This is a genomic window from Vibrio sp. vnigr-6D03 (assembly GCF_002835515.1).
Taxonomy (GTDB): Bacteria; Pseudomonadota; Gammaproteobacteria; order Enterobacterales; family Vibrionaceae; genus Vibrio; species Vibrio penaeicida.
The window spans coordinates 1-115,343 of record NZ_PIZL01000028.1 but is presented as its reverse complement, the minus strand read 5'-3'; the positions used below and the strand labels follow the sequence as shown (position 1 = coordinate 115,343).

The following is a 115,343-nucleotide window of genomic DNA, read 5'->3' as shown; positions in this document are numbered from 1 at the left end:
GACGAGTGCAAACACGCGATGCACTGGCGCGAGTAACAAAGCAATCGCGGTTGCCACTTCAACCAAACCGATGAGGTTAGAAGCACCTTGTAAGCTGAAGATACTGTATAACCAACTGGTCAGTGGGCTTGATGCCACAAGACCTTGGATTGCATTTGCTTCGTAGCTGGTAAACTTCATTGCCCCAATCCATGCCAGGACGATGATAATAGAAAAACGTACTGCTTGGTCAGAAATGTTGGTCAGTGACTGTGTACCTGCTACTCGATGATTGACGGTGTTATTGAAAGTTGTCATGGTCTTGTTCCTTATCATTTCTTTGAGCTATTTGGCGTTATGTGTGATGCCTTGGCGCTCTAATATCTGTTCAAAATTGCCACTTCTGATGCTGGCGACTAAATCATCGTTTCCGCCAACATGGTGATCACCGACAAAAATCTGTGGAACAGTTCGTCGTTGGCTACGGTTCTTCATCTCGTTTAGTCGCGTTGGGTTATCACTGACTTCAATTTCTCGATACGTTAAACCTAAACGCTTTAAAGTGTGCTTTGCGGCTTTGCAATGAGGGCAGTAGTGTTTGGTATAAATTTCGATTTTTGCCATGGTGGTTCTCCGCTTGTGGTCTGTAGGGTTAATTTAACTGTTGCGGTAAATACTATCTATGCATGATAATCTTGATTTAATACACAGATCGTCTAGCTAACCTCTTATTCCGAGTTCAGGTTAGTTAAGGGAGAGGCTAAATATGGAAGTGATGAGCGACATGCTGCGCGCGATTCGTGTCGTCGGCAGCGTCTACTTTTGCAGTCAGGTGGAAGCGCCGTGGAGTAAAACCTTTAACGACCTAGAGCACGCCAGTTTTCATTTGATTCGACGCGGTGGTTGCTGGGCGATTATTGATGATCAAGTGGAACGATTGGAAGCGGGAGATTTGATCTTCTTAGGTCCAGGGCAAGACCACGTATTGTCGAGTCAATCTCCGGATAGAGGCCAGCCAGACCTAGAAGAACCAACGCTGTTACTTTGTGGTTCTTTTAGCTATACGCGAACAGTGACGACGCCGTTATTGGAGATCTTTCCTCGGGTGACGATAGTGCGTGATAAAGACTTAGCGCAATATCCTTGGTTGCGAAGCACTTTTGACCAGTTGAGTTCAGAATACCTATCTCAAGGACCAGGCTCGGAGCTGATCGTCAATAAGCTGACCGAAATTATCTTGGTCGAACTGATTCGAATTAACTTTGGGCGAGAGCAAAAAAGCCCGTTTTTAGAAGCGCTGCACGACAAACGTATATCTCGTGCTCTGCAACTGTTGCATGACCATCCGGACAAGAGCTGGACGTTGGAGTTGGTTGCAGGCGAGATTGGCATGTCGCGTGCTGCGTTTGCTAGCCGCTTTTCCGCATTGGTTGGACAACCGATGTTTGAATACTTAACCAATCTCAGGATGGGAAGGGCGCAGGAGCTATTGCGTGAATCGTTGTTGTCGATTGATGACGTGGCTGAGCAAGTTGGCTATGAATCGGAGCGCGCTTTTACACTCACCTTTAAAAAGCACACCGGCACAACCCCTAAGCGCTTTAGAGCGCAACAATAACTCGGTATTGCTTGATATACAGATAACAAAAAAGAGCCAAAGCTCTAATGCCGATTCAGTTAAAATGTTAATCGGCAGATCAATTGAATGGCCCTACCAGTATGTGAAAATCCGGTGGACCCTGTTTATTCTGTGGATACAGAATAAACAGGGTTTACCCATGCATGCACTTGGGGTATCTACTGATCATCGTTACGCTCGTACTTTGTCTGCATGCACCTTAACCCAGCGACCTGACATCAAACGCTGAATGCACAAGCCAATTTTTATGACCTCTTCAACGATCATCAACAAAAGGATTTGCTTTGGTTCAATACCCGTCGTGATGAAGTAATAGGTAAGAGGCAGTAAAACGATCCACTGGCAGAATACATCCACGCCTAGGCAGTATTTCGCGTCTCCACCTGCACGTAAAATGCCGATCATAAACATGAGCGACAAGCCTTTTAGTGCCATTGCTGCCATCAATATTTGATAAGCAAACTGAGCGGTATCATGCAAAGTTGAATTGTCACTCGCGATAAAATCAAGCACCAGCGGCTGACACGCGTAAAGCAGCAAAGAGAGGATCAAACCAGAGATTAAACTCAGCCCCAGATAACGCGGAAGTAAGTATTGAATCTCATCGGTCGCTTTTTGCCCTGAGTGATTACCAATAACAACGGAGGCGGCACTTGCAAAGCCAATCAGGAGAGCTGCTGCAATGGATTCTATCGGTGCTAACGCGCCTAAAGTGATGAGCAAGTCATTACTTTGTCTCCCGATCAGTGAATGGAAAACATACAAACCCAGCGACCAGATAACACTGTTAAGAGCAGCAACAGCAGAAAGCTGAATAACCACGACCGCGTCGCTTAGGTGGGTGGAAGCCCAAACCTGCTTGATTTGTGTGAGCGAGAACCAGCGCTTGAACATTACAAATCCAATCAGGAGTAAGGTTTCTACACACGCTGCGATCAAAGAACCAATCGCGACACCAGCAATGCCCCATTTAGGAATGAAGCTGATGTTGAGGGCAATGTTAAGTGCGACACCAACCAAGCTGACCACTGTCGCAGTCATCGGTTTAAACATAGTGCGCAGCACCGTTGCCAAAGAGAGTGTAATGGCGAATAGCACAAAGGTCGGTGCGATGATTTGCAGATACAAGCTACCTTGCTCAATGATGGTGCCATCACTGGTACCAAAGGCCATCACCGCATCACTGCCCATTAAAACGAATCCAGCACAACCGAGTGCAATGATCACGGCTAGCACGAGCATAATTAAGCAAACGCGAACAAACTTGTCGTTGACCTTGTCGCCGTAACATTGCGCCGCAACTTGCCCACCGCCAATCGCGACACCAATAATGCAAAAGCTCAACACCATGTGTGCTTTGGTTGCCAGTCCCATTGCTGCCATATCCAGCGGGTTGAGATTGCCGAGCATGACGGTATCAATCATGCTTTTGCTGGAAAAAAGCGCGGTTTGAAATGAGATAGGCAGCGCAAGGCTAAGCAGTGCAAGCAGCCAGTGCTTTTGCGTCTTCATTGTTGCTTCCTCGTTCAAGGTATTTCACGACTACTGCAGGGTTGCCGATAGCAATGGCGTTATCCGGAATGTCTTTGTACACCACACTGTTGGCACCAATGACAGCATTGCGACCAATGGTCACGCCCTTCAAAATGGTGGCACCTACGCCAATCCAAGCGCCAGAGCGAATGATTACCGGGGCTGTGCGAGTGCGTTCTACTTCATCCGCTTCACCTCTGCCTGTCACTGGGTGACCACTGCAATCCATTATGGTGACGCGCGGGCCAAAGCTGACATGATCCTCAATCGTCACTTTTTCGTAACTGACGATATTGGTTCCCTGCATGATCACATGGTTGCCAATCTCAATTTTTCCTGCCGGACGGTGGTTGGCTTTGACCAATGTTAAGCGGACAGGGGTATTTTCAAAGGCAATATCATTTTGCGAGTAGATAAGGTTGTGCTCGCCAATCGAGATACGACCAATAAAATCATCACTGTTGATCAACCCAGTTTCTTGAGGCAATGCGCCATAACTTTCATCACGAACAAAGGTGAACCCTACGTGTGGTTGGCCGATCAGTGAGCTCGTTTTTCCTATGGTGAGGTGCGGCTGATATTGGGGTAGAACCTGTGGTGTCGCGGAATCTTGATCCATAGGGTAAAGGTTTTCATAAAAGGTGGTCATGTATCTTCTCTTTGATAGCAACAACAGACCCTAGCGAATTGGAAAATCGTTAACGAATGTCGAAATAGAATCTTGCATTAGGTGCCACTGCTTGTTTGTTCATCACGTGAGCAAGCACCTAGAACTTGAATTTAATTTGGTGGTCGTTGAAATTAACCAATGTCCATAAATTGGAATGCCTTGAAGGCTGGGTTTTCTTGAGGACGATGCAACTTAATGATGCGATTAAGTGGGACACCACCTTCGCGGTGATCAATGTTATAAAAGCTGGTCTGCCAGATGTTGTATTTCTCGTGAATACGTTGTGCTGCGCTGTTTGAATGTTCATCGCTGTCTGCGACTTCTTTAGGGTGTGGCCAATGCAATGAGCAGATTGCCTTATTCATCACATATTTATTTTTATTGAGGAATAAGCGGATACCTAAGTCGACATCTTCTCCGCCCCAAGTGTTGAATGACTCATCAAACAAGCCCGCTTTGAGTAACTCATCTCTTTCTGCAGACACATGACAGGTCCAAAATAGATCGAACGGTGCAGGCCATTTACTCAAGTCTTCACCCATAATCTTGTATTGATCATGGCGAATATCGTAAGCACCGTTTTTCTTTAGATGCATCAGTGTTTTATCTACATCTTTGCTATTGAGATGGGGTTTAAGTGCTTCTAGTTCTTCGGTACCTACATCAAAGCCATACACGTAGCCAACTATGGTGATCGGCGTATCTGCTTTTTCATGGGCTTTTAAGTGTTCTTCTAGCGTGATGCTTGAAAGCAATACACCCGTATCGATATAAATAATGTATTTTCCATCAGCAATCATAGTGCCAACATTACGTGCTTTACCAGCGCGAAAACCTTTATCTGGTTGCCAAAAATATTGTAAATCCAGTTCTGATTTATATCTTTCAATAACACTCTCGGTATTGTCTTGGCCGCCATCATTCACAACGATGACTTCAAATTGATCTTTATCGAGTGTTTGTGAAACTAATGAGTCAAGTGTATAAGCCAATAAATCTTCTCGATTATAAGTCGGGATAACCACACTGATCTTTTTCATTTTATTCCCTTCAATATTTAACGTTCTGTTTGATAACGTGTTTATATCGTTACAATAAAATATGTGCAAGGTCTCATATTTAATATTTTTTCATTGAAAGTAACTTGATTGCTATTTTTTTGTTTAAAAAACAAGCACTTGAATAAGGTGATTTTTATTCCAAAAAATTAATGTAATTATGGATTTTTTACATGAAAAAGAAATTTATAATCAATAATTTATATTATTTTAATGATATAAATCATTATATCGGGTTGAAAAATGCCCAATATTTATTTTATAGATTACTATTTAATTTAAATAATGATGAGGTTGCGAAGTGTATTTATATTTGTTGGTGTTGTTTTTTGATGAGATATTATCTTTAATAAAGACGAAGAGGTTATTTATTGAACAGATTATAGGCTGTGTATGATGCTATTTTTAGTAAAAGTGTAATTTTCTTAATATTAATAAAGTTCAACATACCTATATTCTACTGTTATATTTTTCATATTAAGATGCTTGAGAAATAATAGCCTTGTCACATTGAAGCACTAAACAACTTCATAAGTGGTTTTGGGAATATTTTTCTGAGTCACCTTACTTGGGAAAAATGAGAACACTTTTTCAGGTGCACTTTCATTCAAACGTTGGGTCACGTTGCCATGAAGGAAACCGGTTTTATCTTTTGCTACTCCAGCATCCTCTAATGGCAGTTTCAATGCCAATCCATCCTTTCCACTTTCAGCAAATACGATGTCGTTTAAATCTAGCCAAATCATATAAGGGCTATAAATCGACTGATAAAAATAAGTGTTGGAGATTTGGTTTGCCATATTGATGAACCAAGTCCTGCTCTCGTTTGGTTTATCTGACGTTGAGTCTGTATTAAGGCCAATAGGTCTTGATACGTTGTGCATTACGCTAGCAACCCCAGCAAGTGCGGTGTCATTGTCGCAGTCTCGCTGTAAATGGCGAGTGTAGTAAGAGGCTCTAACAAACCGATCTATCGAGTTGCTTGTACCCGGTAGGTTTATCGGCCACTTTTGCACAGATTTGTATTCATTGGTGAGTCGCCAATAGTTGTTAATTTCAATTTGCTTTGAAAAATCGGGCTCATTTGTCATCACACAAATTTCGCGAATATCGTAATAGTGATAATTAGGAATATCACAATCAGGTACAGCATTGGAGCTGATATGCAGTTTGCCGTCTATATACTCAAAAATGGCCACTTTACCGCTTTTGTCTGCAACAGCTAGGTGGCATAGAGCTTCTTTGTTGGAAGAAGGCAACACACAGCCCTGAACATAGACTTGCTGCATCGCTTCAATAGCACTTTCAACCGAATCACAAATATCCAAAATAAACTGAGCCCAAATGCTCACGCAAATTGGCTTTTTGTTTATAGGTTGGTTTTCAAGTTTTGGGTATTGAGCGTCGGTAAACCAAAGCAAATTAGCGACTAACCCTTTTTCATTTATTCCATCACTTACTGTTCCCGTAAGGACAGAATCTATTTCATCAACATAGGCAGAAGTCACAGCCGAACGATACTTAGATGTCCAACCCCATGAATGGTTAGGGCAGGAGTTGTTTCTTTTCAGTTCACTAGGAAACACCCATAGGTCAGGCTTTAGAGATTCATACCAATCCAGTGTTCTGCCAGAAAATACCCCATTTTCGGTGATATGGCTGATCCGTGTGCACATGATGGTTTCCTGTGTTTACCTAAGTGAAAAGTTCTCTACTCACTTTAGAAAAGGTAAGAGTAAATGGCTATTACACGGGGTTACACAAAGGTTGGCTGCAGCAAGAATTCAAAGAGCAGACATGGAAGAGGTCTACTCTTTGAGTTATTTAGCTTTGCTATCTACTTCAGGAAAGTGATCCCACCTCTTTTCTTGTAAACCCAGATGCCTAGCTTGCTTCAATGATTGAGATCTTAATGATGTTGAGGTCTTCTACTTTTCTAGTTTTTCAAATCCCCAATATCCCTTAATTGGCAATGGATAACCTTTGTCTACTTTAGAGCACCATTCATCCGAGTAGCGAATATAATGGTTTCCCTTAAACATATAAGTTTTGCCATTTGGTAATATAGCAATAGCATCTATACCCGATTTAAACTCCTCGGGTAAATTCTCCCCCCAATTCCCAGCGATTTTTTTTGGGTAGCCATCATCAACTTTGGTCGCATATTCATCCGAATATCTGTAGTAACAATCGCCTTTAAACACGTAAGTTTTACTGTTCTTTAAAGTGACCATTGCATCAAAACCTTCTAATTTTAACTCAGGTGCAATGTTTCCCCAGTAATCAGCGATGGCTCTAGGAAAGCCCTCATCAATCTTATCGGCGTTTTCATCAGAATATCTCAGATAGTGCTCTTCTTTTGTAATGTAAGTTTTACCATTCGGTAAGGTTGCCATTGAATCAAACCCTTTAACAAATGCACCAGCTAGTTCAGAAAAGCCCCAGTTATCAACAAGCTCTTTAGGGTAACCTTCATCTATTTTACTTACCTTGTCATCTGAGTATCTGACATACCACTTACCTTTTGTAATATAGGTCTTGCCATTTGGAAGTGTGTTAATTGAATTGATACCTGAGTTAAAAAAATCTGCGAAGTTCATATTAAGTCCTTTGTTTAATTGCCTTTGACTGACTTGGTTGAGCACCAGTTTACCCACCGAGTTGAGAATGGCGATTACACGGTATTACACAGGCTCATGACTTAGGGGGTATCAACCTCTCTAGTATTAGCGTCAGTTTTGAAGTGGCTTGAATTGCCTGAAACTATGGTCTACCAAAACTTCATCGCTGAACCCTTTATATTCACAATACGCCAGCAAAAGTGCCTCTCTTTCCACCCATTGGTTGAATTGAGTTACCGTTGTTCCTAGCGACTGAAGAATGCTGCTGACTTGTTCAAAGTTTGGGGTTCCTTGTTCATCAATACACTGCCATTCGGTGGCTATTTTTTTAAATGCGGGTTGAATCCATGGTTGGCTACTAAGCCCAAGTTGTTTGGCCTGTGCTAGTGCAGCCCCTCTTAGTTTATTGTCTGTTTCTGCCTCCTTTTCTAGGTGCGCTTGAACATCAAACAGATTTGCCGCTTTGGCTTGTTGCTCATTTTCCACATCATTGATCAGCGTTTGCCATGCATCGTTTTCATTAAATGTGTATTCAACCTGCTTGGCTGGAAGTGTTGTTGTGTCTATGGCTTCCAGCTTTTTAACGAGACTGAGCGCATCTTGCTGTTTCTGCGAAATGACGTTATTTCCTAAAAAGTGCTTGAGAGCTTCGAGCTGTTTTTCAGTGAGTAGAGGTTGGGCAAATTGGTAAAGTGCCTCTGGTGTTCGATGGGGGTACCAGAGCGATTTCAGTTGTTTTTCGATCGCTTGAGCGTGCTCTTGTGAGAGCAAATCGTGCTTATGGGCGCGTTGTAAATCTTGTCGTAAGTCGACTATGGCTCTGGATATCGGTTGATACCCCAAATGAGCCGGTGCGTGGATGAGCGCGACTTCATCGTCGTCTTCTAGCTGACCGGAAGTAAACTGCTGATAGATTTCACCGACACCTATCATGCCGAAAGAATCCAGTTCTGCTGCCCTTAATGCTCCCATACTTGAGCTGCCATAAACGTGAATACCTCGAGACATCGCATATAAAATTTCTTTGTGCCACACCGCAGGTACACGCTCAAAAAAACCATCGATCAAAGCGATAATTTTAGTTTCTTCCTGAACGGCGATATAAATATCCCCTTGTTTTGCTGGCGGTCTAATATCGGCATCTGGAAGGTGATGTTTGATGTCATCTATAGAGATGGAAGGTCCCGCAAATACAATGATGCTCATGGTGTTTGCCCTTTGAATTCTTGCATAACGCTTTGCCCTCGCAGGTCAAATACATACCCCGGTACCTCGTGCAGCCCTTCAAGACCGGGGGCAATAACGCGAACCACTGGGATTTCAAATTCTGGTTTGGTGAGATCGACAGCAATGGGATTAGGGAGGGCTTGCTGCTCCAACTGAGCACAGAGTAAAACCAAATCCTCTTCGAGCGTATTGTTGTCCCAGCTATCAATGGTGTCAAAATTGATATATGAAGGCGCACTCATTATTTCGTCGCGAATATAGCGCTGTTTTTCGAGTTGTTGTCGAGACTCGTATTTGTTCAAGCTGATGTCATCGCGTGACCCTGAAATTAGGGTTAAACGAGATTGAATGGCTTCGGTTATGGCTCGCATGATGGCGACGTGTTTGTCAGGGTGTGTTCCTGAGCCTGATATGGCGTAAAGGGGACGATACTGATTTTCATGTTCGTTGATGATCATACAAAAGAAGGTGGGTGTGCCAATGTTGGACGTCACGTCCCAAACACCGATCATGACACCTGCTTGATCGATTTGCTCTAAAAGCGCTCGAATGGTTGGGTCACTAATGGTCGAGGTATCGACTTTCTTTTTTGCTTGATGCGTTTTGGGTAACAGAGACCATAAGGCGAGTGCATCGCGCTCAATCACTTCACAAAGTGCGTGGCAGGTGGCTTCTTCAATGGTATTTCCAGATGCCAGCCCATTGGTACTGAGCTGAAAACAGCCACTCCCTTGCGGTAATGGGAGAGTAAAATCGCAATGCACCAGATCGTAGGGCACAAATTGACCGCGTTTTGATTGAATCTGTCTGCCTTGAATCCAAACCCGCCTAGAATCTGAGCAAAACGAACTCACGTCCATTTTAGGTAGAGTGCGGATGTCCACCACTTCATTGCTCTTAGCCAATTCGTTATAGCTGGTAAAATGAACGGGAAGATTTATGTTTTCAGCGTGGTAAGTCTCTATCGCTTCCATCGCCGCAGACGCTTTTGCGGCTGCTAGTGAAACGCCTTTGCCTTGAGATACGGCGACGGCTTTTGCATTGGGTCGACAAGCGGTGACAACAGGAATACCGATGTCATCCAGCCCGGTGACATTGGCAAGTCGGGTAATGCCCATAGCAGAGAAGAGCGGACGAATCCGCTCCAATGTTTGCTCGGGACTGACGGTACGGTGGGTGCCAATCCGATATGTTTTCATGAATCAGCCACTCAATCAGGACTTGAATGTTCTAAGGTTTGCAACATAGCAAGCCGCAGCGGAGCCACCATCAACTTGTTGATTGTTGACTAAATCATCTGGGTTAATTGCTCCAGATTGAGCGCGTGTTTGCCCATAGTAGGATTCTAAATACGCCGTAGTGTCTTCAATCACGTCTTTGGAAAAATCATGTGTTTTAGATAACTCATGTTTATCTAACACGCATGCTGGAATGTAGCTTATGCAGTAGCTGTATGCGTTGTAAGGGGTGCGCACTTTTTCAGGATGTTTGTAGAATGCGATATATAAGTTGTCTTCATTAGGTGATTGAGCGAGCTGATAAAGCTTATTGTAGGGAACATCTCTCACTCCTTTCAAAGATGAATCACACAGTTCCTTATCACGTTTCAGCTTGTCAGCTTCAGAACTTTCGAGCAAATCTAAACGATTAAGAGTGATGCGGCGAAGGTCAATGAAATAACCCGGCTTTTTTTCAACATCCGACTCACCTTGCAATTTCAAATTCCAATCAATGACTTTGGTAATGGTTGGACCCGTTAAATTGGTTGGAAAGCTTTTATCATCTTTATCGCAAAAGAAGTATTTTCTTTTACCTTCGGTTTTCGTTATGGACTCAACAATGAGCTCTTTCTTTGTATAGTCTTCATAATTCAAATGCGCGATTTTTCCGTTAGAACGTAATATGAAAATATCACTCATGGACTCGATGGCGGTTTTTTCTGGTGTATCTGACATAGTGTTTCCTTTTACTACTTAAATAAATTGATGTGATTTAGACAGAACGGACAGCTCCATAAGGTATGTGCGTCGATTATCTCTACTGGAATGAGCGAGATTTTCGAGGCAGCTTTCAATGTCACTTGGTAATTGTGCTTGGTGCTGGTTTAACAAGCAGGTTGCTAGCATTGATATATCTGGTGAGCATTCATTAGCAACACTGTCGTCGACTAGACAAATAGCCATTGCATGAAGGTGAGAAAGCCAAAGGAACGGGAATTGAGTCGAGGGGGTGTTCCATATATTTAAACACTGACCGAGATATGTATTGGAAAGGCTAATATCTCCTTCTCTGTAGCTGCACCATGATAGGTTTGCGAGAGCAGCGGCGACGTAGTCGTGCATTGATGCGCTCTGGGATAAGCTCAGCGAATGGGAAGCGAACTCGCGTGTTTTCTGAGTATTTCCCATCAACCGATAAGCAACGGCTAGATAGGTGTAACACCGAGTTTGAAGAACTTTATCGTGCAGGCGCTCTGCGTACTTTAATGCCTCTTCCAGATAGACCAAAGCAGGTTCAATGTCTTGAAGGTGGCACAAACAAAAACCACGGTTAAATAGAGCATTGGCAATAAGGGGTTCATGCCCACTCAGCTTGGCGGCTTCTAATCCTTTTTGCGCTATCTCTAATTGGTTTTTATCGAGAACGTATCGCTGTGTGCGTAGGTAAAAGAGAAGTAAGTTGTTGTAGTGCGCCGATATCTGCTCATGGTCCGACAACGCTAACACGATAGGTTCTACCTCTGAGTGGATAGCGTGCATGTTCTCGGTGTTTCCTAGCCAATACTGAACATATAATTCGGCATTTTTCAGATCCAGCCAGGTTTGCCACCATTCCGATTGAGTTGGTTCTGGAGAATGTTCGAGTTGCTGGAGCGTAATTTTTGCTCTCTGGTAGTAGTCCAATGCTTGTTGGTGTTCGTTGACGACTTCGTGGGTTTTCCCTTGCGCAAGCTGAGTTTTGGCTAGTGCTAAATGGTGATGATTGATCTGATAGATAACGGATAAATCGTCAAAAATCTCACGTGACTCTGTGTGTTGCCCATCGAGCACTAAGTTGGATGCATAGCCTTCCAATATCCTGACTTTAAGCTGAGCTTGCTCCTGAGTTTCGTCGCAGGAGAGACAGAGAGGCAGTGCCGTTTGGTACAACGTGATGGCGTCTTCAACGGCGTAAATGGCGGAGGCGCCCTCAGCCGCTTTTTCGTACCACCAGCTTGCCTCAAAGTGTTTTTCGGCTCGATTAAAGTGCAGGGCAATTTGATGGCTAACCAATCTGTCTGGTTTTTCGAATAATGAAGCCATGCCGCGTGCAACTTGTAAGTGCATATCGGGACGGGTTTGTGCTGGTATGGTGTCGTAACTCACTTCTTGAATTAAGGCGTGTTTAAAAAGGTATCGATCACCCTCTACATTCCTTTGTTGAATAATGATTTGATTTTCGAGAAGTGCTTCAAGATCGTTTTGGACTTGAAGGCGACTTAGTAAAGATACCTCTGTGAGTATCTGATAATCAAACTCTCGTCCCAGTGTTGCGGCGAGTTGCAGTGTGTCCTTAGCGTAGGTCAGCCCATCAATTTTGTTTTGAATCGACTCCCGCAGTGTCAGCGGGATTTGGTGCGTTTTTTCTGTATCTTTAAAAGAGACTTTTCCATCAATGACATGAGTTAATTCGTGTTTCTTTAGCATTTGTACCAGCTCTTCGATAAAAAGCGGTACGCCATCCGTCCGAGTGAGAAGAACTTGGTTTACCTCTTCAGACACTAGCGCGCCATCAAAGAGGGTAGATATGAATTGGTGAGTATCCGATGACTGCAGTGGTGCTAATTGCATCGAAGTGATGTCGCATTCCTCTAGACATTCTTGAAGTGGAGAACGCGATGTCATGAGCAATGTTTTATCTGTGCCAGCATTTTGTGCGATGAGATAATGGATAAATTCTAACGTCATTGGATCTGCCCAATGCGTGTCCTCAACTACATAAAGGGTGGCCTCTGGATTTGACTGTTGCAGAAGACAGTTGAGACCTTCAAACAGCAGCGCTTTGTGTACGGATGGGTCGATGTTTGAGAGCGTCTTTTTTTGGGAAGACTCTATGCTTAACCAAGCAAAAAGCAGCGTAGTAATTTCGTCTTTTTGTCCTGTTACTTTCCCTTTCTCAATCAACTCGGTCAGCCGCTCACCACTATCTCGGTTATGCCTGAACAATGTGTGCTTGAGAAAAGCCAAAATGGGAAACAGAGCATTGGATTGGTGTTCCGGCAAGCACTGAAAAATCAAGTGGGGTCGATTTTGGTGAAACTCATGAACTAACCTTGATTTCCCGATTCCCGCCTCTCCTTGAAGGTGAATAGCTGGTGTTGTTTGGCTAGTGGTGAGTGCGTTTAGCTGGCTCACTTCCGATGATCGACCAACCATGGAACGTTGGTTACGCGTGCCTCGAAGGAATCCAAATGCCTCGAGAATCCGTTCAGATTTCAGTGCGACATGCGCTATGTTTTCAGACGCTGTGGTCGTCTCTTCAAAATGATAAAAAGATTGCAGTAAGGTTTCGCTATCGCTAGAACAGAGAATGCTTCTGTCTTCTGCTAATCGCACCAAATCAGTGACAATATGGTTCGAGAGTCCATCAGGCACTTGATTATTTCTAACCAAATATTGATCGCTATGAATGGCTAGATGAAACTGGAATCGATACCCGTATTGCTGCCGAATGTAAGAATCTTGCTGATTGGCTAGGCTGATGATCTCCAGTGCAGTACGCGCCGCAAATCGCGTGTCATTGTCGCTGGCAACTGGGTAGCCAAAATAGAAAAGGGACAAATCGCTTAAGTTGCCAACGTGAAACCCACCGTATCGCTTGGCAATATCAATGCATTTATTGCGCGTTGATTGGAATACGGCCTCAATGATGTCGGCGTGTTCCGATTTATCCTCGATGCTTACAGCGCCAATACGCAATGCGAGTGAAGCTATCTGTTTTTTGTGCGAAGAATCGACATGGACTACTGGAAAGTATGTCGAGTCATCTTGCCTTAGCGCAACGGTTATCTCTTCACTTGGCTCGTTCTTTTGAATAGGGCAGCTTTGAATGAGATTGGTCTGAATTCGACCGACCAAATTGCTGACGATCATACTATCGAGTTGGCTGTAAGTTTCTTCTGCGCTTACGGTTCGTTCATTGACTCGTTTTTGTAAAACTTGCCGCAGCAAACTCCCAAGAGGATGAGACAACAATTCCTTAGGCACAGGAATTGGCGTATCGCTTAGGTGTTGGTGGTAAGTCTCGGCAATGCCTCCCCCTTTTACGGCTGGTGAGCCCGTCAGGCATTCAATGAAGACCAAGCCCCACATATAGAGATCCGAACTAAAGGTAACGGCTTCTCCCCTCAACTGTTCCGGCGCACAATAGGTTGGTGTGCCCAGTGTTTCTTGGTCTAACGTGAGCGTTTGGTAACTGGATGTTCTATTTTCAAACGCTTGCGTACTGATGCCAAAATCGAGCAATTTGGCATGAAGCTTGGCGCCGTTGTGAGACAGCATGATATTTGAAGGCTTGATATCGCGATGGATAACGCCACATTGATGCGCATGAACAAGGGCATCTAAAACCTGAAGCATGATAGAGCGGGTGCTTTCGACATCAAGTGCACCGCAGGTATGAAGGTGTTCGTTCAGCGGTGTACCTTCCACATATTCAAACACACTATAGATACAGCTTGTCGCGACGCTTCCCTTATCCAAAAGCCGCACAATATTGGGGTGGCTAAATTGGCTAACAAACTGGCTCTCGCGATCAAAGCGCGCGATTTCTCGTTGTCTTTTTTGTTCGTTGAACCCCGTGTCTAGTTGCAAGAATTTTATCGCAACGTTTTGCTTGGTATTCAAATATTTGGCTTTATAGACGGAGCCAAAACCGCCTTCGCCAATCTTGTGTTCTAATTCGTACCCTTTTGCAGACAACGCCTGCCGGATTTCTAGATTAGGTAACATAACGGGGCATATCGGCTTGGCTTTCGAGTTTGCGATTGTGGGTTAGCTTTCATTCTTTCCGCCTTTAACGATCTCTATATTGGCGGTATTTAAACGAACTTCGCCTCCCTGAAGTTGTAAGATTTGGCAGGCATCTATGCCGCTAAAGCTGGCTGTATCTCTTAAGCGAGTGCGCAATCGATGAAGGCGTATTCGGGTATTTTCAGGCTCGATACCGAGTGAATTGGAGAGCTCATTCAAATTCACCCATCCGCAATGAGCAGGTTCATACCCTAGTGCGCGATCAGAATTAGATTGTCTAGCCAAACAAAGGAACAAATAGAGTTGGTTGTATAGACGGTGCCCGCCAATGGTTGCCGTGTGTTCAGAATCATTAATGGATAACTGGATTTCTTCTTCATCACTGGAAACATTTATGTGGAACGTCAAATCTTCAATGGTTCGCACCACCGGACGGTTCTGGCAGGTTTTTTCTTCTATGCGGTTGGTTTGAAGTGTGTATTCTCCACCATCAATGTGAATGGTGTCGCCATCATAAACTTTGGTGCTTTCCCAGTTGTCGTCAACCAATGTTTCTAGATACCAAATCCCATTTTCAAAGTAGAGGGAAAACTGTTTGGAGAGCTTGGTGAACGGCTTATTCAAGCAAATGGAAGGAAGAGACTTGGAATTAATCAGCATATCACTTGGTTCATCGCTCGATACCAATGTGAAAGTATCACCAGCCTTTGAAGATAAAGCGATCTGATCGTTTTTCTGTAGAGCGACGGTTTGGTCTTTCGCGATTCTTTTACGGTTTACCCAAACACCATTTGTGCTTTTATCTTGAATGTACCAACCGTTTTCTTGCCAAAACATGACGGCATGTATTCGAGATATATCGTTTCGTGATAATGGCGTATGGCAATCTTTTGAACGACCAATCGTGTGATACTGCCTTAAATAGATACTGTCACCCGAAGATGAATTCAGTATCCCCCCATGAAAATAGACGCTTTCTGATAATGGAGAGGCTGATGCACTATCGGATGTAGATGGTTTCTGATCGAATGATTGAGCTTTATGATTGATCGACATGAGTATGTATCCAGACAGTATCTTATGAATTTATATCGATTCAGTTTTATAAGGATAATACGCATATAGTTTTATTAATGACAACGGTTATTAGTACGTAGTGTAACCATTTGCAAAAATAATGAGTGCCGTTTCACGGTATTACAGACCAACACGAACGAGAGATCAGGAATAAAAAAATAAGGCCAGTATAAAAATACTGACCTTATGAATAATGTTCTTTAACGCAGAAGCTAAGAAGCTTATCTCATGGTAACAAACTCTTCCGAGCCCGTTGGGTGGATAGCCACCACGCTGTCGAAGTCTTCTTTGGTTGCGCCCATCTTCATGGCGACACCAAAGCCTTGAATCATTTCGTCTACTGCGAAACCAATACCGTGTAAGCCAACCACTTTTTCATCATCGCCTGCACAAACCAATTTCATTTTGCAAGGTTGACGATGCTGAGTAACCGCGGTGTACATAGCCGTGAAGCCCGAAGTGTACACTTTAACGTTCTCTTCGCCGTATTGATCAATGGCTTCTTTCTCGGTTAAGCCAATGGTGCCAATTGGTGGATGGCTGAATACCACGGTAGGCACGAGGTTGTAATCCATTTTTGCGTTTGGCTTGTTGTTGAACAAACGCTCAGACAACTGGCGACCTGCTTTAACCGCTACAGGTGTTAGCTCGATACCGCCTTCCATGATGTCGCCTACACAGTAAATACCATCAACGTTGGTTTGCTGGTATTCGTCTACTTTGATGTAGCCGTAATCGGTGGTTTCAACACCTGTTGAAGCAAGGTTGATAGCATCAGTAGCAGGGTGACGACCGATCGCCCAGATTAGGGTGTCGACATTTTGGCTACGACCGCTTTCGAAATGCAGCGTTAGGCTGCCATCGTCTTCTTTCACGACTTCTTTTGGAACTGAATTCGTATGAAGTGTTGGACCTTCTGCTTCCATCACTTCCATTAGCGTTTCAACGATAAGCGGGTCAAAGCTGCGAAGTGGTGACTCTTTACGTACAAACAGATGCGTTTCAGTACCCAATGCGTTCAATACGCCTGCGATTTCAACGGCAATGTAGCCTGCACCCACAACCGCTACGCGTTTTGGTTGTTCTTCAAGGTCGAAAAAGCCATTGGAGTCGATGCCGTATTCAGCGCCAGGAATGTTAGGGATAGTCGGGCGGCCGCCTACTGCAATAAGAATGTGGTCTGCGGTGTAATGCTCGCCGTTCACTTCTACTGTTTTCGCATCAACAAACTTAGCAAAGCCTTTAATCACATTGACTTTGTTGTTGCCCAATACGCGGTCGTAAGACTGATGAATACGGCCAATGTAAGCTTGACGGTTTTCAACCAGCTTACTCCAATTAAACCCTTTTACATCAACATCGAAGCCATAGTCTTCAGCATACAGATTCATTGCTTCTGCGACTTGAGCGCCATGCCACATCACTTTCTTTGGAACGCAACCTACGTTTACGCACGTACCGCCAAGATCTTGAGCTTCAATGAGCGCGACTTTGGCACCATACATCGATGCACGGTTTGCTGAGGCAATGCCGCCGCTGCCGCCGCCGATGCAAATATAATCAAAATGTGTTGCCATGACTTTCTCCGATTATTGTTTCATTTATTATTGGGTTGCGCTCTGAATGATTCGTTCAAGCTTATTCTGGAACGATCCATTCCACCTTAAAGTGACCCGTTACTGGCGCAATTACTTCCTTTAAATATGGAAGAATTTCTTTCATTTGGCTTTCTAGCTTCCATGGCGGGTTGATCACAATCATCCCAGAAGCGGTCATGCCGCGCTCATTAGTATCGGCAGAGACGCCCAGTTCTATTTGTAATATCTTTCTAATTCCGAGTTTTTCAAGCCCTGAGAGCATGTCATCGATATCGTGACGGTTTACCACTGGGTACCAGATCGCATAAACACCAGTCGCCCAACGTTTATGAGATTGGGCAATGGCATTCACGACATCGCGGTATTCGTGTACTAATTCATAAGGCGGATCAATCAAAACAAGACCGCGTCGCTCTTTCGGTGGCAAGCTTGCTTTTAAACGTTGAAACCCGTCTTCTTTGTAAATGCTGACTTGGCGATCACGATGAAACTCTTGTTCCAAAAGAGGGTGATCGCTCGGATGAAGCTCGGTTAACACCATTCTGTCTTGCTTGCGAATATGAGCACGCGCGACACGAGGTGAACCAGGGTAGTAACGTAAACTGCTATCCTGATTCAAAGACTGGACGGCTTCAAGGTAAGTTTGTATTTCTTCCGGCAGGTTGTTTGCTTGCCATAAGCGAGCGATACCTTGTTTGTATTCGCCCGTTTTTTCGGACCATTCGTGCGTTAAGTCGTAGCGACCCACACCAGAATGCGTATCGTGATACACGTAAGGTTTTTCTTTTTGATTCAATGCGTTCAGTATTAAAGACTGAACAATATGTTTCAGTACATCGGCATGGTTGCCTGCATGGAAGCTGTGACGGTAACTTAACAAAATAGTCTCTTACAAGTTTGAATTGGCGAGCGCAAGAGGCTCATTATATCAAAGGCAGGGTTCACTGTGTGAGCCTTGCTGACGTTGGCTATTGAAAAATCCCGTCCCGACCTACATTTAGTAAAGGACAAAATGATAAAAGGAATGAAAAATGTCTAACCCATTACTGACGTTTACTGATCTTCCCCCGTTTTCCGACATTAAGCCAGAGCACGTAAAACCTGCCGTTGAGCAAGCGATTGATGCGTGTCGTGCCAAAGTGGATGAAGTGGTCGCAAACAATGCGACACCAAGCTGGAACAGCGTATGTGCACCATTAGCGGAAGTGGATGACAAACTAAACCAGATTTGGTCTCCAGTGAGTCACTTGAACTCGGTAAAGAACAGCAACGAGCTGCGCGAAGCGTATGAAAGCTGCCTTCCATTGCTGTCTGAGTACGGCACTTGGGTTGGACAACACAAAGGTTTGTACGACGCGTACAAAGCAATAAAAGCTTCAGATGAATTTGGTACTTTGTCTCAGGCGCAGAAGAAAAGCATTATTGATGCGCTGCGTGACTTTGATTTGTCGGGTATTGGCTTACCAGCAGACGAGCAACATCGCTACGGTGAAATCAGCAAGCGCATGTCGGAATTGAGCTCTCAGTTTTCGAACAATGTGCTGGACGCTACCATGGGGTGGTCGAAGCAGGTTACCGATGAAAAAGAGCTGGCTGGCATGCCCGAATCGGCATTGGCGGCAGCAAAAGCTGCAGCAGAAGCCAAAGAGCTGGATGGTTGGTTGCTGACACTGGATATCCCTTCTTACCTTCCAATTCTGACTTACTGTGATAACCAAGCCCTGCGTAAAGAGCTGTACGAAGCCTACGTGACTCGCGCTTCTGATCGCGGCCCTAATGCGGGCAAGTGGGATAACACTGAACTGATCACAGAGCAGTTGAAACTGCGTCATGAAATTGCCCGTTTACTCGGCTTTAGTGCGTTCAGTGAAAAATCACTGGCGACAAAAATGGCTGAAAACCCACAGCAAGTGCTGGGCTTTTTAAACGAGTTGGCGGTGAAAGCCAAACCACAAGGTGAGCGTGAAGTTCAAGAACTGCGTGATTTTGCAGAGCAAGAGTTTGGCGTTTCTGAGCTGAATCTTTGGGACATCGCTTACTACAGCGAGAAACAAAAGCAGCATCTATTCCAGATTTCTGACGAAGAGCTGCGCCCGTACTTCCCTGAAGATAAAGCGGTATCTGGTCTATTTGAAGTCTTGGATCGCGTGTTTGGCATGAAAGTGACCGAGCGTGAAGGGGTAGACGTATGGCATGAGTCGGTGAAGTTTTACGACATCGTAGACAGCAATGGCACATTGCGCGGCAGTTTCTACCTAGACTTGTACGCTCGCGAGCACAAGCGTGGCGGCGCGTGGATGGACGAATGTCGTGTGCGTCGTACTAACGCCGATGGTGAATTGCAAACCCCAGTGGCTTACTTGGTGTGTAACTTCAACAAGCCAGTGGGCGATAAGCCAGCACTATTCACTCACGATGAAGTTGTTACCTTGTTCCACGAAACAGGTCACGGTATTCACCACATGCTGACGCAAATCGATGTATCGGCGGTATCGGGCATCAACGGTGTACCTTGGGATGCCGTCGAACTGCCAAGCCAGTTCCTAGAAAACTGGTGTTGGGAAGAAGAAGCGCTGGCGTTTATCTCGGGTCATTACGAAACGGGCGAACCGCTTCCAAAAGCCATGTTGGATAAAATGCTGGCAGCGAAAAACTTCCAATCCGCGATGTTTATTCTTCGCCAATTAGAGCTTGGCCTGTTCGATTTCACGCTTCACACCGAATACGATCCAGACATTGGTGCTCGTGTATTAGAAACGTTGGCGCAAGTGAAAGAGAAAGTTGCGGTATTGCCAAGCGTTGAGTGGAACCGTTTCTCTCATAGCTTCAGCCATATTTTCGCGGGTGGCTACAGTGCAGGTTACTACAGCTACTTATGGGCGGAAGTGTTGTCTTCAGATGCGTACTCACGTTTCGAAGATGAAGGTATTTTCAATGAAGATACCGGACGTTCATTCCTGAATAACATTCTGGAAATGGGTGGCAGTGAAGAGCCAATGGAATTGTTTAAGCGTTTCCGTGGTCGCGAGCCTGAAATCGATGCCTTGCTACGTCACTCTGGTATTACGGCATAATTGCTCTGCCTGACTTAGATTTGTAAAAACCACCTTCGGGTGGTTTTTTTATGGGTTCACGTTTCTATTGATGGGATTTTGCAGAGAAATCAGAGTCTCTGTGGACTGAACTTCATCGATGGCTTGAAGTTTGTCTATCAGCACAAATTGCAGCTCTTCGATCGATTTACACATTAGCTTTACAAAAATGTTGTACGCTCCCGTGGTGTAATAGGCTTCGACCACTTCATCTAAAGCATTCAGTTTTTCTAGAGCAGAATGGTAATCGCGCGCCGCATTGAGGTTGATTCCGATAAAACAGCAGACGTCGTACCCCAGTTTTTTTGTATTGACGATCACTTCCGTACCTTCAATCACATCCGCCGCTTTCATTTTTTCGATGCGCACGTGAATAGTGGCTGGGCTGACGTTGAACTGCTTTGCCATTTCTGCATAAGGGGTTCTGGCGTCTTCCATTAGCGCTTTAAGAATTTCGCGGTCCAGATCATCAAGACGTGCTGTGGCGGTTTGCATACTTGTTTCCTTTGCTCAACCCCGATAGATGGAGGGTGTAAGCCTCTGATTCATTGACTACATCCTATCTTGCAAACTCATGCTTCACAACAGCTCTTGAGGTCATCATCTGATATACTCACTGAAATTGAATGGATATAGAGAGAGCGTACCGAGTGCGGATTGTTGGGGTAATACTAACGCTCATGTTGAGCTTTGCCTTACAGGCGAGCGAGAACGTATTGGTGGTGCATTCATACCATCAAGGCTTTTTCTGGACGGACAACTTTCAAGAAGGTCTGGCTCAGCGTCTCGACACACACCAAATCCCAAATCGCGTGTTCTACCTCGATTCTAAGCGCTTACAAACGCCGGAATATTTTGCCCAATTAGAAAACTTATTCAAAACCAAGCTAGAACAAGAGTCTTTCAAAGCCATCATCGTGAGTGATAATAACGCGCTTAACATGATGCAAAACCTGCATGAATACGTCGGTGACACGCCCGTTATCTTTGGCGGCATCAACAATTATTCACCTAAACTTCATCAAGATCTGAATGCCACGGGCATTTCCGAAAACATTGACCTTCATAACAACATTCGCTTGATCAAGAAGTTACAGCCGAATGTTGAGCGCGTTGTCGTGCTTACTGATTATTCAGTAACAGGGGAGGCAGCCAGAGCCCAGATCGCCAAATACCTGAATGAGAACCCAGAAGACCGATCACTGGTGGAAAATGTTGTTCCAGAGTCATTTGATAAACTGCTGGATATTGCCTCTAGCTTAAATGCAGAAAACAGCATCCTATTCTGGATTTATTTTCGGGATAAACAGGGCAACGTAATTGAGGACGTGTCGTGGAAAACTCTCAATGAGCGAGCGAATGCCCCTGTGTATATGGCTTACAACGCGGGTCTTGGGTTGGGCAGCGTCGGTGGTTTTATGCAAGATGGGTTTGCCAATGGCTCTGCGGTCGGAGAGCTGCTTGTTAAAGTGTTGAACCAGAAGGAAGGGGAGCCAATGCCTGCCCCTCGTCCTATTCGCACCCATTTAAAATTGGATTATCAGGTGTTGCAACAGTGGGGCATGAAAGACTCAGCAGTGCTTGCGGATACCATACTGAACAAACCAGAGCCTTACTTTGTGCAGTACGCCCGCGAGATAAAAGTGCTCTCAATGGCTGTCTTTATTCTATTGGTCGTTATTGGCTCGCTGCTTTATTACATGAAGCGCCTTAAACAGAGTGAAACACAAGCCAAGCAAAGCCAAGTTTTGCTGGAATCCATATTTGACCAAAGCTATCAATACATCGGCATAGTGGATCAGTTTGGAAAATTGGTATCGAGCAACAACAAACTCCAAGATTTACTGTATGTGAAAGGGGCGCAGTATGGTCGTCCCATTTGGCAATATCGCGGGTGGTGTGACGAGTCAAAGAAAATCTTCAAAGAATACCTTGAGCAGATAGGGCAAGAAGACTCCGTTCGATTTGAAGCAGAGCTGGTTCGCCAGCATTACGGATTAAGCGTTCTGGATGTTGCGATTAAGCCTCTGCCTCATGAGTTTGGTGAGCAATGCCATTTCCTTTTAGAAGCGCAAGACATCACCGCACGTAAAGCGACCGAGCAAAAATTGCTCGCCAGTGAAGCCGATTTTCGTCATTACTACGAAAAGCAACCCGTGATGATGATGACGTTGGATGAAAACAACCGAATTCAAGCGGTGAATCGATTCGCACAAGAGTTGTTGAGCTATTCCTCGCAGCAAATGCTGGGCCGGAAATTGGAAGATTTCTATGCCGGTTCGGTAGAACTGAATGCGCGACAGGTGTTACTTCAGCCCAAACCCCACCATCTTTCTGTTTGGCGACGCGAAATTGAATACACGACAGCGAGCGGCTTCACCATATGGGTTCGAGAAAATATCCGCCCATTAACCGAAACTCATCAATTACTGATTGTGGGTGAAGACATCAGTGAAACCCATGATTTATCACAGCAATTGGCGTATCAGGCCCAACACGATTTACTGACAGGCACTTACAACCGAAACTTCTTTGAGCAGCAATTGCAAAAAGCCATGGTGGAAGTGGAAGGGCATGTTCGCACTCACGCTATGCTGTTTCTCGATCTCGATCAGCTCAAGGTTATTAATGATACGGTAGGGCATGAAGCAGGTGACGAAGCCATTGCATTTTGTGCGTTACTGATACAACAAATATTGCCCAATAGCGCCATTTTATCGCGCATGGGAGGTGATGAGTTTGCTGTGTTATTGCGAGATTGCACCAAAAGTGAAGCGACCGATATTGCTCAGTCGATCATTGACCAATTGAACCAGCACCCATTTGTTCGTGATGATCTGACGTTGAACATCAGCTGTTCCATCGGCATTCGTCTTATCGATCATACAGCGGACTCGCCTCAGATGGTGCACGCGCACGCAGATACGGCGTGCCACGCCGCCAAGGAAGAAGGCAGAAACCGCTATCAGCTTTACTTGCTTCACGATGAAGAGCTCAAACAGCGTGAACGCGAGATGGAAAGCGTGAATTTGGTGCATGAAGCGATTGCGAATGAGCGTTTGCAGTTGTTTGCCCAGCAAATTCAGGGTTTAGACGAGGAGAATGCTCACCAATGCTACTTTGAAATATTGGTTCGGCTGGTGGACTCCAATGGAGACTACATTTCCCCAGGTGTCTTCATGCCTGCGACTGAGCGTTACAATATTGCGCATTTGGTTGATAAGTTTGTCGTCACTAGGACGTTGAGCTGGCTGGATGAACACCCAGAGCAAGCCGCGCATCTCGATCGAGTATCGATTAATGTTTCGGGTCAATCAGTAGGTAACCAAGACTTTATGACAACGTTGAAAGACGCGTTGCAGCAGAGCAATTTTCCTAATCACAAAATCTGCCTAGAGATAACTGAAACTGCAGCGATTCATAGCATAAAGCAAGCGAGCCAAGCATTTACCGAATTGAAATCTTTAGGTTGTTTGGTGGCGTTGGATGATTTTGGTTCTGGACTGTCTTCATTTGGTTACCTAAAAACCCTTCCTGTCGATATCGTGAAGATTGATGGCATTTTTGTACGAGAAATAGACCAAAATGAGAGCGATTATGTCATGGTTCGCTCCATTAACGATCTCGCTCAGCAAATGGGCAAAGTCACGGTTGCTGAATTTGTGGAGTCGTCTGCCGTGATGGCTTGCTTGAGCAAACTAGGTGTGAATTACGGTCAGGGTTATCATATTGGTATGCCCAAACCTCTGTCAGAACTGGTGGACGAGCTCGTTCTGGAAAAGCGCACGTTACTTACGGAAAGTGACTAGCACTTATGGAAAGTGACTAGCGGCATCCACTAAACGGTTCGTGATTGCCATTCGTGATTATTGTGTGAATCTGAGGTTATTCAGGTAAACTGACGCAAAAATTTCCCCTTGGAGCCAACCGTGCAGCTGAACCTTATCTGCGAAGCCCCTCATCGACAACTTGAACTCAACGCCATTGCTGAGCAATGGGGGCTGACTCATGACCCTGAATCTGAATTTGGTTTGGTGCTTACTCATGAACGCTTAGAGCTACGCAAGTTAGATGAAATAAAGCTTGGGGCGATCTACGTCGACTTAGTGGGTGGAGCCGTCGGTCACAGGCGTAAATTCGGAGGTGGTAAAGGGCAGGCAATCGCCAAAGCTGCGGGTTTAAATAAAGGGGCGACACCGACGATTCTGGACGGCACCGCAGGATTAGGACGAGATGCATTTGTATTGGCTTCTCTGGGGTGTAAAGTTCAAATGGTGGAGCGAAACCCAGTGGTAGCGGCGCTGTTAGATGACGGCTTATCAAGAGCCAAACTCGATCCAGAAATTGGTGGCTGGGTGAGTGAAAGAATGTCTCTTCTTCATGCATCGAGTCTCGACGCGTTAAATGAATTGCGTAATAACGCAGAGTTTGAAGCCCCTGATGTGGTTTACCTCGACCCAATGTATCCTCATCCAGAGAACAAAAAGAAATCAGCGTTAGTGAAAAAAGAGATGCGCGTCTTTCAATCGTTAGTCGGCGCAGACCATGATGCTGATGGGTTATTAACGCCTGCTTTTGAACTCGCAACAAAACGCGTTGTGGTTAAACGCCCTGACTATGCCGACTGGTTAGATGGCGAAAAACCGTCCATGGCGATAGAGACCAAAAAAAATCGATTTGATGTATATGTAAAGGCATCAATGACATAACAATTCGACGCAAATTACCGCTTGCTTCGGCGCATTCCGATCTGTATATCTAAGTAAGAATGATTCTTATAGTTAATTGCTTCTGTAGTTAACCCTAGAGCCGGAGCAGTAAAATGGCAGAGCGTTTTTGCAAACTAAATCGTCGTGACATCAATGCCAGTTTGGGTGAAATCCATGCTTTGGTGTCTTCCCCTAAATATCTTTGCCGTTCTTGTGCGCGTTCATCTTCTGACAAAAAGAATTTGTGTAAACCTGCCGCTATCCCGCCAGCCTCTTGCATGGAAAATGCCTCAGTGAAACAAGTCAAATGTGGTTTGGTTGCCGAATCTCTCGCTGCTGATCGCGTTTTGGAGCAAGCCACCTCTGCTGCCGATGGTGTTGAAATCTCGATTGAACCATCCCTGCCTATACTGACCACAAGCAATGAATTGACGTTGTCGAAAAAAGCATTGAAAAAACAAAAGAAAGGTCAGAAAAAGCTGAAAGGCATATTGAAAAAACAGAAGAAAATACTTAAAAAGCAAAAGAAATTACTCAAGAAACACAAGAAATTAGAAAATCGCTTCAGTCGAATTAATCAGGGTGTTCTTGCGGCACAGGGGAGCTTGCCTCAACACCAGCACATTCATTGATTCAACGCAGCGTGAAAAATACATAAAAATGGCGAGCTCAATGCTCGCCATTTTTTATGTCTCACGTATTTGGTCGGGTTTAGAATCTAGATTTAACAAACCTTAGCTATCTTGCAATGGCACCACCAACATATCGACTGGAGTGCAATTGATGAGCTGTCGCGTAGAAGAAAGCAGCTTGCTCCAAAAATCTTGGTGGTGCCCACACACCACCAAATCTATTTTCAGGTCATTGATGGCTTCGCATAGCTCGCCGCTCAAATCTCCTGTTCCAACTAAGGTATGTTTAATCGGATAGTTAGCGTGGTCGGCCAATATTTGCAGCTGTTTTTGGGAGGCTTCCATATTGTGGTGTTGAGTATTGGCAAGGTTGATATCGATAAGCCCGGTATAGAGCTCGGCATAATTCACATCGATGTGAATAAAGGAGACAGCGGCTTCAAGAGGGGAAGCAAGTTTGACGGCTTTCTCAATCAGAATTTTGCTGTCGTCTGATAGGTCGACAGTGACCAATATATGTTGATAGCTCATAATCTATACTCCAGCCCGTGCTCGGACAATTCCCTTCAACAGTTCTGATTTAAGACTAGCATTTCATCTATCAATATTTTGCCAAAGAGATCCCATTGCTATCTTATACGTACCTACTCATATTAAATTAAGGTAGATTTTTGGTTCACGATAGGGTTTTTTGGGGCTAATTGTTCTTATTCTCAATGAGAAAATTGAAGCATCGACGCTCCCGTATATCGTGTTATAGTGACAACAATTACAAGTAGTTAACAGGAGCATTTCATGCTGTCTCAGACAATGGTCGAACAACTGAATGAGCAAATAAATCTCGAATTCTTTTCATCCAATCTATACTTACAAATGAGTGCTTGGTGTGAAGATAAAGGATTCGAAGGTGCGGCCGAGTTTTTACGTGCTCATGCAGTAGAAGAAATGGAGCATATGCAACGTCTCTTTACTTACGTGAGTGAAACAGGGGCAATGCCTATCTTGGGTGCTATAGAAGCGCCAAAGCACGAATTTGGTAGCCTTGGTGATGTTTTCCGTGAAACGTTTGAACATGAGCAAATGATCACTCAAAAAATCAACAAACTGGCGCACGGTGCATTTACTAGCCAAGACTACTCAACCTTTAATTTTCTTCAGTGGTACGTTGCAGAGCAACATGAAGAAGAGAAATTGTTTAAAGGGATTTTAGATAAGCTGGAACTTGTAGGTGAAGACGGTAAAGCGCTGTTCTTTATCGACAAAGATCTAGCAGCCATGGCAAAAGAAGGTTCGTCTTCTATCATGGACGCTTCCGCTGCAGTCTAAGTAGCGAGTTAAAGTCAATTTGATTGTCTTTTCCTTTTGGCGTCTAAGAAGATGTAGGGAGGAAAAGATGATCAGTGTCGATACTATTCTATTCACGCTTATGCTCGTCAGCTGCGTTAATATGGCGAGATACCTTACCGCGTTACGCGCGCTCATTTATATCATGCGCGAAGCCCATCCATTACTGTATCAGCAGGTAGATGGTGGTGGTTTTTTCACTACGCACGGTAACGTCACCAAACAAGTCCGACTTTTTCATTACTTGAAAAGCCGCGAGTATCTGCATCATCACGATCCTATTTTTACCGGGAAATGCAATAAAGTCAGAGAGTTGTTTGTACTCACGACAACATTACTTGGTGTGACTTTATTTGCTGCCATCATGCTGTAATTAAAGGCTCAACAAGACGAGGTAGAAACCCAGCGTAACTCTGGGTAAAATACCCATCAGATTTGCAAGGATGCGCGATAATTCGCGCATCCTTTTTATTTTGATTGAGCGCAGCAAACCCCAAAGCTCAAGTCGTTGTGGAAGAAGTAATGAGTTCAGAATTTGATGTCGTAGTCATTGGTGCCGGAGCGGCAGGCTTAATGTGTGCAGCCGAAGCGGGCAAGCGTGGTCGTCGAGTATTGGTGGTGGATCATGCCAAAAAGCCGGGGCGAAAAATTCTGATCTCAGGTGGTGGTCGGTGTAACTTCACTAACTACGATGTGACGGCAAATAACTTCTTGTGCCAGAACCCTCATTTTGTGAAATCCGCCTTGTCGCAATACACCAATTGGGACTTCATCTCGCTTGTTTCGAAATATGGCGTCGATTTTGAAGAACGCGATCATGGGCAGCTGTTTTGTCTCGATTCAGCCAAGGACATCGTGGACGTTTTGCTAAAAGAATGCGACCAACCGAGCATTACCCAACGCTATCGCGCTGATATCCACAACATTCAAAAAACAGACAGCGGATTTTCACTTCATATAGACACCGACGAAATCACCTGTGAATCTTTGGTGATAGCCACGGGTGGTTTATCCATGCCTAAATTGGGTGCGACGCCATTTGGTTATCAAGTCGCCGAGCAATTTGGGCTAGAAGTGATTTCGACTACCGCAGGTCTGGTGCCTTTTACTCTGCACAAAGAAGACAAAGAAGCGTTTGAGCCACTTTCAGGTGTTGCAGTGCCTTCTGAAATCACCGCCGAAGACGGCACCGTTTTCAAAGAAGCACTGCTGTTTACCCATCGAGGTTTATCTGGCCCTGCGGTGTTACAGATATCCTCATTCTGGCAAGCTGGTCAGAAGGTTACGATTAACTTAATTCCTGAAGCAGATGTAATGGATCTGCTGACCACTTCTCGCGAAAAACACCCAAATCAAAGCTTAAAGAATACGCTTTCCAAAGTACTTCCTAAGCGTTTGGTTGAGACGCTAATAGAGCGCAAAGAGCTGGTGGATAAACCCCTCAAGCAATTCAACGACAAAGAGCTGCAAGCAATTGAAGCTTACTTAGAAAACTGGCAAATCCTACCTAATGGTACCGAAGGGTATCGCACGGCAGAGGTTACCTTGGGTGGCGTGAATACCGATCACCTATCTTCCAAAACCATGGAGTGCAAGGATATTCAAGGGCTGTACTTCATCGGAGAAGTGATGGATGTGACGGGCTGGCTTGGTGGCTACAATTTCCAATGGGCATGGTCGAGCGGTTTTGTTGCTGGGCAGTGGGCGTAGGACTGTTTTGAGACAATATAGATTGCCCGTAAGCACTAAAGTTCGCCCGCAAGAGCATTTTGAGACAATAAAGTTTGTTATGCATCCTTGAAAGTGTAACGTCTGTCTTAATGGTTAATATCTACGGTTGTAAGGGTGAACTGAACTAAAGCATAGTTCTTATAGAGGTAGTGCTTTCTGTGCTGATTGGAATCTAACAGAGGCGACAAACAGAGGCGATGTTGCCAAACTCATTTCTGCCCGAAATCGTTTAGGGTTAATACTCTTCATTGCATTGAATATGTGAGATTGTACTACTAAAAATCACTCGAATTTAGCGAGTTTTTAATCTTTATACGTCCTGTAACTCATCGGATTCGAACGTAATTTATTGATAAAATGTACAAAATGCTTATGTGTCTATAGTTTCATATGTGTAAACCAAGTATTATTTCCTAACTTATAATGTATTTTATGCTCCTAAAGTAGGATGAAAATGACTAGTAACAAATTTCCTCGCGGTTCTGAATGGCGTCAGTGGGACCTACATATTCATACCCCAGCCTCATTTCACTGGGAAGGTCAAAAGTTTACTTCAGATCTAAACTCCCCCCAAAACACTCAACTTATAGATGATATGATTCACGCTATGAATACAGCAAAGCCAGCTGTATTTGCAATCATGGATTACTGGACTTTTGATGGTTGGTTTGCGCTAAAACACCGCCTAAAACAAGCGGATGCTCCCAAATTAGAGAAAACCGTATTCCCTGGTATTGAACTACGTTTAATGGCTCCGATGAGAGGGAGATTAAATGCACACGTTCTTTTCTCTGACAAAATATCTGATCAGGAACTAATTGATTTTAAGAGTAAGTTACAACTTGCATTAATTGATAGACCGCTGTCAGATTCTTCCTTGATGCAAGTTGCGAGAAATGCTCCGCACGATAAGTTACGCCATCATGGGTTTGATAAACAGCGTGTTACTCAATCTGAGAGTGAGGCTCTCGAAGCAGGGTCCAAAATCGCTGAGGTCACGTGCGAAAGTTACCAAAAAGCTATTAGGAACGTCAGTGATAACCAGGCTATTGGTTACATGCCCTTTAATACTAACGATGGCCTTACTGAAATCGAACGTAACGAACATTACGCGTACTCATTGACCCTTTTTAAGTCTTCTCCGATATTTGAAACAAGAGACTACGGAACATGGGCTGCGTTCGCTGGTGTAAAAATAACTGAAAATCAGCGGTGGTTTGATGCATTTCAAACCGCTCTAAATAATCAACCTCGCCTTGCTGTTTCAGGTAGCGACGCTCATAGATTCAATGGTGAACCTGGAAATAATGACCGTAGGGGATATGGTGACTATCCATCAAGAAAAGCAACATGGATAAAAGCGAATCCTACATTTGAAGGGTTAAAGCAAGCGATTAAAGAACCAGGAAAGCGATCTTTTATTGGGGTAACGCCCCCTAAGCAACAACTAGTAAGTGAGAATAAAAGCCGTTTCATTGAAAAATTAGAAGTAAATAAAACAGTTGGCTCGTCACTTAACGATTCTTGGCTTGACCAAACAAAATTATTCCTAAACCATGATTTGGTAGCGATTATAGGAAATAAAGGTAGTGGTAAAAGTGCATTAGCTGATATTGCAGCCTTACTCGGAAACTCGAAACAAAGTCACCATTTCTCCTTTTTGAAAGCAAATAGATTCAGAGGGAAAACAGGTGAACCAGCTAGTCATTTCTATGCGAAAGCAACATGGGGGGATGGCAAAGAGTTGGAGAAAAATCTAAATGAAAACCCAGCGACTGAAAACGTTGAACTCGTAAAGTATATTCCCCAAGGGCACTTTGAAGAACTATGTAATGCACATGTATCTGGCCAGTCAGATGCATTCGAAAAAGAGCTAAGATCGGTCATCTTCTCACATGCTGATGACTCTATTCGTTTAGGTTCTCACGACTTTGACCAGCTTATTGAAAAACAAGAAAGTTCACTTCGAAGTAAACTCGAAAGCTATCGCAGCGCGTTGCACAAGGTAAATGAACAAATATCTTACCTTGAGAGTCAAATGACGGATGAAGCGCGCAAAATTCTGGAAGAACTATTGGCTCAAAAACAGAGACTTCTGGAAGAACTCACCAAAGTTAGGCCAGAAGTAGTTCCTGAACCAACAAGTGAACTTACTGAGGAACAACAAAAAGTAGCTGAGCAGTTGGGAACGATTAGCCAAGAACTAGAAAAGTTACAACAACAGAATGAAGCCAACCGAGAAGAGTCAACAAAGCTAGCAGCTAAAAGAAAAGCATGTAAGAACATCGAAGCAGGTTTTGAAATTGTCAAACGTGCGTTAAGTCAATTTACATCTGAGTTTAGCTCTGACGCCCAACTTCTAGACCTGGACGTAGAAAAATTAGTTACATTAGAAATTGATGAAAAGGTAATTTCAGAGTTAGAAAAAGACTGCGCTAATCGAGATAACGAACTAAAAGAAAGTCAATTGGCTCTTGATGCTAAAAAGCAATCTCTTACGGAGAAGAAAGCCCCATTAAACGCGCAATTAAATGCACCACAGCTAGCATTTCAGCAATATAAAGAACAATTTGTAGCTTGGGAAGAAAAGAGAGCTTTACTGTTAGGAACTAAAGATGAGCCAGACTCATTCGAGGGCGTAAAACATAGAAAAGCCCAACTAGATGAACTTCCAAATCAAAGACTCGATCTACTTGAGCAACGAGTCGGGTTAGCCCGTCAAATATTCAAAGCTCTCGATGAGCAAAAAGCGAATCGCGAAGCTCTTTTTGAACCGGTGCAATCTCTCATCCAAAGTAATGCGCTGATCCGTAATGAATATAAATTGCAATTTAAGGCTGAGCTAAGTAGCACAACGGATAAAATTTCAAACAAACTATTCTCCATCGTAAAACAAGCGTCGGGAGAGTTTAGAGGTGAATCAGAAAGCCTGTCGGTAATAAAAGAGCTAATGGATAGACACGATCTTGATAATGAAGATTCACTTATCAGCTTTATTCAGGAGTTACACCAAAAGCTAGAGGATGCGTCTAAGACAACTGCTGGAATAACTTCTCTTTTGCGTAAAGACCGTTCTTCAAATGAAGTTTATGACCTAATATTTGGCCTAAGTTACCTTGAGCCAAGGTATACACTGATGTTCCAAGGGGCGCATATTGGGCAGCTTTCACCAGGCCAAAGAGGGGCATTGCTATTAATTTTCTATCTACTAGTGGATAAGGGCAATTCTCCTATTATCTTGGATCAACCAGAAGAGAACTTGGATAATGAAACAATCGTTAGCTTACTTGTACCAGTTTTAACTGAAGCCAAACAGAGGCGACAGATCATTATGGTTACCCATAACCCAAACCTGGCAGTAGTCTGTGATGCTGAGCAAATAATTCACTGCGAGTTTGATCGAAAAAATGGGCATAATATCACTTATACACCAGGTGCTATTGAGTGTAGAACAATCAATAACAAAGTAGTTAATGTGCTTGAGGGTACAATGCCTGCATTCGACAATCGTAAAATTAAGTACATGTAAACAATGTGTATCCAGTCTATTAGAGCCATTCTGATAGACTGGGGTATAAAATAATGATGAGACTTCTGGTGTATGTGCGCCTTAGAAGCCTAATTGGATCAAATACTCATTAACATGCTTTCCATGTGAGTTTCCCTGAAGGTGAAAATATCTAAGAATTCCTAGCTTATCTTCAGTCTATCTTTTAGATTCCTAGGAGATAGATATTTATACTGTCTACTACCTTTCTCTTTGTTTTTTATCAGAAGGTTCAGGTCTACCAACTTATCCAAGTAACCTCTTGAGGCTGCAGCTGTAACGTTGAATTCCACCTGCCATTCCTTAACCGTAAATTCACGACCAGCATCTTCAAGCGCTTTCTTAATAATCGTAATATGTTGATTCATCGCGATTGCCCTGACCTGTTAGAGCGTATTAAAGGTGGTGTGAATAAAGGTATTCGACAGCAGCGTGATGCCAAGCAAATTGAGCTGAACGAATACAAAGAGCGCAATCGAGAGCTTCGAACTGAGGTCGCAGAGTTAAAAGCCATGTTATCTAAGGTTCAATCGCAAAACGCTACATTAATACGGAAAAATATGGTGTTAAGTGGTGTTAGTGCTAAAAATAGCAATGTTACACAGTTATTGTACAGTAAGTAACTGTATTAAAAGATAAAATAAATATATTTACTGAGATTATTTGATAGTTTAATTTCAATAAAATCGCAACAACATACAAGTCCATATAAAACAAGTACATATGCTTAGTTACATGTAACGTGGTATTTATAAAGTTTGCCCGTAGCGTACAACTCATTGTTTCAGTTGATAGAGTTTTGATGGCTGTTAAGCCAATGCCCTTAGCTGATCTGGATAAGACTTACACCTTACGGGCAAGCTCTATTGTCATTCATTTTGTATTAACGGGCAGACTTTATTGTTCCTGCACAAGGACAAGTTACTAGCTATAAACCTTGATTCAAGATTCAGGCGAGACAGTTCTATCTAAAAAGCCAGTCAGCTATTGCTGACTGGCTTTTTTACTACTGTTATGGTTTTTTCCTAACCAAACGCATCAGACTGTAATTTTGTGAATGGGCACTCAGTGGTGAACTGTGACCATTAAATGGAACCGTATAAAAGAATAAGTAGTCACCCGGTTGATTCGAGTCTGTACTTACTTGAAGTGAATGATAAGCCTTCCCTCTATATATTTTTTCAGACGCGATAGCTTTTTCATTATCTGGCCAGTCCCAATCAAAATCCGTATCTTTTAGCGCAATGATCTCTTCTGTTGTGAGACCAATCTTATAGCTAAACATAGGATACGTTGCTGGAACACATCGATCATTATAGATAGTGAGCAGATCTTTCATATTTGGCAAATACCATAAATGGTTAGATTCCCCTAATCGCTGATTTTCTGCTTCAACGATTTCTAGGGTTTTTTCTCTCACATTCGGATAGAACTTACGCTCTGGGAACAGATCCATAGCCACGGTAGGTACACCCTCGCAACTCATTTGATCGCTACTCAGTGTTTGCCCGATAAAACAGTAACTCCACTGCAGACCAGTCGCTGCATCATTCACTACTTTGTAATCTCCTGCATCGGTGGTGATCACTTCATGAGTAAAGCGGTTACTTGGGTTCATTTCCGTATCGGCTAAACATACGCGTAAGTCTTCGTTAGCCCATGCAGACGTGACCATCAGAGATAAACATGCTGTTAAATATTTCACTCGTTTGTTCCTTTTACTCTGCATAGTAACCATCACTGATTAATACCAGTGGGTTATGATCCGAATTATTAAAGTGCTTAGCTTCTAGCCAGAACGCTGTCAGTGCTCGATTTTTTAGGCCATCCATACTTGGCGCATCTAACCAAAATCCATGGAATGTGCTGCTGTTCATTCTTGGGAAGTGCAAATTAGGGAAATAACGAGTATCTAGGTTGGACGCACGGTTTCTACCAAAGTCGAACAAGGCGTAACTCTCTTCCAGCGTAGGAATACGCCAGTTGCTTAATCCACAACGTTTTTTGCTGTTTACCCAAGTAATCTGGTTCTCAACCGTACATTGCTTTGGATCCGTAGAAACGACGTTCAAGTTAGGTAACGCACAGGTGCCATCAAACACATCACCAGCGTTGGTTGCATCTCTAACAAACATATTGTCACCATCAAAAATGGTGTAAGGCTCATCATCTTGACGTCCATGTTTGGTTTCCCAAACCAGCCCAGTATGGGCATCAAGGACACAAGAAAACGGACTTTGCTTATACGTCAGGTCTTGTCGAATCAATGGTACGCCATCATTGTTCAATTTGACGTAGCGGGCACCCAACATGCCATCTTTATTGCTATTTCTGGCTTTACCACTTAGTGGATCACATGCTGTGTCGCTGTCTCTACCACGGTGGCTATCATCAGACTCAATACCAGCAGTCACACGTGAGTCAGCAATATGGATATGTTGAGGGGAATAGGTTAATAGAGCACTTGGCGTTCCAATATTACTCTGAACACGGATATGATAAGCCTGCTCAAATGTTAGCCCTGTGATGGTTGCCCTTAACTTATTCGTCGGTTTTTGATGTTCTGCATCGGCAACATTTTCAAATTGATTGCTGCCCCAACCTAATGTGTATCGAGTGGCACCAGCTTGTTTATCCCATCCAATGGTCACCCAGTGGCCATCTTCATTTTTGCCTTTACCATCAATTCGAACACCCAGCACTTGATCGTGATTAAGAACCACCTGACAGGTAGGATCCAACACGCTTACTGGGTAAACGGTTACCCAACTTCCTGGCCTTGAAAACTCGAAGTAGTATTTGTCTTCCTCTGAGTTGGCTAATAGCTGAGTCATATTTTGAGTAATGTGAGAGACATTGACATCAAGGTTATCAATGAGCACTTCACCAATGGCATACTTAGCCGAAAATCTGTCTTGCAAGTTCTCCATATCTGGCAGCAGGTTATTACTGGATACCACGCCGTAGTTTCCTAACATGTCGATACCAAGAATATCCAGAACATCCATATAAATGTCGGCGCTTTCAACCAGATCGATCGCTCGACCAAACAACTTGCCTTCCACTTGCAGTGCAAATATTGCAGCCAAAAATTCAACCTGCTGACGGGGTAAAGCATTATATCGAGCAGCGATCTCATCAAGGGTCAACGGGTAGAGGTAACCCGCGTATCCATGCTTTGATAACGAGGTTTTGAACATTAACGCCGCTTGCGCACTCGAGATATAGCCGACGCTTAATCGTTCTAGTTCGCTGATTTCTAAAGTGCCATTACCATTGGTATCACGTTTCACTAATTCACAGAATGATCCCAATACCGACCTTAGCTGGACGCCAGTTTTGTTATCGCGGATATGAATGGTCAACGTGTCGTGCATTTCATCTTCCGTGTACTCGTAGTTGTGCTCAAACACTCTGTTCGGAACTGGCGGTTTGCCTGGCTGACATCTCTCTAAATTATTATCGACATTGCGCAATGGAATGGTAAAGACAAAGCCATTTTTGCCTGCATAATCAATGCTTTTTCTGCGTTGACCATCAAGTTCAATCAGAGCAATCGGTTCATGGCGTCCAATAGGTTGACGACCTTTGATGTCGTCGCTTTTTGGCTTGTTTAGGCGAGTACCCAATACCACTTCTACTGACGCTTCTTCTAACTCGACTGGGAAACGGCCACTGATACGAAGATGCTGTTCAGGCGCCAACCCCATTATCTGTTTTTTAAGCGGATGGTGGTAATTGGCATACTCTAATTTACCCCAAGATCTTAAATGACGCCTTTCTATCTGCTCATCTGGGGTAATGTTCATCTGAGGATAAGTAGGCACCGTTTTGCCAACTTGCGCTTTATAATGTTTCCAGATCGGCTCTTTAGGACCAGCAGCGAGAGCAACCAGTATTTTTTTGCCCAATGCTTGTAATCCCGTACCACTGCCCGGCCAAGTTGTATTGAGCAGAGTAAAGTACTTGCTAGGATTAGTGTCTGGGTCGGCAGCAACATCCTGCTTATATTGTTCATAAATACGTTCAATATCAGCCGGACTCAATGTCCAAGTAATAGCGGCGCCTTTACCGGTTTCGATGTCGAGAACATCATAGAGCCCAAGCAAATCGTACTGACTGTCACGCCATGAATCGCTAAGAACTAGGTCAAATGGTGCATCAAACACCGTAGGTTCGCCGTCCCCCGGGTTCGCTATGGCGACATGCTCTTTAAGTTTCCTGTCCTGACTCCAATCGAGAGTCAGTTTACGCTCTCCTTGGTCCGCCATTTGCTCATAAACTGCAGCCAGTTCCATCACTAGCTGTTGGGTATAAACCAGCTCTCCACGAGCATTGGCAAGTTGCTGAGTCGTCAATCTAAACAGCCAATTTAACATTGCCCTGTTATGGTTAGATGGGTTAATGACTTTTAGCTGAGCGGTATTTATCTCAACCACCTGCTCGTCTACTGGTGTATCGGGATTACCTTTAATCAGTAACCATTGTTCGGGCGTGAGGCTTAGGGTGTAACTGCTATAATAAGAAGGACGCCAGCTACTGCTGCCCGTGGTCTTCATATGGTCATTGATAGCCGTTCTTTGATCTTGTGTTAAATGCACCCAAGTGCTGTTACTTTGCTCTGACAGGTAACGCCTAACTGCTTCATTTTTTTGTCTAACGGGCAGATTGGCATACTGGGTTAAACTGGTAGAAAGCAGATGTTTAGCGACAGTATTAAATGCTTGGGTAATGGGATCTAACGACAGAGTCACTAACTCGGTTTCATCAATCACACCATCACCAGAACTATCCATTTGAATGATGCTCGCTAAGGTGTCTAACTCCGTCTTAAAGTACTTACTTTGCGCTGTTGTAGTGGCGGCGGCGCCTGCATTGCTGCTTCTAGTACTCGCCGTTGATTGGTCTACGATCCAGCCTTCCACAGAAATAGGTTGATTGTCAGGCCATTGTGAGACTTCAAAGGTGTATTCATAACTGCCTTCCGGTACAGCACTCTGCCATGTGTCACAAGTGTTCCCCGCACACACTTTGAACTCAAAAATATCGGTAGCCGTTGCCAGAGGCACAGGCCCTGAAATAGTAATATCCCGAAGCTGAGTCGGTGGTTGCGGAGGGGTGACCACTCCCCCTGGGTTACCGGGCGTTGTTCCTGGGTTTCCGGGGGTCGGGGTTCCCGGATTTCCCGGCGTAGTGGTTCCACTGCCCCCTCCTCCGGGGGTCGACGCTACTCCATCTGTTGGTCTATCGCTACAACCTAAGGTAGCCAAACCAAATAAGCCGGTAATAACTATTCGTCTAAAGAGCATGTTTATTCCTTAAAAACACTATTCCAGTCAAAATGAAACGGAATATCATTCTGCAACAGCGTCTCACAAGTGATTATATGTGACTGGTATTCTGTATAATTACAGATCATTATTCTGTATATTAATGATTATTTAGCGTTTATTATAATATTGTTATTGATTTTCTCAATGATATTAATAATAATTCTCATAATCATTTGACTACTGAATGCAATTAAAGGGATATTTCAATGAATGGTTTCACCAACCTTCTAAAACGCTACTTTAAAGATGAAAGTGGGGCTACAGCTATTGAATACGGGATTCTTGCGGCAGGTTTAGCTGCGGGAATTTTGGCGATTTTTGGTTCTGACGGTCTATTCATCACCGCGCTAAAAGATAAGTTCCAGGCCATTATTGACGGTATGAACATGGGTGCCAGTGGAGAGTAATTTTCTTTTATTACTTAAAGCCACCACTTTTGCTCTGTTATGCATAGTTTCACTGACTGACATAAAAAATCGAACAGTCCCAAACTGGGCGTTATTGATACTGGCGATTGTGGTGTTCACTGCAGTCCCGTTTAGTGTTTATCACGCCTCCATTAGTTTGATCATTTTGTTCTTAGGCATTGTTGCGTTCCACTATCGCTGGCTAGGGGCTGGTGACAGTAAGTTGCTGGCAATATGCGCCTATGGCTCCATCGAACATTGGCAGTGGTTGTTACTGCAAACCGCTTTGGTAGGTGGAGGATTAAGTATAGCCATCCTCGTATACAACCATTTAGTTGGTTTGGGTTTGATAAAACACCCCCCTATAAAAACGGTGCCTTATGCCGTTGCTATTGCTGGCAGTGCCATAACAACCATTCACTACATTTAAAAAAGCAAACACCATGAAAAAGTTACTTTTTGTGCTCATTAGCATAGGTTTACTACTCGTTACGCTAATGTTTGTCTGGTCAAATACGGCGGCAACGCCAGTATCAAAAACAGATGAACAGGTCAAAGTAGAAGAACCTAAAGCGATTGCCCCAAGGATTTTGGTTGCCAAATACCCTATTCAGGTCGGTTCTTTACTTCGCTCTCAGGATTTCACCTGGGCACCGTTCGATGACTCTGAACATCAATTGATTGATCTATTTTTAAAAGATTTTGTCGAACTCAAATCATTAGAAGGCAGCTTGATCACACAATCCCTTGTTGCTGGTCAGCCTTTAACCTCCTCTGTCATTATCCGTCCGGAACAAAGTCATTATCTCTCTTCTATGCTTGCTCCTGGGATGAAAGGCGTCACCTTAGATATCACCTTTGCGGGCAGCAATTACGGATTAATTCGAGCTGGTAACTATGTCGATATCATCTTAACTACCACCAAAAAACATCATGATGATGAAGGGTTTGGGGAAGTCACTAAACACGCTAACAACTTAGTTTTAGAAAATGTTCGCTTGCTAGCGGTAGACAATGTTTTGACCGACATTCTGAGTGGTCCAGAGAAACAAGATTCATCAAGCTCACTCAATCAAAACGGGGAGCGCACTATCCCGGTCACTTTTGAAGTGGCGGCCGATCAGGCGCAACGCTTGCTGCTGGCTCGTAAGCTTGGCGCTTTGTCTCTTTTACTTCGTAGTGCCTATCAAGATTCTAGCCTAGCTCAATCAGACAACGTCACGCTATGGGATGAGGAAATTTCTGATAACCATAATCCGCGCATGCGGCCACAGCACTCTATCCGAATTTTTGACGGTCAGGATGTCCGTACACAAGAAAAACCGACAGCGAGATAACTCATGAACACTTTCAAAACACTCTGTATATGTGTGCTGACACTGCTTTGCTCTGCTCAGACCTATGCAAAGGTTAACACGCTAGAAATCTCCGTTAACGAAAATCGTTTAATTGCTGTTTCCGGTGAGGTGCAAGACATCTTTGTGTCTGATCCTGACTTACTTGTTGTACATGCTCCCTCCAGTAAACACATTATGATTGCGGGTAAAAAGTTAGGGGAGACAGACTTACTTGTCCTTGGTGCTAACGCTTCTACATTGGCCCATTATAAAGTCGTGATCAGCGTTGATCTCTCTTATCTTGAGCAAAATGTTCGACATGCTTTCCCAGATGCTAGCGTCTCTTTTGCTTACAGTGGCGGGGCCATTATCGCGATGGGAGAAGTATCGACACCACTGCAAGCTCATGAAATTCTCAGCATGGCTTCTGGTTATGCGAAATCTCTTCAAGAAGAAGATACACAAACCATGGGCGCGCCTTCTTCACAGGACGGGAACAGTGCTAGGGCAAACGGAGCAGCGAAGCCTGGTGGTGGTATAGGTACTTACCCATTAGTGGTTAATCAGCTAAAAACTGCAGGAAGCACTCAGGTTAATATCTCCGTACGTATCGTCGAGATGGAACGGACCACCAGCGAACAACTGGGTCTTAGATGGAGCTCTGTTGGTAACATGCGTTGGGGCACTTGGGACAGTTTGCAAACCGCTCTAGGGGTATCGCCAGGCAATAAGTTTCCTACTAACACTCTGCCTAGTGGACCCGATCAGCATGGTCTAAATGTGATCATTGATGCCTTAGTCGAAAACAGTCTGGTGAATGTCCTTGCGGAGCCTAACCTAACGGCCAAGTCCGGAGAAGCTGCTACCTTTATGTCTGGAGGAGAATTTCCCTTCCCTGTCGACAATGGCGACGACGGTGTCAGCATTGAGTTTAAAAAGTTTGGTATCGCTTTGGAGTTGACACCAACGGTACTGAGCAACAACCAGATCAGTTTAACGGTTGCACCAGAAGTCTCGACGTTAAGCCGTGAAAACAGCGTCTCCATTGCCGGTGTTGAAGTACCGGGAATCGAAACCCGTCGAGCCACCACTACCATAGAACTGGCGGATGGACAAAGCTTTGCGCTAGCGGGTTTAGTTCGCACATATCAAGATCATAAAGTGGAAGCTTTGCCTTTCCTTGGTGAAATCCCTGTACTGGCCCCTTTTTTTAGTAACAACAGTTTCAAAAACTCAGAAAGTGAGTTGGTTATTATTGCCACTGCCCGTTTAGTCGAACCCACAAGTGATCCCTCTCTTCTTACCACACCTCTGGATCGTTACAGACCAGCGAGTCGTTTTGAGCGCGTATTCCTGCATAAAACAGGGGAAACACACGATCAAAACAGCAGATTGTTCGGCAACTACGGATACAACTATTAGGAATCATGATGAAACAATTAAAACTTTGTTCAGTGGCTTTGTTGTTGCCCGCATTGGTCGCTTGTGTGGCACCAAATCAAGTACTTCCGCATCGTAGTTACACCGACACGGCTGAATTTAACGCCAACAGAGAAACACTGCCTGTCGTGTTAGATCAGTTAACCGCGCCCCTTATTCATCGAGAAGAGGTGGGGGTGATAAACATTACTCTGCAAGGCGGCTTGCTTAGTCAATCAGCAAAACAAGAGATTGAAAGCCATCTTTCAAACAAACTCTTAATGCAAGTTGAGCTGGATCATACCCCTGGCGTGGAGGAAACCATGCAGGGAGACATCGAAGTGATTTTTGCGCCGGATACGTGTCGATACAATAAATCCGCCGTTCCTGTGAGTCCTCAAGCCTGCCAGCAGTTGCGTAATCAGTACGTCAGTGCCAGCAATAAAGTGGCATGGCATCAGGGGAATACCTACCAAGAGCATAACACTGCACTATCTGCCGGTGCTGTTCAAAGACTTTACAACAACAAAATCAAATCTGCGGAAAAGCAGTCAGTAACCGGAGAGGATTAACCCGTGTCAGACAGTACGTTTAACGTCGTTGCTTTTGTATTAGACGACCACAGTCAACAAATCATCACTCAACTGGCTGCCGACATTGATAACCAGAATATTCAGGTACAAAAAGGCGACATTAACAAGGCGAGAGAGTGGTGCACAAAACATGGCGCACCCGACCTTTTGTTGGTTGATGGAGGTGACTGTGTCAACTTAGATAGCGCCCTTAGTGAGTTGTCACATCATTGCCCTCCTCAGATGAAGTTGATCGTTCTGGGAAAAAAGCAAGAAGTGACCCTTTATCGCCACTTAATGTTTGCCGGAGTGAATGATTACCATACAACCCCCCTTGATGCCGATGCATTAAGACTGAGCTTGCTTCATCTTCAAGGTTATCAGGTGAAAAAATCCCTACGTACGGGCAAAATCATCTGTGTTCTTGGTAGCTCTGGCGGCTGTGGTGTCAGTACTATTGCCAGCAACTTAGGCTACTATCTTGCAGAAAAGCAAAGTCAGCATGTTGCGCTTGTCGATCTTGATGTCTTCCATAGTCAGCACCCTATTTTACTTGGCACTGACTATGAGCCAAATTTAGAAAATATTCTAAAAGATGCGGATCGTATTGACGAAACTCTGCTCGCTCACAGTAGCCATCAGTTTTCTAAAACACTGCACCTGTTTTATGGTCAAGATAGCCAGTTACCCTCCGACAATCATGGCTCGATAACTGAGACCATTCAGGCTCTGGCAGAGCACTATGGTACGGTGATTATTGATATACCCAACCTCCATAACCCAGCCATGTTAGACGTCATTGAAAAAGCCGATAACTGTATTTATGTTACCGATTACAGCCTCAATAGTTACCGCTTCTTAGCCAAACTTAGAGCGCGCGTTCAATCGACACATCAAAGACAGATTTTGGTGGGTAATTTGTGCAGAAAAAGTAAAGGGCGAGTGCCTAAGACGGAACTGAGTAAGTCACTAGGCTTAGATTTGTCCCTTGAGCTCCCTTTTGATGCCAAAGCGTTCGAAAAGTCAGAACTGATAGGCAAACCTATTATGGCTCAAAGTACTCGATTCAGTAAAAAGCTTGCTCAGCTTGGCCAAATTGTCAGCTCGGCAGCAAAAAGGTAATTGCTCATGTTTAGACAAAGCAACCTTGCACCCAAGCAGAGAACTCATCAACTGTTAACCATGTCAGAAGAGGCGAAAAGTGCCTTTTATGAATTAGTTGATCCATCGGTTGCCGCTAACCTAAGCAGAGATGAGTTGCTACCGAGAGTCCGAGAAGCTTTAGCTAATATTGCTTCAAAAAAAATGCTGCCATACAACAATCAGGAGCTGGCTGTTCTTGCGCTTCAACTGGTTGATGAAATGGTGGGCATTGGCCCGATTCAACCTTTGTTAGAAGATCCAAGTGTTTCAGACATTTTAGTGAATGGCCCTGATACTGTTTACGTAGAGCGTCAGGGTATTCTACAAAAAACCGACATTCGATTTAGGGACAGTAAGCATGTTTTGAACGTCGCTCAGCGTATTGTGAATGCAATAGGACGAAGAGTGGATGAGTCAAACCCAATGGTTGATGCAAGACTTAAAGATGGCAGTCGAGTAAACGTCATCGCTCCGCCACTTGCATTGCACGGTACCTGCATCTCTATTCGTAAATTTCCAGCCAACAAAATGACGCTGGATAGCTTGGTAAGCAAACAGAGTTTATCTTCCCAAATGGCTGACTTTTTGGCCATCGCAACACACTGCCGCTGCAATATCCTTATTTCAGGAGGAACGGGTTCAGGTAAAACAACCCTGTTGAATGCGTTAAGTCGACATATCAGTGAAGACGAACGCATCATTACCATAGAAGACGCAGCAGAGCTCTCTTTAGCACAGCCGCACTGGGTTCCTTTGGAAACTCGTAACGCGAGTACGGAAGGGAACGGAGAGGTGAATGTTCGCGATTTGGTCAAAAACGCACTTCGTATGCGTCCAGATAGAATTGTTTTAGGTGAAGTTCGTGGGGCGGAAGCCTTTGATATGTTGCAGGCGATGAATACGGGACATGACGGCTCGCTTTGTACCCTTCACGCTAACAACCCCCAAGATGCCATTGTTCGTTTGACAAACATGTTGCAAATGGGTGGTGAGCGACTGTCTGATCAAATCATACGCAGTCAAATTGTCAGCGCTATCGATGTCGTTGTGCAACTGGAAAGAATGAGAGACGGGCATCGTCGTATTACCGCCATCAGTGAAGTCGTGGGGAGTCAGGGCGAGCACATTGAGCTCAAGCCGATTTTCCGTTTTGATCTTAAACGCGCGGATAAACATCAGATCCACGGTGACTACAACGTATTCAATGTCTCTGAAGCCCTGCTAGAAAAAGCCTCTCACTTTGCTCTGGAAGAAGAGATGCAAACCAGCGTGGAGAAATCATAGTGGCTTTGCTGATTGGAATCACTTTGGTGTGGTTAATCGCCGGTGCCTTTGCCTGGCATCATATAGAAAAGCAGGACGGTTGGAAAAAACAGCTCAGCCGATACACCCTAGTGGCGCTGTCCCAAGAGCAAGAGAGCGTCGCTCCTTTCTGGGAGCATTGGCAATGGCTCCAAAACTTGGTGACCTTTCTGGGGTATGAAAAGCTTCGTCAATGGACGGCGGGAGGCATAGTCGCACTGGTGGCTTTTTCGACTCTGCTGATTATCAACGGCATGGACTGGTACGTTTCAATTCCATTGAGTGCCGTCAGTATTGGCTTGGGCGGCTATTTTTTCTATCTTCAGCAACAACAAAAAGCCATGGACCATTTTCGTAATGAGCTGCCAGACATCATCGATGGTCTGTTAAGGGCGTTACGTGTTGGCGCTCCAATGGCGGATACCTTTCTTGAAATATCTCGCCAGCACGATGGCATCACTCGACGTCTGTTTGAACGAATGCACGATGAACTCGGTGTCGGCCAGACTTTACCTGACGTAATGAAACATGCTGCGAAAAGAATGCCCATTGCTGAGTTTCGATTCTTAACCATAGTTCTGAGTCTGCAACAAGAAACCGGTGGTCGCCTGACAGGCGTACTGGAAAGGCTCAGTCATACATTAAGAGCCCGAGCCGAACTTAATGCCAGCATTCTCAGCATCACTTCGGAGTCCCGTAACTCAGCTAAAGTACTGGCGGCTCTACCTGTTCTGGTCTGTTTAGTGCTGTTTACTACAGGCAAAGAACACTTCGACTTTTTAATGGCTTCAACGGGGGGGCAACTCGTTATGGCATATGTCGTCACTAGCATTCTGTTTGGCCTGTTTCTCATTCGACGCATGACACAGTTAAAAGGATAAGTATCATGGAACTGACCGCTATCCCAAACTTTTGGATTGCCTCATTGGCATTAGTGATGATTTTCATCCTAGTGTTAGCAACTTTTTTCTTGTCTCAGCAAACCCTTGCGCGTTGGCAGGAACAGTGTGCACGATACACAAAAATCAACGACGATGAAGACGTCGGCGTTGCCCAACAAACTCCGTCATTCTGGAGCTCGTTAGGGGTGCTGTATCCGGTATCAGACAAAGAGAAAAAACGCCTTGTTCAAATGTTAGAACAAGCGGGGATACAATCACCAACCGCACTGAACTCAACACGTGGTGCCAAGCTGTTTCTTGGCTTGATGGCGGCCGTTATCGCCCTTTTTTGGCGTTGGTCTCAAGAAGAGCTTCTTGAAGCCATGACCGTCATGTTTATTCTAATTAGCTATGTACTTGGTTCAAACCTTCCGGAGTACTGGCTTAAACGTTTATCCCGTCAAGCGATACAAAAACAACAACAAGTGGTTCCAGATGCCATCGATCTGATGGTTATTAGCGTAGAAGCCGGATTATCTCTTGAACGTGCTTTGGAAAAAGTCGGTACATACCTACTTGATGTAGAACCCATGTTGGCCAACCAGTTTTTGCGTACCCACGCTGAGATTCAAGTGCGGGGAGAATCTTCTGAGTGCCTGAAAAAAATGGCATGGAGAACCGGATTAAAAGAACTTGAGCGTTTGGCAAGCACCATTTCTATGGCCGAGCGATATGGTTCTCCTCTTGCGGAAACCATGAGAACCATCAGTGATGATGCGCGCCAAATGAGAAAAATGGCCCTTCAGGAACAAGCCGGTAAGCTGCCAAGTCGCATTACCTTGATTCAGATGGCACTTATTATGTTGCCTCTGCTTGTTCTTATCATTACCCCAACAATGAACCTATTACTAGAGAGCTTACGATGAGTTCACTTTTTACCTTTAAAGGCCTAGCCTCCATTTACCTTTGTCTTATGCTGCTAGGCTGCGCAACACCGCAAAAAGTGAACAAACAGACGGAAAATAACGAAAAAGTTCTGGCTGAAGCTTCCTTTAACTACGGTCAATTTGCAAAAGCTGAAGAGCAGTACTTAAGGCTGCTTAGCGCTTACCCAGACAAACTCGAATATCAGCTTATGCTTGCCCGAAGCCAGTATAACCAAGACAAAAAAGAAGCGGCTATCGCCAAACTAAAGCACGTCACCTTAGCTGAAGATCCTATGGCTGCCCAAGCTAGTATGTACTTAGGCCGCTATCTTCTGGCAGCTGCAAGAGTATCAGAAGCCATCGCCGTTTATGAACTTGGGGTCAGTAAGGCGAATAATAGCCGTATTAAGGCTCAACTTCATAACGGGCTAGGCATCGCTTTACTGGAGTTTGATTTAGAACGAGCTCGTTCGGAGCTCTCTCAAGCCGTCGCTCTTGCACCCGACAACCCTCATTATCGCTCCAATTTAGCGCTTAGCTATCTGCAGGACAATCAGTTGGCTAAGGCACGACAGACTTTTGAGCCTTTGTTGGCGTATCAGCAGTTGCCTATTCAGGTCGAGCTCAACTTTGCCCTATTACTTTTGGCTGAAGGCGATGAAGATCAAGCTAGGGCTCTGTTAACTCGTCATTTACCAGCCAGTGAAGTGGAAAGAGATCTGTCGATACTCAAAGGTCGTTTAAATGGCTCAGGAACCCTACTATGACAACCTCGTCAAAACGGCAAAAAGGGGTGATTAGCCTTGAAACCGCTTTTTTGATGCCCGTTTTTCTCGCGATCACTTTGATGTTTTTTGATGTATCGCGGCTCCATCTTCAATATGGATTGCTCGAACATGCCATGCGCCAATCTCTTCGCGAACTGCTTACAGAAAATTGGTACAACAACCCTTTAACCAGCGGGAAAGTAAAACGTATGGTTGAAGAGCACGGCTTTGGGTTTCTCGACTCGGTCACCGTTGAGCTGATCAAGTTTGATTCGATGGATGCCCTGTTGCAAGTAGAAGATGAAGAAGAAGAGGTCGATCCTATTTATCGTCCTTCTGATCCCGTTTATCGAGTGACGGCCACCTTGACGACTGAGTTGAAATTTAGCCCGCTGGGCTTCTTTGAACCTGAAAAACTCAAACAAACCAGCACCGTCATTATTTCTCAGGATTTATTGTTTAACTAACTATGTGCATAAAAAAGCTACGTCAGTCAGGTCTCCCTTCCAGAGCCAAAGGAAGCATAAGTCTAGAGATGGCCATGATTGCTCCTATATTACTGACCATCATACTGGCTTCGTCGGAGCTACTCACCATCATGCGTGTTGAACAGAGACTCATTAACTTAAACTACAACATACTGACACTGGTCGGAAATCAGAGAACACTAACAAGAGAGAACAATATCGCTCAGCTTCCTTATTTCCGCGACTTTGCAGAAACCCAATTAGAGTTTATAGCCAAAGGGCAAGCTGGCTTATCCATTGCAACTTATAACGCCGCAACCGATGAAACCACCGTTATTTTACTTGATGGTCGCTGCCCATTGACCAGGCGTTGGCCGGATTTTGCATTAGGGAGTTTGGTCGAAGTCACCCTATGTTTTGACCCTGAAGAGACCAATCCTATTTGGGACCTGTGGCCAAAAGGTCGTTTTTCCTCACACATGATCCGAGAGGTCAACTAAGATGGGTATCTCTCAAAGACAAAAACAGCGGGGCGTTATCTCCGTATCAACCGCTCTGTTTCTGTCCGGCATGCTCACATTTTTTAGTTTTGTTTTGGTGGTCATTATTTCAAGCATCACCGATAGCCGACTCTCGATGCTTGCCGACTCCATCTTGTATTCAGCTTCAGACAGTCATACTGCCGCTCTGGATGCCCAGCAGCTTTTGGAAGCGAACATAGAGTCAGATACTTCTGGATTAAAAGATCCTACGGCGTCACTGAATAAACGGGAAAGCGATGCCTCGGTTAGCGTAAAAGGGACGGTGGACCTAGATCAATTGGTGCTCACGGACCAACTTCAAACCGGCAATTTAGATATAAAACATCACGCAGAATCCCAACTTCATCAACTGACCTTAGAAATTGCCGTTATGCTGGATGTGTCCGGTTCCATGATGGACAAACCTATGGAGCAAGCGTTAAAAGGCTTACGAGATTTTGCTGATATTCTCTATGCACAAGAGAGACGTAACTTAAGTAAGACCGTTAGCATTGTTCCAGCGACTGGCTATGTCAATATTGGCCTTAGACCTGAGTTTTTTAAGCCTAGCGCCATCAAGGTTCCCAGAGGCCTTAAGCCTTTATTTAAGGAAATGCGCTGGAGGGATCTGCTGAGCGATAAGATGCCAGATCGTTGGCGTGGAGCCATGTGTACCCAACTCGCAGAAGTTCAGGAAGGTTTATCTAACGCCAGCGCCATGACGCCAGCTTGGATTAGAAACTTAGAGCGTGGTCCACAACATCAGGATCTCAGGTTTGTTCTGCGAACCATTTCATCGGGAGTACCAGAGTTTCAAGATGGTACGCCACTATTAGCGTTTCACCCAAAAGACAATAAAGACCCCTACCGTCCTAACTGGAAACACTTACTGGGTCTGTTTGATAATGCCGACTGCGGTGTCAGTAAGGTTCTCCCTTATTTATCTAACCATAAAGAACTCGTCAGAGGGCTTAAAACTCTGTACCCAGAGATGAACACTAATAACGCTGAAGGAATTGTTTGGGCTTGGCGTTTGCTCTCTCCAGAATGGAGAGGAAAGTGGGACAAGAAAAAATCCGAGCTGCCTAGAGATTATGGTGTGCCTAACAATAAAAAAGTGATGATCTTGTTTACCGATGGCGATCACTTAATCGACCCTAAAATGCGTGACCGGAAACAGGTCTCCCTATGTCGAGAGATGAAAAAGAAAGGCATTGAAATCATCGCCATTGACTTCAATAATCGCTCTCAATCCATGAAGTCGTGCGCCAGTCCGGGTCAGTACTTCCCTGCCAACAACCGAACCATAAGAACGGTGCTTCAACAGGTAGCCACTACGCTTAACAAGATTGAACTGGTGAAATAAACCATGCAGCCTCTTAGTTCACTAAGGGGCTGACTTTATTATTCCTGCACAAGGTACAACCTTTCATTCTGTAAAGGGCTCATCAACCGATGAGCCCTTTTGTCATTAAGCTGTCCACGGTGCTCTGAACGAGCAAAGAACATCGCTTCATATCCTGTATCCCAAGCCACTGTATTTCTTCAATCTCGGATGAAGGGTGAGGTTCCGAATAGTAATCTGCGAAATAACAGTGACAAGTCACAAAGGTATCTTTTGATTTTCCAGCCGCCACAGTGCGGTAGGTATCGAAATACGCCAGCGAATCGCGTTTTAGATGGATACTCAGTTCTTCTCTCAGTTCTCTGATCAATGTATCTTCATGAGTTTCACCAGATTCAGGCTTTCCGCCTGGTAGATAAAACAGAGCTTCCCCCTTCGATCTGACACAAAGTAATTTCTGCTGCTGAATACCATTGCCACGCAGGCACTGGATGGTATTCAAAGAAAGTTTGATGAAAAAGACGCGTTGTGCGAAATCAAAATCAAACCCCGCTTAGTGATTCGAGGATCGGTGTCCAATGTATAGTAGAAGGGCACTAGGGGGCTTTTAGCTTTCTATTGAGTTTTTTGTTATTTTACATTTTGAAATATATATAACTATCAAAGTGTTAAAGTGCTTTGAACTTCATTTTAGCTGTTGCTTTCGATACCTGACTGAATTTTCGTAAATCTTAAACTCATTACTCTGATAGTGTGAGTGGTCATGATTTTAATGACTGCTTATTATTAAATAATTAATACTTTATTCTTAAAAAACAACACCCTGTTGTTTCATCTTGAAAAGTTGAGCTCTGCCGCATGCATTTATAAAACAAGTTGTTGTAAGTTTTGTTGTGTATAGCATCAATGCCGCGTAAGCACTGCCATATCGACGTGTTAAAAGCCCAATTATCCCTAATAAATCCATGTGATTTTAGGGAAGTAGTTAATTGACTTTTCATTAAGGGACTATTTTGTTTAAAAATATTGATTTGCCTGGTTTATATAAGAATTCATCTTCTTTATTTATGAACAAACAGGTGCTGGCTATTTTCCTTCTTGCGAGTGCAAGTGCGGCAGTTAATCCCTATAAAAATATATTTGGTATTGACGTTGTTGGCGTCTCTGAGCTTTCTTATAGCTTGGTGATGTTATTCTCTGGAATAGTCATAACGATATTCAGTATTTTCTTTGGGATGCGATCCGATATAAATGGTAGCTTTGTTAAGTACATTTATGTTTGTGCGTTCTGCGGTATTGTCGGTAACCTCAGCCTGTATTTTTGGCCGAATGAAATAGTCTATTTTGTTGCTAACTGCTTACTACTGCCTGTCTTTTTTGTTATCAATTCACTGATATTTGGGTATGCGGCGGCAAAGCGTCAAAACGTTGAAGGCAACGACCAACATAAAGAAAATGCGGCGTTGCGATCAGTTTACTCAATGGGCTATGTGGCAACGCTGGGTGTGATTGGCTCTTTAGCACTAGAAAAAAATCAACTCATATATGTATGGTTGTACGCAGGTATCTTTGCTGCACTTATATTAGGGGTGTTTTCTAATGAACCCTTAAAAAACGTCGAATATAAATCAGATAAAGCATCTGAATCATTATTAAAAGTATTTAATAATGAAAACGTCATTAAATTAATCAGTGTTTCTCTTGTCACTAATATGCTCTTCACATTAGATGCCACGGTTCCACTTATTATTGTTAATCAAGTTCAAGGTGGATATTCGGGTATTGGTGCTTTTGAAGCCAGTATTGCTATTTTTGAAGTGTTCTTTATTTTTTATTGGTCGCGTTTAGCATCAAAAATGCAACCATCCAGTGTCATTATTATCGGTGCAGTGATATTCGCTATTTCTATTGCGTTACTTTCCTTCACACAAACCATGACGCATATTTATTTACTCATTCCTATGCTTGCACTTGGTGCTGCGTGTTTAATCAGTATTCCTATTGGTTTCTTGCAATCGCTGGCAACAGGTCGTGCTGGTGTGGGTGGCTCGTTACTTTCCATCTCTTTCTTTATTTCTTCGTCAGTGTCCTCTGTGGTCTATTTCGTGGGTATGTATTACTTCGAGACCAAAGGGGCTATTTGGTTATCGTCCATCGTTGGACTGGTTGGCTTGCTCGTACTGTATTTCATTGACAGAAAGAAACACCAATAAAAATAATACAAGGAGAAAGTATGAGTAACCTATGTGTAGTAGGTGGTGGCTTATCGGGGTTAGAGTTTGCCCTCTATGCCGCAGTAAGTGGAAAACGTGTACATATCTATGAAGCGGGTCCAAGCCTTCGTCAAGAACACGTGCATTTCGATACCAGAATACTAACGGGTGATGAAAAATTAAGACCTTGGACGGCGAACAACCATTGGGGACAAGGGGGGATCAGTGAGCGGCTTGGTGGACGGTCACTTTGCTACCACGGGGTTATGTTGCCTCTTGAGGAGGCTGCACTTGCCTCATGGCCTAAGAGCTGGCAACAGATCTTGGCGGGAAAGAATGGCCTGTATCCAGAGTTAACCCAAGGCTTTTCTTCTCAATTTCCTGAGATGACACCTTCCAACCCAGTTGCGGATTTCTTAACACATGTGCCTCAGGCTGCACGATTTATGGAAGATGGCCGATTCACTTCCTACAGCCCTTTGCACTCCCTAGAGAGCTTTATCCGAGACGGCGTAATTACCATCGAGCGCGCTAAAATTGCGAAGGTAGCAAAATCAAATGGTCAATTTTACCTCACAGACACCAGCGGTAAAACCGCGAACCAGACAGGGTACTCAAAGTGTGTGCTGGCTGCTTCTGCGATGGTGAACAACGCCATAATCTCTAGCTCGCTTGGGCAAAGCTTTACGTCTGAACTGACGGATCATTACTGTTTGGGTATTGCGGTCAAAGTGAGAGAAGGAACCGAAATAGGTACCTACAGACACGAAATGCTGTGGCATGGTTACAGTAAGCACCATGACCTGAATGCCAATATTTTTGTGGTTGAGCGACCTAGAACGCCTGATGGCGACAGGTTGTTATTGCTGATGGCGGTAGTAGAACAAAACCCAGAAGATTCGCCGTTGAGCCAGCTGCGCTGTCAAGTCAGTGGTGGCAAAGCAGAGCTTGCGATCGACGCTCACCATTCTGAGCGTGATATCGATAACTACAACAAAGTTGCTAATAGATTAGTGGAATTTGCTCGCGAAAAGCTGAATGCGGATCTGCGTGCTTTATCCCCTACTGAAGATGAAAAACAAGGCAAATACTTCAAATCTTTTGCTGATTCATCCATTCAAGATGAATTCGACATTGCGCTCAATAGTTTAGATACCACTTCTCAAACCAATGTCTTTACTCGGTTCACCTTTCCTTATGGTGCTTACGAACATGAAAGCGCTTGCCACCCGCTGGCAGGAAAAGGTGTTAACGCATTAACCGAGGAACTTGAGTTAGCCACGATGCCTGGGCTGTATGCCATTGGCCCCGGTGCGTTCCCAAGGCTAGGCATTGCGAACCCTGCACTGACGATTTGTGCTATGTCCCGTTGGCTAGCATCACATATTTAGGAATAAAAAATGAGTAATAAAACCTTAGCATTATTAGGTGGTGAGCCGATTGTTTCTGAGCCGCTTCCAGCGTGGCCGAGTTTGGATAAATCGGTACTGGGAGACATTGAGAACATTTTAGAAACCGGAGAAATTAACTACTGGACGGGCAACCGAGGTCGCCAGTTTGAGGCCGATCTTGAGTCTTACCTTGGTGATGGTCATGTGATTACGACCACCAATGGCACGTCGGCTTTGCATACGGCATTCACCTCTTTAGGTATCAGTGACGGTGACGAAATTATCTGTCAGCCATACACGTTTATTGCCTCTGCTTTTTCCATCATGCAAGCCGGTGCTAAACCTGTTTTTGCCGATGTGGACGAAAGCCACACATTGGATGCCAGTAAGCTAGAGCGTCATATTACGCCAAAAACCAAAGCCATTCTCGTTGTCCATACTTTTGGTGTACCCAGCGATATGGACGCTATCAATGCCATTGCAAAAGCTCATAACTTGCTGGTGATAGAAGACTGTGCGCAGGCACTAGGGTCGCAATACGATGGTCAGTTATTGGGTACCGTGAGTGATGCAGGATGTTTTAGTTTCTGTCAAAGCAAGCACATTACCACTGGTGGTGAAGGCGGTGCGATTTTTGTCGGTTCTGAAGATCTAGCGTGGAAATGTCGTTCGTTCCGAGATCACGGCTTTGATGTTGAAAAGCGACTGCACTTGTTTGAATTGGAGCAGAAGCTACCCTACATTCACGTGAGATTGGGTTTCAACTTCAGAATGACCGAGATTCAGTCGGCGATTGGTATCAAAGAGTTAGCGAAATTTAACAGTGGCAATTTAGAACAGCGCATCAAGAATGGTAAGCGTTTGACTGCTTTGTTGGAAGAGCATCCTTTAGTGTCACACCTGCCTATTGACGATGAAAAAAGAGTGAACTCTTACTGGTGGGCACCGTACATTTTGGATATGTCTCTGCTGGATTGCGACATCAAAACGTTTGCGAATGCGATGGCTGCTGAAGGGGTGCCTGCTTACCCTGTTCCTTGGCCAGAGATTTATAAAGAGCAAGCGTTTGCCAATATGGAGGGGTCACCTTCTTTAGAAGAATGGCAAGCGGATTGCCCGATGGCAAAAACGCTCGGTGAAACCACGTTGGTATTTCACACGCACCCAGTGTACGACGAACATTTGATGGAAGCCTTCTACGCCGCCTTTAACAAGGTGTACGAACATTATAAAAAATAAAATGTCTGGCTAAAGAGCAATGAGTCTAAAAGGAGCGCCGAATGAGGCGCTCCTTTTTTATGTTAGGTAGGGCATATTGCTGAAGGTTGCTGGTCGACTAGAAGCTAAAAGCTAAAAGCTAAAAGCTAAAAGCTAAACGCCCATTTCCCCAGCTTGTTGCAGGCTGAATGCGGTGAGTGGGTCGATGTCTTTTACCATGCCTTCGATACGTTGCACCGCTTCAATGGCCGACGTGTCCTTGCGATAACTCAGGTAAATAGGTCTATACCACGGCTCTATGTCTTTGATTTGATGAAGCTGGCCAGAAGCTACGAAGGGTTCAACAATCGAAGCGGGCAAATAGGCAGCGCCACCCTTATCCAAGATAAAATCCAATGCAATACGAGCAGTGGACGTTCTAAGTAATGGCGGAGCAAGCTTGCGGTGCCGATCGGCGTGTTCCGAAGCAAATCGAGTCCCCCAGTCGACGTACACGTAGCGGTTGTTTAAAGCGCCATGAGCATCGGTTTTTTCCGTCGAAACCAAAAGCAGAACCAAATCAGCTACTTTCTTACAAGCCAGTTCGTCTGATTTGAGGGGGTCAAAGGCAAACGCCATATCGAGCGTTTTTTCCAATAAACGCCGGTTAAGATTTTCTCTCGCTAACGCTTCTGCTTGAAAGGCATAGCCGCTAAACGTGTCTGCGATAACACTCAAACAATTCTGCAAATACGCATCCCAGATGTTGGGCGTGCCAGCCAAAGTTAATTGGATTGATTTATCTTCTGCTAAAGAGAGTTCTGTTTTGGCTTGCTGAAGCGTGTTCACCATGATCTCCGCGTAGGAAATTAACTTCTCTCCGGCACTGGTAAGCTTAATGCTGTTCCGATCGCGAATGAACAAGCTGGTATCGAAATAGCTTTCTAACTGCTTGATCCGAGCACTGACTGCAGCTTGTGTGATATAGAGGTTTTCTGAAGCTCGTCCAAAGTGACGAACTCGGGCAACTTCGAGAAACGTACGGAATACTTTTACATCCATAATTTATCCAGAGTGGCTTAGCCGTTTTGATACCCAATTAACGCTCATTGGAACCAGTATTTTTTTATATGCATTTTTAGATCTATGGGGCTTACAAATCAATAATAGATTTTTGTGTTTACGATAAAAATAATTTGTTTTTCTTTTTTCAGTTTACGTCCTAATTTTCACCTCATATGACACCTTTTAATTTGTATCAATATCTGAGGCAACTATGTCAGACATCGAAGTTCGTGTTGGACAAAAACGTTTTTTCGATAATAAGAAGTTTCCACGTGGATTTGGAAAATCCGGCGACTTCACTCTTATGGAGTGCGATCTTCTCACTACTTATGGTGATACACTCAATGCGTTACAGCATGGTGAATTAGAACCTGAAAACAGCGAAGAAAAACACTTTCTTAAGGTGCTGGAAAACCCCGGAAAAGCCAAGACAAAGCTTGAAAATGTGTGGTTAAAATATCACAAAATTGCTTATGGTCGACGCACGTTCCACACGCTTCACACGATAGGTAAACAGGTTGAAGAAGAGTCGGAAGAGTTGATCACAATCGACGACGAATAAAGTGAGTTAAGCGGGTTTAACTCCAAAACTGACGGCACCGATGAGGTGCCGTTTTGTCATTTGGATATATTTAAGTTTTTTGGCTCGCTTTAGGTTTACGCTTTATTTGCTGAATGAGTAAACCAACGACAATCATCACTAACCCAATGAAGGTAGAAGGGTGAATCTCTTCGCCAATAATGCTCGCGAGCAACATAAGCGAAATAAACGGTGACGTGAATATGAGGTTGCTGATTCGTGCGGTATTTTCCGTTGCCTTAAGGGCACTTAGCCATAAAACAAATGTCACACCCATCTCAAAGAGCCCGACATACGTTACGGCTACCCAGCCTTTTAGGCTAATGTGCTCCCAACTGGCTCCTTCATAAAAACTGATGGCAAAAGCAAACGGCAACGCGACGAGAAACCCAAGTAATACACCCAATACAGGATCGGCTTTATTTTTGGTGTTTAATATCCAATAGCCTGCCCATAAAACAGTGGAAAGCAGAGCTAATCCAACACCCAATGGGTTTTCAAATTCCAGCGCAAGCACATTACCTTTGGTTGCAATGACGACAACGCCAGCATAACCAAGTAGGCATGCCGCCCAGTCTTGTTTACGAATCTTTTGCCCTAAAAACACCGCTGCCATTAATGTCAGTGTGATTGCCCAACTGTAATTGAGGGGCTGAGCCTGTGAAGCGGGCAACAAGTCGTAAGCTTTGAAAAGAATCAAATAGTAGAAGAGTGGGTTGATGAGCCCAAGCAACAAATAAAACCAAGGGTTAGCGGCAAATGTACTTTTTAACTGGCCGAGTTTTCCCTGAACACCGCAAATCACAAACAACGCCATGGCCGAAACCAAACTGGCCGCAGTAAGCATCTGGATTGGGGTAAATTCCGCCAACGTCAATTTGAACGCGGTGGCAACCGTAGACCATAAAAGCACGGCACTTATGCCATAAATCAACGCCTGTCGCTCATTTTTCATTCTTCATTTTTCCTTACTTCTGGGCGCGAAAATGGATTGGACTGAAGCCAAAAACTGGACATTTATCCAGTGTAAAAATACTATCAAAGAGTTAAGTCAAAAACTTAGGCAAACATTATGCAGTGGATAGTGGAGAATCAGCAGCTTCTTTTAAGCGCTTTTGGCATTTTTGTCACTGGAATGATCATTTCAGGCTGGTGGGTGAAACAAAAAATGCGGTTGGAACTCCAGCGCCAAGAGCAAGAACTGGAGACAGAAAAACAACTCCACCAAAAAACCGTCGAGCAACTTGCTTCCGCACAGCAAGATCTGGATGAACTTGATAATGCCAGAGACCAATCTGCCTTTGAGTTAAAACAGACTCATGGAAAAATGTTGGTTGCGATGGAAAAACTGAGGCAACTAGATTCACTTCGCCAAGAGAAACAAGCCCTGGCTACAACCGTTGACCAACTCCGACGTGAATTGGCAGAAGCACAGGCCAGCCAGCGTGAACAGGATGCACGCCATCACCAAGCCCAGCAAGCCAGTGAGGAAAAGTTAGCGTTGCTGGAGAACGCAGAGCTGCGCCTCAAACAACAATTCGAACACTTAGCCAATCAACTGTTTGAAAATAAAACCGCTAAAGTTGACCAACAAAATCGCCAAAGTTTAGAAGGGTTGCTCAATCCACTCAAAGATCAGATTGAAGGGTTTAAAAAACAAGTGTCGGACAGCTTTGGGCATGAAGCTAAAGAGCGCCATACCTTGGTGCACGAACTTCGTAATTTACAAAAGCTCAATGAGCAAATGGCACAAGAAGCCCTGAATTTGACTCAAGCGCTGAAAGGGGACAACAAGCAGCAAGGGAATTGGGGCGAAGTTGTGCTGGCTCGTGTGTTGGCGGAATCGGGTCTTCGTGAAGGGCACGAATACCAAACGCAAGTCAGTTTACAAGACGAAGCTGGCAAGCGTTATCAACCCGATGTGATTGTTCACTTACCCCACGACAAGCAAGTGGTCGTGGATTCCAAAATGGCGTTAGTTGCCTACGAACGCTATTTTCACGCCGACACCGATCCTGAACGCGATGCAGCATTAAGTGAGCACCTACTTGCGTTACGTGCACACATAAAAGGGCTCAGTCAAAAGGATTACCAGAAACTCAAAGGTATTCAGAGCTTGGATTACGTGCTGATGTTCGTACCGGTTGAACCCGCATTTCAGGTTGCCATTCAAGCCGACCCAAGCTTGGTGAAAGACGCCATAAGGCACAATATCATCATAGTGAGTCCAACTACCTTGCTGGTGGCTCTACGAACCATCGACAATTTATGGCGCAATGACAGGCAAAATCAAAACGCGCAAATCATTGCAGAGCGAGCAGCCAAGCTGTACGACAAACTCCGACTATTCTTAACCGACATGGAGAGTTTGGGCGGAGCACTGGATAAAGCCAATCAGAATTTTCAGGGTGCCATGAACAAATTGGCTACCGGAAGAGGCAACGTTGTGCGGCAAGCGGAGAGTTTCAAAGATCTTGGGGTCGAAGTTAAACGTAGTATTCCAGATACCCTGTTGGAAATCGCGCAAAATGACACGTTAGTGGAAAGACAACCGCTTGAGGATAAAGTAGACTAAGCGCTCGCAATGCCCAAGGGATTGTTTACGAGGAAAAATGATGACAGAAACAAACGTTCAGAATACCCCTGCTTCACCCGTTGACGACACAACACATTTTGGCTTCACAACCGTAGCCAAGGAAGAAAAAGTGGAGAAAGTGGCCGAAGTATTCCACTCGGTTGCAGCGAAATACGACATCATGAATGATTTGATGTCTGGTGGTATTCATCGGTTGTGGAAACGTTTCACGATTGACTGCAGTGGCGTACGCCCTGGTCAGCGTGTTCTCGACTTGGGTGGTGGTACGGGCGATCTGACAGCGAAATTTTCTCGTATTGTCGGTGAAAAAGGGAACGTGATCCTTGCCGATATTAACAATTCCATGCTGAATGTGGGTCGCGATAAACTGCGCGATAAAGGCATCGTAGGTAACGTTAATTATGTTCAAGCCAATGCGGAAGAACTGCCTTTTCCAGACAATCACTTCGATTGTATTACCATCAGTTTTTGCTTGCGGAATGTAACGGACAAAGAAAAAGCGCTTCGTTCAATGTATCGTGTGCTTAAGCCTGGTGGTCGTCTGCTGGTTCTGGAATTTTCTAAACCTGTATTCGAGCCGCTTTCTAAAGTCTACGACGCGTATTCGTTCCATTTGCTTCCTAAAATGGGCGAGTTGATTGCCAACGATGCTGAAAGTTATCGCTATTTAGCGGAATCCATCCGAATGCACCCAGACCAAGAAACACTGAAAGGCATGATGGATGAAGCGGGTTTTGAGCAAACCAAATATTACAATTTAACAGGCGGTATTGTTGCATTACACCGTGGCTTTAAATACTGAGGTTACTATGCCATTTGAACCTTTGGTCACCGCTGTGGTGGAAACCACGCTTAATACCCTGATTCAGGATGACCCTGCCTTAGTGAAACGCATGACCCGTCTGAAAGGGCAGGTGATTCAGGTTCACGTAAAAGAAATCAACAAAACCCTCACCTTTATTTTTAGCCAGCAGATTGACGTGCTGGCACATTTTGAAGGGGACGCAGACTGTTATCTGTCTTTGAGCCTAAGCGTTTTGCCCGAGTTACGTGAGCAGGCGAATATTACGCAACTGATCAAACAAGACAAATTGGTGCTGGAAGGCGATATTCAACTGGCACAAAAGTTCTCTCAATTATTAACGGATGCCAAACCCGATCTCGAAGAGTGGCTTTCTCGTGTAACAGGGGATGTGATTGCCCATACTTTTGTCTCTAGCGCGAAGCAAAGCGTTGAGTGGGTCAAAAAAAATGCCGAGAAAAAGCAAGATCATATCGCTCAAGTGTTGACGGAAGAGTGGCGTATTGCGCCTCCTCCTCTTGAAGTCGCACACTTTTGTGATCAAGTGGACGATATTGCCAGTGATGTGGCACGCACAGAATCTCGCCTAAATGCACTGCTGGAGAAAGCATGACACCAGCTGAATTACGCCGCCTATATCGAATTGTAAAAGTTCAGCTTGAATATGGGCTGGACGAATTATTACCCGAACATCACCTTACCCGTGCCCCACTTCTTGCTCGTAAAGGGCTGTTTTGGCTTAAAAACAAACATCAAGACAAAGAACTCGGTAATCGCATTCGTTTGGCACTGCAAGAGCTAGGTCCTGTTTGGATTAAATTCGGTCAAATGATGTCGACTCGCCGCGACCTCTTTCCTCCTCACATCGCCGACCAATTGGCGTTGTTGCAAGATCAAGTTGCCCCTTTTGATGGTCAGCTAGCGAAAGATCAAATGGAGAAAGCACTTGGCGGCAGCCTAGATAATTGGTTTACGGATTTTGATATCAAACCGCTTGCCTCAGCTTCGATTGCCCAAGTACATACTGCGAAGCTGAAAGACAGCGGACGCGAAGTGGTGCTGAAAATTATTCGTCCAGACATCAAACCCGTGATCGACGCGGATTTGAAGTTAATGTATCGGATGGCGAAAATCGTTGCCAAAGCATTGCCAGAAACTAGGCGATTAAAACCTGTTGAAGTGGTTCGAGAATACGAAAAAACATTGCTGGACGAACTCGACCTTAGACGAGAAGCTGCTAATGCGATTCAGCTAAGACGCAACTTTGAAGGCAGTAAAGAGCTGTATGTACCCGAAGTGATTTCAGATTTAAGCAGCGAAACCTTGATGGTATCTGAACGGATCTATGGTATTCAGGTATCTGACATAGAGGCGCTTCACGCTAACGGCACGAACATGAGCCTGTTGTCTGAGCGCGCTGTTAGCGTTTTCTTTACTCAGGTATTTCGCGACAGCTTCTTTCATGCCGATATGCACCCAGGAAATGTCTTTGTGAAGCCCGAACATCCAGACGATCCAATGTGGATTGGCTTGGATTGTGGCATTGTTGGCACCTTGAACAGAGAAGATCAGCGCTACTTGGCTGAAAACTTGTTGGCGTTTTTCAATCGCGACTATCGCAAAGTTGCCGAGTTGCATGTGGATTCTGGCTGGGTACCCGCCGACACCAATGTGCAGGAGTTTGAATTTGCTATCCGCATGGTGTGTGAGCCTATATTTGCCAAGCCACTGGGTGAGATCTCGTTTGGGCATGTACTGCTCAACCTTTTCAATACCGCCCGACGCTTTAACATGGAAGTGCAACCACAGCTGGTACTTTTGCAGAAAACGCTTCTTTATGTGGAAGGGCTGGGGCGTCAGCTATACCCTCAGCTTGATTTGTGGAAAACCGCGAAGCCATTTCTGGAAACTTGGATGGCAAATCAAGTGGGTCCACAGGCTGTGATCAATGCAGTAAAAGATAAAGCACCATTTTGGGCAGAAAAACTGCCAGAATTGCCTGAGCTGTTGTACGATAGCCTTAAGCAAGGTAGGGCTTTAGATCAGCGCATGGATAAGCTTTATCAAGGATACCGTCAATCCAAACGCCAGCAAGGAACCGGAAGGTTTTTATTTGGAATTGGGGCAACATTAATTGTGTGCGGGGCTATCTTACTGGATAGTCAATATGAACCATTTGCTTTAAGCAGTGGCCTCGTTGGTGTCACATTTTGGTTGTTTAGTTGGCGTGCTTACCGTAATTAGGCGGTAGACTTTCTTTAAAAGATTATATTTTTACAAAAACTAACCCGAGGTGAGCGAAATGGGTATTAGTGTAACCCAACTAATTATTATAGCCGTTATTGTGCTATTGCTGTTTGGAACTAAGAAGCTTCGTAACATTGGTGGCGACTTAGGCGGTGCTGTAAAAGGCTTCAAAAAAGCGATGAGCGACGAAGACAAAGCATCGACTGAAAAGAAAGACGCTGACTTTGAGACGCAAAACATCGAACAGAAGAAAACAGACGCAACTTCTGATACTGATACCGCTAAAAACAAAGAGCAGGCGTAACACGTGTTTGATATCGGTTTTTGGGAACTGGTATTAATATCTGTCGTCGGGCTGGTGGTTTTAGGTCCGGAGCGGTTACCCGTTGCCATTCGTAGTGTTTCTCGATTTGTCGGTGCAGCGAAAAGCATGGCAAATAACGTTAAAGACGAATTGTCGCACGAGCTGAAAGTGCAAGAGCTGCAAGATAACCTGCGTAAAGCGGAACAAATGGGGATGGAAGATCTCTCTCCCGATTTAAAAGCCTCTGTTGATGAACTCAAACAGGCAGCGCAGGATGTACAAAGGCCCTATGCAAACAAAGAAGATGCCCCGGCACCTTCAGATAAGAAAGCCGATGAGTAAAGTAAAGAGCTGCATCAGGCAGCTCTTTTTTGATCCCCGTTGTTGAGGTTCGATATGTCTTCTGTTGAGCAAACGCAACCATTGATCAGTCACTTAATTGAACTGCGCAACCGACTATTGAAAGCAATAGTGTCGGTGATGGTGGTTTTTTTAGGGTTGATCTGGTTTGCCAACGAAATCTATGAGTTTGTTTCCGCGCCTTTAATTGAAAGGTTGCCGGAAGGTGCGACGATGATCGCGACCGATGTGGCATCGCCATTCTTTACGCCTCTGAAGTTAACATTAGTGGCGTCGATTTTTGTTGCTGTTCCTTTGATTCTTTATCAGATCTGGGCTTTTGTTGCCCCCGGTCTCTATAAACATGAACGCAAGTTGATCATGCCACTGCTGTTTTCGAGCTCAGTGTTGTTCTATTGCGGTGTCGCGTTTGCGTACTTTGTGGTTTTCCCACTGGTATTTGGTTTCTTTACTGCGATTTCCCTTGGTGGCGTAGAGTTTGCGACGGACATTTCCAGTTATCTGGACTTTGTGTTGGCTCTCTTTATGGCATTTGGTATTGCTTTTGAAGTGCCTGTTGCGATTATTTTATTGTGCTGGACTGGCGCTACGGATGTAAAAAGCCTCAGTGAAAAGCGCCCTTACATCGTTGTCGCAGCGTTTGTTGTTGGCATGATGCTGACGCCGCCTGATATGATCTCTCAAACATTATTGGCGATTCCAATGTGTTTGTTGTTCGAGGTAGGACTATTCTTTGCTCGCTTCTATGGGCGACGAGAACCTCAAGAAATCGGGCAACCGGAAGAATAAAAAAACTGCGCCATTCGAGCGCAGTTTTTATTTTTAGAAGCGATGTTTTCACACCAAGTCTTACGATAAGCGGAACAGTTTTTTCGCATTCTGCGTCGTTATCTGATCGACTTGGTCTAATGATAATTCTCTAAGATCGGCTATGCGCTGGGCAACAAGCTGAGTGTAAGCAGGCTCATTTCGTTTTCCACGATGAGGGACTGGTGCTAGGTAAGGGCAGTCGGTTTCTACAATCACGTAATCCATATCTAAATGAGGGATCACTTTGTCCATCCCGCCGTTTTTGAACGTAGACACACCACCTAAGCCAAGATGAAAGCCTAAGTCATTGATCGCTTTGGCTTCTTCTAAGCTTCCACCAAAACAGTGAAATACACCCGAAAGGCGACCGTCTTGTTCTTTAGCAAGTAAAGGCAGAGTTTGCTCAATTGAGTCTCGAGTGTGGATCACAACCGGTAAATCTAACTCTTTTGCCCAATTGAGCTGAGTTATGAAGGCTTTTTCTTGTTCGGTTCTAAAGGTTTTGTCCCAATACAGGTCAATACCTATTTCACCGACGGCAATGAAATGATGTTTATCAAACCAAGAATAAATTTCAGCTAGAGTGCTCTCGACGTCGGCATTCACGTAGCAAGGATGCAGCCCCATCATAGAGTGACAAACACCAGGGAATTGTTCCTGCGTTTTTAGCATGGGTGCAATCGAATCGAGATCGATATTCGGCATTAAAATTTGGTCTATATTTTGTTCTAAAGCGCGAGTAATAACGGCTTCTCTGTCTTCATCAAATTCTGCGGCGTAAATGTGAGCGTGAGTATCTATCATGTTGGTATTTGAGTGTTAATGACAAAATTCTTGTCTCAGTATACCTGAGATTTTAAAACTCATGCTCGGGATTATAAAACTCTGCGTCTAAGGGCATTTTTGTCGATTCTTACTGGCGTGATCAGGCGAGAGTGATATAGTTTCTGCCAGAATTTTTCCAGACAAGGAGAATAGCGTGTCTGTTTCCATCCAAGGTCAATTTCCAGGTCGCCGTATGCGACGTATGCGAAAGCATGATTTCAGCCGCCGTTTAATGGCAGAAAACCAAGTAACAGTTAACGATTTGATTTACCCAATCTTTATCTTGATGGGTAAGAACCGACGCGAGCCAGTAGAATCGATGCCGGGCATTGAGCGTTTATCGATCGACTTGATGCTAGAAGAAGCGGAATATTTGTCTAAATTGGGTGTTCCAGCGATTGCGCTTTTTCCTGTTGTCACTCAAGACGCTAAAAGCCTGTGTGCGACAGAAGCGTATAGCCCTGATGGGTTAGTGCAGCGTGCTGTTAAGCTGTTAAAAGAGCATATCCCAAATATTGGTGTGATCACGGACGTTGCGTTAGACCCGTTTACGACACATGGGCAAGACGGCATCATTGATGAAGATGGCTATGTGTTGAATGACGAGACGACGGAAGTGCTCATCAAGCAAGCTATCTCTCATGCGGAAGCTGGCGCCGATGTTGTTGCCCCTTCCGATATGATGGATGGTCGAATTGGCAAAATTCGCGAGGCGTTAGAAGAGGCGGGTCATATCCATACTCAGATCATGGCCTATTCTGCGAAGTACGCTTCTCACTATTACGGACCTTTCCGTGATGCGGTCGGATCGGCATCTAATCTTAAAGGTGGCGATAAGAAAAACTATCAAATGGACCCTGCTAATAGTGATGAAGCATTGCAAGAAGTCGCGATGGACATCAACGAAGGTGCGGACATGGTAATGGTTAAGCCAGGCATGCCATATCTGGATGTGGTTCGACGCGTAAAAAGCGAATTACAGGTTCCAACCTTTGCTTACCAAGTCTCTGGTGAATATGCGATGCATAAAGCCGCTATTCAGAATGGTTGGTTAAAGGAGCGCGAGACAGTACTTGAATCTTTGTTGTGCTTTAAGCGTGCTGGTGCAGACGGTATTCTGACTTATTTTGCAAAAGACGTGGCTGAGTGGCTTGCGGAAGAAGGCGCTCAAGCGAAAGAGAATACCCAACCAAAATAAATGTTGGTCGATAGTTTTTATCATTTAAAAGCTGAGCCTGATGGTTCGGCTTTTTTGTTTGGAGTTATTATGAAAATTCGAACGGGAAGCCTAGATGAGTGTATTAACGTAGCGAACGCTATTCCTGAATTTGTGCACAAGGAAACCGTCCTTAACTTAGCTAAGAGGTTAAAAGATAAGGTGAATCTTGTTCTCATTGCTGAGGATGGTGACAATCTACTTGGTTTCAAAATAGGCTACGAACTGGATAAAGACAGTTTCTATAGCTGGTTTGGCGGTGTTTTACCTGAAGGAAGAAAAAGAGGAGTCGCCCAACTTTTACTGGAAGAACAGGAGAAATGGGCGATAAAAAGTGGGTATAAGCAAATAAATGTGAAGTCTCGCAATGAATTTCCGTCTATGCTGCGTCTCTTAATACGTAACGGATATCTGGTTGATATGGTTGAAAAATATCCTGATATCCTAGAGTCTCGAATCCATTTCATAAAAAAAATCAAAAAATAAATGAGAAAAATTCTCGTTTAGCTATTGACCTGCAAATGAGAATCATTATTATTGAACTCGTCTTAGGGAATAAGGAACAGTTCAAAAGGAATTGATTTCAGTTTCAAGCGAACTTGCACTGATTCTTGAATGACACGACATTGCTCACATTGCTTCCAGTGTAATTTAGCTTTAAGGCGAAGTGATATATTTCATCATTTCGGCCACTTCTGCTAGGCGACATCATTAGATGTCGCTTTCTTTTATCTAAAATTTACCTTTTCTCTCCTTTACGGCTTCGTTTTCTTCTACTTCACAATCTACCTCGAAAGCTTAACAAACCTCGAATAGTGGTATAGAACATATAAATGGCGGTAAATTCACCTCAAATGGTCCATAGATTGTTCGTTATCGACTACCCAATACTCAGTATGGTTCTTTCTTACGTTACCTTTGAATACCGTACTCTAAATGCTGATTAAAATATCAAATATTTCTATTGATTTTTTAGATTATTTTCTCTTACTCAAATTATTTTCCACAAGGCATGATCATGATAAGATCAAAGATCTTAGGATCTTTATTTGATTAACTTATTGTATTATAAGGGTTTTAAAAGAAAATAAGAGTGTTTTTTTGACTGTTAATCATCTGTGGGTAACTTTTACCAACAGAGTTATCCACAGTTATGGTTATGATTTGTTGCGCAACAAACTTCTTTCTTAGAGGTGCTTTTTGGGACTCGCTTTAACAGTGGGCTGAGAAATGGCACTCCAGCTTCATTTTGAGTTTGCGAACGTGGTATCCCAAGTCGAGTCATGGCATTCTAAGCCCATTATTTCTCGCACTGTATTTGGACAGACAGATTATGGCAACCATACCAGACAACCCTTTGATTCTCATTGATGGCTCATCGTATCTTTATCGGGCGTTTCACGCATACCCCGGTACCATGAGTAATGGCGACATACCGACCAATGCGGTTTATGGCGTGGTGAACATGCTGCGCAGTATGATGCGCCAATTTAGTTCTGAGCGAATTGCGGTCATCTTTGATGCTAAGGGCAAAACATTCCGTGATGATATGTATCCGGAATACAAAGCTAACCGCCCACCAATGCCTGACGATTTGCGTTGTCAGATAGAACCTTTACACAATGTTATTAAAGCCATGGGGCTTCCACTTATCTGTGTGCCTGGCGTTGAAGCCGATGATGTGATTGGCACTTTGGCCGCTCAGGCTTCAAAAGCGGGAATGCCGGTACTGATCAGCACTGGCGACAAAGACATGGCGCAGCTTGTGGATGAAAACGTCACACTGATAAACACTATGACGAATGTCGTCATGGATCGTGAAGGCGTTGTGGACAAGTTTGGCATCCCTCCTGAATTGATTATCGACTACCTCGCATTGATGGGGGATAAAGTCGATAACATTCCGGGCGTTCCTGGTGTTGGTGATAAAACCGCAACGGCTTTGCTGCAAGGCATTGGCGGCTTGAGTAAGCTTTATGAAAACTTAGACGATATTGCACCTCTTGGCTTCCGTGGCTCAAAAACCATGGCGAAAAAGTTAACAGACAACAAAGAGAACGCATACCTGTCTTATGAGTTAGCGACCATTAAACTGGATGTTGAGCTAGAAGAGACACCTGAAACCCTTAAAAAAGAAACCCCCAACAAAGACGAGCTGATCAAGCTGTATGGGCAATTGGTTTTCAAGTCTTGGCTAAATGAATTGCTTGAAGGCGGTACTGGTGAAGTAGAAGCCATTGGCAACAATGCGTCTGGGGCGAATTCTACTTCTTCTGCTTCTGTAGACAGCATGGATACCAGTGCAGTTTCGATTGATCGCAGTCAGTACGAAACGGTGCTAACACAAGAGAGCTTTAGCGCTTGGTTAGAAAAACTGAAAGCTGCTCCGCTGATTGCGTTTGATACCGAAACAGATAGCTTGGATTACATGGTAGCGAATCTTGTAGGCGTATCGTTCGCTACAGAAGAAGGTGTGGCTGCATATGTGCCCGTCGCACATGACTACTTGGATGCACCAGAGCAATTGGATCGAGACTGGGTACTGGAGCAGCTCAAGCCTTTACTAGAAGACAGTAATGTTGCCAAAGTGGGGCAGAACTTGAAGTACGACGCCAGTATATTGGCTCGCTATGACATCGAAATGCAGGGCATCAAGCACGACACCATGCTAGCGTCTTATGTGTATAACAGTGTCGGCGGTAAGCACGATATGGACAGCTTAGCGCTTCGCTTCCTACAGCACAGCTGCATGTCTTTTGAATCGATCGCAGGTAAAGGAAAAAACCAGCTGACGTTTAATCAGATTGATTTGGAAGAAGCTTCACCCTACGCGGCGGAAGATGCGGATGTCACACTTCGTTTGCATAATCGTATTTACAGCAATCTAGAGCAAGATGAAAAGCTTAACCATATATACAAAGACATCGAAATGCCTTTGGTTCCAGTGCTGTCACGTATAGAGCGAACGGGCGTTATTATTGACGACATGTTATTAGGCGCGCAATCACAAGAAATAGCTGTACGGTTGGATGAACTGGAACAAAAGGCGTACGAGCTTGCTGGCGATAAATTTAACCTAAGTTCTCCCAAACAGCTTCAAGCCATATTGTTTGAGAAAATGGGGCTACCTGTTTTAAAGAAAACACCATCGGGTGCGCCTTCTACGAATGAAGAAGTCCTGCAAGATTTGGCCTTAGATTATCCGTTGCCGAAAGTGATTCTAGAGTATCGCGGCTTAGCGAAACTGAAATCTACTTACACCGACAAACTTCCTAAGATGATCAACCCGACAACAGGTCGAGTGCATACGTCGTATCATCAAGCGGTAACAGCAACGGGGCGCTTCTCTTCGACCGATCCTAATTTGCAGAATATTCCTATTCGAAATGAAGAAGGTCGACGAATTCGCCAAGCATTCGTTGCTCCTCATGGCTGGAAGATTCTCGCGGTCGATTACTCTCAAATAGAATTGAGAATCATGGCGCACTTATCGGGTGACCAAGCGCTTCTAGATGCCTTTAGCCAAGGGAAAGACATTCACTCTGCAACAGCCGCAGAAGTCATGGGTGTCGATATTGAGCAGGTCAGCAGCGAGCAACGTCGCCGTGCTAAAGCCGTCAACTTTGGACTCATCTATGGTATGAGTGCGTTTGGTCTTGCTAAACAACTGGGTATTCCTCGTGGTGAAGCACAGGGATATATGGATAAATATTTTGAACGCTACCCTGACGTGATGCAGTACATGGAAGACACACGAAGTAATGCAGCAGAGCAAGGGTTTGTCGAAACGCTTGAAGGTCGTCGTTTGCATCTACCAGAGATAAAGTCTCGTAACGGTATGCGACGTAAAGCAGCAGAGCGTGCGGCGATTAACGCACCGATGCAGGGAACTGCGGCTGACATTATTAAGAAAGCCATGTTACTGGTGGATGAGTGGATACAAGCTGAAGGCGATGGAAAAGTGAAACTGCTGATGCAGGTACACGATGAATTGGTGTTTGAGGTAGAAGAGTCAGTTCTTTCCGAAGTTGAAAGTAAAGTACAAAAACTGATGGAATCTGCAGCAGATCTAAATGTCCCATTAGTGGCGGAAGCAGGGCACGGTGACAACTGGGATCAAGCCCACTAGCCAAATCTTGCTCTAATCTAGTAAATATATATGAGCCAGCGCACACGCTGGCTTTTTTATGAGCTAAAAAAAGTCGCGTAAAATAAAGTGTTAATGTACTTTTACAAATTATTGATGAAAAAAAACTACAAAAATAGTTTTCATCCCTGAGTAAATGTTGTACATTATCTCTCGTAGGGTACAGAGGTAAGATGTTCTATCTTTCAGACCTTTTGTTTCACGTTATTGGATTAGGCTGATTCAGCCGCCCCAGTCAGTTTTTGACTGGGGCGTTTTTTATTGTAATAAAAACAACATATTATTGTAACGTCGAGTATTTAGTACTTCTCTTTTCCGCACAAACTCATTCCTCCATGGAAAACATTTCAAAACGTATTCGCTAGAATTTTGCAAACCAATCCTCTTATAGCCAAGTTAATGGCTTCGATTTTATGCGAATAAATTTATTCAAACTTCTTCACTGAAGCGCTTTTTGTAGTAAAAAACCGCATTATCAACAAGATGTTTTTTGCTGAAAAATAAGCTTGATGTGAAATTTAGTTATGGAAGGCGTGAAACAAGAGGTTTATGCAAGTAAGCCCTGATAGTAAAAGGTGTCAGGTGGCAAGTTTTTAAAAAAAAGTAGAGAAAGACCTTGAGTTTTGATAGGAGATCATGAATGCTTTTTACCTATAATAATAATACCTCCTATTTCTCTCCCGTTGCCCCACCAATACAGGTGGGGACTTTTGTCTCTAAGAGAAAAACAGCTTATTCTTCATTTGGTTGTGATGGGATTTCACCTTCTTCGCTCTCTTCTATTAGAGCTGGTGCAAACCATTCGTCCATCTTCGCTCTCAACTGGTCAACACCAATGCCTTTCAAAGAAGAAAATGCGTCTACTTTCACTTCGCCACCGAACGCTAATGCGGCTTCGCGGATTTTAAGTAGTGAGGCTTTTCTCGCTCCGCTTTTCAGCTTGTCGGCTTTGGTGAGCAGCACTTGAACTGGAATACCTGAATCTACAGCCCAGTAAATAAGCTGCTGATCCAAATCTTTCATTGGATGGCGAATGTCCATCAGAACCACTAAGCCTTTAAGCGATTGGCGTTTTTGAAGGTACTCACCTAAGGACTGGTGCCATTTTTTCTTCAACTCCAAAGGTACTTGTGCAAAACCATAACCTGGAAGATCAACAATGTGGCAGTTGTCGTATACTTTAAATAGGTTAATTAATTGAGTACGACCTGGAGTTTTACTGGTTTTTGCTAAACTTCTTTGGTTAGTTAGTCGATTTAGTGCACTGGACTTACCGGCGTTAGAGCGACCAGCAAACGCAACTTCTATTCCCTTGTCCTCTGGCAGGTGACGTATGTCAGGGGCGCTGGTAATAAAATGTGTGTTCTGGTAATGAATTTTTGCGCTCACTGTTAACTCCATCTCGTCTTTGTGTAGTCGATTGATTACTTTTTTGTGAATTTGTGTAAAATATCCCTGCTCGGCATAAGGTCGTTTTATTGTACCAATAGCCAACCACATCATGTGGTACTGGAAGCTTGATAATTATAATGGAATGTCATGAAAAAATTAGTGCTAATCTTGAGTTTATTAGCCAGCTGCTCTGTATGGGCCCAAGGTAGTATTGAAGCTGGTAAAGCAAAATCTCTTACTTGTGCAGCCTGCCACGGTGCAGACGGTAACAGTTTGATTCCAATTAATCCAAAACTGGCTGGTCAGCATGCCAAATATCTTGAGAAGCAGTTAAAAGATCTCAAGCTAGGCGGGCAGACAGGCGGAAAGCAAGGTCGTTATGATCCTGCTATGAGCGCCATGGCCGTTCCATTGTCAGACGAAGACATCGCAGATCTTTCTGCTTATTATTCGTCACTGACAACCGCAGAAAGTACGACTCCTGATGAAGTGGTCGATCGCGGTAAAGTACTGTACGCCGCCGGCGATATGCAGCGTGGCGTAACAGCTTGTATTGCTTGTCATGGTCCTCGTGGTAACGGTACTGAGCTTTCAGGATTTCCTAAAGTGTCGGGGCAACATCCTGATTACATCAAAGCTCAATTGGTTAAATTCCGCTCCGGAGATCGCAACAACGATATGAACGCAATGATGCGTGATATCGCGAAAAAGCTGACAGACGAAGACATCGACATACTGTCCAAATACATGGGCGGTTTGCACTAAGCCTTATTTGAAGGCAACCCTATATTGTCTTTATTGAGACTAAAAAGCGGCGATTTTTTTGCCGCTTTTTGCGTTTCAATCCCATCAACGGCTCTTTTTACCATGATTAAGCAGAAAGTGCTCAATAAAACTCCACTCTAACCTCACTTTCTGGTATGTTTCGCATCCCTAACTGAGGATGCCTACATGCATGTATGTCCGCTCTGCGACTCATCGCAGACTTCCGACTACTTTGAAGACCGTCGTCGACGCTATCATCAATGTCAGCAATGCGAATTGGTGTTTGTTGATCCCAATCAGCGCTTGACGGCAGAAGAAGAAAAGACCATGTATGATTGGCACGAGAATGACCCTTCTGATGAAGGATACCGTCGTTTTTTGAGCCGAATGTCCACGCCGATAATTGAGCGAGTCAAACCGCATTCACATGGGCTGGATTTTGGTTGTGGACCCGGACCAACACTGTCTCTCATGTTAGAAGAGAGCGGGCATACCGTTTCTCTTTACGATCTCTACTATTATCCTGATAAGAGGGTACTTGAAAGAGCGTATGATTTCGTAACTGCCACCGAGGTAATAGAACATCTCTATCAACCCGATAAAGTGTGGCAGCAATGGTTGAGTTTAGTCAAACCAGGCGGATGGCTAGGGATAATGACCAAAATGGTGATTAGCCTTGAAGCGTTTGCTGGATGGCATTATAAAAATGATCTTACACATGTGATCTTTTTTAGTCGTGCAACGTTTCAATACTTAGCGCGACGGGACGGACTCCAACTCGAGTTTATTGGCAATGATGTAATTTTACTGAGGAAACCCAGTAATGAGTCGAAGTAAAAAATCTAGAAAACCAGGTGCCGTAATAGGCGAACCTGAAGTAATTGTAACGCGTAATCGCAGCGAATCTGACGTTGAAGGTCGTTTGCGTAAAAAGCTGAAAAAACGTAAAGGTTTGAAGTCGGGTAGCCGTCATTCTGAAGCCTCTGAATCGAAGCACTCTGGCAACGGTCAAAAACGTGACCCTCGCTTGGGTAGCAAGAAAAAGATTCCGTTGATTATTGAGCCAACGAAAAAGCCAACGAAGCAAGAGCGTCGCCTTTCTGCTGAGCAAGAGCTTGAAATGTTGGAAAATGATGCGCAGCTGGCTGTATTACTAGATCGAATCGACGCAGGCGAAAGCTTGGGCAAAGGTCTACAACAGTTCGTGGATGAAAAACTGGATCGTATCGAAGTTCTGATGAATCAACTTGGGTTGATGGAACCAGAAGTAGAAGAAACTGAAGAAGCGTTTCAAGCACCTGCTAAAGCGAAATCTGACGATGATTTACTCTCTCAGTTCGAAGATCTAGATATAGATATAGATAACTTGAAAGAATAGGCGAGAAAGTAATGTCAGTAACCGCATTAGCTGTGATTGGTGGGCTCATCATTTTGGGGCTGGCCGCGTACGCAGGTTATCTTTTACTGCAACTGAAAAAGCAGAAGGAACTGCAAGCGAAACACAAAGCGCTGGCGATTGATAAGCGTAATGCCAACATTTTTGAAAACGTTGATACTCTTTGCGCGGCTGGAATTCAGGGGCAATGTGATCTGTCTGAAATCAGCATTCGCGTGTATTGCATCCTAGATTACGTGCAGGGTGAAGATCGAATTGATTTCGATAAAGAATACCCTGCAATTGCTGAGTTGTATCATGTCGTTAAGGATATGGCTCGCGGAGAAGATAGACAAACACTGGCGAAGAAAGAACGCATGCAGCAGACTCTGGCTCGCCAGAAAGCAGAAGTTCGTTTAAATGATGCCATTGTCGAAGAGCTTAAAATACTCAAAGACAAAATCAAACCGCTGAACAACCAGATCAATATCAATGTGATCGCTTCCTGATTTATTTATCATCATGTGGATCGACCCAGATCGTGTTCTGGGATCGATCTCAGAGTGCGAGTGATCTCACTAGCACTTCTGAACATTTCTATTATTAAATCTGACAGCGTATACCGTCACCATCATTGTGATATGGCAAAATACGCCCCTAAGCACTAAACCGGAAGCACAAAGCGATGTCGAGTCACAAAACAATGTCGAGTGAGCAAATTGTTTGGGATCAAACTGTATTAGATAAATACAATTACTCAGGGCCGAGATACACCTCTTATCCAACCGCGTTGGAATTTCATGAAGCCTATACCATTGCTGAATTCGATATGGCTTGTGCGCAATACCCAGAGCGCCCATTGTCACTGTACGTGCATATTCCGTTTTGCCACAAGCTTTGCTACTACTGTGGTTGTAATAAGGTGATCACACGTCATCAGCATAAAGCGGATGAATACCTAGATGTACTAGAGCATGAAATTCGACAACGTGCTTCTTTACTTCACCATCGCCATGTGACGCAATTGCATTTTGGAGGGGGAACTCCAACCTTCCTTGATAAGGCTCAAATATCACGCTTGATGTCTCTGCTTCGTGAAGAGTTTCAATTTGATGCGAGTGCTGAAATCAGTATCGAAGTTGATCCAAGAGAGATTGAGCTGAATATGCTTGATCACCTTCGTGCTGAAGGATTTAACCGTTTAAGTATTGGTGTCCAAGACTTTGATAAAGAAGTACAAAAACTGGTTAACCGCGAGCAAGATGAGCAATTTATCATCGACATGGTTGAAAAAGCCAAACAGCTCGGTTTTCGCTCTACCAATCTGGATTTGATTTACGGTTTACCCAAGCAAACCCAAGCTTCTTTTGCGAAAACGTTAGAGCAAGTGCTGAAAATGCAACCTGGTCGTTTATCGGTGTTTAACTATGCCCACATGCCTCAGTTATTCGCCGCACAGCGTAAAATCAAAGACGCTGACTTACCTGCGCCAAGTGAGAAGATGGCGATTCTTCAAGATACCATAGGCACATTGACGGGGGCAGGTTACCAATTCATTGGAATGGACCACTTTGCACAACCAGACGACGAGCTTGCAATCGCGCAGCGCGAGGGCATTCTGCACCGTAATTTCCAAGGCTATACCACGCAAGGCGATTGCGATTTAGTGGGATTTGGAGTGTCTGCGATTTCTATGATTGGAGACAGCTACGCTCAGAATCAAAAAGAGCTGAAGAAATACTACGCCCAAGTTAATGAACTGCGTCATGCGCTTTGGAAGGGCGTATCGTTGGATTCCGATGACCTGCTGAGACGTGAAGTCATAAAACAGCTAATCTGTAACTTTAAGCTGGATAAAACGTTTATTGAAAATGAATTTGATGTTGAGTTTAACCGCTACTTCAAAGAAGACTTAGAACTGTTGCAAACTTTTGTGGATGACAGGTTGGTCGAAGTGGATGACAGCGAAATTCGCGTCACGTTGCGCGGTCGCCTGTTGATTCGAAACATCTGTATGTGCTTCGATAAATACCTACGAGATAAGGCACGTCAGCAGCAATTTTCACGCGTGATTTAGAGAAACTGGAATATTTGAATAAACAAAAGGGGCTAGATGCCCCTTTTTGGTGTTTGAGTCTATATGGCTTTTGCCTGTATCGAATGAAGGCTTTCTAGAGTTCGGCCTATTTAAGCTTCGCCAAAAATTTATCCGATTCTGTTATGGCGGACTTCATCTCTTTGATCGCCACTTCAATGTCTTTCTCTAAACTCATAAACTCGCCTTGCAGTGACCCAATGGCGCTCGCATTCAAGTTATGCTTTAAATAGAGAGTGTTGTCTTGCAAGGTGTTGAGTACAGGCGTCATTTTTTTCTCCGCCCGTTTCATGGCACGTAGCATGGTATTGTATGACGCCTTGGTTTGTTTGAGTTTGGACTCACTATCGCGGCGAAGTTTACTGCTAGTGTATAGGGTGAGCTCTTCTTCCCATTCCTCAAAAAGGGCATCCGACACATCTTCAATGGAACTGATTCGGCTAGAAACCGTTTCAGCTGCATCTACGCTGTCTTCATACTTGGCGTTGATTTTCTTGTACATCGATTCCAAATCACCGCCATCAAATTGCGTTAAGGCAGAAAGGGCTTCAAGTGCACTCGAAAATTCCTCTTGGGCTTCTTGTTGTGCGGTTCTGGCATCTTCTACCCTATCGACCATGATGTCGCGCTTGTGAACACCCACTTTCTCCATCGCTGAATAATACGTTGATTGGCATCCAGTAATAAAAAATAAAGACATAGCCATAGCAAAAACAAAACGCATTTGGATTTCCTTTTCGTATAGAATTGAAAGAACTATGGACGACTTAACAAGGAGATACAAGTTGAAGTTCGAAGAGATCGCCGTACATTCTCAACAATTTTTCCGTTATCTACTTGGGCGCATGGGACATGACCGTTTAACCGTAAGTGCTGGGTACATGGCGTACATCACTCTATTGTCACTTGTCCCTATGTTGACCGTATTGCTTTCGGTGCTTTCTAAATTTCCGGTGTTTGCCAATGCAGGGGATGTTCTTCAAGAGTTTGTGATTACTAACTTCGTGCCAGCAGCCGGAGCAGCAGTGAAGTCAGCACTGAATGACTTTGTTGCTAATACTGGCAAAATGACCGCGGTTGGTGGTGGTTTTCTGTTTGTGGCTGCCTTGATGTTGATTTCCAATATCGATAAAAACTTAAATTATATTTGGCGTGTAGAAAAAAAGCGTCGCCGTGTGTATTCGTTTTCAATGTACTGGATGGTGTTAACGCTAGGACCGATTCTTGTTGGCACTTCTATTGCCGCCACGTCTTATGTCATGTCTCTCAATTTAATTGAAAGTGAGACCATATCGACGGTGTACTCCGAATTATTGAGTGGGTTGCCTTTTATTTTATCTTTTTGTGCATTTATGGGGCTATACATGTTAGTGCCAAACAAAAAGGTCATGTTGAAAGACGCGGCGCTAGGCGCTCTCGTGGCTGCCATACTGTTTGAACTGAGTAAAAAGGGCTTTGCTATGTATATTACTCAGTTCCCGTCTTACCAGCTTATTTACGGTGCATTAGCAGCTATACCGATTCTTTTTGTTTGGGTTTACCTGAGTTGGCTGATTGTTCTGGTAGGAGCAGAAGTGACAGCAAGCCTTGGAGAGCGAGAAATGTGGTACAGTACCGAGCTCGAAAATAAAGAAGAACAACAAGGAAGCGACGGATGATCGCCTTAATTCAAAGAGTCAGTGAGGCTGCAGTCCATGTTGATGGCACTGCAGTTGGCGAGATCAATAAAGGGATTCTTATCCTGCTTGGTGTTGAAAGAGAAGACGACGAAGCCAAGGCAAAACGCCTGATGGAACGTGTTCTAACCTACCGAATTTTTGAAGATGATCAGGGAAAAATGAATCTGAATGTCCAAGAAGTGAACGGAAGTGTTTTAGTCGTGTCTCAATTTACATTACCGGCGGACACGAAAAAGGGGACACGCCCGGGCTTCTCTAAAGGTGCCCATCCCGTCGAGGCGGAGCGTTTGTACGATTATTTCTCTGATCGATGCGCCGAAATAATCAGCACAGAGAGAGGACGATTTGGCGCTGATATGAAAGTGTCTTTGGTCAATGATGGACCAGTGACATTCTGGCTACAAGTTTAGTCAGTAAGACCAAGCTTCAAATATCCGTATAAGCTTTCAAACTGCATACAAGCTTTCGATCTCTGAAAGAGTGCTAACGAGCAAAGGAATCCCATGTTTAAACTAGTCACCCCAAAAACAGCGAACCAGCTGAATAAGTACTACCACTTTCGCTGGCAAATGCTGCGTGAACCTTGGCGTTTGCCTGTCGGTTCGGAAAGGGATGAATACGATGAACTTAGCCATCACAGAATGATCGTCGACGGTAAAGGTCGTCCGATGGCTATTGGGCGTTTGTACATTACGCCTGATAATGAAGGTCAGATCCGCTACATGGCGGTGAAACCGAATCGCCGAAGTAAAGGTATTGGATCGCTAGTTATGGTGGCGTTGGAGTCGTTTGCTCGTCAAGAAGGGGTTAAGCGCTTAGTGTGCAATGCACGTGAAGACGCGATTGCCTTCTACGAGAAAAATGGCTTTGAAAGCCAAGGTGAACTCAATGACGAACGTGGTCCTATGCGTCACCAACAAATGGTGAAATCGCTGGATCCATTGGCGAATGTATTGCGACGTCCGGAGTGGTGTGCAGAATTGCAAGATCGCTGGGAAAGCCAAATCCCTATTAGTGACAAAATGGGCATTAAGATCAATCAATACACGGGCTACCGTTTTGAATGCAGTGCTCAGCTAAACCCTAATTTAAACCCTCATAACACCTTGTTTGCTGGTTCAGCGTTTACTTTAGCGACACTAACGGGGTGGGGGATGACTTGGCTCTTGATGAAAGAGCGTGAGCTGGAAGCAGACATTGTGCTGGTGGACAGTCGTATACGTTACTGCCATGCCGTTGAACAAAGCCCAATTGCAGCAACGTCGCTCGATGGAATCAGTGGTGACTTAGACAGGTTAGCCGCTGGGCGTAAAGCACGTGTCGTCATTAATGTGACGATTTACAGCGGTGAACATGCGGCTGTGGAGTTTACTGGTACGTACATGCTTCTGCCTAATTATCAGGGAATGCTGGGACGCTAGGAATGCTAAGGTATGAGCTTTTCTAGTGTTTGACAGTCTTCTCGTGTAATCGGAGCGCTAGAGAGTGGCTGATACCTCCACTCTCCACATTCCCCTTTTAACATGAGCGTAATGCTTCCCTTGTCCGCGTTCACCAAATCAACATTTCCATGTATCGAACCGGCAAAGTCTCCTCCTTGAATGCGCGACTCTTGCATTATGATTCTTCCTCGATCGACATCAATGATAAAGTCAGATACAGAAACGGGCTCAGGCTCTTTCTTTGATAGCTCAAGAGGGATGCTGGGATCCATCAATGCAGCGAAGTGAGAAGCGGTCGTCAGGTCGCGGAATTGGGTCGAAATGAAGCCTGAAACGCTGTGATTGAATGAAGCCGTGTCACCAGACAACCCCGAGAGCTCAAATTGGGTGTCAGTCAGGCCCGACAAGTCGAGAGGCAGTGGATGAACGTACTGAAGTGTCTCTATCGGAATACCATCACCTTGGAATTTGAGCGCCCACGGACGGCTGTGTTGACGGTAATCCCACTGTCCTTGCGCGCGAATCAGCCCATCATTAACTGGGATGATGACTTTATCCAAATAACTGATTCCAGCATTGGCATGAGCTTCCACAAGTAATTGAGAGCCAATCAATTTGCCAAAGTTGGCACTGTTTGCTGTTAATGCTAGTCGCCCTTGCCATAAGCCAACTTGACCATTTCTAAGTACATCCAATTGATTGCCCTGAATATTTAATCCGGAGATCTGGCGTTTTGGCTCTGACTCTAGGTCAATATACTGCGCGCGTTTTACGGAAAGCTGGTCAATAGTTAGATTGGCGAGACGGTCGATTTGTTCTTTAAAAGGCGTCAGTGACAGCTCGCTGTCGGTATGCCATTCGATACCCGTTAAGTTAAGTTGCGCTAAATGCCAAGTATCAGGAGTAAACTCGCCATTAACCTGGATATAGCCTTGATCCATTCCAAGATTGGCACTGTGCACCGTAATAAGATCATGTGAAAAGCTGGCTTCAAGAGCGGGTTCTAGCCAAAGTTGATCGGCATAATCAATGCTTTCAGCATTGAGTGAAATCGAGCCAGAGGGCTGTTTCCATAATTCGAAAGGAAAGCGAATGTCTTCCAGTGTCATATCTGCCTGAACCATCGCGAAAGAAGGGAATTCCAGATCGCTACGCAGTACATCTAAGCGCTTTATGGCAATCTCAGAGCTGTCGGTACTTGCCCATTTGAATTTCTTGAGGGTTTTCCAATCGTCTTTAGTTACTGTCAGCTCATTCAGTGCGGCGTTAACGACGTTCCAGCGCCCGTCTTTCCATTCGGCTTGACCAGATAGTGTTCCTCCGCGCCAGCTGAAGGACAGGCCATATATCTTCTTGCTGTCCGCAAAAATGTCGGCGTCTAACAACGCATGATTGAAAGCTTCATTTTGCCAATAGATTTGATCGGCGCTCAATTGAATTTCGCCATACCAACGCCATACAGGATGATCGCTAACAACGGGTTGTTTTATCTGAAATTTAAGCCCTCTTACGATCCATTCTTGGTTGGAGAAATCGAGGTTGTCCACGGCGATTTGATGCACTTTAATGAAAGAGAGTGGGCGAATGTTGGGTACGCCCTTTTGTAGTTGCATCCCACTGAGCTGCAAACTCGCTATACTGATTTTTGTGCCATTAAAGATTTCAGGGTCGAGCCAGATATTTGCTGTTTCGATGAACATAGGTTCAGGCTGCGTTGAAAGCTCAACACCATGAAGTGTTAATTGATATGGGGACTGATATTCCACGTTTTCTATTTGGATAGTGAGGTTACTCACTTGATTGGCAATGAAATTCACCACCGACGTAGCATAGCGGGTATGCAGGCTGCCAAATAATGCCAGCACTGAAACAACGATCAGCAGTAAGAATAAAACCACAACCGTGGAGGCTTTTCTCATCTTCCTTGTTCCAAATTTCTCAATCCAGCTTTCAGATTGGCTCAATTATCGATTGGATTCAATAAAAAGCCCCTCGAAAGAGGGGCTTGGTAATGGATTTGCTACTTTAATCCACTTTCGTAAGCATTAACCGAGTTGAGGACCCGCCGCAACTAATGACTTACCTTCATCATTGTCTGTGTATTGGGCAAAGTTATTGATAAAGCGATTGGCTAAATCTTCGGCTTTGCTATCCCACTGAAGCGGATCGGTATAGGTGTCACGAGGATCAAGAATGCCCGCATCAACACCATGTAAAGCAGTTGGTACTTCAAGGTTGAAGACTGGGATGACTTTCGTATCTGCGTGGTCAATCGAGCCATCTAGAATCGCATCGATGATTCCGCGAGTGTCTTGAATCGAGATGCGTTTGCCTGTTCCATTCCAACCAGTGTTGACGAGGTAAGCTTCCGCGCCAGCAGCTTCCATACGTTTCACCAACACTTCAGCGTACTGAGTTGGGTGCAATGTTAAGAATGCAGCGCCAAATGCAGCAGAGAACGTTGGTGTAGGTTCTGTGATACCGCGCTCTGTACCTGCCAGTTTTGCTGTGAATCCAGATAAGAAGTGGTACTTCGTTTGCTCTGGAGTTAGCTTCGATACTGGAGGAAGAACACCAAAAGCATCAGCAGTGAGGAAAATAACTTTCTGCGCGTGACCTGCTTTCGATACTGGTTTAACAATATTATCGATGTGGTGAATTGGGTAAGAAACTCGTGTGTTTTCAGTCTTAGAGCCATCATCAAAGTCGATAGAGCCATCAGCGCGAACGGTCACGTTTTCCAACAAAGCATCACGGCGAATAGCGTTAAAAATATCGGGTTCCGCTTCTTTGGATAGACGAATCGTTTTGGCGTAACAGCCTCCTTCGAAATTGAAGATACCGTCATCGTCCCAGCCGTGTTCATCGTCCCCGATAAGTTCGCGTTTCGGGTCGGTTGATAAGGTTGTTTTACCCGTACCGGATAAACCGAAGAACACAGCGACATCCCCTTCTTTGCCAACGTTAGCGCTACAGTGCATTGAAGCGATGCTTTGCAAAGGAAGAAGGTAGTTCATTACGGCAAACATCCCTTTCTTCATTTCGCCGCCGTACCATGTGCCTCCGATGATTTGCACACGCTCTGTAAGGTTGAAAGCGACGAAGTTCTCGGAGTTCAGACCTTGGGCTTCCCAATTAGGATTGGTTGTCTTCGCTCCATTCATAACAACAAAATCTGGTTCGAACGAGGCAAGTTCTTCATCGGTAGGACGAATGAACATGTTTTTTACGAAGTGGGCCTGCCATGCAACCTCTGTAATGATTCGAACACTTAAGCGAGTATCAGGGTTGGCACCGCAAAAACCATCAATAACAAAAAGACGCTTACCTGAAAGCTGATCCGTCACCAAATCTCTTAGCTCAGTCCATGTTTCTTGGGTAATTGGTTTATTGTCATTTTTCCCTTGATCAGACCACCATAGAGTGTCTTTGGTTGTCTCGTCTTTAACGATGTATTTATCTTTCGGTGAGCGACCAGTAAAAATACCGGTGTCGACAGCAACGGCACCAAGTTCTGTAACTGTACCTTTTTCATAGCCTTCAAGCTCTGGGCGTGTTTCTTCTTCAAACAACTGCTCATAACTTGGGTTACGTAAAACCTCAGTCACGCCAGTGATTCCGTGTCGGGTAAGATCGATGTGTGCAGCCTTTGTATGTTCCATAACGGTCATAGGTGCTCCTTGTAGGGTATAAATTGTAGGGGTTTTGTAATTATTTATAGTTTTCTGCTCACCACTTTGGCAACTTTGAGCAACTCTCATCTCAGGTCTTGTTGAATATTTTATCCCTGGGGTGAGTGGGGTTTTTACACTCTTGTCACAGTTTGGCTTACTCATTTTATCGCTCGCGCAATCCTTTGCGCTAGATCAAAAGGATTAATACTTTGACAAAAATAAGTATAGCGTACGGTGATATAAATGCGTGTTTTAGTAGCGAAAAGGCATTAAAAAAGCCAGCGTTGAGCTGGCTTTTAGAAAGTATTCTAGGTGCTTATTAAAGCGAGAAAAATAATGGATTAGTGAAGGGTATCGTTGCTGTCAGTGGCTTGCTCATAAAGCTCAGATACGTCATCTTCATCAAACGAGTAATCCGTGCCGCAGTAATCACAATGTAAAGAAACGGATCCTTCAGTTGCTAAAATGTCATTAATTTCATCTCGTGAAACTGTGATAATGGCAGCGCCACTTCTTTCACGCGAACAGCCGCAGAAAAACTCGACTGGCTGTGCTTTAAAGAGTTGTACTTTCTCTTGGTTATAAAGACGATAAAGTACGTCGTTAGCTGGCAATCCAAACAACTCTTCATTTTTCACCGTGTCGGTGAGTTGCTCTAGGTGCTCAAAATCATTCGCTGAACCAGTACCATCTGGCATGGTTTGCAACAACATCCCTGCTGCATGTGCTTTACCTTCATGTTCACCAAGGCGGAACCATAGACGAGTTTGAAGCTGTTCAGAGCGTTCAAAATACACTTCAAGAACTTCCGACAACGTTTCCCCTTCTAGACCGACCACACCTTGGTAACGTTCGCCTTGCTTAGGAGCAATGGTGATCACGAGGTGACCTTTGCCTATCAATTGATGTAGCGTTGCGTCATCGGCTAGATCGCCTTCCCAGCGAGCTACTCCACGAACTTTCTGATCATGATCGCCATTGATCACAACTAACGGAACAGGGCCATCACCCTGCAATTGGAGTGTGATAGACCCTTCGAACTTTAGAGTCGCAGTTAGCAGCGTTGTGGCAACGAGAAGCTCACCCAACAGATTTCTAACCGGTACTGGGTATTCCTTGCTTGAAATGATTTCTTGGTACGTACTATCCAGTTGTACCAATTCGCCACGAACGGATAAATTTTCAAATAAGTAGCGATGCAATTGGTTGTTTGCCATGCGAGGAGCTCCAGCATTTATTGATTCTTGAACTTTATGATGTCTCGACGCTGTTTTTTATCCGGGCGTCTTTCCGGGCTTGGGCTGTACAGGGTATTCAGCTTTCTTTTTTGTGCATTGTCTTCACGTTTAAGAAGGCTGTCTTCGGTTTCTCGGTAAAGCAGTTGAGCTTCTGGAGCGCCGCGACGTTGATCGGATATCTTTTCAATGATCACCGTTTTCTCTTCATGCCCTTGTCTTAGCAATATGGTTGCACCAAGTTCGACAATTTTGCTCGGCTTGGAACGTTGACCATTATAATGGACTTTTCCTCCATCAACCATATTCCGTGCGATAGATCGCGTTTTGTAGAAACGAGCGGCCCAAAGCCATTTGTCGAGCCTAACCGTGGCAGTATTTGAACTCATAGTAAATTCGTGCCTCTAATGATTGACTTGCCTCATTATTTACACAATGGTGACGAGTATGGGGGTTTTCAACCTAAAATGGGATGAAACGTAATCAGTCTAAAGTCTGTTAATGTGAATTGTTGCTAATCTTTATAAGAACGATATTTGGTATCCATCAATTTATATGACAATGCGCAAGCCTTTGTGTAGGCTTTGACTTTTATTTATCAGACTGCCTTAACATATCTGAAGTTTTAATACAGGGAGCGCATGATACATGTCATCTTCGGTGGTGCAAAAATATCAATTGGATCAGAAGTTCACCGCTTTTCTGGCGTTTATCGTCAAACAACAAGGAAAGCTGAGTGCCTGGTTGACATTATTGCTGATTGCCATCTCTGCTTGGATTGTCGGGCAGCTTAGTTGGCAATTAATTCCTCAAGACATCGGTGTCACTCGCTGGTCGCCGACAGCTGTGGCTACACAGGCTGGTCCTGGATCTAGCGAAGCAGCGTCGGGTGATGCTATCGCTTCTTTGCTCGATGCCCATCTATTCGGTCGTTATTCTGATAAACCAGTGGCAAAACCTAAGCCAAAGCCTGTCGTGAAAGACGCACCCAAAACTCGTTTGAGTTTGGTTTTGGTTGGCGTGGTTGCAAGCTCTTCAATAGACAGCAGTTTGGCAGTCATTGCTAACCGAGGCCAACAACAAACGTATGGTATTGGTGAGCAGATTGAAGGCACGCGCGCTTCACTTAAAGGGGTATTGGTTGATCGCGTAATTATCGATAATCAGGGGCAGGATGAAACTTTGATGCTAGAAGGTGTCGAATACAGCAAACTGGCACAACAAAATGCATCAGAACCACCGCCACCATCCGATTCAAATGTCGGAAGCTTTCCAGGTGTTAACGAGATTGAGCAGATCAGACGCGAAATTTCTCAAAACCCTCAGCAAATAATGCAATACATTCGTCTTTCTCAGGTCAGAAGAGAAGGCGATATCGTAGGGTATAGAGTAGGACCTGGTAGCCAAAGAGATTTGTTTGATGCGGTTGGGTTAAAAGAAGGTGATATCGCGACGCAACTTAATGGAGCGGATCTGAGTGACCCTTCTGCCATGGGAAAAGTGTGGCAAAGTATATCTGATATGACGGAATTGAACCTGACAGTCGAGCGCGACGGTCAAAGGCACGAAATCTTTATTGAGTTTTAAAACCGACGCAGAACTGCGTTGGGGTATGAGTGGGAGTATCACGTGAAACAGTGGTTAAACAAAGGAACCTGGTTGCTTGCTGGTAGCCTTGCATGGTCACCAGCGTTGGTGGCAAGTGAGTTTAGTGCCAGTTTCAAGGGAACCGATATTAAAGAGTTCATCAATATTGTTGGACGTAACCTCGAAAAAACCATCATCGTCGATCCGGCAATTCGAGGCAAAATCGATGTTCGAAGTTATGACGTGTTGAATGAAGAGCAGTACTACCACTTTTTCCTAAATGTTTTGGAAGTATACGGCTTTGCAGCAGTTGAAATGGAAAATGGCGTACTCAAGATCGTACGTGATAAAGATGCCAAGACGGCTGCTATCCCTGTTGTTGGAGACGAGACTCGTGTACAAGGCGATGCCGTTATCACGCGAGTTGTGGCAGTACGAAATGTATCCGTAAGAGAACTTTCTCCATTATTACGTCAGCTAAATGACAATGCGGGTGCGGGTAACGTCGTGCACTATGATCCTGCGAATATCATATTGATCACAGGTCGTGCGGCTGTTGTTAACCGCCTTGCTGAAATTATCGAACGTGTTGACCGAGCAGGTGACAAAGAAATCGAAGTTGTAGAGCTTAGAAATGCGTCTGCAGCGGAAATGGTTCGTATTGTTGAGGCATTGAACAAATCGACGGCTCAAAAAAATACCCCCGCTTTCTTAGAACCTAAACTAGTAGCGGATGAGCGCACTAACTCGATTCTTATATCGGGTGACCCGCAGGTTCGTAAACGCTTACGCAAGCTTATCATGCAATTGGATGTTGAAATGGCAACCAAAGGCAACAACCGAGTTGTTTACCTTAAGTATGCTAAAGCGGAAGACCTTGTTGATGTGCTGAAAGGTGTTTCCGATAATCTGCAAGCTGAAAAGCAAGGTGGAGCTCAAGGTGGCGGTGGTGCGAAAGCACGTAACGAAGTTATGATCTCTGCTCACGTTGGTACCAATGCACTGGTCGTAACGGCTCCGCCAGACATTATGCGTGCCATCGAAGATGTGATTTCCCAATTGGACATTCGTCGTGCGCAAGTGCTTATCGAAGCGATGATCGTGGAGTTAGATGAAGGGGATGGCGCTAACCTTGGTGTTCAATGGGGTAATTTAACTACGGGTGCAGCTGTACAGTTTGCGAATTCCGGAGCGTCTATAGGCAGTGTTATGGTTGGCTTGGAAGAAGCTAAAGATACCACTGAGACAAAAGCGGTGTATAACTCCGATGGTGAGTTTTTGCGAAATGAAACGACCACCACTAAGGGTAGCTATGACACTTTGGCTAAAGCGCTTGGTGGTGTGAATGGTGCTGCGCTAAGTTTTATCGCGGGTGATTGGACTGCGTTAGTGAGCGCTGTTTCAAGTGACTCCAATTCGAATATTCTTTCTTCTCCAAGCATTACAGTGATGGATAACGGTGAAGCGTCATTCGTTGTTGGTGAAGAAGTACCTGTTTTGACTGGTTCTGCTACTGGATCTAACAATGACAACCCATTCAGTACGGTTGAACGAAAAGAAGTCGGTATCAAGTTGAAAGTGGTTCCGCAAATCAACGAAGGCGATTCAGTTCAATTGACCATTGAACAAGAAGTGTCGAATGTATTGGGTGCAGATGGAGCGGTCGATGTACGATTCGCTAAGCGTCAACTTAATACGTCGGTGATGATTCAAGATGGTCAAATGTTGGTACTAGGTGGTTTGATTGACGAACGTGCTTTAGAAAGTGAAGCGAAAGTGCCTTTGCTCGGTGACATTCCTATCTTAGGGCATTTGTTCAAATCAACCAGTACAAAAGTATCGAAGAAAAACCTGATGGTCTTTATCAAGCCAACCATTATTCGAGATGGCGTAACGGCCGATGGCATTAGCCAGCGCAAATACAACTACATTCGTGCCGAGCAACTTCTTAAAGCTGAAGAAGGCTTGAAATTGCTGAATGACGAATTTGTTCCTGTGCTTCCTAAGTATGGTGAAGATATTCGCCACCCTGAAGAGTTGCGAGCATTCATTGAGCAGCTGGAGGCGAAATAATGGCGGATACGCTGGTCGTTTCTGAAGGCTTTGTTCGCTTACCTTTTGCTTTTGCTAACCGACATAAAGTGGCGATGGAAGTCGCTACTCAGCCGGGTGCTTTACCTAGCCTTTATTATGTAGAACCCTTAGCACTTGACGTACTCACTGAAGTACGTCGAGTGGTAAAAAAATCATTCACCCCTGTTGCTCTTGCCGCTCAAGACTTTGAGAGCAAACTAACAGAGTTGTATCAACGAGATTCTTCCGAAGCGCGTCAATTAATGGAAGACATTGGTGCCGACAACGACGACTTCTTTTCGTTGGCTGAAGAGCTGCCACAAAATGAAGACTTGTTGGAATCAGAAGACGATGCGCCAATCATCAAACTGATTAACGCCATGCTAGGCGAAGCGATCAAAGAAGGCGCGTCGGATATTCATATCGAAACCTTCGAAAAATCCCTTTCCATTCGTTTCCGTGTGGATGGCGTTTTGCGTGAAGTTCTCGCACCAAGCAGAAAGCTAGCACCGCTGCTGGTTTCTCGCGTTAAAGTTATGGCGAAATTAGATATTGCAGAGAAGCGAGTTCCACAAGATGGTCGAATTTCACTGCGAATAGGTGGACGAGCGGTCGATGTTCGTGTGTCGACAATGCCATCATCGCACGGTGAGCGTGTGGTTATGCGTCTTCTTGATAAAAACGCGACTCGCCTTGATTTACATAGCCTTGGTATGACACCTCGCAATCATGATGGTTTCCAAACTCTGATCAAACGCCCACACGGTATTATTCTGGTCACCGGTCCTACGGGTTCTGGTAAATCCACCACCTTGTATGCGGGGCTTCAGGAGCTGAACAGCAGTGAGAGCAATATCTTAACGGTGGAAGATCCGATTGAATTTGACATCGACGGTATCGGTCAGACTCAGGTAAACCCGAAAGTAGACATGACGTTTGCCCGTGGCTTACGTGCAATTCTTCGTCAGGATCCCGATGTGGTGATGGTCGGGGAAATACGTGACTTAGAGACTGCCCAAATTGGTGTTCAAGCATCGTTAACGGGTCACTTAGTGATGTCAACTTTACACACCAATACCGCGGTCGGTGCGATTACGCGTCTGCGTGATATGGGCATCGAACCGTTCTTGATTTCGTCTTCTCTACTGGGCGTTCTGGCGCAGCGATTGGTTCGTACCCTTTGCCCTGATTGTAAACAGCCATTTGAGGCGGATAAAGAGCAGAAAAAGCTGTTTAATTTGACAGAATCTGAGCCCCTTACATTGTACAAAGCGTGTGGTTGTGAATCGTGTAACTTTAAAGGTTATCGAGGACGTACTGGTATCCATGAATTGTTGGTTATTGATGACGACGTTCAAGAGCTCATTCATAGTGAAGCCGGAGAACAAGCCATTGAGAAACATGTACGTGGTGCCACACCTAGTATTCGTGATGATGGTTTGAGTAAGGTCCGCCAAGGGAAAACGACGCTTGAAGAAGTCATGCGCGTGACCAAGGAAGTATAATGGCGGCATTTGAATATAAAGCTCTGGATGCTAAGGGAAAACAGAAAAAAGGTGTTATCGAAGGGGATAACGCACGCCAAGTTCGTCAAAAGTTAAAAGAACAAGGCTTAATTCCCGTTGAAGTGATTGAAACAAAAGCAAAAGAAGCGAAAGCCTCTTCGTCTGGCTTCTCTTTCAAGCGTGGGATCAGCACCAACGACTTAGCATTACTGACTCGTCAACTATCAACACTCGTTCAGGCAGGAATGCCTCTAGAAGAGTGTTTGAAAGCCGTCGCGGAACAAACCGAAAAAGCGCATATTCGCACCATGATGGTGGCAGTTCGTTCTCGAGTTGTTGAAGGGTATACGCTTTCAGACAGCTTAGGTGATTACCCACATGTGTTTGATGACCTTTTCCGAGCGATGGTAGCTGCGGGTGAGAAATCAGGGCATTTAGATACGGTGCTAGATCGCCTTGCCGACTACGCAGAAAACCGTCAGAAGATGCGATCTAAGCTTCAACAAGCGATGATTTATCCTGTCATGCTGACGTTGATCGCTGTCTCTGTTATCGCTTTTCTTCTCGCGACCGTGGTTCCTAAAATTGTCGACCAATTTGTCCAAATGGGACAAAAGCTACCTGCATCTACTGAATTTCTATTACTGGCAAGTAACTTTGTTCTGAACTGGGGCGTGGTTTTGGTTGTGGTGACTCTGGTCAGCATTGTGTTGTTTCAAGCTGCGCTGCGAAAACCGTCTATTCGCTTAAAGTGGGATCGTTGGATCCTCGGATTACCTGTTATTGGCAAAGTAGCACGCGGTCTTAATACCTCTCGTTTTGCGCGCACACTGTCGATTTGTACGTCCAGCGCCATTCCCTTATTGGACGGTATGAAAGTCGCAGCAGACGTAATGAGCAATCAATTTGTCAAAGAGCAAGTCTTGTTGGCGGCGGATAAGGTCCGAGAAGGGGCAAGTTTAAGAAAATCCTTGGAACAAACTCGTCTTTTCCCACCCATGATGTTGCATATGATCGCCAGTGGAGAGCAAAGTGGTGAGCTTGAGCAAATGTTGACTCGTGCTGCGGACAACCAAGACCGAGATTTTGAATCTCAGGTCAATATGGCATTAGGGGTATTTGAACCACTATTGATTGTTTGCATGGCCGGCATTGTTTTGTTCATTGTGGTGGCGACGCTAATGCCATTGTTAGAGCTCAACAATTTGGTGTCAGGTAAATAAGAATCGAGTTAACGAAGGCGTTTGCCTTAATTTATTTTGTTTCACTTGTGCTTAAAGCGGCTCAATGAATTGAAATCGGCTTTAAGCAAATTGAATGTCGGAATGTAACGTGTGCGTAGAATGATTACAGCGCGCATTTTGGAGGAAATATGCATAACAGAAGTAATATAAAGCAGTCTGGCTTTACGCTATTAGAAGTCATGGTTGTGGTTGTAATTTTGGGTATTCTGGCGAGTTTCGTTGTACCTAACCTATTAGGTAACAAAGAAACAGCAGACCAACAGAAAGCCATTACTGACATTGTCGCTCTAGAAAATGCTTTAGATATGTACAAGTTGGATAACAGTGTGTACCCATCAACGGATCAGGGGTTGGAAGCGTTGGTTTCTAAACCATCGGCTTCGCCAGAGCCACGTAACTACCGCGACGGCGGGTACATCCGACGCCTACCTAACGATCCTTGGGGTAATGAATATCAATATTTAAGCCCAGGTGACAACGGCACAATCGACGTCTTTACGTTAGGTGCTGATGGTCAAGAGGGTGGTGAAGGTGTTCAAGCCGACATTGGTAACTGGAACATGCAGGACTACCAGTAATTTTACTGGCTTCCCATTTTTCATTTGGTAGTAAGCGAATACGCATGAATAAACAACGTGGCTTTACATTGATAGAAATCATGTTGGTTTTGGTGCTCTTGTCACTCAGTGCGGTAGCGGTTATTACGACGCTGCCGTCTTCAAGTGATGATCGGCTTGAGGAACATGCTCAGCGATTTTCTCAGCGCTTACAGCTTCTTAATGAAGATGCCATGTTGAATGGAAAGGATTTTGGTGTTTGGTTTGATGAAGACAAAGGGCAGTATCGATTTGTAACGCTCACCAATGAAGGTTGGGAAAAAATGGCGGAAAATCGGTACTACTCAGAGTCGGATTTAGAAGCTGAATTTGCGATATCTTTGCAATTGGGCAGTGATGAATGGGGCGACGATGATCGCTTGTTTGAGCCAGGAAGTCTGTTTGATGAGGAGATGTTCGCCGATGAAGAAAAGAAAAAGCAATCACCTCCGCCTCAAGTAATGGTTCTTTCAAGTGGTGAGATAACCCCTTTTCAAGTTGCATTTTATCCCAACGTTGGGGATGAATTTCAAGATGGATGGCGTATTAAAGCCGCCGATAATGGGTTTATAAGTATATTCAGACCAGGAGAGCGCGATGAAGATGAATAGGCCAAGCGCCCATCGCACTCGTGGTATGACCTTGATAGAAGTGCTGGTAGCACTCGCAATTTTTGCAACGGCTGCCATCAGTGTGGTGAGGGCGGTCACTCAGCATATCAATACGCTCGGCTATCTAGAGGAAAAAATGTTTGCTGCCATGGTAGCGGACAACCAAATGGCGAAAGTCCTGCTTGGTAAAGCGCCAAAAAAAGAACAGAAAGGCAAAGAAGAATTGGCAGGACAAACATGGTACTGGTTGGTTAAACCCGTGCCAACTGACAATGGTGTTATCAGTGCTTTCGATGTGTCTGTTTCTAAAGAGGCAGATGGCAAAAGTGCCATAGTGACGGTGAGAAGTTATGCGTCACCATAAAGCATCAGGATTTACTCTCATTGAAGTGCTGGTGGCGATCGCGGTATTTGCCAGCTTAAGCATGGCAGCGTATCAAGTTGTTAATCAGGTACAGTTGAGCAACGCGCAGTCGATTGAAAAAACAGAGCGACTGCAAACAATGCAGAGAGCACTTATCTGGATGGACAACGATTTCAGACAAATGGCGTTACGCCAGATGAGAACCAACGGAGAATCGCCGTCTGAAACCTTGTTAAGTTACGGAGACTATGTCTTAGAGTCTGATGATAAAGGCATTATTTTTAACCGATTAGGTTGGCAAAACCCGCAAAGTGTTTTCCCTAGAGGGGAAGTCACAAAAGTAGGGTATCGAATCCGTGAAGAAAAGCTCGAAAGGGTATGGTGGCGATACTCGGACACCCCAGCAGGTCAGTTACCATTATCTCGCCCAATTTTGGAAGATGTTGAAGCCTTTTCCGTAACGTTTTACGAAAATGGTGAATGGAAAGAGGAATGGACTAAGCCTAGAGCACTACCTGCTGCGATTGCGATAACACTAACATTGAAAGATTACGGCGAAATAGAGCGAGTGTATCTGACGCCTGGCGGTGAACTTTCTATTGTTACTCCCAAGCAGCAACAAGGGTCTGAGGGAGAAAATTCTGGCGGAGGAAATAATGGTTAAGCGTTCCTCCCAATCTGGCGTAGCTTTAATCGTAGTTTTGCTCTTGCTGGCTGTCATGACGGCAATAGCAGCATCGATGTCTGAGCGCTTGTTCATCAATTTTCATCGAGCGGGTAATCAGGTCAATCATCAGCAAGCGTATTGGTATAGCCTTGGTGTTGAAGCGTTAGCTAAAGTCGGTATAGAACAAAGCTACAAAGATAATGAAACAATCAACCTCAGCCAGCCGTGGGCGTTAAAAGAACAGACATACCCACTGGACTATGGCACTGCCAAAGGTAAGTTGGTTGATATGCAGGCGTGCTTTAACATCAACGTATTGACCAGTGTTAAAGCTCGGGTAGAAACTGCCCAGAAGCCGTTTCTTGTTAAAGTGTGGCAAAACATTATCGAGCAACAAGACGTTGAACCCTATACCGCAGAAGTGATCGCGGATTCCAGTTGGGATTTTGTCGATAATGACGCCAATGTTCTCACAAGTTATGGCGCAGAAGACAGCACTTATGAGGGGTTTCAGCCTCCTTATTTGACTGCGAATGGATTTTTGGCAGATCGCTCAGAGTTAAGAGCGATCCAGCAGGTAAGTGCACCTATTATGGATAAATTGTCTCCTTTAGTATGCGCATTACCAACCAACGAGTGGAAACTCAACGTAAATACAATTTCCGAAGACCAGGCAGACATTTTGGCAGCCTTATTTCAGCCGCACTTAAGCAGCAGCAACGCCAAAGAGCTTATCGCCAATCGAAAGTTTGATGGGTGGGACAGCATAGACAGTTTTATGTCAGAGCCAGTCATTAACGGAATTGAAGAAAAAGTGCGTAAGGAAGCACAGGCGCATATTGCAGTAGACAGCCAATACTTTGAGCTGGATGCTCAAGTGATGGTCGATGAATCAAGGGTCAGGATACGTAGCCTGCTCTACAGTAAGGATAGAAAACAAGCGACGGTCGTCCGTCGTAGTTTTGGAGGAATCAGTGAGCGAGTTTCTGACCGTAAGAGTAAGTAGTCAGGTAGACGCCCCAATACAGTGGCTGGTTTGGTCTCCGAGTCAGCAAGAGGTGATCGCAAGTGGCGATCTGAGTCATCGCGATCAACTGGGTGACATAGCGAGTTATGCCACCCAACGCCCGACCATTGTGTTGTTGTCTAGCAGTGATGTACTGCTTAAAGAAGTAGATATACCTGCAGGTGGAGCGCGACAGCTAAACACCATGTTACCGTTTTTGGTCGAAGATGATGTTGCGCAAGATGTTGATGAGTTGCACTTTTCTGTGTTGGCTAAACGGGGTGCAAAAGCCGATGTTGCCGCTGTAGATCGTCAATTTTTAGATAACCTATTAAGTGATCTACGCGAGCACCATATTAACGTTAGGCAAATAATGCCTGACTGTCTTGCGCTGCCTTGGCAAGACAGTGAGATAAGCACACTCCAAATTAACAATCAGTGGCTATTCCGTAGCGGAGCTCATTCTGGGTTTACTCTTCAAAATGAGTGGCTTTCATTGCTGCCATCTGAACCATTTGGTTTGGTTTCAAATCAAGATGACGATCCAGAAGAGCCTTCAGACGAAGAAACGCTTCAAGAAAAAGCCGTATCCAGTTATAGCCCTTTGCCGGAAGATCACGAACAACTTCCTGGTCACTGGAAAGCTGAAGACGCTGAGCTAGCAATGTCGCTGCTGACGCAAGGCGCATTGGCATCGAAAGTGAACCTTCTTACGGGTAGCTTTAAGCCATCATCTTCTCTAACTAAACACTGGAAAGTGTGGCAGAAAGCCGCCATTGCAGCGGTGCTTTTATTAGGTGTACTGACCACACAAAATGTACTTCAAGTGAATGCATTTGAAGCGCAAGCAGCAGAGTATCGAGCGGAAAGCGAGCGTATTTTCCGTCAGGTATTTCCTAATAAGCGGAAAATTCCGACCGTCAGTTACCTAAAAAGACAAATGCGTGATGAGGAGTCTCGTTTGTCCGGTGGCGGAGGTGATGAATCCATGTTGGTTTGGTTAGCTCAGCTACCACAAGCCTTGAAAAAAAATGGTGCTATTGACGTCTTAAGTGTGAAATACGACGGGGCTAGAAACGAAATTCGTATTCAAGCGAAAAGCAAAGATTTTCAAACCTTCGAAACAGCACGAGCGGATCTCGCGCAACAATTTGAGGTTGAGCAAGGTCAGTTGAATAGAAGTGGCAGCGAAGTGTTTGGCAGCTACGTGATTAGGAGAAGACCATGAATAAAGTTAATGCATGGTGGCAATCCATATCGCAAAGAGAGCAGCGTTTAATGGCTGGTTGCAGCTTTTTGGTGCTGGCATTTGCTATATATTGGGGTGGCATTGCGCCGCTAAATGAAAGAGCGGATACAGCACAGACTAAAATCGCTAGTGAAAAACAGCTCTTAGATTGGGTAACAAAAAGTGCGAACTCCATTACGACACTCAGAGTAGCATCGGGTGGAAGTGTGAATGTATCTGGGCAGCCACTTAACCAAGTTGTTTCTTCGACCACGCGACGATATCAAATTGAACTTATCCGAATGCAGCCACGTAGCGAAAGCTTGCAAGTATGGGTTCAACCAGTGCCATTTAATCAGTTAGTCTCTTGGCTTGCTGATTTACGTGAACAACATGGTATCGAAGTGGAATTTCTTGATATCACTCGTACAGAAACTACTGGTCAAGTTGAAGTAAACCGATTACAGCTAAAAAGAGGCAGTTAACTTGAAGCGTATAATTGGGTATGTGTCCGTTTTTGTTTTAGTGCTCATCGTAAGCCTTGTTGTGCACATGCCAGTTGCATTTGTGTATCAATATGCCCCTAAAATTCAGGGACTGAACGTGGGAAGTTTGTCTGGGACGTTGTGGCGTGGACAAGCATCCAAGTTAACGTGGCAGGGGCAAAATTTTGGTCAGCTTAGCTGGGACTTTCAGCCCTCAGCCCTACTGACAGGCAAGGCTGAATATCAAGTGCGCTTTGGTCGTGGTAGTGAGCTTCAATTACACGGTAAAGGAGCTCTAGGCATGGGGTTTGGCGGGCTTTATGGTCACAGCATTTTTGCGTCTATGCCTGCTGAAAAAATATTGGGACTTGCGCAGATTCCCGCTCCAGTTCAGGTAGAGGGGCAATTTGAACTAGCGATTAAAGAGTTCCAATATGCTCAGCCATGGTGTGAAAGTGCAACGGGTAATTTGGCTTGGAACGGTGGCACGCTAGGCACACCACTAGGCAGTCTTATCTTAGGTGAGGTCACTTCTGACTTGGCATGCCAAGATAATAAATTGACTGCAAAAGGCGAGCAGAAACATGCTCAGGTGACGAGCGCGTTTGATGCAAACTTGACGCCTGATCAGCAATACAGTGTGAATGCATGGTTCAAGCCTGGAGCCGAATTCCCTCAATCGATGGGGAGTCAGCTGAATTGGCTGGGCAACCCGAATAACAAAGGTCAGTTTCCTTTTCAGTACTCTGGGCGTCTATAGAGGCGATTAGATGAATTAAAATGGCTCAGCATTGCTGGGCCATTTTGTTATTGATAACGTTATACTTAAACCACTTTAAGTTGTTAGCTCTGCATCCTGTATTTGGAGATGGTTTGAGTGTAGATTGAGCTAATATGAACAAAAATCAATCTCGAAATGCCAACAGTTCATTATTTTTGATGATATATTGTTCCATGTTAATGATTGGGTCAGATTTTTAAGGAAAGGTTATGGCAAGTGAAAAAAAGCCACAAATTTTAGCTACAAAAACGGTCGCCCAATCTAAACTATTTACTATAGAGTCGCTGGATTTACGTTTTTCAAACGGAGAAGAGCGAATCTATGAGCGAATGAAGCCTAGTGGTCGTTCAGCGGTCATGATTGTGCCTGTAACGGAGCAAGGGGACTTACTCTTAATTCGTGAATACGCAGCAGGTACAGAGCGCTATGAGCTCGGGTTCCCTAAAGGTTTAGTGGATCCTGGTGAGTTGCCTATTGAGGCAGCAAACCGAGAATTAAAAGAAGAAATTGGGTACGGAGCGACAGAATTAACCCCTCTTAAAGAGGTGGTGCTGGCTCCATCTTACTTCTCAAGTAAGATGACGTTGTTTCTGGCACGCGACCTGTATTCAGAATCACTGGAAGGGGATGAGCCGGAACCTCTAGAATTGGTACGTTGGCCATTACAGCAAGCTGATGAGCTGCTGACCCATCTGGATTTTTGTGAAGCCCGCAGTATTACTGCACTGATGTTAGCTCAGCGGTATTTAAACACGTCTGAGTAAGGAAATGCCCTATGGCGGAAGATCTTTCTCACCTTATCCCTTCAGTTATCACGGTTGCCCGCAGTGCTGGTCAGCTCATACATGATATCTACGAAAACAAACAATACGAAGAATACACCAAATCGGATGCGACGCCGGTTACGAGTGCAGATATTGCCGCGCACAAATTGATTCTTGAGCGGCTGACGGAATTGACTCCCGATATCCCTGTTTTGTCGGAAGAAGATTCGGATATCAGCCTTGAAAAACGGTGTCAATGGAGCCGTTACTGGCTCGTCGACCCTTTAGATGGGACTCAGGAATTCATTGCACGCAGTGGCGATTTCGCCACTATTATCGCTCTAGTTGAAGACAACGAACCCGTTATGGGTGTGGTATATGCGCCAGTTTCGGGCGTCACTTACTATGCCTATAAAGGGAAAGGCGCTTGGAAAATCCCAGATATGGACGAAAGTGTGGCGATTGAAACGCATCGCCATCACAGCGAAAGCCAATCTTTAGCGATTGCCATTAGCCGCCGTCAAGACATCAATAGTATTACCAGTAAGTTGTGCCCATCTTGGAATTTTGACTTGGTACCGTTAGGGTCAGCAGCGCTTAAAGCCTGCTTAGTTGCAGAAGGGGCAGTAGATTGCTACCTAAGACTAGGTCCAACTGGGGAGTGGGATACTGCCGCGACACAGTGCATTGTCAGTGAAGCGGGGGGGCGTATTCTCAGCACTAAATTAGAACCACTTTCTTATAATGAAAGAGAAACGTTAGAAAACCCTAATTTTATTGTTTTAGGTGATGAGGAACTGCCATGGAATTCGATTCTATTGGCCCACAAATAGCTCAACCATTCTTTTTTATACGCTCATTATTTGAGCTAACCTCTCAAAACTCATGATTAAAATAGCTTTCAATTACAGTCTCCTACCCTGTAATTGAAAGCTATTCAACCAAGAAAAATCTACTGATAAACAAGTTAGTTACCTGTTGGTGAAATTGTGGTCGCAGTATGGGTTTTTTCCTCTATTCATGCCTTGGATTTTTCAAAAAACGTGCTTGTGTATACAACGTCGCCAGATAACAAAGAGCGACATTACACAAAAAATATGAGGATAATATTTTGAAAATAACAAGGAATATGGCCCTAGTCACAGCCATGCTTGCACCTATGGTATCCATAGGCGCAGAAGTACAAGGCGCCGGTTTTGAAATTTCACCACGCATTGTTGGTGGTGGTAACGCAAATACTGCTGACTGGGGATTTTATACCCAAATTGTTTCACGTTACGGAAACCGTTCTTACTGTGGTGCGAGCTACTTAGGTGATGGTTACGTGCTAACTGCTGCGCACTGTGTAGACGGGGATTCACCATCTGGTATTGCTGTTAAAGTCGGTGGATTCATCTACAACGGAACGGATGGTCAGCGTGCTAACGTTAGCAAGATTTACATGCACCCAAACTACGACAAACGTACGTTTACAAACGATATCGCTGTTTTGAAATTGACCAATGATCTTCCGTCTGCGGTGAAGGTAGAGATAGCGGATGGTTCTTTGAGTCAGTATGCAGGTATTGGTGATACATTAAGTGTTGCAGGGCTTGGTCGTACCTCTGAAGGAGGCAGCTCACCTTACAAGTTACAGTCTGTTAACGTTCCTTTGATTTCCGATGCGACGTGTCGAGCAGCAGGTGGAAGCTACACCAATGTAGGCAATGTTGCATTCTGTGCTGGTTTCTCTGCTGGCGGTAAGGATTCTTGTCAGGGCGATAGTGGTGGTCCAATTGTTGTCAATCGTTCTGGTGTGATTACTCAGTTGGGTATTGTCAGTTGGGGTATTGGTTGTGCGCGTCCAGGTAAGTATGGCGTTTACAGTGATATTGCTGCATTACGCGGCTGGCTAGATACGGTGATTACCTCTAACCCTGGCGGCAGCTACGCTGTTGGATACACCAAGAACCAGACATTGTCTTCGTTTAAAGTCGGTGAAACGAAATCCCATACGTTTAGTATTAAAAATAACGGCACACAGTCGTTTACTTTGAACAACGTCCGCGCGGTAGCGTCCGGTGTCGCCACCTCAGTAGTTGTTGGTCGTGATACCTGTTCTCAAACTACTTTGACTGCGGATCAAAGCTGTCAGGTCGCTGTTGAATTTGGTGCAACTCAAGCGGGTCTAGCGAAGGCACAGCTTTCCTTCTCAACCGATCAAGGTACAAGTTCGTATCAAGCAAATGTGAGTGCGGATGCTACAACGGCTGGTGGCGGTGGTGGCAATTATGATCACGTGTACCCACAAAATATTGGCAGCTACACATTTGGTACGGTGGTACTGGCTGAAGATGGCAATCGTTACCAATGCCTAGGGTTCCCTGGCGGTCTTTGGTGCTCGGCTGGTGGAGCATACGCACCAGGTACAGGCTGGGCCTGGAATGACGCTTGGAGCAAGCTGTAATTGATGTGCTTTGAGTTTGCTGTAAAGCACCGTTAAACCAAATAAAAAGCCGGGAATCATTATTCCCGGCTTTCGTCTTTTTGATTCTTTCTACCTGCGGCGATTTAGTGCTTAGTAGTAAGAGTGTTCTCCTCGGTCGTGCTCGGTAGAGTCACGTACCGCTGTCAATTCACCTTCGAATTGAGCCAAGAGCTCTTTCTCAATCCCTTCTTTCAACGTGACATCAACCATGGAGCAACCGTTACAGCCGCCGCCAAATTGAACCAGTGCAACACCGCTTTCTGAAATTTCGATCAGACTTACGTGACCACCGTGCCCTGCCAGTTGAGGGTTAACCTGAGTTTGAATGGCGTACTCGACGCGTTCCATTAATGATGCGTCATCAGACACTTTACGCATTTTTGCATTCGGTGCTTTAAGCGTAAGTTGAGACCCCATCTTATCTGTAACGAAGTCGATCTCTGCATCCTCAAGGAATGGTAAGCTGAGTTCGTCGACAAACGCAGAAAAGAGTTCAAATGTTAATTCAGTATCGCTGGCTTCCACAGCTTCTGGTGGGCAGTAAGAAACGCCACACTCAGCGTTTTGCGTTCCTGGGTTTACCACAAAGACACGAATGTTTGTGCCTTCAGGTTGCTGCTCAAGCAATTTCCCAAAGTGAGATTGTGCGTTTTCCGTAATAGTAATTGTATTTGACACGACCAATACCCGAGTGATTTTGTAAACTATTTGACCATTTTACCCCTGTCGATATTTCGATCCAGCTTTTTAAGTCATAACTTATTTACGTTAAGTCGGATCAGGGGTTCGGCATACGCAGTAAATATCGACCCTTTCTACCCCAACATCAAGTAGTAATTGGCATAATTGTCGGATAGTGCTGCCCGTCGTCACGACGTCATCAACAATCGCCATGTGTTTTGCCACGCGAGAAGAATCGAGAGTGAATGCATTTTTTAGGTTGAGAAGGCGGGCTTTACGATCGAGCCCCTGTTGTGCGCGAGTGGGCTTTATACGTCTGAATATTTGATTGTCAAAGCGCTCGGTGACACCAAGGTGCTGGCACAATGATTTCGCTAGGTAATCGCTTTGATTGTAGCCTCGCCAAAGTTGCCGACGCCAATGGAGTGGGACTGATGTAATAATCTCAGCGGGCTGAGAAATTTGCTCTGTAAGGAGATAGGTGAGATCTCCAGACAACCAGAATTGATGTTGATGTTTGAAGCTGTGAATATAGTTCGATAATGGGGGCTGATAATCTCCCACACAATATAAGCGCCGCCATGGTGGAGGTACTGAGAGGCATTGACCGCACTGCTCAACCGTATTGAGGGTGGGTAGCCCACATTGTAAACATCGGTTCTTTTCTCTCAGATCCTCTAAACAAGCGTCACACCATCTTGTTTTTGGTGTACTTTCCTCAATGTTCAGACCACATGAAGGGCATTGAAGTTTAAAATGGTGGTGAATTTTAATTTTCAGCCAGTGGGAAAAAGCCATATAAAGTCTTTTGTATTCATTGGATTGAATATGTTACTAAATACATTTGCTGTACGAAATACGTTTTAAGGGAAAAAAGCATGACAACATCGTTGTATTGGCAATCATTCGGGCAAGGTCCAGATCTGATATTGCTTCATGGATGGGGAATGAATGGTGCGGTGTGGCAGCAAACGGCAGAGCGCTTGGCTCGCCACTTTTCTGTCCACGTTGTGGATTTACCTGGGTACGGTCATAGCCACCAAGTTCATGCAAAAAATCTTGAAACAATAGCGGAGAGCATTCTGCAAGATGCGCCTGAAAAAGCAATTTGGGTCGGGTGGTCACTGGGTGGCTTAGTGGCAACCCACGTAGCACTAAAGCACAGCGAAAGAGTTGCTAAGTTGATCACGGTAGCCAGCTCACCAAAATTTGCTGCCGAAAAGCCTTGGCGTGGCATTCAGCCTAATGTACTGACCTTATTCACAGAGCAGTTGGTTGAGGATTTCCAGCAAACCGTTGAACGTTTCATGGCACTCCAAGCTATGGGTAGCCCATCCGCTCGCCAAGATGTGAAGCAATTAAAACAAGCGGTGCTCTCACGTCCACTGCCCGATCCTAAGGTGTTGTTAGCGGGGTTAGATATGTTAGCGAATATTGATCTCCGCTCCGATGTCGCTGAGATTAAGGTACCTTATCTACGAGTATATGGGCGCTTGGATGGGCTGGTCCCCATTAAAGTTGCCAAAGACATGCAAACATGGGCACCCAACAGTCATCAGCACACGTTCGAGCAATCATCACACGCTCCTTTTATGACAGAGCTAGAACTGTTTTGCGAAAAGATCACCGACTTCTGTAAATAAATTGAACAATCTGCCGTTATAAGTGTAAGCAGGCTAAACTGTAACCAGATTGGTTTTGCCATTGCCATCATTGGCAAGAGGTCGTGAGACTCCTTATATGTACCTGTTTCACGGCAATGTTACCGTTGTGGGAGGTTTGTTATGTTAGTGAACCCGACCAGTGCCAGCGTTCCGCTGATTGCCCCGTCGGTCAATATACAAACCGAACAAGTCGCACGAGACAATAAAGTCAAAGAGCCTATAGCACCCGCTACAGAATTGACCAAGTCGAGTGCAGAGCGAAAGGCAACGCTAGAGGAAAGGCGTCGAAAACGAGCCGCTTGGAATGCAGAAGATCATCCCGACTACGAGTTGGATTCCGATGCCGAAACTGAGTATCACGAAGAGCCTATCGACAAGCTTGAACGGTTGTTTGATTTAATTGCACTGCAATCCTACAGTACCCAGCAAGGAAAGGGGTATACCATCCGTTTCCGTTTGCCAGCCAGTGTGCTGAACGATGCGATTAATGAAGGTAAGATGGCGAAACGCCGCACCATTATTAAATACCATTATGGGCATTCTGTCGCGCCTCATACGCCATCAGAAGTGATTGCGATTACTTAAATCGCCAAATCAAAAAGACCACCTTTTAGGTGGTCTCTTTTTTAACTTTCTGATTGCTTTTTTACTTTCGAATTACTTTTTAGCTTTCCGATTGCCGGCTTTCTTGTATGGTCAATTTGACTTCTGTGGGCAGTAGCTTTGAAAGCGTTTCTGCCAGCTGCTTTGTCTTTTCCAAATCACATTGTCCGTCTACATCCAAGTAGCCTTGCTCTTTTAGAGTACTAAATAGAGCGGCGAATACTCCTTTGTCAAAAAATTCTGGCGCGTTGATACCATGTAAACGACCAAGCCTTTGTGCCACTTGTTGGCTGTGTTGCTCGAGTTCTGTTCTACCCAATTCAGGTGCCGCTACGAGTTGGGTAATGGCAATAGAATAACGCTGCAGCGTTTCCTGTATGGTTCTAGCGTATAAAATCAGAGACTGTATCCGGCATTGGCTTAAAGATACGTTTCCATCATTTAAGGTAATCAGTTCTTGCCGAGCAAACTCTTCGATTGTCTGGGTAACCACGTCTCCGATATCACTTTCGTCATAATGGATAAACAGTTCTTTCTTTAAGAAAGGGTACAAGGTCGTTACCGAATCAATGATTGAAGACAGCTTGATGTTTTCATGCTGAACAACCAGTTGAGCTATCAAAGAGGGGATAGCAAATAAATGAATGATGTTATTACGATAGTACGTCATCAGAATGGACTGTTGGCGATCAAGGGAGATGATGTCGCCCATACTGTCGGGTTCAATGACAAATTTATCTAAGCTTATTGCATGATGAACCAAGTCTTCCGCATTGCTATCTGGTGTGGTGCTGGTGCAGGAATAAGGGACTTGGCGAAGTAACGCAAGGTAGCTGTCTATCTGCTGAACCAAAGTTTCGCGAGACAAAGCGCGTTGCCTAGATGCCGATAAGGCGAGAGCACACAAGGTTAGCGCATTAGTGGCCGCTGCTTTGTTTATGTGCGTCATCATTTTCTCAGCCAAATGGTTCACCACGGGTGTCATCCACTGAGGTTTAGGGCTGTTAACCGCATCAATGTCGTTTGTCCATTCTGGTACATGTTCGTTAAGGTATTGGTTCAGTGGAATAGGTTCACCAAAGTTCACATACCCCTGTCCAAAATTACGAAGTTTACGCAATGTTTTCAGAACAAGACCCGCATTTTCTTTTTCTTTGCGTTTGCCTCTGAGTTCTTTTGCGTAGGTGGATACTTCCATAACATGTTCATAGCCAATATAGACTGGCACTAGAGTCACGGGGCGATTTAACCCTCGCAGCATTGCTTGAATCGTCATGGCTAGCATGCCGGTTTTTGCTTGCAACAACCGCCCTGTTCGGGAGCGACCGCCTTCACTGAAGTATTCAACGGAATACCCTTTGGCAAACAGTTCTGCAAGATATTCGCGGAAGATCGTGGAATACAGTTTATTGCCTTTAAAGCTGCGACGAATAAAGAACGCGCCTCCTCGGCGGAAGATAGGCCCTGCAGGGAAGAAGTTTAAATTGATTCCAGCGGCAATGTGTGGAGGAACCATCCCTTCTTGATACAACACATAGGACAAAAGCAAGTAATCCATATGGCTTCGATGACAAGGCACGTAAACAATTTCGTGACCATCCTGCGCCAGCTTTCGCACAGTGGAAGCGTTGTTGATACTGAGACCTTGGTAAAGTTTGTTCCACAACCAGCCTAAGAAGCGATCGCCACGTTTAACCAATGAATAAGAAAAATCGGCGGCGATTTCATCCATGATCGCTTTGGCTTCTTTTTCGGCTTTTTCTTGGCTAATGTTTTTGCTTTTGACTTCGTCTGCGACCGCTTTTTTAATGGCTTCAGATTTCAATAAGCGTTGAAACAAAACTTGGCGGTTAGGAAGGTTCGGACCCGACGCCGCTAATTTTTGGCGAGAAAAATGAATTCTAGCGACTCGTGTTAATTTGTGAGCGATTTCTTGGTCGGTACCGTGGCTATCTGCCATTGAACGCAGCGAAACCACAGGGCTAAATCGCACTAGACAGTCTCGCCCTGAAAGCAGTAATGCTTTTGCTTTTTGAGGGCCATTTAAACTTTCAAGGTACGGTTTTTGGTTCTCTTCTTTTCCTGGTTTTCGACCCCAAAGTACACTTACAGGCAGCACTTGAACATCTAAGTCACTGTCACTGTTATGCAAACCGAGTAGCTTCGTAAACAAATCAACGGACTCAGAGGGTGCATCGTGATCATTCTGAATCAACGTAGGTCGTGAAGAGGTAAACACAAAGCGTCCAAACGGCTGACCATTAATTTCCAGTGGGGTCAACGGATCGGGTAACCCCTGTTCTAGGGCATACCTTTGGAATGTTAGTAGGTCGACGTTAGAGCGAAACGGCAGTGCGTAAACGATGGGTTTGGAAATATCGATTCCCAAATCTTCTACCGGATTCGATGGGATAGTTGTCCCTTTTACCAATACCGACAAAGGTAACTTCATCAAAGTTCGAGAAAGAGATTGTCCAGAAGACATAGCGAATGTTTGCCTCAACATGTTTGTTTCGATGGCGAGTTGTATAGGGGCTGTTTATCTTTCGTGGTTAAATTTTGTTCGAGTTCTATGTCTTTTAATCGCGGCGCAAGGTGTGACGCCTAGTCATTCTAAGCAAATACCTTGCAACAAAGAGTAAAAGACATAGAAACGAACCCTTTGGGCAGCATTTGTGGCTTATTTCTACTGCGTTATCGCTCATTGATGTAGAGCGACTACACCGAATGAGCTCTGCCTTGTATAAATCACCCACAAATTGCTGCAAAAATCATCTCGAAAGATAAACAGTCCCTAAAACATCACCACTTGATTAATTGCGCTGCAAGGATAGCAGAAACTGGTCTAACCTTTTATTCAAATTTGCCACTATCTCTAAAGCGCTACATTGGCTCGCATCAATGAAACGGAGATGAATCGAGCTCTTATTTCGCAAAGCATATCGAAGGCAGATGGACATAGCATGAACCCAAAACAACAAACCCGTTAAAAAATAGACAATTGTCTTTGATTTCGTCGATTTACTGGATATACTCACAGTTAACTGTATAAAAAGACAGGTGGACCATGAAGCCATTAACGCCGCGCCAACAACAAGTTTTCGATTTAATCAAAGATAAGATCGATGTATCCGGTATGCCACCCACTCGTGCAGAAATTGCCCGTGAGTTGGGTTTCCGTTCTGCCAATGCAGCAGAAGAACATTTAAAAGCTCTTGCCAGAAAAGAAGTGATCGAGATCATTCCCGGTGCTTCACGTGGTATCCGAATTCTCCTAGAAGATGAAGAAGAAGAAGGTTTACCTTTGATTGGTCAGGTTGCAGCAGGTGAGCCAATTCTGGCTCAAGAACACGTTGAAACACATTACCAAGTTGATCCTGCCATGTTTAAACCGCAAGCCGATTTTTTGCTTCGTGTTAACGGTATGAGCATGAAAGATATTGGCATTATGGATGGCGATTTGTTGGCTGTTCATAAAACCTCAGATGTGCGTGATGGACAGGTTGTTGTTGCTAGAGTCGATGAAGACGTGACGGTTAAGCGTCTTGAGCGTAAAGGATCTACGGTTTTGCTTCATGCTGAAAATGAAGAGTTTGAACCGATTAAAGTCGACCTCACCTCACAGCACTTAGCGATTGAAGGTATTGCCGTTGGTGTGATCAGAAATGCAGATTGGATGTAATTAAATTTTGCATTATTAAATGATAGTCATTATCATCTAGCTATTATTGTAGGGAAGATGATAATGACACAACCTCACTTCAAACGACCTAAAACTCACTACCAGATTCCAGCAAATCTGCTTCAGCCTATGTGGTTGCGAAGCAGAGAAAGCTTGGTTGACGATGGATTGGTTTACGATCCTATTGCGGCTAGTGCATGTCAGCGTTGTGAGTTAGCACCTGAATGTTTGTCTGGCGATGTTGATCAGAAGCAACTTCTGAATGCCACTCTAACTCAGCTGTGTGATGAAAGAGTGAAAAGCTTTTTGATGGATAACCCTGAAGCTTGGATCTTGAACGTTGGGGCTGGATTAGATACCCGTTTCTACCGCTTAGATAACGGTCGTTGTCATTGGTTGGAGCTGGATATCAGCGAAAATTTACTTTGGCGACAAAAGCTATTTCATCCAAGTGAACGTTACCAATTACGATGCGGCAGCGTAGTTGATACCAACTGGCTTAACGATTTACCTGTTCCCGAATCTTCCCCTGTTCTTATTGTCTGTGAACATGCACTCCTTGATTGCGACGAATCCCAAGTTGCTCAGTTTATTAGAACATTGGGTCGTCGATTTATTCATGCTCAAGCGTGTTTTGTTTTGGCGGGGGATTTAGCGAACTCTCATTGGGGTAAAAAGCTCGGTGGAGGTGGTTACAAACACGCAATCAGCCGACCTAAAGAGAAATTGCTTAATTGGCTTCCATGGTATCAATGGGTTACGGTACATTCTCCTATGGATAAAAACTGCAGTCGATGGAAACGCTGGCAACGCTGGCTATCAAAAATGTCCTTCTTCAAGCACCGAATGACCCCAGTCCTTCTACACATGCGATGGTGATTGATTAATCAATCTCTAAACGCTAACCTCGACGCCATAATTGTCGAGGTTCCACGTGATTAAATCCCAATATCTATCCTTTCTTTCTAATTGGTCTTTGCACAAGCAAGTGCTTTGGCTCGCTATTCCTATGGTTTTGTCCAATATCACCATTCCTTTACTTGGTTTGGTGGACGCTGCGGTTATTGGACATCTAGATCATGCATGGTATTTGGGGGGAGTCGCTTTGGGCGGCACGATGATAAGTGTGTCATTTTGGCTACTGGGCTTCCTGCGTATGGCGACAACCGGCTTAACAGCACAAGCAACGGGAGCAAAAAGTGGGGAGCAGCTTTGTCTTGTGTTGCTTCAAGGCTTAATGATGGCTGGAATGTTTGCGCTGCTATTCCTTTCGCTTCACCCATGGGTTTCAGAGTGGGTGTTTGCTCTGAGTGATGCCAGCGAACAGGTGAAATTCTATGGTCAACAATACTTTTCAATACGCGTATGGAGTGCGCCAGCTGCGCTTGCTAATTTCGTTATTCTTGGGTGGTTATTAGGCACACAAAACGCGAAAGCTCCAATGTGGATCGTGATTGTGTCCAACCTTACAAATATTATGCTCGATCTTCTTTTCGTTATGGGTTTTGGCTGGAAAGTGGAAGGGGCAGCGTTGGCATCTGTACTGGCCGACTATACGGGCATGTCTTTAGGTTTATTCTTTGTCTATCGCTCATGGATTAAGCTCGCGCTGCCATCTGTTTTCAGCCAGCTAGGTGCGCTCACCAATGGAATAGGGCGGTTTGTTCGTCTTAATCGCGACATATTTTTGCGTTCATTGTGTTTACAGGCAGCGTTTACGTTTATGACTTTCCAAGGTGCCAGCTTTGGCGATGACGTGGTGGCGGCAAACGCAGTATTGATGAGCTTTTTGATGATGATCTCTTACGGCATGGACGGGTTTGCCTATGCGATGGAAGCAATGGTAGGGAAAGCCATTGGAGCCAAAGATGAGAAGCAGTTGAAACTGTCGTTGATGGGAACGTTTTTCTGGAGTTTAATTATCTGTGCACTCTTGACGCTGGTGTTTGCTTTGGGGGGATCGCTACTGATCTCGATGATCACAGACATTCCTATTGTTCGAGAGCATGCCAACGTTTACTTGCCATGGCTAATCGCAATGCCTTTGGTTTCTATGTGGTGCTTCCTATTCGACGGCATCTTTATTGGCGCCACAAAAGGTAAAGAAATGCGCAATAGCATGTTTGTTGCGACGTGCAGCTTCTTCCTTGTCTTTTTCGCTTTTTCTGACTTCGGAAACCATGCGTTATGGTTGGCTATGTTGAGCTTTATGGGGATGAGAGGACTGGGGTTAGCGATTGTGTTTGTCTATCAATGGCGCAGAAATCTGTTTCTTGCTTAGCTTTTATGCGGAGTATTGTTTTACAAAAAAGAGGGTCAGCGAATGCTGACCCTCTTACTTTGAAGCTGTGAAATCAGAACAAACGGTTTAAACCATTCAATGCCGCGACTCGGTACGCTTCTGCCATTGTCGGGTAGTTAAAGGTAGTGTTGACGAAGTACTCAATGGTATTCGCCTCGCCTTTTTGTTCCATGATGGCTTGTCCGATATGGATAATTTCCGCTGCACGTTCACCAAAACAGTGAATGCCCAATATTTCTTTTGTCTCACGATGGAAAAGTATTTTTAATGAGCCAATATCTTTCCCTGCTATTTGCGCCCTTGCAAGGTGCTTAAATGACGAACGACCCACTTCATACGGTATTTTTGCAGCTGTTAGCTCTTGCTCGGTTTTACCCACAGAGCTGATTTCAGGGATGGTGTAGATACCCGTCGGAATATCTTCAATCAGGTGATTGTCAGCCTGACCTTTCGTGATGGCCTGAGCGACAAATCGACCTTGATCGTATGCCGCGCTAGCAAGGCTTGGGTAACCAATTACATCACCAACAGCGTAAATGTGTTCTACATCGGTTTGGTAATTGGTGTTCACACTGAGCTGACCACGAGAATCAGGTGTTAGACCCACATTCTCTAAATTCAACTTATCCGTATTACCTGTTCGTCCATTGGCGTAAAGGATACAGTCTGCTCGCATTTTTTTACCCGATTCCAAATGAATCACGACACCTTCATCGGAGGCTTCAATTCGCTCATAAGTTTCATCGTTGCGAATAATGACACCGCTATTCCAAAAGTGATAAGACAGTGCATCGGAGGTTTCGTTATCTAGGAAAGATAGCAGCCTGTCGCGTGTGTTGATGAGGTCGGTTTTTACACCGAGCCCACGGAAGATTGAAGCGTACTCACAGCCGATGACGCCTGCACCATAAATAATGATATGGCGTGGGTCGTGCTCTAGCGACAAAATTGAATCGCTGTCGTATATACGGTCATGAGTGAAGTCAACATCGGCTGGTCTGTATGGACGAGAGCCTGTTGCGATGACAAACTTATCTGCGGTGTATTGTTCCACAGTACCATCGGGTTGAAGCACTTCTATCGTATTGCTGGCGATGAATCGAGCTTCACCAAAAATCAGCGAGCACTCATTCCGATCGTAAAAACCTTGTCTTAGGCGAGTTTGTTTGTCGATAACGCTTTTAGCGTGACCAAGAATATTGGAAAACGTAGAGTGGAGGCTGGAATTATTGTGGCAGAAGAGAGGATTATTATTGAATTCTATGATGCGGCTAACCGCATGTCTCAGTGCTTTAGAAGGTATGGTACCCCAATGAGTACATCCTCCACCGACACTGCTCTCCCGCTCAATGATTGCAACGTTTAACCCCGATTTTGTTAAGCCCATTGCAGCCCCTTCACCACCAGGACCACTGCCTATTACTATTGCATCGAAGTGCGTTGAGGTCATATATTTGCCTTTTGTAATGATAGTTAACATTGCTGTAGCGATATTTTAACGACTTCATTTTACAGGTAAATGGTCTCACCAGTAGACAGTGGTGAGGATCACGTTGTGTTTCAATCAGAATTTGTGAAGTCATCAGTAACTTCGAGTAACAGGCGAGCATTTCCGCGAAAAATCCGTAAAGTATCCGCGGTTGTCTCATAGACTCTTACTTCATTCACGGTATAGTAAGGCTTGCCTGTTAGGTCAGTTTCTCTATAAAGCGTAGTTAAGAATGACAAACGAGAATATAAAAAAGAGTTTGGGTATCCGAGCTCAACAAAAGGAAAAAACCCGACGTTCAGTAATCGATGCCGCTTTTAGTCAGTTAAGTGCCGATCGCAGTTTTTCTAATCTAAGCTTACGTGAAGTGACGAGAGAGGCGGGTATCGCTCCAACGTCTTTCTATCGTCACTTTAAAGACATGGATGAGCTTGGATTGACGATGGTTGACGAAGGCGGTTTACTGCTCCGTCAATTAATGCGCCAAGCTAGGCAGCGTATTGCCAAAGAAGGCAGTGTGATTAAAACATCGGTAGACACGTTTATGGAGTTTATCGAGAGCAGCCCAAACGTTTTTCGGTTGTTGTTACGAGAGCGTTCTGGGACATCGTCTGAGTTTCGTGCAGCTGTTGCTCGAGAAATTCAGCACTTTGTTGCGGAACTTACTGAATATTTAGTAATCAATGGTGTATCTAGAGAAGGCGCTTTCACTCAGGCCGAAGCATCTGTCACACTGGTTTTTAGCTCTGGCGCAGAAGCTCTAGATTTAGAAAAAGATGAACGAACTGAACTGGCGAATCGCTTGATAACCCAGCTCAGAATGATTGCAAAAGGTGCCCATGTGTACCGAAAAGAAAATGAACTAAAGAAGAATAAGGCAGGACAAAGCAATGTCGAATGAAGCTCCTATCGCTGACCAAGGGTCAGAAAAGAAAACTCTCCTCTTAGCTCTAATCGCGGGTATGTGTGGTAATGCCCTGTTGTCAGCATTGACAGTCAGTGAAGTGGCTTTCTCTGTATTTCCATTGATAGCGTTGGTATTGGCAGTTCAGAATCTGTATCAAGAATATCTACGCCACCCTGTTTCTGAAGAAATCCCAATGGTTGCTTTAGCATGTTTCTTTGTGGGGGCGTTTGGTTATTCGGCATTCTTAGGGGCGCAGCACCCAGAGTCAGGATCAAATTTCTTCTCGATTATAGTGACGCTGCTTCTCCTTGTTTGGGTTGGTAAGAAGCTGGGGTATATCGCGAAGCCTCAGTAGGACACGAAATTTTAGCCAAAAAAACCGCTCATATTAGCGGTTTTTTTGTTTAGGCTTTTCTTTCTAAGAAAACACCCGCTTCCATATGATGGGTATATGGGAATTGGTCGAATAATGCAAAGCGAGTGATATGGTGAGTTTCACTCAAAATATCTAAGTTGTCTTTCAATGTTTCTGGGTTGCAAGAAATGTACATAATGCGCTCGTACCCTTGAACCATTTTACATGTGTCGATATCCATACCAGCACGAGGAGGATCAACAAAGATGGTGTTGCAGTTGTAGCTTGTCAGGTCGACATTCTGTTGCTTTAAACGACGAAACTCTCGCTTGCCTTCCATTGCTTCTGTAAATTCTTCCGCTGACATCCGGACAATTTGTACGTTGTCGATGTTGTTCGCTTCAATATTAAATTGTGCGGAATCGACAGAAGGCTTAGCTAACTCTGTTGCCAAGACGCGATCGAAATTCTGTGCCAGTGCTAACGAGAAATTTCCGTTCCCACAATAAAGCTCTAGAAGATCCCCGGTACTTTCTTGGGTGCAATCTACTGCCCACTCCAACATTTTCTGAGCAACGATACCATTAGGCTGTGTAAAGCTATTTTCTACCTGCTGATACACATAAGTATCACCATTCACATTCAGCTTCTCGATAACGTAATCTTTATCGAGCACGATTTTCATTTTTCGAGCTCGGCCAATTAAGTTGAGATTGAAACCTTCATCATTGAGCCGTTGTTTTAGGGCTTTTGCCTGAGAAATCCAGTCTTCATCTAATTGACGGTGATAAAGCAAAGACACCAAAATTTCGCCGCTGAGTGTGGATAAAAAGTCCACCTGAAACAATTTTCGGCGCAGCGTATCGTTATCTTTCATCGCGTCGATCAATAACGGCATAAGATCATTGATTAAACGACTTGCGGCAGGGAACGTATCTACGCGGTATTTTTCACGTGTCTCTTGGTTGAACATGATGTAGTAGAGCTCTTCACCTTCGTGCCAAACTCGAAATTCCGCTCTCATGCGGTAGTGCTGCTCTGGGGACTCATACACTTCAAGTTCTGGTGCATTGAAAGGAGCAAACATCTCAGTTAGGCGCTGGGTTTTCTCAGCAAGTTGTGCTTGATAATGCTCTGGGTTTACATCAAGTGACGCCATGGAGTTATGCCTTATTGCTTCGGTACAGGGAGCGCAGATTTTATTCAATCCACTTTATTTGTCCAGCTTTGTCTTTCTGGCTGACACATGAGAAAGCTCATTGACCCATAGCGCCATAGATTTGTTGAATTTTTGTGCTATTGACGAGAGTGATAATAGGTTAGAAGAAATACGTCTAGACATCCGTAAGATTGCGAACTAGTATCCTCGCCCAAGCTGGTGGTCAATTTTTGACTGAAAAGGGAATCTGGTGGAAATCCAGAACTGACGCGCAGCGGTAAAAGAGAACGAACACCTCGGATTGAATCCAAACACTGCTTACTGTCTGTAAGTGGGAAGTGAGGTGCTAGGTATCTGAATCTGTATGGAACTCGTGTTCCTATAGATTAGGGTGAGCTCTTAAGTCCGAATACCTGCCAGTAATAAGAGCCAAGCGGATATTAGCAGTGTTGAAACGTACTGCTTGGTCTTAGAAGGATTCTCGCGACTTAGGAAATGACAATGAAAAAAACTCTTCTAGCGACCACAGTAGCGTCGCTGCTTACACACGCCTCCATTTCTGTTGCTCAAGAAGCGGCAGATACCGAAACTCTCGTAGTGACAGCGAATCGATTTGAGCAGCCAGTTGATAGTGTATTAGCTTCAGTCAGTGTATTAACACGTGAAGACATCGAAGCGCTTCAAGCTCAAAGCATATTCGATGTAATCAAAACTCTACCTGGAGTGGAATTCTACACACAAGGTACAAAGGCAAATACCGCAGGCATATATATTCGTGGTACGTCTACAAGGCATGCTTTGGTTATAGTGGATGATGTTCGAATTAATTCTGTGACATCTGGTGGAGCGGCAATAGGGCTTATCCCTACTTTCGCAATTGAAAAAATTGAAGTAATTCGGGGTCCTCGAGCTGCTGTTTATGGTTCGGATGCTATTGGTGGTGTGATTAAGATATCGACTATCCCTACATCAGGTTCGGTTCATCAAGCCAAGGCAGGGTTCGGTTCTAATAACTTTTCAGAAGCAGGGTGGCGCTCTGTAGGTGAAATTTCTGAAGATACGCGTGGTAATTTCTTAATCAATGGTGAGAAAACAGATGGGTTTAAAGTTAGTGATTCAGCCAATGACAACGATATTCACGGATATGATTCCAAAACATTTCTAGGCTCAGTTAATCATAAATTTAATGATTCTTGGGATGCTACGTTTAGTGGTTTTTCGCAAGAGAGTTTAAGTGAGTACGATGGTTATGGAACTAAAAAAGAGTCAGAGAAAAATGGATATTCCATTGCTGGTATTTTGAATTACCAACAAGATGCTTTCTATTCATCAGTTCAGCTTGATCTGTCTAGTAGCGAAGGTGCTGAAGGCGATGCAGATGATGGTGCCTCAGGTCGCGCTAAAATAACCACTAAACGAAAAAGTGCGGCATGGGTAAATACATATACAGGCATTGAAAATGCCATTCTTAATGCAGGCTTGGACTATGCAGAAGAAGTAGCGAATCGTGGTGGGACAAATTCTAGCGATTATGAAGAAACTGAAAAATCGAACGTTGCTTTCTTTGCCACTGGGTTCAAGCAAATTGATGATCTTTCTTTAGAGGTTAGCTTACGCCAAGATAAAGACAGTGTGTTTGGTCGTCAAACGACCTGGAATTTGGCTGGCGGTTATGCAGTAAATGATGAGATTGAATTAATAGCCAGCTATGGTTCAGCGTTTAAAGCTCCGACTTTTAACGATTTGTACTGGCCCGGTTCTGGAAATGATCAGCTAAAGCCTGAGTCATCAAAGTCAGCAGAATTAGGTATTCGTGGTTACCATGAAGCTGTTGAGTGGACTCTGACGGCATACCATTCAGATATTAAGGATATGATTGCTTGGGCGCCATTGCCTTCGGGTTCATGGGTGCCTTCTAATGTTAATAATGCTGAAATTAAGGGTGTCGAGCTTGAAATGAGTTTTGATACAGGACCTATTGAGCATAGGGTTGTCGGTGATTGGAAAGAACCAAAAGACAAAAAAGATGGTAGTCAGCTAATTCGTCGTGCAAAAGAAAACTACAAATGGGTAGTGTCTTATAGCTATGAAAAGCTATCAACGTCTATTTCAGCGAATCATGTTGGTAAGCGTTATGACTCAAGTCAGGCAGAGCTAGCGGCATATACTACCGCTGACCTTGGTGCTACTTTCACAATATCAGAAGATCTTTCGGCTGGTCTTCGTATAGATAACCTGCTAGATAAAAAATACGAAACGGCAGAAGGGTATCCTGCTCCGGAGCGCGCATTTTACCTGAACGCATCATACAAATTCTAAAAATAAAAACCGCCTTCGGGCGGTTTTTTTACAATATACAACATGAAGAATCCCAAAAAAATCATCATCAGTTGGTCATCAGGTAAAGATTCTACGCTAACGCTCATTCGTCTACTCGAAGACCCTCAATATGAAGTCGTCGGGTTGTACACGACTCACGTAGACGGCGAAGTCCCATTTCAGGTAACGCCCATTTCGGTTGTGAAAATGCAAGCGGAACTCGCCAATTTGCCGTTAGTCACGATTCAACTTCCTGAAGTGTTTCCACCCAACGAGGTTTATCAGAGTCATATAGTTAAAGGGTTAAAAAACTCAAAGCTAGAGATAGATGCCGTTGCGTTTGGAGACATGTTTTGTAATGGCATCATTGAATATCGAAAAAGCTATATTGAGAAAGCAGGGTGGGAGTGTGTATTTCCGTTGATGGGGACACCTAGTACAGAATTAGCGAATGAAATACTGGATAGAGGCATTGAAACCATTGTAGTGACAGTGGATGGGAACAAATTGCCTTCCAGCCTATGTGGTGAGTGGTATAGCAAAGAGTTGATCGCTAACTTACCTAACGGAATAGATCCCTGCGGAGAGAATGGTGAATTTCACACTTTAGTGACATCCGCTCCTTGTTTTAGCCATAATTTATGCTTGCGGTCTATTGCCATTGAGTGCACCGAGCGATTTCACCACTTACGTTATGTGGCTAATATTGGCGAGGAGTCACTTTACCAGTAATATACGTCCAGCTTTTATTGGGGTAAGAACGAACGTGGATAAAAAAACAGAAAAGAGAGTACTCATTTTTGATTCTGGTGTTGGAGGTCTCTCCGTATACTTAGAACTGAAAGCGTTGCTTCCGCAATTGGAGTACCTCTATCTTTTTGACAACGCGGCATACCCATACGGAGAGCTGGATGGCGATACGCTGGTGTATCGCGTTCAAACCTTGATCACTCAATATTGTCGGGAATACGATATCGATTTAGTGGTTATTGCTTGTAATACGGCCAGTACATTGGTCTTGCCCCACTTAAGGGCTGCGTTATCCATTCCTATTGTGGGAGTGGTTCCCGCTATAAAACCTGCATCATTGATCTCCAAAATAGGCGTCGGTCTGATTGCAACCCCAGCAACGATTACACGTGACTACACACACGATCTCATTAAAGACTTCGCTAAAGACACAGAAGTAAAGCTATTAGGCTCCACGAAGCTAGTAGAAATGGCTGAGCGGAAGTTACGATCGGAAATGGTTTGCTCGAAAGAAATGACGGCTTTGCTCTCGCCTCTTATTAACCAAATAGATGTTGCGGTCTTAGGGTGTACACATTTCCCACTTCTGAAAGATGAAATTAGTCGAGTGCTGAAAGATGTTGTATTGATAGATTCTGGTAACGCTATTGCTCGCCGCGTCGCTTTTCTTTTGAAAGCAAACTCGGGGTTAGAGAGGAAACAGTTAAATCAGATTTTTTGTAGTGCACCACCACGAGGCGATGATGCACTTAACTCTACATTAAAAAAGATGGGTTTTTCCGAAACCGTTATTCAGCCGTTTCCGGATGTTTAGGGTCGTTGGCGACTCTAACTTTAAGCGTTCTCTCCATATAGTCCTGTTCATTTAATCCTTGAATGACTTTGTCTGTGTCTTCCCTTGATACAACAACAAAGCCGAATCCTCTTCGTTTACCTGTACGTTTGTCCTTCATTAACCTTACAGCGAAAACTTGTCCGTGTTTCGAAAACAACTGCCGAACATGGGTTTCGTTAGCTTTATAAGGAAGGTTCCCCACATAAAGAGTTGTGGTAGCTGATTTGTCATTACTTGCTTGCTCTGAAGAGGGGTTAGAAAGGGATAAGATAAGCGCGCAAGTAAAAACGCCAATGATAAAAGCGGTAGCTGGTGGTACTGCAATTTGTGAAAAGGCTGCAGCGCCCAATACTGCCAGTGCGATAACTAATAAATAAGATTTTTTTGAGTTCATATCTGAATACTACATTGAAATTGTGAAGTAATAAGATGCAAAGCGCTATTAACAAAATAGACACACAGATCTTACGTTTAAGCATGATGAAATTCCAACCAATTGCTGTGATACCCTTCAAATGTTGAAATTTTATTCGATAATTCGACTTTTGATTGAAAATTATTCACTTGGAAATTAATTTTCAAAAAAGGCTTGTCATCCATTCTTATCTCCCTATAATGCCGCCTCACCGACACGGAGTGAGACGGAAGTCACACGACGAGCTGGGAAGAGAGGAAAAGAAAGTTTGAAAAAATTCTTGACTCTCAAAAACTGGAGCGTATAGTGCGCACCCCTAACGGCAAGACGCAGAGCGCCTAGTCAGTTAGAAAAAGCTCTTTAACAATATAGACCTATCAATCTGTGTGGGCACTCGTTGATGATAATCCAAATAGTTTCTTCGGAAACAATTTAGGTTTCAATGAACTGAGTGACCAATACGATGATAACTTTCTTTAGAAAGGAATCATTGGCACAGTCAATTC

At 44.4% G+C, this 115,343-nt stretch carries 105 protein-coding genes and 1 riboswitch (1 of these 106 running past the window's edge); of the genes, 70 read left to right on the top strand and 35 right to left on the bottom strand.

The features are described 5' to 3' along the window. Together CW749_RS22325 and grxC are read right to left on the bottom strand one after the other, a co-directional pair. On the bottom strand, positions 1–297 hold the 5' portion of the coding sequence (locus CW749_RS22325; RefSeq protein ID WP_101114602.1) for a DUF417 family protein. The gene continues 189 nt to the left of window position 1, outside the view; 297 of the gene's 486 nt are visible here — the first part of the coding sequence; the start codon lies at positions 295–297; its stop codon lies off the left edge, out of view. Between the two features lie 27 nt (positions 298–324). After that, on the bottom strand, positions 325–603 hold the full coding sequence (gene grxC / locus CW749_RS22320; protein ID WP_022561263.1) for a glutaredoxin 3: 279 nt from the start codon (positions 601–603) through the stop codon (positions 325–327). Positions 604–745: 142 nt separating this feature from the next. Here grxC and CW749_RS22315 point away from each other — a divergent pair, with 142 nt between their 5' ends. Then, on the top strand, positions 746–1,597 hold the full coding sequence (locus CW749_RS22315) for an AraC family transcriptional regulator (RefSeq protein WP_101114601.1): 852 nt from the start codon (positions 746–748) through the stop codon (positions 1,595–1,597). Between the two features lie 192 nt (positions 1,598–1,789). Here the strand turns inward: CW749_RS22315 and CW749_RS22310 are convergent, their stop codons facing one another. The 12 genes from CW749_RS22310 to CW749_RS22255 all read right to left on the bottom strand — a co-directional run bounded on the left by CW749_RS22310 (position 1,790) and on the right by CW749_RS22255 (position 18,293). Next, entirely contained in the window at positions 1,790–3,130 is a 1,341-nt protein-coding gene (locus CW749_RS22310) for an MATE family efflux transporter (RefSeq protein WP_101114600.1), read from the bottom strand. Beyond that, a complete protein-coding gene (locus CW749_RS22305; RefSeq protein ID WP_101114599.1) occupies positions 3,093–3,800 on the bottom strand; it encodes an acyltransferase in 708 nt (235 codons plus the stop codon). Before CW749_RS22305 ends, CW749_RS22310 begins: the two co-directional genes overlap by 38 nt. 152 nt (positions 3,801–3,952) lie before the next feature. Continuing rightward, a complete protein-coding gene (locus tag CW749_RS22300) occupies positions 3,953–4,861 on the bottom strand; it encodes a glycosyltransferase (protein ID WP_101114598.1) in 909 nt (302 codons plus the stop codon). Between the two features lie 536 nt (positions 4,862–5,397). After that, positions 5,398–6,555, bottom strand: coding sequence for a linear amide C-N hydrolase (locus CW749_RS22295; protein WP_101114597.1), 1,158 nt, complete (start codon positions 6,553–6,555; stop codon positions 5,398–5,400). 252 nt (positions 6,556–6,807) lie between these two features. Then, positions 6,808–7,479: a hemopexin repeat-containing protein gene (locus tag CW749_RS22290; protein ID WP_101114596.1), complete on the bottom strand. Its 672-nt coding sequence runs from the start codon at positions 7,477–7,479 to the stop codon at positions 6,808–6,810. A gap of 132 nt (positions 7,480–7,611) precedes the next feature. Further along, on the bottom strand, positions 7,612–8,706 hold the full coding sequence (locus CW749_RS22285; RefSeq protein ID WP_101114595.1) for a TfuA-like protein: 1,095 nt from the start codon (positions 8,704–8,706) through the stop codon (positions 7,612–7,614). Beyond that, on the bottom strand, positions 8,703–9,926 hold the full coding sequence (locus CW749_RS22280; protein ID WP_101114594.1) for a YcaO-like family protein: 1,224 nt from the start codon (positions 9,924–9,926) through the stop codon (positions 8,703–8,705). The genes CW749_RS22285 and CW749_RS22280 overlap by 4 nt, the downstream gene beginning before the upstream one ends. Positions 9,927–9,941: 15 nt before the next feature. Continuing rightward, positions 9,942–10,682 carry a hypothetical protein gene (locus tag CW749_RS22275; RefSeq protein ID WP_101114593.1) on the bottom strand — a complete coding sequence of 247 codons (741 nt, stop codon included), beginning with the start codon at positions 10,680–10,682 and terminating at the stop codon, positions 9,942–9,944. Between the two features lie 18 nt (positions 10,683–10,700). Then, positions 10,701–14,717 (bottom strand): TOMM system kinase/cyclase fusion protein, encoded by a 4,017-nt coding sequence (locus CW749_RS22270; RefSeq protein WP_101114592.1) that lies wholly within the window; start codon positions 14,715–14,717, stop codon positions 10,701–10,703. Positions 14,718–14,759: 42 nt separating this feature from the next. Next, a complete protein-coding gene (locus CW749_RS22265; protein WP_101114591.1) occupies positions 14,760–15,794 on the bottom strand; it encodes an FHA domain-containing protein in 1,035 nt (344 codons plus the stop codon). Positions 15,795–16,036: 242 nt separating this feature from the next. Continuing rightward, positions 16,037–17,392 carry a glutathione-disulfide reductase gene (gorA, locus tag CW749_RS22260; RefSeq protein WP_101114590.1) on the bottom strand — a complete coding sequence of 452 codons (1,356 nt, stop codon included), beginning with the start codon at positions 17,390–17,392 and terminating at the stop codon, positions 16,037–16,039. 61 nt (positions 17,393–17,453) lie between these two features. Beyond that, positions 17,454–18,293: a 23S rRNA (adenine(2030)-N(6))-methyltransferase RlmJ gene (locus CW749_RS22255; protein WP_101114589.1), complete on the bottom strand. Its 840-nt coding sequence runs from the start codon at positions 18,291–18,293 to the stop codon at positions 17,454–17,456. Between the two features lie 151 nt (positions 18,294–18,444). Between CW749_RS22255 and prlC the strand changes: the two genes are divergently transcribed. Next, the gene (gene prlC, locus CW749_RS22250; protein WP_101114588.1) at positions 18,445–20,487 is read left to right on the top strand and encodes an oligopeptidase A; all 2,043 of its coding nucleotides are present in this window, start codon (positions 18,445–18,447) and stop codon (positions 20,485–20,487) included. A 48-nt stretch (positions 20,488–20,535) separates the two neighbouring features. Here the strand turns inward: prlC and asnC are convergent, their stop codons facing one another. Further along, positions 20,536–21,000, bottom strand: coding sequence for a transcriptional regulator AsnC (asnC, locus tag CW749_RS22245; protein ID WP_101114587.1), 465 nt, complete (start codon positions 20,998–21,000; stop codon positions 20,536–20,538). Positions 21,001–21,131: 131 nt separating this feature from the next. On the opposite strand from asnC, the gene CW749_RS22240 reads away from it, so the two are divergent. The 3 genes from CW749_RS22240 to CW749_RS22230 all read left to right on the top strand — a co-directional run bounded on the left by CW749_RS22240 (position 21,132) and on the right by CW749_RS22230 (position 25,846). Beyond that, positions 21,132–24,314 (top strand): ABC transporter substrate binding protein, encoded by a 3,183-nt coding sequence (locus tag CW749_RS22240; RefSeq protein WP_101114586.1) that lies wholly within the window; start codon positions 21,132–21,134, stop codon positions 24,312–24,314. A 120-nt stretch (positions 24,315–24,434) separates the two neighbouring features. After that, positions 24,435–25,214, top strand: coding sequence for a class I SAM-dependent methyltransferase (locus CW749_RS22235; protein WP_101114585.1), 780 nt, complete (start codon positions 24,435–24,437; stop codon positions 25,212–25,214). Positions 25,215–25,327: 113 nt separating this feature from the next. Next, positions 25,328–25,846 carry a hypothetical protein gene (locus tag CW749_RS22230; RefSeq protein ID WP_101114584.1) on the top strand — a complete coding sequence of 173 codons (519 nt, stop codon included), beginning with the start codon at positions 25,328–25,330 and terminating at the stop codon, positions 25,844–25,846. Between the two features lie 102 nt (positions 25,847–25,948). Here CW749_RS22230 and CW749_RS22225 read toward each other — a convergent pair whose 3' ends face one another. Next, positions 25,949–26,377 (bottom strand): universal stress protein, encoded by a 429-nt coding sequence (locus CW749_RS22225; protein ID WP_101114583.1) that lies wholly within the window; start codon positions 26,375–26,377, stop codon positions 25,949–25,951. Positions 26,378–26,641: 264 nt separating this feature from the next. Here CW749_RS22225 and ftnA point away from each other — a divergent pair, with 264 nt between their 5' ends. The 4 genes from ftnA to CW749_RS22205 all read left to right on the top strand — a co-directional run bounded on the left by ftnA (position 26,642) and on the right by CW749_RS22205 (position 32,450). Continuing rightward, complete coding sequence (ftnA, locus tag CW749_RS22220; protein WP_101114582.1) at positions 26,642–27,172, top strand: non-heme ferritin; 531 nt, start codon at positions 26,642–26,644, stop codon at positions 27,170–27,172. A gap of 67 nt (positions 27,173–27,239) precedes the next feature. Beyond that, positions 27,240–27,563, top strand: coding sequence for a universal stress protein UspB (gene uspB / locus CW749_RS22215; RefSeq protein ID WP_101114581.1), 324 nt, complete (start codon positions 27,240–27,242; stop codon positions 27,561–27,563). A 149-nt stretch (positions 27,564–27,712) separates the two neighbouring features. Continuing rightward, entirely contained in the window at positions 27,713–28,900 is a 1,188-nt protein-coding gene (locus tag CW749_RS22210) for an NAD(P)/FAD-dependent oxidoreductase (RefSeq protein ID WP_101114624.1), read from the top strand. A gap of 475 nt (positions 28,901–29,375) precedes the next feature. Continuing rightward, positions 29,376–32,450 carry a TrlF family AAA-like ATPase gene (locus CW749_RS22205; protein WP_101114580.1) on the top strand — a complete coding sequence of 1,025 codons (3,075 nt, stop codon included), beginning with the start codon at positions 29,376–29,378 and terminating at the stop codon, positions 32,448–32,450. Positions 32,451–32,611: 161 nt separating this feature from the next. Here the strand turns inward: CW749_RS22205 and CW749_RS22200 are convergent, their stop codons facing one another. Further along, positions 32,612–32,836, bottom strand: a complete 225-nt coding sequence (locus tag CW749_RS22200) for a hypothetical protein (RefSeq protein ID WP_237322539.1) — start codon at positions 32,834–32,836, stop codon at positions 32,612–32,614. On the opposite strand from CW749_RS22200, the gene CW749_RS22195 reads away from it, so the two are divergent. Continuing rightward, a complete protein-coding gene (locus CW749_RS22195) occupies positions 32,825–33,091 on the top strand; it encodes a hypothetical protein (protein WP_237322538.1) in 267 nt (88 codons plus the stop codon). The two genes, CW749_RS22200 and CW749_RS22195, sit on opposite strands and share 12 nt — an antisense overlap. 389 nt (positions 33,092–33,480) lie before the next feature. Here CW749_RS22195 and CW749_RS22190 read toward each other — a convergent pair whose 3' ends face one another. Further along, the gene (locus tag CW749_RS22190; protein ID WP_101114579.1) at positions 33,481–34,173 is read right to left on the bottom strand and encodes a hypothetical protein; all 693 of its coding nucleotides are present in this window, start codon (positions 34,171–34,173) and stop codon (positions 33,481–33,483) included. 13 nt (positions 34,174–34,186) lie between these two features. Further along, the gene (locus CW749_RS22185; protein ID WP_101114578.1) at positions 34,187–37,777 is read right to left on the bottom strand and encodes a DUF1566 domain-containing protein; all 3,591 of its coding nucleotides are present in this window, start codon (positions 37,775–37,777) and stop codon (positions 34,187–34,189) included. Between the two features lie 230 nt (positions 37,778–38,007). On the opposite strand from CW749_RS22185, the gene CW749_RS22180 reads away from it, so the two are divergent. From CW749_RS22180 to CW749_RS22120, 13 genes are all read left to right on the top strand, one after another. Beyond that, positions 38,008–38,208 carry a Flp family type IVb pilin gene (locus CW749_RS22180; protein ID WP_022551875.1) on the top strand — a complete coding sequence of 67 codons (201 nt, stop codon included), beginning with the start codon at positions 38,008–38,010 and terminating at the stop codon, positions 38,206–38,208. After that, complete coding sequence (locus CW749_RS22175; protein ID WP_343232676.1) at positions 38,192–38,638, top strand: prepilin peptidase; 447 nt, start codon at positions 38,192–38,194, stop codon at positions 38,636–38,638. Before CW749_RS22180 ends, CW749_RS22175 begins: the two co-directional genes overlap by 17 nt. Before the next feature lie 13 nt (positions 38,639–38,651). Continuing rightward, complete coding sequence (cpaB, locus tag CW749_RS22170; protein ID WP_101114577.1) at positions 38,652–39,545, top strand: Flp pilus assembly protein CpaB; 894 nt, start codon at positions 38,652–38,654, stop codon at positions 39,543–39,545. Between the two features lie 3 nt (positions 39,546–39,548). Next, a complete protein-coding gene (locus CW749_RS22165) occupies positions 39,549–40,967 on the top strand; it encodes a type II and III secretion system protein family protein (protein WP_101114576.1) in 1,419 nt (472 codons plus the stop codon). 8 nt (positions 40,968–40,975) lie between these two features. Then, the gene (locus tag CW749_RS22160; RefSeq protein ID WP_101114575.1) at positions 40,976–41,536 is read left to right on the top strand and encodes a pilus assembly protein FlpD; all 561 of its coding nucleotides are present in this window, start codon (positions 40,976–40,978) and stop codon (positions 41,534–41,536) included. Positions 41,537–41,539: 3 nt separating this feature from the next. After that, entirely contained in the window at positions 41,540–42,658 is a 1,119-nt protein-coding gene (locus tag CW749_RS22155; protein WP_101114574.1) for an AAA family ATPase, read from the top strand. A gap of 6 nt (positions 42,659–42,664) precedes the next feature. Beyond that, complete coding sequence (locus CW749_RS22150) at positions 42,665–43,963, top strand: CpaF family protein (protein ID WP_101114573.1); 1,299 nt, start codon at positions 42,665–42,667, stop codon at positions 43,961–43,963. Further along, positions 43,963–44,862: a type II secretion system F family protein gene (locus tag CW749_RS22145; protein ID WP_101114572.1), complete on the top strand. Its 900-nt coding sequence runs from the start codon at positions 43,963–43,965 to the stop codon at positions 44,860–44,862. Before CW749_RS22150 ends, CW749_RS22145 begins: the two co-directional genes overlap by 1 nt. Before the next feature lie 5 nt (positions 44,863–44,867). After that, the gene (locus CW749_RS22140; RefSeq protein ID WP_237322536.1) at positions 44,868–45,788 is read left to right on the top strand and encodes a type II secretion system F family protein; all 921 of its coding nucleotides are present in this window, start codon (positions 44,868–44,870) and stop codon (positions 45,786–45,788) included. Then, positions 45,785–46,555, top strand: coding sequence for a tetratricopeptide repeat protein (locus CW749_RS22135; RefSeq protein WP_101114571.1), 771 nt, complete (start codon positions 45,785–45,787; stop codon positions 46,553–46,555). The genes CW749_RS22140 and CW749_RS22135 overlap by 4 nt, the downstream gene beginning before the upstream one ends. Then, the gene (locus CW749_RS22130; protein ID WP_101114570.1) at positions 46,552–47,022 is read left to right on the top strand and encodes a TadE family protein; all 471 of its coding nucleotides are present in this window, start codon (positions 46,552–46,554) and stop codon (positions 47,020–47,022) included. The genes CW749_RS22135 and CW749_RS22130 overlap by 4 nt, the downstream gene beginning before the upstream one ends. Positions 47,023–47,096: 74 nt before the next feature. Continuing rightward, a complete protein-coding gene (locus tag CW749_RS22125; RefSeq protein WP_237322534.1) occupies positions 47,097–47,522 on the top strand; it encodes a hypothetical protein in 426 nt (141 codons plus the stop codon). Between the two features lies 1 nt (position 47,523). Continuing rightward, positions 47,524–48,909, top strand: coding sequence for a VWA domain-containing protein (locus CW749_RS22120; protein ID WP_101114568.1), 1,386 nt, complete (start codon positions 47,524–47,526; stop codon positions 48,907–48,909). Between the two features lie 82 nt (positions 48,910–48,991). Here CW749_RS22120 and CW749_RS22115 read toward each other — a convergent pair whose 3' ends face one another. Beyond that, entirely contained in the window at positions 48,992–49,390 is a 399-nt protein-coding gene (locus tag CW749_RS22115; protein ID WP_180958470.1) for an NUDIX domain-containing protein, read from the bottom strand. A gap of 511 nt (positions 49,391–49,901) precedes the next feature. Between CW749_RS22115 and CW749_RS22110 the strand changes: the two genes are divergently transcribed. Genes CW749_RS22110 through CW749_RS22100 form a run of 3 tightly spaced genes read left to right on the top strand, consistent with a single transcriptional unit; the run spans position 49,902 to position 53,731 of the window. Then, on the top strand, positions 49,902–51,101 hold the full coding sequence (locus CW749_RS22110; protein WP_101114566.1) for an MFS transporter: 1,200 nt from the start codon (positions 49,902–49,904) through the stop codon (positions 51,099–51,101). A 20-nt stretch (positions 51,102–51,121) separates the two neighbouring features. Beyond that, positions 51,122–52,492: an FAD-dependent oxidoreductase gene (locus CW749_RS22105; RefSeq protein WP_101114565.1), complete on the top strand. Its 1,371-nt coding sequence runs from the start codon at positions 51,122–51,124 to the stop codon at positions 52,490–52,492. Positions 52,493–52,501: 9 nt separating this feature from the next. Beyond that, the gene (locus CW749_RS22100) at positions 52,502–53,731 is read left to right on the top strand and encodes a DegT/DnrJ/EryC1/StrS family aminotransferase (protein ID WP_101114564.1); all 1,230 of its coding nucleotides are present in this window, start codon (positions 52,502–52,504) and stop codon (positions 53,729–53,731) included. A 132-nt stretch (positions 53,732–53,863) separates the two neighbouring features. Here the strand turns inward: CW749_RS22100 and CW749_RS22095 are convergent, their stop codons facing one another. Beyond that, positions 53,864–54,751 carry a LysR family transcriptional regulator gene (locus tag CW749_RS22095; protein WP_101114563.1) on the bottom strand — a complete coding sequence of 296 codons (888 nt, stop codon included), beginning with the start codon at positions 54,749–54,751 and terminating at the stop codon, positions 53,864–53,866. Positions 54,752–54,965: 214 nt separating this feature from the next. Here CW749_RS22095 and CW749_RS22090 point away from each other — a divergent pair, with 214 nt between their 5' ends. Continuing rightward, positions 54,966–55,316 (top strand): DUF413 domain-containing protein, encoded by a 351-nt coding sequence (locus CW749_RS22090; protein WP_101114562.1) that lies wholly within the window; start codon positions 54,966–54,968, stop codon positions 55,314–55,316. 70 nt (positions 55,317–55,386) lie between these two features. On the opposite strand, the gene CW749_RS22085 is transcribed toward CW749_RS22090, so the two are convergent. After that, on the bottom strand, positions 55,387–56,289 hold the full coding sequence (locus tag CW749_RS22085; protein ID WP_101114561.1) for a DMT family transporter: 903 nt from the start codon (positions 56,287–56,289) through the stop codon (positions 55,387–55,389). Between the two features lie 117 nt (positions 56,290–56,406). On the opposite strand from CW749_RS22085, the gene rmuC reads away from it, so the two are divergent. The 7 genes from rmuC to tatC are packed head-to-tail and all read left to right on the top strand — an operon-like array spanning position 56,407 to position 62,432. After that, on the top strand, positions 56,407–57,909 hold the full coding sequence (gene rmuC / locus CW749_RS22080) for a DNA recombination protein RmuC (protein WP_101114560.1): 1,503 nt from the start codon (positions 56,407–56,409) through the stop codon (positions 57,907–57,909). 40 nt (positions 57,910–57,949) lie between these two features. After that, entirely contained in the window at positions 57,950–58,732 is a 783-nt protein-coding gene (gene ubiE / locus CW749_RS22075; RefSeq protein ID WP_101114559.1) for a bifunctional demethylmenaquinone methyltransferase/2-methoxy-6-polyprenyl-1,4-benzoquinol methylase UbiE, read from the top strand. 7 nt (positions 58,733–58,739) lie between these two features. Further along, entirely contained in the window at positions 58,740–59,345 is a 606-nt protein-coding gene (locus CW749_RS22070; RefSeq protein ID WP_101114558.1) for an SCP2 domain-containing protein, read from the top strand. Next, positions 59,342–60,976, top strand: coding sequence for a ubiquinone biosynthesis regulatory protein kinase UbiB (ubiB, locus tag CW749_RS22065; protein WP_101114557.1), 1,635 nt, complete (start codon positions 59,342–59,344; stop codon positions 60,974–60,976). The genes CW749_RS22070 and ubiB overlap by 4 nt, the downstream gene beginning before the upstream one ends. A gap of 58 nt (positions 60,977–61,034) precedes the next feature. Further along, positions 61,035–61,283, top strand: a complete 249-nt coding sequence (gene tatA / locus CW749_RS22060) for a Sec-independent protein translocase subunit TatA (RefSeq protein ID WP_101114556.1) — start codon at positions 61,035–61,037, stop codon at positions 61,281–61,283. 3 nt (positions 61,284–61,286) lie between these two features. Continuing rightward, positions 61,287–61,625, top strand: coding sequence for a Sec-independent protein translocase protein TatB (tatB, locus tag CW749_RS22055; RefSeq protein WP_101114555.1), 339 nt, complete (start codon positions 61,287–61,289; stop codon positions 61,623–61,625). 54 nt (positions 61,626–61,679) lie between these two features. Continuing rightward, entirely contained in the window at positions 61,680–62,432 is a 753-nt protein-coding gene (tatC, locus tag CW749_RS22050; RefSeq protein WP_101114554.1) for a twin-arginine translocase subunit TatC, read from the top strand. Between the two features lie 60 nt (positions 62,433–62,492). Here tatC and CW749_RS22045 read toward each other — a convergent pair whose 3' ends face one another. After that, positions 62,493–63,257, bottom strand: coding sequence for a TatD family hydrolase (locus CW749_RS22045; protein WP_101114553.1), 765 nt, complete (start codon positions 63,255–63,257; stop codon positions 62,493–62,495). A 175-nt stretch (positions 63,258–63,432) separates the two neighbouring features. Between CW749_RS22045 and hemB the strand changes: the two genes are divergently transcribed. From hemB to polA, 3 genes are all read left to right on the top strand, one after another. Further along, positions 63,433–64,476: a porphobilinogen synthase gene (hemB, locus tag CW749_RS22040; RefSeq protein ID WP_101114552.1), complete on the top strand. Its 1,044-nt coding sequence runs from the start codon at positions 63,433–63,435 to the stop codon at positions 64,474–64,476. Between the two features lie 69 nt (positions 64,477–64,545). Next, positions 64,546–64,980 carry a GNAT family N-acetyltransferase gene (locus CW749_RS22035; RefSeq protein WP_101114621.1) on the top strand — a complete coding sequence of 145 codons (435 nt, stop codon included), beginning with the start codon at positions 64,546–64,548 and terminating at the stop codon, positions 64,978–64,980. Positions 64,981–65,827: 847 nt separating this feature from the next. After that, the gene (gene polA, locus CW749_RS22030; protein ID WP_101114551.1) at positions 65,828–68,623 is read left to right on the top strand and encodes a DNA polymerase I; all 2,796 of its coding nucleotides are present in this window, start codon (positions 65,828–65,830) and stop codon (positions 68,621–68,623) included. Positions 68,624–69,373: 750 nt separating this feature from the next. Here the strand turns inward: polA and yihA are convergent. Continuing rightward, positions 69,374–70,030, bottom strand: coding sequence for a ribosome biogenesis GTP-binding protein YihA/YsxC (gene yihA / locus CW749_RS22020; RefSeq protein WP_101114550.1), 657 nt, complete (start codon positions 70,028–70,030; stop codon positions 69,374–69,376). A gap of 150 nt (positions 70,031–70,180) precedes the next feature. Between yihA and CW749_RS22015 the strand changes: the two genes are divergently transcribed. From CW749_RS22015 to hemN, 5 genes are all read left to right on the top strand, one after another. Continuing rightward, positions 70,181–70,798 (top strand): c-type cytochrome, encoded by a 618-nt coding sequence (locus tag CW749_RS22015; protein ID WP_101114549.1) that lies wholly within the window; start codon positions 70,181–70,183, stop codon positions 70,796–70,798. 186 nt (positions 70,799–70,984) lie between these two features. Then, positions 70,985–71,635 carry a class I SAM-dependent methyltransferase gene (locus CW749_RS22010; RefSeq protein ID WP_101114548.1) on the top strand — a complete coding sequence of 217 codons (651 nt, stop codon included), beginning with the start codon at positions 70,985–70,987 and terminating at the stop codon, positions 71,633–71,635. Next, positions 71,622–72,176 (top strand): Der GTPase-activating protein YihI, encoded by a 555-nt coding sequence (gene yihI / locus CW749_RS22005; protein WP_101114547.1) that lies wholly within the window; start codon positions 71,622–71,624, stop codon positions 72,174–72,176. The genes CW749_RS22010 and yihI overlap by 14 nt, the downstream gene beginning before the upstream one ends. A gap of 11 nt (positions 72,177–72,187) precedes the next feature. Further along, positions 72,188–72,682: a DUF2489 domain-containing protein gene (locus CW749_RS22000; RefSeq protein ID WP_101114546.1), complete on the top strand. Its 495-nt coding sequence runs from the start codon at positions 72,188–72,190 to the stop codon at positions 72,680–72,682. 176 nt (positions 72,683–72,858) lie between these two features. Further along, positions 72,859–74,250, top strand: coding sequence for an oxygen-independent coproporphyrinogen III oxidase (gene hemN, locus CW749_RS21995; RefSeq protein WP_101114545.1), 1,392 nt, complete (start codon positions 72,859–72,861; stop codon positions 74,248–74,250). A gap of 106 nt (positions 74,251–74,356) precedes the next feature. On the opposite strand, the gene CW749_RS21990 is transcribed toward hemN, so the two are convergent. Beyond that, a complete protein-coding gene (locus CW749_RS21990) occupies positions 74,357–74,992 on the bottom strand; it encodes a DUF2959 domain-containing protein (protein ID WP_101114544.1) in 636 nt (211 codons plus the stop codon). A 34-nt stretch (positions 74,993–75,026) separates the two neighbouring features. On the opposite strand from CW749_RS21990, the gene CW749_RS21985 reads away from it, so the two are divergent. The 3 genes from CW749_RS21985 to CW749_RS21975 all read left to right on the top strand — a co-directional run bounded on the left by CW749_RS21985 (position 75,027) and on the right by CW749_RS21975 (position 77,368). Beyond that, positions 75,027–75,926 carry a virulence factor BrkB family protein gene (locus CW749_RS21985; RefSeq protein ID WP_101114543.1) on the top strand — a complete coding sequence of 300 codons (900 nt, stop codon included), beginning with the start codon at positions 75,027–75,029 and terminating at the stop codon, positions 75,924–75,926. Further along, positions 75,923–76,357, top strand: coding sequence for a D-aminoacyl-tRNA deacylase (gene dtd, locus CW749_RS21980; RefSeq protein ID WP_101114542.1), 435 nt, complete (start codon positions 75,923–75,925; stop codon positions 76,355–76,357). The genes CW749_RS21985 and dtd overlap by 4 nt, the downstream gene beginning before the upstream one ends. Before the next feature lie 93 nt (positions 76,358–76,450). Beyond that, entirely contained in the window at positions 76,451–77,368 is a 918-nt protein-coding gene (locus CW749_RS21975) for a bifunctional GNAT family N-acetyltransferase/hotdog fold thioesterase (RefSeq protein ID WP_101114541.1), read from the top strand. A 5-nt stretch (positions 77,369–77,373) separates the two neighbouring features. On the opposite strand, the gene CW749_RS21970 is transcribed toward CW749_RS21975, so the two are convergent. From CW749_RS21970 to hslR, 4 genes are all read right to left on the bottom strand, one after another. Beyond that, complete coding sequence (locus CW749_RS21970; protein ID WP_101114540.1) at positions 77,374–79,308, bottom strand: AsmA family protein; 1,935 nt, start codon at positions 79,306–79,308, stop codon at positions 77,374–77,376. A 126-nt stretch (positions 79,309–79,434) separates the two neighbouring features. Next, positions 79,435–81,060 (bottom strand): phosphoenolpyruvate carboxykinase (ATP), encoded by a 1,626-nt coding sequence (gene pckA / locus CW749_RS21965; protein WP_101114539.1) that lies wholly within the window; start codon positions 81,058–81,060, stop codon positions 79,435–79,437. A gap of 344 nt (positions 81,061–81,404) precedes the next feature. Next, a complete protein-coding gene (hslO, locus tag CW749_RS21960; RefSeq protein WP_101114538.1) occupies positions 81,405–82,280 on the bottom strand; it encodes an Hsp33 family molecular chaperone HslO in 876 nt (291 codons plus the stop codon). Positions 82,281–82,297: 17 nt separating this feature from the next. Further along, positions 82,298–82,687: a ribosome-associated heat shock protein Hsp15 gene (gene hslR / locus CW749_RS21955; protein WP_101114537.1), complete on the bottom strand. Its 390-nt coding sequence runs from the start codon at positions 82,685–82,687 to the stop codon at positions 82,298–82,300. A gap of 259 nt (positions 82,688–82,946) precedes the next feature. Between hslR and gspC the strand changes: the two genes are divergently transcribed. The 15 genes from gspC to CW749_RS21880 all read left to right on the top strand — a co-directional run bounded on the left by gspC (position 82,947) and on the right by CW749_RS21880 (position 97,655). Further along, positions 82,947–83,885 (top strand): type II secretion system protein GspC, encoded by a 939-nt coding sequence (gspC, locus tag CW749_RS21950; RefSeq protein WP_101114536.1) that lies wholly within the window; start codon positions 82,947–82,949, stop codon positions 83,883–83,885. 42 nt (positions 83,886–83,927) lie between these two features. Continuing rightward, positions 83,928–85,958: a type II secretion system secretin GspD gene (gspD, locus tag CW749_RS21945; protein ID WP_101114535.1), complete on the top strand. Its 2,031-nt coding sequence runs from the start codon at positions 83,928–83,930 to the stop codon at positions 85,956–85,958. After that, positions 85,958–87,463, top strand: coding sequence for a type II secretion system ATPase GspE (gspE, locus tag CW749_RS21940; protein WP_101114534.1), 1,506 nt, complete (start codon positions 85,958–85,960; stop codon positions 87,461–87,463). Before gspD ends, gspE begins: the two co-directional genes overlap by 1 nt. After that, positions 87,463–88,686, top strand: a complete 1,224-nt coding sequence (gene gspF, locus CW749_RS21935; RefSeq protein WP_101114533.1) for a type II secretion system inner membrane protein GspF — start codon at positions 87,463–87,465, stop codon at positions 88,684–88,686. Before gspE ends, gspF begins: the two co-directional genes overlap by 1 nt. A gap of 149 nt (positions 88,687–88,835) precedes the next feature. Beyond that, positions 88,836–89,285, top strand: a complete 450-nt coding sequence (gene gspG / locus CW749_RS21930) for a type II secretion system major pseudopilin GspG (RefSeq protein WP_101114532.1) — start codon at positions 88,836–88,838, stop codon at positions 89,283–89,285. Positions 89,286–89,329: 44 nt separating this feature from the next. Further along, positions 89,330–89,914 (top strand): type II secretion system minor pseudopilin GspH, encoded by a 585-nt coding sequence (gene gspH, locus CW749_RS21925; protein ID WP_101114531.1) that lies wholly within the window; start codon positions 89,330–89,332, stop codon positions 89,912–89,914. Beyond that, positions 89,901–90,278, top strand: coding sequence for a type II secretion system minor pseudopilin GspI (gene gspI, locus CW749_RS21920; RefSeq protein WP_101114530.1), 378 nt, complete (start codon positions 89,901–89,903; stop codon positions 90,276–90,278). Before gspH ends, gspI begins: the two co-directional genes overlap by 14 nt. Then, positions 90,265–90,942 carry a type II secretion system minor pseudopilin GspJ gene (gene gspJ, locus CW749_RS21915; RefSeq protein WP_101114529.1) on the top strand — a complete coding sequence of 226 codons (678 nt, stop codon included), beginning with the start codon at positions 90,265–90,267 and terminating at the stop codon, positions 90,940–90,942. Before gspI ends, gspJ begins: the two co-directional genes overlap by 14 nt. Next, positions 90,935–91,951 carry a type II secretion system minor pseudopilin GspK gene (gspK, locus tag CW749_RS21910; RefSeq protein ID WP_101114528.1) on the top strand — a complete coding sequence of 339 codons (1,017 nt, stop codon included), beginning with the start codon at positions 90,935–90,937 and terminating at the stop codon, positions 91,949–91,951. Before gspJ ends, gspK begins: the two co-directional genes overlap by 8 nt. After that, positions 91,920–93,179, top strand: a complete 1,260-nt coding sequence (gene gspL, locus CW749_RS21905; protein ID WP_101114527.1) for a type II secretion system protein GspL — start codon at positions 91,920–91,922, stop codon at positions 93,177–93,179. The genes gspK and gspL overlap by 32 nt, the downstream gene beginning before the upstream one ends. Further along, positions 93,176–93,664, top strand: coding sequence for a type II secretion system protein M (locus CW749_RS21900; RefSeq protein ID WP_101114526.1), 489 nt, complete (start codon positions 93,176–93,178; stop codon positions 93,662–93,664). The genes gspL and CW749_RS21900 overlap by 4 nt, the downstream gene beginning before the upstream one ends. 1 nt (position 93,665) lies before the next feature. Beyond that, complete coding sequence (locus CW749_RS21895) at positions 93,666–94,424, top strand: type II secretion system protein N (RefSeq protein WP_101114525.1); 759 nt, start codon at positions 93,666–93,668, stop codon at positions 94,422–94,424. 230 nt (positions 94,425–94,654) lie between these two features. Further along, complete coding sequence (nudE, locus tag CW749_RS21890; RefSeq protein WP_101114524.1) at positions 94,655–95,209, top strand: ADP compounds hydrolase NudE; 555 nt, start codon at positions 94,655–94,657, stop codon at positions 95,207–95,209. Between the two features lie 11 nt (positions 95,210–95,220). After that, a complete protein-coding gene (cysQ, locus tag CW749_RS21885) occupies positions 95,221–96,042 on the top strand; it encodes a 3'(2'),5'-bisphosphate nucleotidase CysQ (RefSeq protein WP_101114523.1) in 822 nt (273 codons plus the stop codon). 314 nt (positions 96,043–96,356) lie between these two features. Continuing rightward, positions 96,357–97,655, top strand: a complete 1,299-nt coding sequence (locus CW749_RS21880) for a serine protease (protein ID WP_101114620.1) — start codon at positions 96,357–96,359, stop codon at positions 97,653–97,655. Between the two features lie 111 nt (positions 97,656–97,766). Here the strand turns inward: CW749_RS21880 and nfuA are convergent, their stop codons facing one another. Together nfuA and CW749_RS21870 are read right to left on the bottom strand one after the other, a co-directional pair. Next, positions 97,767–98,354 (bottom strand): Fe-S biogenesis protein NfuA, encoded by a 588-nt coding sequence (gene nfuA / locus CW749_RS21875; RefSeq protein ID WP_101114522.1) that lies wholly within the window; start codon positions 98,352–98,354, stop codon positions 97,767–97,769. Between the two features lie 90 nt (positions 98,355–98,444). Further along, complete coding sequence (locus tag CW749_RS21870; RefSeq protein WP_237322532.1) at positions 98,445–98,921, bottom strand: ComF family protein; 477 nt, start codon at positions 98,919–98,921, stop codon at positions 98,445–98,447. A 314-nt stretch (positions 98,922–99,235) separates the two neighbouring features. Here CW749_RS21870 and bioH point away from each other — a divergent pair, with 314 nt between their 5' ends. After that, positions 99,236–100,000, top strand: coding sequence for a pimeloyl-ACP methyl ester esterase BioH (gene bioH, locus CW749_RS21865; RefSeq protein WP_101114520.1), 765 nt, complete (start codon positions 99,236–99,238; stop codon positions 99,998–100,000). Between the two features lie 141 nt (positions 100,001–100,141). Then, positions 100,142–100,606, top strand: coding sequence for an ATP-dependent Lon protease (locus tag CW749_RS21860; RefSeq protein WP_101114519.1), 465 nt, complete (start codon positions 100,142–100,144; stop codon positions 100,604–100,606). 79 nt (positions 100,607–100,685) lie between these two features. Here the strand turns inward: CW749_RS21860 and plsB are convergent, their stop codons facing one another. Next, complete coding sequence (gene plsB, locus CW749_RS21855) at positions 100,686–103,109, bottom strand: glycerol-3-phosphate 1-O-acyltransferase PlsB (protein ID WP_101114619.1); 2,424 nt, start codon at positions 103,107–103,109, stop codon at positions 100,686–100,688. 582 nt (positions 103,110–103,691) lie between these two features. Between plsB and lexA the strand changes: the two genes are divergently transcribed. From lexA to dinF, 3 genes are all read left to right on the top strand, one after another. After that, positions 103,692–104,306 carry a transcriptional repressor LexA gene (lexA, locus tag CW749_RS21845; protein ID WP_101114518.1) on the top strand — a complete coding sequence of 205 codons (615 nt, stop codon included), beginning with the start codon at positions 103,692–103,694 and terminating at the stop codon, positions 104,304–104,306. Positions 104,307–104,369: 63 nt separating this feature from the next. After that, the gene (locus CW749_RS21840; RefSeq protein ID WP_101114517.1) at positions 104,370–105,185 is read left to right on the top strand and encodes a class I SAM-dependent methyltransferase; all 816 of its coding nucleotides are present in this window, start codon (positions 104,370–104,372) and stop codon (positions 105,183–105,185) included. Between the two features lie 55 nt (positions 105,186–105,240). Further along, positions 105,241–106,587, top strand: coding sequence for an MATE family efflux transporter DinF (gene dinF, locus CW749_RS21835; protein ID WP_101114516.1), 1,347 nt, complete (start codon positions 105,241–105,243; stop codon positions 106,585–106,587). A gap of 73 nt (positions 106,588–106,660) precedes the next feature. Here dinF and sthA read toward each other — a convergent pair whose 3' ends face one another. Next, the gene (gene sthA / locus CW749_RS21830; RefSeq protein WP_101114515.1) at positions 106,661–108,058 is read right to left on the bottom strand and encodes a Si-specific NAD(P)(+) transhydrogenase; all 1,398 of its coding nucleotides are present in this window, start codon (positions 108,056–108,058) and stop codon (positions 106,661–106,663) included. Between the two features lie 271 nt (positions 108,059–108,329). On the opposite strand from sthA, the gene fabR reads away from it, so the two are divergent. Both fabR and CW749_RS21820 read left to right on the top strand, forming a co-directional pair. Beyond that, a complete protein-coding gene (gene fabR, locus CW749_RS21825) occupies positions 108,330–108,998 on the top strand; it encodes an HTH-type transcriptional repressor FabR (protein WP_101114514.1) in 669 nt (222 codons plus the stop codon). After that, positions 108,988–109,359 (top strand): YijD family membrane protein, encoded by a 372-nt coding sequence (locus CW749_RS21820; protein ID WP_101114513.1) that lies wholly within the window; start codon positions 108,988–108,990, stop codon positions 109,357–109,359. Before fabR ends, CW749_RS21820 begins: the two co-directional genes overlap by 11 nt. Positions 109,360–109,408: 49 nt before the next feature. Here the strand turns inward: CW749_RS21820 and trmA are convergent, their stop codons facing one another. Continuing rightward, positions 109,409–110,518 carry a tRNA (uridine(54)-C5)-methyltransferase TrmA gene (gene trmA, locus CW749_RS21815; RefSeq protein ID WP_101114512.1) on the bottom strand — a complete coding sequence of 370 codons (1,110 nt, stop codon included), beginning with the start codon at positions 110,516–110,518 and terminating at the stop codon, positions 109,409–109,411. 200 nt (positions 110,519–110,718) lie between these two features. After that, a riboswitch (cobalamin riboswitch) is annotated at positions 110,719–110,954 on the top strand. A 65-nt stretch (positions 110,955–111,019) separates the two neighbouring features. Here trmA and CW749_RS21810 point away from each other — a divergent pair. From CW749_RS21810 to murI, 3 genes are read left to right on the top strand one after another with little or no spacing between them, the layout of a single operon-like run. After that, complete coding sequence (locus CW749_RS21810) at positions 111,020–112,837, top strand: TonB-dependent receptor (protein ID WP_101114511.1); 1,818 nt, start codon at positions 111,020–111,022, stop codon at positions 112,835–112,837. A 42-nt stretch (positions 112,838–112,879) separates the two neighbouring features. Next, positions 112,880–113,569, top strand: a complete 690-nt coding sequence (locus CW749_RS21805) for an ATPase (RefSeq protein WP_101114510.1) — start codon at positions 112,880–112,882, stop codon at positions 113,567–113,569. 34 nt (positions 113,570–113,603) lie between these two features. Next, on the top strand, positions 113,604–114,401 hold the full coding sequence (gene murI, locus CW749_RS21800; protein WP_237322530.1) for a glutamate racemase: 798 nt from the start codon (positions 113,604–113,606) through the stop codon (positions 114,399–114,401). On the opposite strand, the gene CW749_RS21795 is transcribed toward murI, so the two are convergent. Further along, positions 114,376–114,816 carry an RNA-binding protein gene (locus CW749_RS21795; protein WP_101114508.1) on the bottom strand — a complete coding sequence of 147 codons (441 nt, stop codon included), beginning with the start codon at positions 114,814–114,816 and terminating at the stop codon, positions 114,376–114,378. The two genes, murI and CW749_RS21795, sit on opposite strands and share 26 nt — an antisense overlap. Between the last annotated feature and the right edge of the window lie 527 nt (positions 114,817–115,343).

Bases quoted from the DNA above. Each gene is read 5' to 3' on its own strand.
- grxC (WP_022561263.1), bottom strand. From the start codon at position 603: ATGGCAAAAATCGAAATTTATACCAAACACTACTGCCCTCATTGCAAA.
- CW749_RS22315 (WP_101114601.1), top strand. From the start codon at position 746: ATGGAAGTGATGAGCGACATGCTGCGCGCGATTCGTGTCGTCGGCAGC.
- CW749_RS22310 (WP_101114600.1), bottom strand. From the start codon at position 3,130: ATGAAGACGCAAAAGCACTGGCTGCTTGCACTGCTTAGCCTTGCGCTG.
- CW749_RS22305 (WP_101114599.1), bottom strand. From the start codon at position 3,800: ATGACCACCTTTTATGAAAACCTTTACCCTATGGATCAAGATTCCGCG.
- CW749_RS22300 (WP_101114598.1), bottom strand. From the start codon at position 4,861: ATGAAAAAGATCAGTGTGGTTATCCCGACTTATAATCGAGAAGATTTA.
- CW749_RS22295 (WP_101114597.1), bottom strand. From the start codon at position 6,555: ATGTGCACACGGATCAGCCATATCACCGAAAATGGGGTATTTTCTGGC.
- CW749_RS22290 (WP_101114596.1), bottom strand. From the start codon at position 7,479: ATGAACTTCGCAGATTTTTTTAACTCAGGTATCAATTCAATTAACACA.
- CW749_RS22285 (WP_101114595.1), bottom strand. From the start codon at position 8,706: ATGAGCATCATTGTATTTGCGGGACCTTCCATCTCTATAGATGACATC.
- CW749_RS22280 (WP_101114594.1), bottom strand. From the start codon at position 9,926: ATGAAAACATATCGGATTGGCACCCACCGTACCGTCAGTCCCGAGCAA.
- CW749_RS22275 (WP_101114593.1), bottom strand. From the start codon at position 10,682: ATGTCAGATACACCAGAAAAAACCGCCATCGAGTCCATGAGTGATATT.
- CW749_RS22270 (WP_101114592.1), bottom strand. From the start codon at position 14,717: ATGTTACCTAATCTAGAAATCCGGCAGGCGTTGTCTGCAAAAGGGTAC.
- CW749_RS22265 (WP_101114591.1), bottom strand. From the start codon at position 15,794: ATGTCGATCAATCATAAAGCTCAATCATTCGATCAGAAACCATCTACA.
- gorA (WP_101114590.1), bottom strand. From the start codon at position 17,392: ATGGCAACACATTTTGATTATATTTGCATCGGCGGCGGCAGCGGCGGC.
- prlC (WP_101114588.1), top strand. From the start codon at position 18,445: ATGTCTAACCCATTACTGACGTTTACTGATCTTCCCCCGTTTTCCGAC.
- asnC (WP_101114587.1), bottom strand. From the start codon at position 21,000: ATGCAAACCGCCACAGCACGTCTTGATGATCTGGACCGCGAAATTCTT.
- CW749_RS22240 (WP_101114586.1), top strand. From the start codon at position 21,132: ATGGATATAGAGAGAGCGTACCGAGTGCGGATTGTTGGGGTAATACTA.
- CW749_RS22230 (WP_101114584.1), top strand. From the start codon at position 25,328: ATGGCAGAGCGTTTTTGCAAACTAAATCGTCGTGACATCAATGCCAGT.
- CW749_RS22225 (WP_101114583.1), bottom strand. From the start codon at position 26,377: ATGAGCTATCAACATATATTGGTCACTGTCGACCTATCAGACGACAGC.
- ftnA (WP_101114582.1), top strand. From the start codon at position 26,642: ATGCTGTCTCAGACAATGGTCGAACAACTGAATGAGCAAATAAATCTC.
- uspB (WP_101114581.1), top strand. From the start codon at position 27,240: ATGATCAGTGTCGATACTATTCTATTCACGCTTATGCTCGTCAGCTGC.
- CW749_RS22210 (WP_101114624.1), top strand. From the start codon at position 27,713: ATGAGTTCAGAATTTGATGTCGTAGTCATTGGTGCCGGAGCGGCAGGC.
- CW749_RS22205 (WP_101114580.1), top strand. From the start codon at position 29,376: ATGACTAGTAACAAATTTCCTCGCGGTTCTGAATGGCGTCAGTGGGAC.
- CW749_RS22195 (WP_237322538.1), top strand. From the start codon at position 32,825: ATGTTGATTCATCGCGATTGCCCTGACCTGTTAGAGCGTATTAAAGGT.
- CW749_RS22200 (WP_237322539.1), bottom strand. From the start codon at position 32,836: ATGAATCAACATATTACGATTATTAAGAAAGCGCTTGAAGATGCTGGT.
- CW749_RS22185 (WP_101114578.1), bottom strand. From the start codon at position 37,777: ATGCTCTTTAGACGAATAGTTATTACCGGCTTATTTGGTTTGGCTACC.
- CW749_RS22180 (WP_022551875.1), top strand. From the start codon at position 38,008: ATGAATGGTTTCACCAACCTTCTAAAACGCTACTTTAAAGATGAAAGT.
- cpaB (WP_101114577.1), top strand. From the start codon at position 38,652: ATGAAAAAGTTACTTTTTGTGCTCATTAGCATAGGTTTACTACTCGTT.
- CW749_RS22165 (WP_101114576.1), top strand. From the start codon at position 39,549: ATGAACACTTTCAAAACACTCTGTATATGTGTGCTGACACTGCTTTGC.
- CW749_RS22160 (WP_101114575.1), top strand. From the start codon at position 40,976: ATGAAACAATTAAAACTTTGTTCAGTGGCTTTGTTGTTGCCCGCATTG.
- CW749_RS22150 (WP_101114573.1), top strand. From the start codon at position 42,665: ATGTTTAGACAAAGCAACCTTGCACCCAAGCAGAGAACTCATCAACTG.
- CW749_RS22140 (WP_237322536.1), top strand. From the start codon at position 44,868: ATGGAACTGACCGCTATCCCAAACTTTTGGATTGCCTCATTGGCATTA.
- CW749_RS22135 (WP_101114571.1), top strand. From the start codon at position 45,785: ATGAGTTCACTTTTTACCTTTAAAGGCCTAGCCTCCATTTACCTTTGT.
- CW749_RS22130 (WP_101114570.1), top strand. From the start codon at position 46,552: ATGACAACCTCGTCAAAACGGCAAAAAGGGGTGATTAGCCTTGAAACC.
- CW749_RS22125 (WP_237322534.1), top strand. From the start codon at position 47,097: ATGATTGCTCCTATATTACTGACCATCATACTGGCTTCGTCGGAGCTA.
- CW749_RS22120 (WP_101114568.1), top strand. From the start codon at position 47,524: ATGGGTATCTCTCAAAGACAAAAACAGCGGGGCGTTATCTCCGTATCA.
- CW749_RS22105 (WP_101114565.1), top strand. From the start codon at position 51,122: ATGAGTAACCTATGTGTAGTAGGTGGTGGCTTATCGGGGTTAGAGTTT.
- CW749_RS22100 (WP_101114564.1), top strand. From the start codon at position 52,502: ATGAGTAATAAAACCTTAGCATTATTAGGTGGTGAGCCGATTGTTTCT.
- CW749_RS22095 (WP_101114563.1), bottom strand. From the start codon at position 54,751: ATGGATGTAAAAGTATTCCGTACGTTTCTCGAAGTTGCCCGAGTTCGT.
- CW749_RS22090 (WP_101114562.1), top strand. From the start codon at position 54,966: ATGTCAGACATCGAAGTTCGTGTTGGACAAAAACGTTTTTTCGATAAT.
- CW749_RS22085 (WP_101114561.1), bottom strand. From the start codon at position 56,289: ATGAAAAATGAGCGACAGGCGTTGATTTATGGCATAAGTGCCGTGCTT.
- rmuC (WP_101114560.1), top strand. From the start codon at position 56,407: ATGCAGTGGATAGTGGAGAATCAGCAGCTTCTTTTAAGCGCTTTTGGC.
- ubiE (WP_101114559.1), top strand. From the start codon at position 57,950: ATGACAGAAACAAACGTTCAGAATACCCCTGCTTCACCCGTTGACGAC.
- CW749_RS22070 (WP_101114558.1), top strand. From the start codon at position 58,740: ATGCCATTTGAACCTTTGGTCACCGCTGTGGTGGAAACCACGCTTAAT.
- ubiB (WP_101114557.1), top strand. From the start codon at position 59,342: ATGACACCAGCTGAATTACGCCGCCTATATCGAATTGTAAAAGTTCAG.
- tatA (WP_101114556.1), top strand. From the start codon at position 61,035: ATGGGTATTAGTGTAACCCAACTAATTATTATAGCCGTTATTGTGCTA.
- tatC (WP_101114554.1), top strand. From the start codon at position 61,680: ATGTCTTCTGTTGAGCAAACGCAACCATTGATCAGTCACTTAATTGAA.
- CW749_RS22045 (WP_101114553.1), bottom strand. From the start codon at position 63,257: ATGATAGATACTCACGCTCACATTTACGCCGCAGAATTTGATGAAGAC.
- CW749_RS22035 (WP_101114621.1), top strand. From the start codon at position 64,546: ATGAAAATTCGAACGGGAAGCCTAGATGAGTGTATTAACGTAGCGAAC.
- polA (WP_101114551.1), top strand. From the start codon at position 65,828: ATGGCAACCATACCAGACAACCCTTTGATTCTCATTGATGGCTCATCG.
- CW749_RS22015 (WP_101114549.1), top strand. From the start codon at position 70,181: ATGAAAAAATTAGTGCTAATCTTGAGTTTATTAGCCAGCTGCTCTGTA.
- CW749_RS22010 (WP_101114548.1), top strand. From the start codon at position 70,985: ATGCATGTATGTCCGCTCTGCGACTCATCGCAGACTTCCGACTACTTT.
- yihI (WP_101114547.1), top strand. From the start codon at position 71,622: ATGAGTCGAAGTAAAAAATCTAGAAAACCAGGTGCCGTAATAGGCGAA.
- CW749_RS22000 (WP_101114546.1), top strand. From the start codon at position 72,188: ATGTCAGTAACCGCATTAGCTGTGATTGGTGGGCTCATCATTTTGGGG.
- hemN (WP_101114545.1), top strand. From the start codon at position 72,859: ATGTCGAGTCACAAAACAATGTCGAGTGAGCAAATTGTTTGGGATCAA.
- CW749_RS21990 (WP_101114544.1), bottom strand. From the start codon at position 74,992: ATGCGTTTTGTTTTTGCTATGGCTATGTCTTTATTTTTTATTACTGGA.
- CW749_RS21985 (WP_101114543.1), top strand. From the start codon at position 75,027: ATGGACGACTTAACAAGGAGATACAAGTTGAAGTTCGAAGAGATCGCC.
- dtd (WP_101114542.1), top strand. From the start codon at position 75,923: ATGATCGCCTTAATTCAAAGAGTCAGTGAGGCTGCAGTCCATGTTGAT.
- CW749_RS21975 (WP_101114541.1), top strand. From the start codon at position 76,451: ATGTTTAAACTAGTCACCCCAAAAACAGCGAACCAGCTGAATAAGTAC.
- CW749_RS21970 (WP_101114540.1), bottom strand. From the start codon at position 79,308: ATGAGAAAAGCCTCCACGGTTGTGGTTTTATTCTTACTGCTGATCGTT.
- pckA (WP_101114539.1), bottom strand. From the start codon at position 81,060: ATGACCGTTATGGAACATACAAAGGCTGCACACATCGATCTTACCCGA.
- hslO (WP_101114538.1), bottom strand. From the start codon at position 82,280: ATGGCAAACAACCAATTGCATCGCTACTTATTTGAAAATTTATCCGTT.
- hslR (WP_101114537.1), bottom strand. From the start codon at position 82,687: ATGAGTTCAAATACTGCCACGGTTAGGCTCGACAAATGGCTTTGGGCC.
- gspC (WP_101114536.1), top strand. From the start codon at position 82,947: ATGTCATCTTCGGTGGTGCAAAAATATCAATTGGATCAGAAGTTCACC.
- gspE (WP_101114534.1), top strand. From the start codon at position 85,958: ATGGCGGATACGCTGGTCGTTTCTGAAGGCTTTGTTCGCTTACCTTTT.
- gspF (WP_101114533.1), top strand. From the start codon at position 87,463: ATGGCGGCATTTGAATATAAAGCTCTGGATGCTAAGGGAAAACAGAAA.
- gspG (WP_101114532.1), top strand. From the start codon at position 88,836: ATGCATAACAGAAGTAATATAAAGCAGTCTGGCTTTACGCTATTAGAA.
- gspH (WP_101114531.1), top strand. From the start codon at position 89,330: ATGAATAAACAACGTGGCTTTACATTGATAGAAATCATGTTGGTTTTG.
- gspI (WP_101114530.1), top strand. From the start codon at position 89,901: ATGAAGATGAATAGGCCAAGCGCCCATCGCACTCGTGGTATGACCTTG.
- gspJ (WP_101114529.1), top strand. From the start codon at position 90,265: ATGCGTCACCATAAAGCATCAGGATTTACTCTCATTGAAGTGCTGGTG.
- gspK (WP_101114528.1), top strand. From the start codon at position 90,935: ATGGTTAAGCGTTCCTCCCAATCTGGCGTAGCTTTAATCGTAGTTTTG.
- CW749_RS21900 (WP_101114526.1), top strand. From the start codon at position 93,176: ATGAATAAAGTTAATGCATGGTGGCAATCCATATCGCAAAGAGAGCAG.
- nudE (WP_101114524.1), top strand. From the start codon at position 94,655: ATGGCAAGTGAAAAAAAGCCACAAATTTTAGCTACAAAAACGGTCGCC.
- cysQ (WP_101114523.1), top strand. From the start codon at position 95,221: ATGGCGGAAGATCTTTCTCACCTTATCCCTTCAGTTATCACGGTTGCC.
- CW749_RS21880 (WP_101114620.1), top strand. From the start codon at position 96,357: ATGCTTGCACCTATGGTATCCATAGGCGCAGAAGTACAAGGCGCCGGT.
- bioH (WP_101114520.1), top strand. From the start codon at position 99,236: ATGACAACATCGTTGTATTGGCAATCATTCGGGCAAGGTCCAGATCTG.
- CW749_RS21860 (WP_101114519.1), top strand. From the start codon at position 100,142: ATGTTAGTGAACCCGACCAGTGCCAGCGTTCCGCTGATTGCCCCGTCG.
- plsB (WP_101114619.1), bottom strand. From the start codon at position 103,109: ATGTCTTCTGGACAATCTCTTTCTCGAACTTTGATGAAGTTACCTTTG.
- lexA (WP_101114518.1), top strand. From the start codon at position 103,692: ATGAAGCCATTAACGCCGCGCCAACAACAAGTTTTCGATTTAATCAAA.
- CW749_RS21840 (WP_101114517.1), top strand. From the start codon at position 104,370: ATGACACAACCTCACTTCAAACGACCTAAAACTCACTACCAGATTCCA.
- sthA (WP_101114515.1), bottom strand. From the start codon at position 108,058: ATGACCTCAACGCACTTCGATGCAATAGTAATAGGCAGTGGTCCTGGT.
- fabR (WP_101114514.1), top strand. From the start codon at position 108,330: ATGACAAACGAGAATATAAAAAAGAGTTTGGGTATCCGAGCTCAACAA.
- CW749_RS21820 (WP_101114513.1), top strand. From the start codon at position 108,988: ATGTCGAATGAAGCTCCTATCGCTGACCAAGGGTCAGAAAAGAAAACT.
- trmA (WP_101114512.1), bottom strand. From the start codon at position 110,518: ATGGCGTCACTTGATGTAAACCCAGAGCATTATCAAGCACAACTTGCT.
- CW749_RS21810 (WP_101114511.1), top strand. From the start codon at position 111,020: ATGAAAAAAACTCTTCTAGCGACCACAGTAGCGTCGCTGCTTACACAC.
- CW749_RS21805 (WP_101114510.1), top strand. From the start codon at position 112,880: ATGAAGAATCCCAAAAAAATCATCATCAGTTGGTCATCAGGTAAAGAT.
- CW749_RS21795 (WP_101114508.1), bottom strand. From the start codon at position 114,816: ATGAACTCAAAAAAATCTTATTTATTAGTTATCGCACTGGCAGTATTG.